General features: G+C 48.4%; 76 protein-coding genes and 2 tRNA genes. 25 read left to right on the top strand and 53 right to left on the bottom strand.

Translation table 11 applies throughout. The annotated features are described in order from the left end of the window. Positions 1–5,237: VCBS domain-containing protein (locus EQP46_RS20490; protein WP_161972879.1), on the top strand; the 5,237-nt coding region annotated here is incomplete at its 5' end. 506 nt (positions 5,238–5,743) lie between these two features. After that, complete coding sequence (locus tag EQP46_RS20485; protein WP_129495397.1) at positions 5,744–8,620, top strand: VCBS domain-containing protein; 2,877 nt, start codon at positions 5,744–5,746, stop codon at positions 8,618–8,620. A 669-nt stretch (positions 8,621–9,289) separates the two neighbouring features. On the opposite strand, the gene EQP46_RS20480 is transcribed toward EQP46_RS20485, so the two are convergent. The 6 genes from EQP46_RS20480 to EQP46_RS20455 all read right to left on the bottom strand — a co-directional run bounded on the left by EQP46_RS20480 (position 9,290) and on the right by EQP46_RS20455 (position 16,547). Next, entirely contained in the window at positions 9,290–10,009 is a 720-nt protein-coding gene (locus EQP46_RS20480; RefSeq protein ID WP_240671782.1) for a DUF3726 domain-containing protein, read from the bottom strand. Further along, positions 10,006–11,739, bottom strand: coding sequence for a hypothetical protein (locus tag EQP46_RS20475; protein WP_129495396.1), 1,734 nt, complete (start codon positions 11,737–11,739; stop codon positions 10,006–10,008). The genes EQP46_RS20480 and EQP46_RS20475 overlap by 4 nt, the downstream gene beginning before the upstream one ends. A gap of 117 nt (positions 11,740–11,856) precedes the next feature. Next, positions 11,857–13,428, bottom strand: a complete 1,572-nt coding sequence (locus EQP46_RS20470; protein ID WP_167482786.1) for a BCCT family transporter — start codon at positions 13,426–13,428, stop codon at positions 11,857–11,859. Between the two features lie 91 nt (positions 13,429–13,519). Continuing rightward, positions 13,520–14,509, bottom strand: coding sequence for a membrane dipeptidase (locus EQP46_RS20465; RefSeq protein ID WP_129495394.1), 990 nt, complete (start codon positions 14,507–14,509; stop codon positions 13,520–13,522). Positions 14,510–14,626: 117 nt separating this feature from the next. Beyond that, the gene (locus tag EQP46_RS20460; protein WP_129495393.1) at positions 14,627–16,075 is read right to left on the bottom strand and encodes an aldehyde dehydrogenase family protein; all 1,449 of its coding nucleotides are present in this window, start codon (positions 16,073–16,075) and stop codon (positions 14,627–14,629) included. A gap of 61 nt (positions 16,076–16,136) precedes the next feature. After that, the gene (locus EQP46_RS20455) at positions 16,137–16,547 is read right to left on the bottom strand and encodes a RidA family protein (protein ID WP_129495392.1); all 411 of its coding nucleotides are present in this window, start codon (positions 16,545–16,547) and stop codon (positions 16,137–16,139) included. A 146-nt stretch (positions 16,548–16,693) separates the two neighbouring features. Here EQP46_RS20455 and EQP46_RS20450 point away from each other — a divergent pair, with 146 nt between their 5' ends. The 3 genes from EQP46_RS20450 (at position 16,694) to EQP46_RS24505 (ending at position 19,455) form a co-directional block, all read left to right on the top strand. Further along, on the top strand, positions 16,694–17,584 hold the full coding sequence (locus tag EQP46_RS20450; RefSeq protein ID WP_129495391.1) for a LysR family transcriptional regulator: 891 nt from the start codon (positions 16,694–16,696) through the stop codon (positions 17,582–17,584). A 271-nt stretch (positions 17,585–17,855) separates the two neighbouring features. Further along, positions 17,856–19,127 carry a methyl-accepting chemotaxis protein gene (locus tag EQP46_RS20445; protein ID WP_240671781.1) on the top strand — a complete coding sequence of 424 codons (1,272 nt, stop codon included), beginning with the start codon at positions 17,856–17,858 and terminating at the stop codon, positions 19,125–19,127. After that, positions 19,102–19,455: a hypothetical protein gene (locus EQP46_RS24505; RefSeq protein WP_240671780.1), complete on the top strand. Its 354-nt coding sequence runs from the start codon at positions 19,102–19,104 to the stop codon at positions 19,453–19,455. The genes EQP46_RS20445 and EQP46_RS24505 overlap by 26 nt, the downstream gene beginning before the upstream one ends. 106 nt (positions 19,456–19,561) lie before the next feature. Here EQP46_RS24505 and EQP46_RS20440 read toward each other — a convergent pair whose 3' ends face one another. Further along, a complete protein-coding gene (locus tag EQP46_RS20440) occupies positions 19,562–20,500 on the bottom strand; it encodes a Dyp-type peroxidase (RefSeq protein ID WP_129495390.1) in 939 nt (312 codons plus the stop codon). 435 nt (positions 20,501–20,935) lie between these two features. Between EQP46_RS20440 and EQP46_RS20435 the strand changes: the two genes are divergently transcribed. Continuing rightward, on the top strand, positions 20,936–21,346 hold the full coding sequence (locus EQP46_RS20435; protein ID WP_129495389.1) for a nuclear transport factor 2 family protein: 411 nt from the start codon (positions 20,936–20,938) through the stop codon (positions 21,344–21,346). 65 nt (positions 21,347–21,411) lie between these two features. Here the strand turns inward: EQP46_RS20435 and EQP46_RS20430 are convergent, their stop codons facing one another. The 4 genes from EQP46_RS20430 to EQP46_RS20415 all read right to left on the bottom strand — a co-directional run bounded on the left by EQP46_RS20430 (position 21,412) and on the right by EQP46_RS20415 (position 24,610). Continuing rightward, positions 21,412–22,299, bottom strand: coding sequence for a LysR family transcriptional regulator (locus EQP46_RS20430; RefSeq protein WP_240671779.1), 888 nt, complete (start codon positions 22,297–22,299; stop codon positions 21,412–21,414). A gap of 244 nt (positions 22,300–22,543) precedes the next feature. Beyond that, positions 22,544–22,631 (bottom strand) — tRNA-Ser (locus EQP46_RS20425). A 142-nt stretch (positions 22,632–22,773) separates the two neighbouring features. After that, positions 22,774–24,021 carry a DEAD/DEAH box helicase gene (locus tag EQP46_RS20420; protein ID WP_129495388.1) on the bottom strand — a complete coding sequence of 416 codons (1,248 nt, stop codon included), beginning with the start codon at positions 24,019–24,021 and terminating at the stop codon, positions 22,774–22,776. 106 nt (positions 24,022–24,127) lie between these two features. Continuing rightward, positions 24,128–24,610, bottom strand: coding sequence for a YehS family protein (locus tag EQP46_RS20415; RefSeq protein ID WP_129495387.1), 483 nt, complete (start codon positions 24,608–24,610; stop codon positions 24,128–24,130). Positions 24,611–24,886: 276 nt separating this feature from the next. Between EQP46_RS20415 and EQP46_RS20410 the strand changes: the two genes are divergently transcribed. Genes EQP46_RS20410 through EQP46_RS20395 form a run of 4 tightly spaced genes read left to right on the top strand, consistent with a single transcriptional unit; the run spans position 24,887 to position 26,310 of the window. Next, complete coding sequence (locus EQP46_RS20410) at positions 24,887–25,288, top strand: tetratricopeptide repeat protein (RefSeq protein ID WP_129495386.1); 402 nt, start codon at positions 24,887–24,889, stop codon at positions 25,286–25,288. Then, positions 25,285–25,485: a hypothetical protein gene (locus EQP46_RS20405; RefSeq protein ID WP_129495385.1), complete on the top strand. Its 201-nt coding sequence runs from the start codon at positions 25,285–25,287 to the stop codon at positions 25,483–25,485. The genes EQP46_RS20410 and EQP46_RS20405 overlap by 4 nt, the downstream gene beginning before the upstream one ends. A gap of 2 nt (positions 25,486–25,487) precedes the next feature. Continuing rightward, the gene (gene sodN / locus EQP46_RS20400; protein WP_129495384.1) at positions 25,488–25,988 is read left to right on the top strand and encodes a superoxide dismutase, Ni; all 501 of its coding nucleotides are present in this window, start codon (positions 25,488–25,490) and stop codon (positions 25,986–25,988) included. Positions 25,989–26,031: 43 nt separating this feature from the next. Next, a complete protein-coding gene (locus EQP46_RS20395; protein ID WP_129495383.1) occupies positions 26,032–26,310 on the top strand; it encodes a S24/S26 family peptidase in 279 nt (92 codons plus the stop codon). 73 nt (positions 26,311–26,383) lie between these two features. Here EQP46_RS20395 and EQP46_RS20390 read toward each other — a convergent pair whose 3' ends face one another. The 8 genes from EQP46_RS20390 to gcvA form a co-directional block, all read right to left on the bottom strand. Next, positions 26,384–27,445: a toxic anion resistance protein gene (locus EQP46_RS20390; protein ID WP_129495382.1), complete on the bottom strand. Its 1,062-nt coding sequence runs from the start codon at positions 27,443–27,445 to the stop codon at positions 26,384–26,386. Between the two features lie 15 nt (positions 27,446–27,460). Further along, positions 27,461–28,165: a phospholipase D-like domain-containing protein gene (locus EQP46_RS20385; protein WP_129495381.1), complete on the bottom strand. Its 705-nt coding sequence runs from the start codon at positions 28,163–28,165 to the stop codon at positions 27,461–27,463. Continuing rightward, a complete protein-coding gene (locus EQP46_RS20380; protein ID WP_129495380.1) occupies positions 28,166–33,031 on the bottom strand; it encodes a DNA repair ATPase in 4,866 nt (1,621 codons plus the stop codon). 59 nt (positions 33,032–33,090) lie between these two features. Beyond that, positions 33,091–35,175 carry a peptidase gene (locus tag EQP46_RS20375; RefSeq protein WP_129495379.1) on the bottom strand — a complete coding sequence of 695 codons (2,085 nt, stop codon included), beginning with the start codon at positions 35,173–35,175 and terminating at the stop codon, positions 33,091–33,093. 24 nt (positions 35,176–35,199) lie between these two features. Continuing rightward, positions 35,200–35,814 (bottom strand): DUF1449 family protein, encoded by a 615-nt coding sequence (locus tag EQP46_RS20370; RefSeq protein ID WP_129495378.1) that lies wholly within the window; start codon positions 35,812–35,814, stop codon positions 35,200–35,202. A 369-nt stretch (positions 35,815–36,183) separates the two neighbouring features. After that, a tRNA-Ser gene (locus tag EQP46_RS20365) sits at positions 36,184–36,271 on the bottom strand. Between the two features lie 180 nt (positions 36,272–36,451). Then, positions 36,452–38,953: a CoA transferase gene (locus EQP46_RS20360; protein WP_129495377.1), complete on the bottom strand. Its 2,502-nt coding sequence runs from the start codon at positions 38,951–38,953 to the stop codon at positions 36,452–36,454. Positions 38,954–39,111: 158 nt separating this feature from the next. Continuing rightward, positions 39,112–40,116, bottom strand: a complete 1,005-nt coding sequence (gcvA, locus tag EQP46_RS20355; protein WP_240671777.1) for a transcriptional regulator GcvA — start codon at positions 40,114–40,116, stop codon at positions 39,112–39,114. Between the two features lie 199 nt (positions 40,117–40,315). Between gcvA and EQP46_RS20350 the strand changes: the two genes are divergently transcribed. The 5 genes from EQP46_RS20350 to dbpA all read left to right on the top strand — a co-directional run bounded on the left by EQP46_RS20350 (position 40,316) and on the right by dbpA (position 47,038). Further along, entirely contained in the window at positions 40,316–41,887 is a 1,572-nt protein-coding gene (locus EQP46_RS20350; RefSeq protein ID WP_129495376.1) for a BCCT family transporter, read from the top strand. After that, on the top strand, positions 41,884–43,044 hold the full coding sequence (locus EQP46_RS20345; RefSeq protein ID WP_129495375.1) for an iron-containing alcohol dehydrogenase: 1,161 nt from the start codon (positions 41,884–41,886) through the stop codon (positions 43,042–43,044). The genes EQP46_RS20350 and EQP46_RS20345 overlap by 4 nt, the downstream gene beginning before the upstream one ends. A gap of 18 nt (positions 43,045–43,062) precedes the next feature. Further along, the gene (locus EQP46_RS20340) at positions 43,063–44,556 is read left to right on the top strand and encodes a CoA-acylating methylmalonate-semialdehyde dehydrogenase (protein ID WP_129495374.1); all 1,494 of its coding nucleotides are present in this window, start codon (positions 43,063–43,065) and stop codon (positions 44,554–44,556) included. A gap of 170 nt (positions 44,557–44,726) precedes the next feature. Continuing rightward, positions 44,727–45,302, top strand: a complete 576-nt coding sequence (locus EQP46_RS20335; protein WP_167482785.1) for a UPF0149 family protein — start codon at positions 44,727–44,729, stop codon at positions 45,300–45,302. A gap of 323 nt (positions 45,303–45,625) precedes the next feature. Next, entirely contained in the window at positions 45,626–47,038 is a 1,413-nt protein-coding gene (dbpA, locus tag EQP46_RS20330) for an ATP-dependent RNA helicase DbpA (RefSeq protein ID WP_129495372.1), read from the top strand. Between the two features lie 137 nt (positions 47,039–47,175). Here dbpA and EQP46_RS20325 read toward each other — a convergent pair whose 3' ends face one another. Next, positions 47,176–47,673: a GlcG/HbpS family heme-binding protein gene (locus EQP46_RS20325; RefSeq protein WP_129495371.1), complete on the bottom strand. Its 498-nt coding sequence runs from the start codon at positions 47,671–47,673 to the stop codon at positions 47,176–47,178. A 154-nt stretch (positions 47,674–47,827) separates the two neighbouring features. Between EQP46_RS20325 and EQP46_RS20320 the strand changes: the two genes are divergently transcribed. Both EQP46_RS20320 and EQP46_RS20315 read left to right on the top strand, forming a co-directional pair. Then, on the top strand, positions 47,828–48,508 hold the full coding sequence (locus EQP46_RS20320) for a response regulator (protein ID WP_129495370.1): 681 nt from the start codon (positions 47,828–47,830) through the stop codon (positions 48,506–48,508). Next, entirely contained in the window at positions 48,486–49,946 is a 1,461-nt protein-coding gene (locus EQP46_RS20315) for a sensor histidine kinase (RefSeq protein ID WP_129495369.1), read from the top strand. Before EQP46_RS20320 ends, EQP46_RS20315 begins: the two co-directional genes overlap by 23 nt. Before the next feature lie 55 nt (positions 49,947–50,001). Here the strand turns inward: EQP46_RS20315 and EQP46_RS20310 are convergent, their stop codons facing one another. From EQP46_RS20310 to EQP46_RS20215, 20 genes are all read right to left on the bottom strand, one after another. Further along, positions 50,002–50,862 carry a bile acid:sodium symporter family protein gene (locus tag EQP46_RS20310; RefSeq protein WP_129495368.1) on the bottom strand — a complete coding sequence of 287 codons (861 nt, stop codon included), beginning with the start codon at positions 50,860–50,862 and terminating at the stop codon, positions 50,002–50,004. A gap of 156 nt (positions 50,863–51,018) precedes the next feature. Next, positions 51,019–52,080 (bottom strand): quinolinate synthase NadA, encoded by a 1,062-nt coding sequence (gene nadA / locus EQP46_RS20305; protein ID WP_129495400.1) that lies wholly within the window; start codon positions 52,078–52,080, stop codon positions 51,019–51,021. 149 nt (positions 52,081–52,229) lie between these two features. Next, positions 52,230–52,970 carry a tol-pal system protein YbgF gene (gene ybgF, locus EQP46_RS20300; RefSeq protein ID WP_129495399.1) on the bottom strand — a complete coding sequence of 247 codons (741 nt, stop codon included), beginning with the start codon at positions 52,968–52,970 and terminating at the stop codon, positions 52,230–52,232. 18 nt (positions 52,971–52,988) lie between these two features. Further along, the gene (gene pal / locus EQP46_RS20295; RefSeq protein WP_129495367.1) at positions 52,989–53,510 is read right to left on the bottom strand and encodes a peptidoglycan-associated lipoprotein Pal; all 522 of its coding nucleotides are present in this window, start codon (positions 53,508–53,510) and stop codon (positions 52,989–52,991) included. A 32-nt stretch (positions 53,511–53,542) separates the two neighbouring features. After that, on the bottom strand, positions 53,543–54,898 hold the full coding sequence (gene tolB / locus EQP46_RS20290) for a Tol-Pal system beta propeller repeat protein TolB (protein ID WP_129495366.1): 1,356 nt from the start codon (positions 54,896–54,898) through the stop codon (positions 53,543–53,545). A 12-nt stretch (positions 54,899–54,910) separates the two neighbouring features. Further along, positions 54,911–56,005, bottom strand: coding sequence for a cell envelope integrity protein TolA (tolA, locus tag EQP46_RS20285; RefSeq protein WP_129495365.1), 1,095 nt, complete (start codon positions 56,003–56,005; stop codon positions 54,911–54,913). Positions 56,006–56,018: 13 nt separating this feature from the next. Next, entirely contained in the window at positions 56,019–56,465 is a 447-nt protein-coding gene (tolR, locus tag EQP46_RS20280) for a protein TolR (RefSeq protein ID WP_026024418.1), read from the bottom strand. Positions 56,466–56,468: 3 nt separating this feature from the next. Then, the gene (gene tolQ, locus EQP46_RS20275) at positions 56,469–57,155 is read right to left on the bottom strand and encodes a protein TolQ (protein ID WP_129495364.1); all 687 of its coding nucleotides are present in this window, start codon (positions 57,153–57,155) and stop codon (positions 56,469–56,471) included. Continuing rightward, positions 57,145–57,558 carry a tol-pal system-associated acyl-CoA thioesterase gene (gene ybgC, locus EQP46_RS20270; RefSeq protein WP_129495363.1) on the bottom strand — a complete coding sequence of 138 codons (414 nt, stop codon included), beginning with the start codon at positions 57,556–57,558 and terminating at the stop codon, positions 57,145–57,147. Before ybgC ends, tolQ begins: the two co-directional genes overlap by 11 nt. Positions 57,559–57,725: 167 nt before the next feature. After that, positions 57,726–58,010 (bottom strand): cyd operon protein YbgE, encoded by a 285-nt coding sequence (gene ybgE / locus EQP46_RS20265; RefSeq protein ID WP_129495398.1) that lies wholly within the window; start codon positions 58,008–58,010, stop codon positions 57,726–57,728. Between the two features lie 10 nt (positions 58,011–58,020). Continuing rightward, on the bottom strand, positions 58,021–58,131 hold the full coding sequence (cydX, locus tag EQP46_RS20260; protein ID WP_078752244.1) for a cytochrome bd-I oxidase subunit CydX: 111 nt from the start codon (positions 58,129–58,131) through the stop codon (positions 58,021–58,023). A gap of 15 nt (positions 58,132–58,146) precedes the next feature. After that, positions 58,147–59,283 carry a cytochrome d ubiquinol oxidase subunit II gene (cydB, locus tag EQP46_RS20255; RefSeq protein WP_129495362.1) on the bottom strand — a complete coding sequence of 379 codons (1,137 nt, stop codon included), beginning with the start codon at positions 59,281–59,283 and terminating at the stop codon, positions 58,147–58,149. Positions 59,284–59,297: 14 nt separating this feature from the next. Further along, a complete protein-coding gene (gene cydA, locus EQP46_RS20250) occupies positions 59,298–60,884 on the bottom strand; it encodes a cytochrome ubiquinol oxidase subunit I (RefSeq protein WP_129495361.1) in 1,587 nt (528 codons plus the stop codon). A 554-nt stretch (positions 60,885–61,438) separates the two neighbouring features. Continuing rightward, positions 61,439–62,446 carry a Holliday junction branch migration DNA helicase RuvB gene (gene ruvB / locus EQP46_RS20245; protein ID WP_129495360.1) on the bottom strand — a complete coding sequence of 336 codons (1,008 nt, stop codon included), beginning with the start codon at positions 62,444–62,446 and terminating at the stop codon, positions 61,439–61,441. A gap of 13 nt (positions 62,447–62,459) precedes the next feature. Then, positions 62,460–63,089 (bottom strand): Holliday junction branch migration protein RuvA, encoded by a 630-nt coding sequence (ruvA, locus tag EQP46_RS20240; protein ID WP_028025167.1) that lies wholly within the window; start codon positions 63,087–63,089, stop codon positions 62,460–62,462. Positions 63,090–63,191: 102 nt separating this feature from the next. Continuing rightward, entirely contained in the window at positions 63,192–63,311 is a 120-nt protein-coding gene (locus tag EQP46_RS20235) for a hypothetical protein (RefSeq protein WP_017008259.1), read from the bottom strand. Further along, positions 63,304–64,302, bottom strand: a complete 999-nt coding sequence (gene cydB / locus EQP46_RS20230) for a cytochrome d ubiquinol oxidase subunit II (protein WP_129495359.1) — start codon at positions 64,300–64,302, stop codon at positions 63,304–63,306. The genes EQP46_RS20235 and cydB (EQP46_RS20230) overlap by 8 nt, the downstream gene beginning before the upstream one ends. Further along, a complete protein-coding gene (locus EQP46_RS20225; RefSeq protein ID WP_129495358.1) occupies positions 64,302–65,741 on the bottom strand; it encodes a cytochrome ubiquinol oxidase subunit I in 1,440 nt (479 codons plus the stop codon). Before EQP46_RS20225 ends, cydB (EQP46_RS20230) begins: the two co-directional genes overlap by 1 nt. A gap of 213 nt (positions 65,742–65,954) precedes the next feature. After that, positions 65,955–67,187: a NupC/NupG family nucleoside CNT transporter gene (locus EQP46_RS20220; RefSeq protein WP_129495357.1), complete on the bottom strand. Its 1,233-nt coding sequence runs from the start codon at positions 67,185–67,187 to the stop codon at positions 65,955–65,957. A gap of 194 nt (positions 67,188–67,381) precedes the next feature. Then, positions 67,382–68,029, bottom strand: a complete 648-nt coding sequence (locus tag EQP46_RS20215) for a Crp/Fnr family transcriptional regulator (RefSeq protein WP_129495356.1) — start codon at positions 68,027–68,029, stop codon at positions 67,382–67,384. Between the two features lie 167 nt (positions 68,030–68,196). Here EQP46_RS20215 and deoD point away from each other — a divergent pair, with 167 nt between their 5' ends. Further along, positions 68,197–68,907 carry a purine-nucleoside phosphorylase gene (gene deoD, locus EQP46_RS20210; RefSeq protein ID WP_102319117.1) on the top strand — a complete coding sequence of 237 codons (711 nt, stop codon included), beginning with the start codon at positions 68,197–68,199 and terminating at the stop codon, positions 68,905–68,907. Between the two features lie 83 nt (positions 68,908–68,990). On the opposite strand, the gene EQP46_RS20205 is transcribed toward deoD, so the two are convergent. From EQP46_RS20205 to aspS, 6 genes are all read right to left on the bottom strand, one after another. Beyond that, on the bottom strand, positions 68,991–69,149 hold the full coding sequence (locus tag EQP46_RS20205; protein WP_129495355.1) for a DUF3012 domain-containing protein: 159 nt from the start codon (positions 69,147–69,149) through the stop codon (positions 68,991–68,993). Between the two features lie 216 nt (positions 69,150–69,365). Further along, entirely contained in the window at positions 69,366–71,153 is a 1,788-nt protein-coding gene (locus EQP46_RS20200; RefSeq protein ID WP_129495354.1) for an ABC transporter transmembrane domain-containing protein, read from the bottom strand. A 255-nt stretch (positions 71,154–71,408) separates the two neighbouring features. Continuing rightward, a complete protein-coding gene (locus EQP46_RS20195) occupies positions 71,409–71,834 on the bottom strand; it encodes a hypothetical protein (RefSeq protein WP_129495353.1) in 426 nt (141 codons plus the stop codon). Positions 71,835–72,148: 314 nt separating this feature from the next. Continuing rightward, positions 72,149–72,670 (bottom strand): crossover junction endodeoxyribonuclease RuvC, encoded by a 522-nt coding sequence (gene ruvC, locus EQP46_RS20190; RefSeq protein WP_017008265.1) that lies wholly within the window; start codon positions 72,668–72,670, stop codon positions 72,149–72,151. 6 nt (positions 72,671–72,676) lie between these two features. Continuing rightward, on the bottom strand, positions 72,677–73,423 hold the full coding sequence (locus tag EQP46_RS20185) for a YebC/PmpR family DNA-binding transcriptional regulator (RefSeq protein WP_129495352.1): 747 nt from the start codon (positions 73,421–73,423) through the stop codon (positions 72,677–72,679). A gap of 166 nt (positions 73,424–73,589) precedes the next feature. Continuing rightward, entirely contained in the window at positions 73,590–75,377 is a 1,788-nt protein-coding gene (gene aspS, locus EQP46_RS20180; protein WP_129495351.1) for an aspartate--tRNA ligase, read from the bottom strand. A gap of 283 nt (positions 75,378–75,660) precedes the next feature. On the opposite strand from aspS, the gene EQP46_RS20175 reads away from it, so the two are divergent. Beyond that, on the top strand, positions 75,661–76,551 hold the full coding sequence (locus EQP46_RS20175; RefSeq protein WP_129495350.1) for a DUF72 domain-containing protein: 891 nt from the start codon (positions 75,661–75,663) through the stop codon (positions 76,549–76,551). A gap of 174 nt (positions 76,552–76,725) precedes the next feature. Here the strand turns inward: EQP46_RS20175 and EQP46_RS20170 are convergent, their stop codons facing one another. The 4 genes from EQP46_RS20170 to EQP46_RS20155 all read right to left on the bottom strand — a co-directional run bounded on the left by EQP46_RS20170 (position 76,726) and on the right by EQP46_RS20155 (position 82,073). Beyond that, positions 76,726–77,889 (bottom strand): hypothetical protein, encoded by a 1,164-nt coding sequence (locus EQP46_RS20170; protein ID WP_129495349.1) that lies wholly within the window; start codon positions 77,887–77,889, stop codon positions 76,726–76,728. 8 nt (positions 77,890–77,897) lie between these two features. Next, complete coding sequence (locus tag EQP46_RS20165; protein ID WP_420841391.1) at positions 77,898–78,644, bottom strand: outer membrane lipoprotein-sorting protein; 747 nt, start codon at positions 78,642–78,644, stop codon at positions 77,898–77,900. Positions 78,645–78,711: 67 nt separating this feature from the next. Then, a complete protein-coding gene (locus EQP46_RS20160) occupies positions 78,712–81,033 on the bottom strand; it encodes an efflux RND transporter permease subunit (RefSeq protein WP_129495347.1) in 2,322 nt (773 codons plus the stop codon). A 269-nt stretch (positions 81,034–81,302) separates the two neighbouring features. After that, a complete protein-coding gene (locus tag EQP46_RS20155) occupies positions 81,303–82,073 on the bottom strand; it encodes a TetR/AcrR family transcriptional regulator (RefSeq protein ID WP_129495346.1) in 771 nt (256 codons plus the stop codon). A gap of 266 nt (positions 82,074–82,339) precedes the next feature. Here EQP46_RS20155 and cmoA point away from each other — a divergent pair, with 266 nt between their 5' ends. From cmoA to EQP46_RS20130, 5 genes are all read left to right on the top strand, one after another. Next, complete coding sequence (gene cmoA / locus EQP46_RS20150; protein ID WP_129495345.1) at positions 82,340–83,068, top strand: carboxy-S-adenosyl-L-methionine synthase CmoA; 729 nt, start codon at positions 82,340–82,342, stop codon at positions 83,066–83,068. Between the two features lie 65 nt (positions 83,069–83,133). Continuing rightward, positions 83,134–84,105 carry a tRNA 5-methoxyuridine(34)/uridine 5-oxyacetic acid(34) synthase CmoB gene (gene cmoB / locus EQP46_RS20145; RefSeq protein WP_129495344.1) on the top strand — a complete coding sequence of 324 codons (972 nt, stop codon included), beginning with the start codon at positions 83,134–83,136 and terminating at the stop codon, positions 84,103–84,105. A 91-nt stretch (positions 84,106–84,196) separates the two neighbouring features. Continuing rightward, positions 84,197–84,958 carry an ATP-dependent zinc protease family protein gene (locus tag EQP46_RS20140; RefSeq protein WP_129495343.1) on the top strand — a complete coding sequence of 254 codons (762 nt, stop codon included), beginning with the start codon at positions 84,197–84,199 and terminating at the stop codon, positions 84,956–84,958. A 38-nt stretch (positions 84,959–84,996) separates the two neighbouring features. Continuing rightward, the gene (locus EQP46_RS20135; RefSeq protein ID WP_129495342.1) at positions 84,997–86,502 is read left to right on the top strand and encodes an inactive transglutaminase family protein; all 1,506 of its coding nucleotides are present in this window, start codon (positions 84,997–84,999) and stop codon (positions 86,500–86,502) included. A 4-nt stretch (positions 86,503–86,506) separates the two neighbouring features. Further along, positions 86,507–87,493: an alpha-L-glutamate ligase-like protein gene (locus EQP46_RS20130; RefSeq protein ID WP_129495341.1), complete on the top strand. Its 987-nt coding sequence runs from the start codon at positions 86,507–86,509 to the stop codon at positions 87,491–87,493. A gap of 99 nt (positions 87,494–87,592) precedes the next feature. On the opposite strand, the gene EQP46_RS20125 is transcribed toward EQP46_RS20130, so the two are convergent. The 3 genes from EQP46_RS20125 to EQP46_RS20115 all read right to left on the bottom strand — a co-directional run bounded on the left by EQP46_RS20125 (position 87,593) and on the right by EQP46_RS20115 (position 90,410). Beyond that, complete coding sequence (locus EQP46_RS20125; RefSeq protein WP_129495340.1) at positions 87,593–88,525, bottom strand: DHH family phosphoesterase; 933 nt, start codon at positions 88,523–88,525, stop codon at positions 87,593–87,595. 224 nt (positions 88,526–88,749) lie between these two features. Further along, a complete protein-coding gene (gene ctlX / locus EQP46_RS20120; protein ID WP_129495339.1) occupies positions 88,750–89,718 on the bottom strand; it encodes a citrulline utilization hydrolase CtlX in 969 nt (322 codons plus the stop codon). Positions 89,719–89,915: 197 nt separating this feature from the next. Further along, positions 89,916–90,410 (bottom strand): Lrp/AsnC family transcriptional regulator, encoded by a 495-nt coding sequence (locus EQP46_RS20115; RefSeq protein WP_129495338.1) that lies wholly within the window; start codon positions 90,408–90,410, stop codon positions 89,916–89,918. Between the two features lie 211 nt (positions 90,411–90,621). On the opposite strand from EQP46_RS20115, the gene EQP46_RS24340 reads away from it, so the two are divergent. Beyond that, the coding region (locus EQP46_RS24340; RefSeq protein ID WP_205685941.1) for a hypothetical protein at positions 90,622–90,812 on the top strand (191 nt) is incomplete at its 3' end.

Here is a 90,812-nt window from a genome sequence, read left to right as displayed (position 1 = left end):
GTTCGGAAGCGTCTTACACGTTAACCATTTCCGAGGCTCCAACAACGGATTTAACCGTCACTGTCGTTGTAGGCCACAAGACGTCCGAAGACGGCGATGTCACGCCAGTTACTCGCGATGTGGTGATTGCAGCAGGCACCACATCAACCGACTTTACCGTCGCAACCTTGGATGACTCGATCCTTGAAACCAATGACGACGATGTCTTTGAAGTCTCGGTGACAGGTACTTCAGGCGGTGGTTTTGAAGTGCTGCCGGACAATCCCGCAGCAGTCGAAACCACGATCAACGAAGACTCCACTTCGACGGACAAACCGACTCTGACGCTCACGGGTGATTCAGAAGTCGTTGAAGGCGCGGAAGCATCTTACACGCTCACTATTTCAGAAGCGCCAACGACTGACCTCACCGTGACGGTTGTTTTGGGTCATAAGACGTCCGAAGACGGCGATGTCACGCCAGTTACTCGCGATGTGGTGATTGCGGCAGGTACGACATCTACAGATTTCACCGTGGCAACCTTGGATGACTCCATCCTGGAAACCAATGACGAAGATGTCTTTGAAGTATCGGTAACAGGCACCGCAGGCGGCGGCTTTGAAGTCTTGCCGGATAATCCCGCAGCAGTCGAAACAACGATCAACGAAGACTCCACTTCGACCGATAAACCGACCCTGACATTAACAGGTGACTCAGAAGTCATCGAAGGCGCTGAAGCCTCTTACACGCTCACTATTTCAGAAGCTCCAACGACTGATCTCACCATCACTGTCGTTGTCGGCCACAAGACATCCGAAGATGGCGATGTCACCCCAGTGACGCGTGATCTAGTGATTGCAGCAGGCACAACATCGACTGACTTTACTGTCGCGACGCTGGACGATTCTATCCTTGAAACCAGCGACGATGATGTCTTTGAAGTCTCGGTGACAGGTACTTCAGGCGGTGGTTTTGAAGTGCTGCCAGATAATCCTTCAGCGATCGAAACCACCATCAATGATGGCGATGTTGATGCACCAACCCTCACGCTGACTGGCGATAGTACCGTTGAGGAAGGAAGCGCGGCTAGCTATACCGTTTCAGTATCCGAAGCGCCGTCATCCAACATGACCATCTCGATTGTGATTGGGCACATCTCTTCCGAAAACGGTGATGTGACACCTGAAACACGCGATGTCACCATCCTTGCAGGAACAACCTCAACAACGTTCGATGTGTCGACAACGAATGATTTGATTGATGAATCCACTGATGCCGATGTCTTCAGTGTCTCTGTTGACAGCATTTCAGGTGGTGGATTTGAAAAGCAGCCTGAAGCACCTGCTGCGGTTCAAACCACCATTAACGACGGCACTGCCGATGCGCCGAATCTGACCCTGACTGGCGACAGCGCTGTCGATGAAGGGGAAGACGCAAACTACACCCTCACCGTTTCATCCGCGCCAATATCAGACATGAATATCACTGTGGTCATTGGTCATAAAACCTCAGAAACAGGTGACGTCACCGCTATAACCCGAACCGTCACGATTGCAGCGGGCACAACGTCACAAAACTTCACGGTAGCAACCACGGAAGATACGTTGAATGAGTCAGCGGATAACGACGTGTTTACGGTATCGGTATCAAGCGTGTCGGGCGGCGGGTTTGAAACACAACCTGCGTTACCTGCTAGCGTCGACACCACCATCAATGATGACGATGTTTCATCTTTGATTGAGGATGTTGGTTCACAGTCTGTCTCAGGTGTATTGCAGGTTATTGATGGCAGTGGCGATGAACTGACGTTTGCCAATACGACCGTCGTTGGCGACTATGGTTCTCTCACGCTGGTTGATGGTGAGTGGACCTATTCACTCTACCAAAATGCACAAATGCTAAATGATGGCCAAGAAGTGACTGAAAACATCACCTTGACCTCAACCGATGGCACGCCTCAGGTTATTTCTATTTCTGTGACAGGCACACAAGATGCTGCTGTCGTGACGGGGAACTTCACGGGCAGTGTTGATGTGGATGGATTCAGTATCAATCCCGATGAAACAAACAATGTTCATGCGGACAGCGACGTCATCACGAACGGTTCCAACCCAGCTTGGACAACAACTACGACGACCGTAAATGGTGTGCCCTACGTTATTACGACACAATGGGGAGCAGGCACTGTTTCTACACTCATATCACGTGTTAATAATGATGGAACACTCACCGAAACTGACCGCATCACATACAACCCAAGTGCCGGCTCCGTCGTCACATCTTCAGACGGCAATATCACTGCCGATCTTACTGCGCTTGGAATCAATGCATCGTCGTTGGGCAATGGGCTTACTCAATCCAATGCCTCGACCATTGATGGGCAACCGACGCTGTTTGTCACCTCGCAAAATAGCTCATCACTGACTGCATGGAACATTTCTGATTCAGGGACACTCTCCATAAACGGCGGGATTTCCAACATTACTGGACAAGATGGTCAGCGACATATCAGAGAAAACGTCACGTTTGAAGGCGCTGATGGCACAGACTACATCTACGTAACACGACCAGGAACCGACGGCATTTCCAAACTCACTTATGATGTGCAAACCGGTGAGATGACGAATGCCAACGAATTCATCTTCGCAGGTGAATCTGTCTCTTCCATCGATGTCTTCACGAATGACAATTACGACAGCTTCCTCGCTGCTGCGTCTAATGACGCGGTGAGAATTTTCTCGATTGATCAAAGCACAGGGGCATTAACTCTCGTCGATACAGCAACAGTCGCACAGGGTACGAGCAACAGTGTGAATTTCTACCACACCAGTGATGGACGAACCTACGCCATCTACGCCAACAGCTCGAGCGGCCAAGCGTCCATATTTGAGGTAAGTGGTACAGGCGAGCTCACGCTCACCGATACCGTCACTGGCGCTGGGCACTACTTTGCATCTGCGGGTTACATTGATGGAGAGCCTGTCTATGTGATGCCAAATGCAACCCAAGGTGTTGATCTCTATACCATCGGCCAAGATGGAAAATTGGTTTTCCAAACCAATGTGGCAGATATCGAAAATGACTGGACGCCTCCTGTCATCGTTCAAACCGAGGATGGCAGTTACTATCTGGTGGATGGTGATGGCGAAGACAATGGCATTGTCAGCACCACCAAACTGACCTTCGGCGATAGCGAAAGCAGCGACCCGGAAGATTCCAGTATCACGGTGTCGGGTATCATTGGCATTTCAGACATTGACTCGAACGACAACCCAAGCTTCGAGAACACGACGCTTCAGGGCACTTACGGTTCATTAACCTTAATTGACGGCACATGGACTTACACCCTAGATAAGGATAAATCTGCCAATATCCCTGATGATGAAACCACACAGGACATCTTCACGCTTACGGCAACGGATGGCACGGAACAAAGCATTGTTATTGATGTGACAGGCCACCAGCCAGCCATTGATTTGAGTCTGCAAGGCGAAAACACAGGGAGCATCATTGTCGACTTGTCACCACAAGCCGCATCACCAGGCTTTGTTGAAGACAGCTCAACGGGCGATGTTGCGTTCACACTTGATGCCTATACAGCAGATCTTGTCGATGACGCAGATCTAACCGATTCGCTTGAAACGCGCATCCAAATCACGTCATTGCCTAACGATGGCGTGCTGTATTACTTCAACGATAACGGCGCCAAAGTCGCCGTGACATTAGACCAAATCCTTCCAGATGACACCGCTTTCGTGTTTGAACCTGAACGCTCGTCCGTCACATTTTCGGCAAGTGATATCACAAGCTCTACTCAAACAACCGTCGTAAAAGACGGGATAACCGTCTCTGGCGGAACATTCTCAGGCTCTAAACCGGACTCAAGCAGCACGATCACCCCCGCCAATATCGCCTGGGAATTCGAAGCCGGCGAAAGTGGCATTGGTGTTGGTGCTGATAGAGAGCTCACCTCATCGCTCAATGAAGTGATGGTGATCGAGTTTACAGGCAATTCAGATATCACTAGCAGCAACATCGTGGTGAGTAGTGCTTATGGCAACTTCTCAGAGACCCGTCCCGCAAACGGTCAAGCACACGCCATTGTGTATCGCAACGGGCAAGTCGTTGGTGAATATGACTACCCCAACTTGTGGGAAGCATCTGGCGGCGACGGTATAGCCACGATTAACATCAGTAACGCCGATGGATTTGATGAAATACGTTTCTACGTCACAGCAACGGTGAACTCAAACCTAAACGTCACCAGTATCAGTGCTGAAAGCGTCAATACCACAGACACAGAGTTCACCTACAAAGCCATCAACTCGCTAAACAATGAAAGCGATACGGCAACGGTCACCTTAGGTCAAACCATTAATGACCAAGTGTCCGTCGCTACTCCGACAAAGGCAACAGGCTCACTGTCCGTTGTGGGCGCGAATGGTGTGGCCGCTGTTTTTGCCAATACAACCGAAACAGGCCTTTATGGCGAGATAGTGCTTGTCGATGGCATGTGGACGTACACGGTTGATCCTACCCGTCTCGATGCTATTCAGGACAACCAGAGCGTTCAAGATGTCATCACACTCACCGCGACAGATGGCACCACGACAGACGTCACGATCGTGATTGGGGAATCAGAAAGCGCGATCACTAACTTCTACACCTCCGCGGCGGATGACAGCCTGTCGGACATCATCAACATGGCCAACGTCACTTACATTGGCAGTGACAATGACGACGTTGTTCAGGGCGATGAGGGTGAGAATGTCATTCTTGCCCAAGAAGGCGACGACCGTATTTTCGGTGGCGACGGTAACGACACCATTGATTTAGGGTTTGGGGATGACTTTGTCTCAGGCGGAAGTGGAAACGACATTCTGGTAGGTGGCGAAGGCGAAGATGTTTTTGCTTATTTCAACGGCGATGAAGGCACAGGCTCTGCGCCTGCTGTTGACCATATCGGTGATTTTAATACTCAGGAAGACACACTAAACCTAACCGATCTCCTTCAAGGTGAAACGACTGAAACCGTCGATCAATACCTCAACATCGTTGAAGACAGTGAAGGACACGCCATTTTGAACATATCAAAAAATGGTGATGGCGTCATAAATCAACAAGTTGTGTTTGATAACTTAAGCGTTGACGACATGGCATCTGCCTACCAAATCGACACCAGTAACATGACAGCAGATCAAATTAGCACGTCAGTCATCGATGCCATGCTTATGCAATCAAAACTTGTGATTGATTAATTCGCGCAAAACAACAACACGCACCATTATAAATAAACCCGAACAATCTAAACGTTTAGATTGTTTGGGTGTTTAATATAATTACACAGGGACAAATAACGTTATTCATTGCATCACATATCAACCCAGAAACTTGGGCTTACCCAACAGAAAAACAATACCAAACAGCACATTTCCCACTGGGTTTTTAACAAATATCCACTCACCAATTAATTAGGCATAAAATCAATGCCTAGGTCATTTTTTCATTACAGTCACGCATTATCATTGATACATCCTGATCTAAATGTCTAGAACATACGGACTTATTATGGTTCAGGTTGAATATCAACGCGCAGCCATATTTACACTGTTCAAACATAATTAAGCGTCAGTCTCATTTATTGGATGGATAAAATCGTCTAGTGGGAGAATGGACGATATTTTAATGCTAATTTTCTTATAGATTCTGATAAATAAAATTACACATAAAAATAAATTAAAGACGCGGACAACAGGAGTGCATAATGCCGAATTCAGTTCTCGGTCTAGCATCCGGAAATGCATATATCATAAAAGCTGATGGTTCTATTCAAATTGCTTCCGACAATCCAACCCTTTCAGAGGGTGATATCCTCATTCCTTCAAAAACGGAAACGAATAGTAGCGGCAGCGAAATAGACAATACCAATGAGGGAGATCTTGGTGTTGTTGCAGAAGGTAGCGAAGACATCGCTATCGACGACCTACCAGCCGATGTTCAACAGATCATTGAAGCATTGGAGCGTGGAGAAGATCCTCTGAACGAAGAGGAAGCGGCACCAGAGGCGGGTGAAGGCAATATTGGCTCATCCATTACAGGTCCTCCTCTGATTGAAGCAGGCAGTGAACACGTACAAGTTGTTGCCGATTTTGCGCTGGACGATAGCGCGCTGGCCACAGATCAAGGTGCTGGCGATGATGATGAAATCAGTGCTTCATTACGCTTTATCCCCACAACAGATGATGATACCTCGCCATTACCTCCTCCTATCGTCGCACCAGATCAACCCCCTGTTTTTACTGGCACCCTAACCGGTAGTGTCGATTTCATTGGTTTTGATGTAAACCCAAATGAAGGAAGTAGCCTCACAAGCCCTGATGCGGCCATCTCAAACGGCACGCAGACAACACGGACGACCACCACGAGTTCAGTCTCGGATATGCCTTTTGTTATTTCGACCACAACAGGTGGCACTGGCGGTATTGCGACCATTTCTCGTGTGAACAACGATGGCACCCTGACCGAAACCGACCGCATCACCTATGACGCAACCAATAACACGATCATCTCGACGTCTGCTGGCGATCTCACGTCGGCATTTGCTGCTGCAGGAGTCGAAAACCTCGCGCTAAGAAACCTCACGCAGTCTAATGTGTTCAATGTTGATGGAAACGAAACCCTCTTCTTGACGTCCCACAGTGGCTCATCCATTACCGCATGGACTATTTCAGACTCTGGAACACTGTCCTTCAATGGTGGAAAGAGCTTCCTCAACGGGGAAGACCTGAAAAGAAGTATTGGCGAGAACGTTGTCTTTGAAGGCGCAAACGGCACAGAGTATATTCTTGCGACACGCCCAGGTGGGGATGGGGTATCCAAACTCACGTATGATCCTGTTTCAGGCCAGATAACGAACGACAATTACTTTATTGATGCGGGCGATGCGGTATCGGCGATTGATATCATCACCCTCGATAACTACAGCACCTTTGTCGTTACCGCGTCTCATGAAAACATTAAAACCTTCTCAGTGAACCCAAATAATGGTGAGTTAACGCTGGTTGATACGCAAACCCCGGCTCTCGGGAGTACACCCTCGGTGAATTTTTATCACACGCCGGATGGTCGAACTTATGCAATCTATGCCAACAACGCCCGCGAATCAGCAAGCATTTATGAGTTAAGCGACTCAGGTACATTAACGCTTACTGACACCATCACAGGCAATGGACATTACTTCGCTTCAGCTGGATACATAGAAGGCCAGCCTGTCTATGTCACAGCTAACGCGACCGAAGGTGTCGACCTTTACACCATTAGCGATGATGGCAAACTTATCTATCAATCAACGGTCACTGATCTGGAAAACGATTGGACACCACCGGTGATCGTACAAACGGATGATGGCAGCTATTACCTTGTCGATGCAGACAGCGAATCCGCAACAGCAAAAGTCTCCATTGGTGATGAAGATGTACTGACCGTTTCTGGCTCCGTCGCGTTTATCGACCCAGACTCCACCGATGTCCCCGTGTTCAACGACACAAGCATCAAAGGTGAATACGGCACCTTAACCTTGGTCAGTGGTGTTTGGACTTACACGCTCGAGCGCGATAAAGCCCAAAGTTTAGATACGGATGAAGTGGCGCAAGACACCTTTACTGTTACTGCAACCAATGGCGTACAGCAAAACATCGTCATCGACGTGACAGGTAACAAACCCTATGTTGCCAACAGCGTCATCGGGAACAATACCGATTCCCTTGCGCTCGATCTGTCACAAACTACAGCGACGGGCTCCCTGTCGATTGTCAATGCAGACGGTGATATGGCCGCAGTTTTTGCCAACACCACAGAGTCCGGCAGTTATGGGACGCTCACCTTGGTGAATGGTGACTGGACATACACCATTGACCCTTCCCTTCTGCCTGCCATTCCAACCGGCGATACACTTCAAGATTCCGTTTCGTTGCAAGCCACTGATGGCACAAAAACTGAAGTGGTCATTGTTATTGCCAATTCAGAAACCGACATCAACAACTATTACGATGGCCTCGCGAATAGCGGGTTGTCAGACATTATCGACCTCAACAGCATCACATATGTGGGCGGTAACGACGCAGACCTTATCCACGGAAACAGTGGCGACGATGTGCTTCTGGGTTTGCTTGGCGACGACATCATTAACGGTGGTGCGGGTAACGACACCATTGATTTAGGCATGGGTGATGACACTGTCATTGGCGGCGCTGGCAACGACACGCTTTATGGCGGTGCGGGAGAAGACACCTTTGTGTTTGAACTCGACGACGTTGGAACAGCAGCCTCACCCGCTGTCGATACCATTGGTGATTTCAACACGTCAGACGATGCGCTCGATCTATCAAACTTACTGCAAAACGAGCATGAAGAGAGCATTGGCCAGTATTTGAACTTCATCGATAACGGGAGCGGCAACGCCACACTGCAAGTGTCATCTGAAGGGAATGGCGATGTCGATCAGCAAATCATCTTCGAGAATAAAAGTGTTGCTGATTTTGCCAGCGATTATGGCATCACCATCACAGGCGTTGCACCAGAGCAAATCAGTACTGCGGTTATCGATGCCATGATTGCGCAATCGCAGATCATGGTTGATTAAACAACACCACACGAAGTCATCATGCCAGCACAGAGCGTTTCTCAGTGCTGGCTTTTTATTTTCCGTACATATTCACTCGCTTTCTATACAGAAAACAGCCCTTCCCACTTCCTCTTCGTAACACACGCCATTTCGCGGTTTTTACAACTTCGAGCGAAAACAAGATGTTAGCCAAGCAAGTAAACATGCGTGTTTACCTGTAAAAAACACCGTACAAAAAACTTTCACTTTTCGGCCAATACCGGTTGATCAGGTTCACATAAAACTGCATAATCTGCTCGAAATTTCACCAAGAGGAATAATCCGTGTCACAGAAAATCGTCGCTAAAGTCTCTAAGAACGCACCACTTTTTGTACTAATGGGCGCAACCATCGCGTTTACCATGTTTAATGCAATGTACTGGGGCGGCGTGCTGTAAGGCACGAATACCTTAGAGTATGTTAGAAGCCCAATGCGCTTTTAACATCGGGGAAAACTGGCAGTTGACCACCCTCGTTTGACTGCCAGATAGAACAAGAGTACCGCCGTCAATCTCTCGCCTCTTGCAACAAACTGCCTTTCGCCATTGCTTTCGACATCTTCTATTTATCCAATTCTGTAAACGCACAAAAAAGCCCGACTTTCATCGAGCTTGCTGAACACATCGAAACACCTTTCGCTATCTACTTCTACTGACCACCCGCCCCCATCTTTGACTGCTCACTGCTTTCCACTAAATTGCGGGATGCATAATGCTTGAGCGTCTGCCAATGAGCTTCATCAATCTCGATGCCGTCTCTCCATGCTCTTCGGTCTGCTTCAGACAAAGACTTTGCCGTGATACAGGTGGTGAAGGGGGCAAAATCTTCCGCTGTAAACGCGGCTTGTTGAACATCAACATGCAGGCTTTTCTTGGGGAGCTGCGGCAGTTCACTGAAATAGATATCCGGAAAACGTCGCCCGGCATTCCAAACACAATCGACATGAAACGGCGCTTGGCTGTTGCTCCACTGAGCACGAACCGACAACCCCTTACCCGCCAACTTGAGCAATTCTCCGTACGCAAACCAACGGTTATGGCTATTTAGGATTTCGATATGGATTGCTGAGCGACCAATCATTTGATCCATAGACACATCAACCAACGCTGGAAAATGATTAAGCAGACTCGCGCCTTTCAGATCCGCGGAAATGGTGGCCTCATTCGTCAAAAACGCACCGACAGGCACGTCAGGCTCTGCTGCCAGAAAATCCAGCGATGACACAAAATGCGAGACCCCTTTCAGCCCCGACATTTCTAAATCTGCCACCATGTTGGCAATCACATCCGATTCCCCACATTGACGATGCAGACTTTCGTAAGCCTTACTGCACAAAGAGACCAGTTCATTGTGAGAGAGATACATCATGCTGACACACCTCGCTGACATGTCGCCAGTTCCGTCACTTCACATTCAGTGCAAGGCATCAGCGGAAATAGCCAACTTTCCTCAAAGCGTTGGGCCGCGAGATCACTCACCAAAGGCGCACCTTGGAATAACGTCACACGCACCCAACGGTCAGAACGAGGATCGAACTTCGTCGCACCAAACATCGACAACTTACAGCGCAACAAATGCATGGGTAATGCGCTCTGCGACAAGACATTCATTTGAATGTCACCCATCGGTTGCTGTGCCATTGTCCACACGCGTCGTGAAATCACGCGGTAAGAAGGATTGCTCAGTAAGAAGTGCGCCAAAGACTGAGAAGGCTCCGCGAGCTGCAAGGCAGCGTATAACCTCGATACTTGACGCCCGATGTCCAAAGGTAGCTCGCGTTCCTCACCGGGTTCTTGCCCACGAACGCCCATTCTTGGCTCTTCTTTGTCTTGTGAGCGATACCAAAACCAATACTGATTTTCAGGCTCGCTAAAATCGACATCAATCGCCCAACGGTAACGCGTTTCCATTACCGCCAGCATGTCTTTTACCGTCACACCAGGGTCGAGCGATAACGACTCGTCCGTATTCAGCTTATCGATGAAGCGATCGACGCACTCAGGGAAGATTTCCATGATGCAGGTCGCCAGTACTTCTTGGGTTTCCAAGCTCAAATCTCTTGAACTGTCGAGCACATCAGTCCACGTGTCGAACGGCGTAAACGGCTGTCGAATACGCGTCATCAACATCGGGAGTTGCGCGATACATTCCGTATTCAGCGCTTGTTGCTGTTCGTTGATCGTGATGATCTGCTCAAAGTGTGTTTGGGCTTTTTTCAGTAAGCCACACACACGATTTACCGTCTCGTCATTCACTCGCTGTGCGCACGCAGAGGCCAAAGCCATTTCACGCTGGGACAACCAGCGATCCACCACCCGAGGATGACGAATAAGGTAAGGAGCCATACCTAAACCCGTCGCATTCCCGATGCCGAGGTAACGTTTCAATTGAGGGCATATCGTTGATGCTTTTTCACCGCCACGTTGTTGAGCAATAAACTCCACCCAATCCAAGCTGAACTGACGAAGAATATATACCGCGCACATTTGGGCGCTGAAGGTTAGATTGAAATCGTTATTGCTCTGCAGGGTTTCAAAATCTGCAATGCCGAATTTGCCATTGCCATACACAGCAGTGGTACGAAGGATGTAACCCACGCGGGCAATTTCGGCGGTATCAGGCTGCTCCCCTTGTGCCAGTGACGACACCAAATGCTCAAACACGCGCACGCTTTTATTCGCGCGTGCTAACACCAATACACGGGAAGAGTTTCGACCTGCCTCTTGCAAAGGCACATTTTGGCGCAATTGCTCAATGGTGCTCATGTCCACACGGCCACGGATCAGCGCGAATGTGACATCCCATTTTTCTGCGATAACACGATCGTTTCGGTCTTCATCGGCGATCGCATCTGAAAAGACAACCAATTGGTAGATGTCGTGGGAAGCGTCAAGTTCGTAAACTGCCGTACCAAAGCCTTTGTCATTCATTTTCCAAAAGGCTTGAGACACTTTCCAATTTTCACTCGCCATTTTTCTGATCAGCGATCGAACAAAGCTGATGCGGGTTTGGTGCATGGCGCCCAAGCGCTCAGGGGCCATTACAATTGCTGGGTCTCGGAGGGTTTTCTCAGATTCCTTGGCAAAGCTCGCGTTCATTCATGCTCACCTATGATTCTGGGACGTTCCTATTTGTCCTTATCCTTAATTATCCGGAACATCACGGATTCGTGATGTTCCGAAACGGCATATTTCTATCCAATTTGCGCCATAGGGTTATCGATACCCTTGCTCCGTTGCCATCTTCATTGCAATCTGAGGTGCATTCCAAAGCGCCGGAAGCAATATCAGCGACACAGGCACCGCGGTAATAACAATGAAGGATTGGAGTGCCGAGACCCCACCAGCGCCCAAGGAAATCAGAATGATCGCTGTCGCACCCATCATCACACCCCAGAAGGAACGGATAAGCGCATTCGGCTCAGTTTCGCCACTGATCACCACACTAATGGTGTAAGTCATCGAGTCACCCGTGGTCACGATAAAGATGGTAGTCAAAATCAGGAACAAGATAGACACCAACATTGGCAATGGCAGTTGCTGGGTAATCGCCAGTAACGATGCCGGCAAGTTAAAGCCTTCAAAAGCCGCACTGACCGAGCCAGGATTCGCCATTTCAAATGCCAAGCCTGAACCGCCTACAATCGAGAACCAGAAGCAGGTAATGAGCGGTGCAATGATGCTGATGGTGGTTACCAACTGACGAATGGTGCGCCCGCGTGAAATCCTCGCGATGAAGATCGCCATCATAGGGCCATAACCAAGGAACCATCCCCAGAAGAACACGGTCCACCAACTCAACCAGCCCATATCACCGCGGAACGTTGCCATTGGGATAAAGTTGTCGATCATGGTGCCCACGCCTTGCACGTAACCATTGATAATGAAATCAGTTGGGCCAACGAGAAGGATGTAGATCATCAAGCCAACAGCCAGAATGATGTTGTAGCGACTCAAAATCTGAATGCCTCGGTTTACCCCACTCAGTGCTGAGATGGTGTAAATCGCAATGGCACCCAAGATGATGATGAATTGCGTGGTAAAGCCATCAGGCAAATCAAACAACGCATTCAATGCGTAGCTCACTTGCAAGCCCAAGAAGCCAATAGGGCCAATGGTGCCCGCCGCCACTGCCACGATGCAACATGCATCAATGAAAGAACCGAAAAAGCCATTCAACACGCGGTCGCCAAAAACAGGATACAAAAGTGTGCGCGGTTTAAGTGGAAGGCCTTTGTCGTAGTGAAGGTGCATCAACACGATGGTTGTCAGCGTCCCAAGGATTGCCCATGCCAAAAAGCCCCAGTGCATGAACGACTGCGACAACGCGTTGAACGCTTGGCGTTGAATATTGCCTTCAGGCGTGCCGTAGAGCGGAGGAGGATTCACGAAGTGAGCGATCGGCTCTGCTGCCGCCCAAAACACACCACCACCGGCAAGTAGCGTACAAAGAATGATGGCTAGCCATTTGAAGCCGTCTAACTCTGGCTTCTCTAGACCACCCAGTCGCACCTTGGATGTGGTTGGGCTGATCGCCAACCCCATGCCTACCAAGAAGGTAATCAGAAGCAGCAATTGCCAATAGGGGCCGAAGATTTTCACTGACCATGCAAACCCAGTGTTCACTAGACTTGATAGCAACGCATTATCGACCAATGCTAGAACAACGAACGCGGTAAGAAACCCACCGCTCATCCATAGTACAGGGTTATTAAGCCCCAGTTTTTCAATCGTGCTTTGTGCCTTTGGTGCTGGCACGGTTTTCTCTGAATTGAGTAAGTCAGACATCTTCTGTCTCCACATGATGGCGAGTGAATTGGTCAGAGCCAACGCACCCGTTTCGTTGACAGCAGGAGGCAAATCCTTCAGCCGCAGTAAGTTATTCCGCTGGTTTTAAACCAGCATCGAGGAATTCGATCCAGTTTCCGCCAAGAATTTTGGCCGTCTCCGTTTCTGAAAACCCTTTGTCGCGAAGTCCCTTAAAGATGTTCTTCATACCGCTACTGTCGGGGAACCACGGCAGAGCCGCAGGCCAACCCGAGTTGCTGGCCGAGCCTTCTCCAAAATCGAGGCTCTTTGACCAGCGTCCATTTCGCATCCACTCCAACACACTCTGCGGTTGATTAAGGCAAAGGTCGCTGCCAATGGCTAAACGATCGATACCCACCATTTCCGCGGTGTCAGCGATGAGCGAACAGAATGTTTCTAAGGTGCAATCACTGCCATCCGGCAAATGGAAGGGATAGAGGCTAAAGCCAAGCAAGCCGCCTCTTTCCGCCAATGCACGGATCACAGTGTCAGATTTGTTTCGAAGCGCAGCGTGCGCTGAGGAAGGGTTTGCATGGCTAATGCAAATCGGGCGTGACGAGAGATCAATGGTTTCCAGCGTCGAACGCTCAGCGCTGTGTGACATATCAATCACCATGCCTACACGGTTCATCTCTTCGATGACTTGTTTACCGAAACGTGTAATACCGCTGTCGTTTTGCTCGTAGCACCCTGTGGCAAGCAAACTTTGGTTGTTATAGGTCAACTGCATGATGAGCAAACCCAACTTTCTCATCACCTCGACCATGCCGATTTCGTCATCTAGTGGTGAGCAGTTTTGCGCACCAAAGAACACGCCGACTTTTCCTTCTTCTTTGGCTTTCACCACATCGCTCATCGACATGACGGGCATGATGAGGTCAGGGTTTTGTTCAAACAGCAAGTTCCACTCAGCAAACCGTGTTAGCGTTTCACGGGCATTTTCGTGATACACCAAGGTGGCATGAATCGCCGTCACACCACTTTCTTTGAGCTGTTCGAAGTAAGCGCGGTTCCAGTTGCAGTACTGCAAACCATCGATAATAAGGTGGTCTTGATACATGCTAACTCCTTGCAAGTGTTCGCGGTGTGTAAGGTTCAAATGTGTTTAGGGAGAGGTGTGCAGACACACACCTCTAAAACAAAACATGAAATTTCGTTGCTAACGGCCTGGAATAACTCAGTAAGGGCGCTGGTAAGCCGTCTTCACAATGGTGTAGAAATCACGGGCATATTGGCCTTGCTCTCGAGGCCCAAAGCTCGACTCTTTACGACCACCAAACGGAACGTGGTAATCCGTGCCTGCCGTTGGCAAGTTCACCATCACACAGCCGGTTTGCGCTTCGCGCTTGAACAAGGTACTGCTGCGCAAGCTTTGCGTGACGATCCCCGCGGTGAGACCAAAGCGTGTGTCATTCACGGTGGCAATGGCTTCTTCAAGAGAACCCACTTTTTGCACGCAGGCCATAGGGGCGAACAGCTCTTCTTGGTTGATGTCCCAGCTGTTGTTGGTATTCAGGAACAGCGTTGGAGACATGTAGTAGCCATTGTGTTCGCGATCCAATCGCTCACCACCAAACGCCAGGTCAGCACCGTGCTCTTTCGCACGTTCAACCCAGCCCATGTTTGCACTTAGTTGACGCTCATCAACCACGGGCCCCATAAACACGCCATCTTCCAATGCGTGACCCACTTTGAGTTCTGACATACGTTTAATCAGCGCATCGACGTACGCATCATGAATGTCTTCCATCACCACGAGGCGTGACGATGCTGTACACTTTTGGCCCGTGCCTGAAAATGAACCTGCAATCGTTGCATCAACTGCCGATTTCAAGTCCGCGTCGCTCGCGATAACCAAGGCATTCTTGCTGCCCATTTCAAGTTGGCAACGTACAAAGTTTGGGGCGGTTGCCGCTGCAACGGTACGGCCGACATCCACAGAACCCGTGAAGCTCACGGCATCAATATCTTGGCTGTTGATCAGGGTATCGCCCACTTGCGCGCCGGAGCCCAACAACAAGTTAAACGCGCCGGGATGAACACCCGCACGGTGAATGATGTCTGTCAGCGCCACTGCGCTTGCTGGTGTTAGGTTTGCAGGTTTCCAAATCACGCTGTTACCAAACGCCAGTGCGGGAGCAATTTTCCAAGCCGCCGTTGCTGTGGGGAAATTCCAAGGTGAAATGATGGCCACCACACCCACTGCTTCACGTGTGACTTCCACCGTCACATCTGGGCGAACAGAGTCTGCGATATCGCCCATTTGGCGGAGAACTTCCGCCGCGTAGTACTGGAAAAACTGGCCGGATCGGTAGATTTCGCCGCGCCCTTCTGCGAAAGGCTTGCCTTCTTCCATGGATAACAAGCGTCCTAACTCATCACAACGCGCAATCAGTTCATCACCAATGGTTTGCAGCACTTTTTGTTTAAATTCGAGTGGTGTGCGCTCCCAAGAAGGCTGTGCATTTCGCGCAGCGTCAATCGCTTGCTGAACCTGAGACTGACTTGCTTGAGCAAAATCGCCGAGTGAATGCGAAGTATCAGACGGATTAACGTTTGCGACTGTGCTTGCGCCTTGAAGCCATTGACCGTCGATGTAGAGTGCGCTTTCCGTGTTATACGTCATGAGAAATCCTTGATTTTATTATCTAAAGTCGTGTTCAAAACCTGTTCTGCTTACTGCGAGCTTAGTCTGTGTTTGGCACGGCTGCATACACCGCCAGCTCCACCAACATGCCTTCACGCGCTAACCCAGCAACAATCATGGCGGCTCGGTTTGGATAAGGCGCAGAAAAATACTCGGCATAGACGCTGTTTACAGTGGCGAGGTAGCTTCTGTCCGTCACATAAATAAGCACCTGCAATACCGCATCCAGTCCCACGCCTGCACATTCCAGAGTGTGTGCGAGGTTATCTAGCGTTTGACGGGTTTGTGCTTCAATACCACCTTCAATGAGCTGTCCTTGAGCATCAATGGGAATTTGCGCTGTATACAGTGTGCCATTGTGGGTCACAGCCCATTCCAAAGGCGCTTTTGAGGCAAACAGCTGTGTCGGCACAGCTGCCTTAGTGGAGTATGAAGAGGTATTTAAAGACATGGCACTCGCACCCGTTTAACCATTTCGTTTCATTTGATTTACATATTGCGCCTTTCTTCTTGATAAATCTAACGGTTAATTTTTGACAATTGTTCAGTTTTATTTATCAATGTAAGGGAGAGGGATAAATCAGCAGGGCGCGAGAAATGGACATAAAACTTCAGCAACTTAGGCATTTTTCATTGGTTGTAGAGCAAGGCGGGTTTCGCGCTGCAGCTTCCAAAGCAAACCGTTCCCAAGCCGCCTTATCAACGTCTGTAAAAGAACTCGAAAAGATCCTTGGGCAATCGCTGTTTGATTCAGGGCACAAAGCCAAGCTCACGCCCTTTGGCGATCTCTGCTTGCCCAAGATCAATCAGTTCTTAAAACTGTATGATGACTTAAATTCCGATCTTCGCGCTGCGGCGGCTGGGCAGTTGGGGCAAGTAAGGATCGCAAGTGTTCCGTCCGTGGCGGCAAAATTGATACCCCGCATTTTAGCGACATACACGGAAAGTCACCCTGATGTTGAGGTCGTGTTGGTGGATGACACTGCCGCCGGCGTTGAGAATCGGCTATTAGCAGGCGAAGTGGATGTTGCACTAGGGAATTGCCTGCACATTCAAGATGAGCGTATTGAGTTTATCCCCTTACTGGCAGACCCCGTTGGGATTATCTGCTTGAACGATCACCCGCTCACTCAGCACACGCAGCCTATCGATTGGGAGGCACTCGCTCCCTACCCTTTCATTAAGAATGGTACGTGCTCGCTGCTTGAATCCACACCCGCCAATGCCCTGACAAACGCCGCGCTTTACACAGTTGAAAACATTACATCGCTGTTTTCCGTGCTTGAACTGGGCATTGGCATTACAACGCTACCTCGCCTCGCTTTCCCCGATAATGCGAAAAACCTGACATGGCTGCCTCTTGCCTCCCCTTACGTTGAGCGACAGATTGGGATATTCCGTCTAAGAGCGCGTTTTATGTCACCACAAGCGTATGATTTTTACGAAATGTGTATTCGCGAGCTGAAAGGAGCAGCCAAATTTGAATAATCAATGCCTATTTTTTCTTGCAACATATTTAGCCTAACACCACATTCTATGCTCATGGTTTGGGGTCGAACCTCTGATTTCATCGAAATGCAATTAATGGGAGAGTGACTTTCATCGCAGCCTTATGAGTAAATAAAACCTTAAAAATACAAATAATCGCGACAAAAGGCTCATATCTTCCTACAGACTTGCCTAGTGATAGATTTGTAACTCTTCTGACATAAGCCCAAATTAGGTTAGCGGCATAGTATTCCTATGTTAGGCCGTTTTTATGAGCATACGTCAGCGTCTTCTGATTGCATTTTTATTCTTCACATCACTCACCATCGCCATGGGTGGGTTGGCCCTTTGGACCTCATCGCGATCATCCGACGCTTACTTCGAATATGTGAACAAAAAGCTGCCCGAAGTCTGGACCCTGATGGCACTGGAGCGCGACCATCGTGCTTTGGTCACACTCTCTCAAAAAGTCAAAGCACAGTTGTTGTTTTGGAATGAAGTGGAACCTCAATTCGAGGCTTTTAAAACGAATTATGAATACCGTTGGCAAGAGCTTTCTCAATACCCTTCATTAACGCTTTGGCGAGAGGAGAACCAGGCGAATAAGGAGAAGATCGATACTTACATTCAAAAATTCGAGAAAGCGATTGAAAATAAGAGCTATTACGACGCGGGTCGCTTGGTTGACTTTGATATGTATCCAAGCGTTGACCCTATTCTTGTTTCAATAGATGAAAAGCTCTTCGAGCGACAAACAAACGCACATGCCTCCGCCAATGGATTGATTCAATTTCTTGATCAGCAAGCGAACGTCATTTTTGGGGCTATTAGCCTCTCATTGCTGGTTGCATTTTCTTTGATGCTTTGGTTAACGAAAACCGTGATATTAAGGTTAAAACGTATCGCTAGAGCACTCACTGGAATAGACTCACACTCAGACCTTACCGTCAGAATTGAAGACAAATATTGCGATGAGGTTTCTGCCGTCGCGCTGGCAACCAACAACCTGCTCGAAAAATTCAATCAGTTTGTCACCAATATCCAAACCAGAACCGGTGAACTCGACAAGCAATCAGGCACGCTAGACCAACAACATCAGACCGTATCGACCATCAATAAAGACACACAAGATCAGATCACAGAGGTCGCTCACTCTCTCACCGTGATGGATACAGCAACCACGGACATTGCATCAGCCATACAGCAAACCAGGGAATCTATTGGCGACCTCGTTGCCGGCAACAATGAGCTGCAATCGCACATGACGGCGACAGAAAAATCGATCGCATACAGCGTTACCACCGTCAGCAACGTAGAATCGACCATGCAAGGTCTCACCGACACAAGCAAGAAAATCGCGAGTGTGATGGACGTGATTGAAAGCATTGCGGAACAAACAAATTTACTCGCATTAAATGCAGCGATTGAAGCAGCAAGAGCCGGTGAATATGGCCGAGGATTCGCCGTTGTCGCAGACGAAGTGCGCAGTCTTTCTCAGCGTACTTCTGAGTCAACAGGTGACATTCGCGCCTGGATTAATTGAGCTCATAAACAGTGTGGAAGCCGCCAGCCGGCTTCTTGGGGACACTAAACTGGCCAGCGAAAACAACCAAAAAGCAAGCGTTGAACTTCAACATCATCTGAGCGCAATGAGCCAAACCTTTGAGGGGTTGGAGAAACGCAGTGTTGTTGTAGAATCTGCGATCAAATCTCAGCACAGAGAGCTAGCCCAGCTGACGGAGCGACGACAAGTACTAAAGCGCGGTAGCCAAACTCTCACAGAGGCAATCACAAGCACACACAGTGTCAGCAATGGTCTGAGCCAACAATCAACCGAGTTGGCAACCCTTATCGAGCAGTTTAAAACCTAGCTTAAAACGAAGTCCTTTAGATAAGCGTCGACTGGCATCGTGATTACAATGCCAGCCAACTCACCCGCAGTGAATACCTCTTCATCTAACATGGGTAAAACACTTATCAATCGTCAAAATGGTCATCGATAAAAGACTGCGGTGGAATAAAATAATTCGCCCCGGTTTTTGCTTCGACATAATCCAACAATCGGTCGTAGTTACCATCTTCATCGGCGGTGATCATTTGCCTTAACGACGTTTCAATCAAAGACGCGGTCGATGCAAAACCCACGAACATGGTGCCATGTTCAATGGCATTGCCGTAAGGGCGATTTTGACGCAACATTTTGACTTCTTCCCCCTCCATCTCGACCTTACTCTTTTCATTGTGCGCCCAAGCAGGCTTCTCCGCATCACTCAGTTCAATGTCGTCCATCTTTGTACGGCCAATGACTTTTTCTTGGTGTTCCGTTGATTGCTCGTCCCATAAACCCTGACGATCAACATACCGCTGCACGGTGAGGTAACTGCCGCCTTGGTAATCATCACCTGTGCCAATAAGCACGGATTCAACACGCTCGTCATCCACGGGGTTTTCCGTGCCATCCACAAAGTCGATCATGTCGCGGTTATCGAGGTATTTATAGCCTTGAATATCCTCAACCAAATCAGCAATACCTGATAGCGCCTTGGCCGCATGCTTCGCCACTTGGAAGTTCAAATCAATCCGTTCAGATTTCACCATCAAGAAAATATCTCCCGCCGTTGACGGGAAATGACGCTCACCATTTTGCATTTCAGTAAATGCACGCAATTCGGCTGGCGGGTTTACATCGGGAAATAGGCTTGGCCACGCATTCGCAGAAAAACCCATCGTCATGGTTAAACCAGCGGAAGGATCTTTTTGTCGAATGGATTTCTCGATACCAGGCAACTGGCTTAGGGCATCCCCAATGTCATCAAGGTTTAGCCATTGGTCTTTTAACGTAAACGTCAGGTATTCAACGTGTGAGGTTGGATTGGTTAGGACACCCGGTTGCGCGAGAATTGCTAGTTCGTTCATACATACACCTGTCGTAAGACTCCCTGTTAGAGAAACATAGAGGCGGGAAGGAAGCCGTCGTCCTTGAATCATCTATGGTCAGCAAATACGTAGTTACTGTAGAACAGCTTTTGGCTAGGGAATGAGGGAAGCCTGCTCGAATTTGCTTTTCTTTCATCGGTCGCAAAGATGTTACGCCTAATATTCCCAGAAATAAAACAATGAGCGATCGGTCGCAAGACGAGAAATGGTGCAGGATGACGACGTTGTAAACGATTTACTTGTCAACTATTCGTACCAATCTAGTCTCAATTACGCCCCTTATCAGCTTGTCACACTCGATATATCTTCTAACTCACTTTATTAGCAAGCGCTTTCATACGCTTACACTCTGCAAATAAAGCGTATATCTCGCGATACAGTTTCCCCGTTCATGTTTATTAAGGATGTTAAACAATGAATACCGCGGTAACAGAGAAAGAAAATCGGACCGTTGTTGCTGCTTATTTTGACGCGCTGAAAAGCGAAGACATGACAGGGCTGGCATTGCTGTTTGATAGAAACGCGCTCTGGCATCAGCCGGGCCGTAACCCTTTCTCGGGTGACAAAATAGGATTTGGGCGTGTCGCGGCAATGCTTCAGAGAATGAAAAACGTGACCGATAATTCCTATGCCATCAAGCCTGACGGTTCACTCATGGCAAACGGCAACCTCGTTTCTGTTCCCGTTCACACCACGGCCTCCAGCGGCAACCTTTCGATTTCAATGAAAGGCACGCACCTTTTTCGCATAGACGGCGGATACATCATGGAAGTTTGGCTATTTTCCGAAGATCAGAAAGCTGAGGATACTTTCTGGTCTGTTTAGTATTGCTACAACCCTCCCTCTTGTGGCAAGAGCCCGATGCGATAACGCATGGGCTTTTTTTTTGCTCAAATCTTGTCGCGACTTTCCAATAGGTAATCGATAAATAGCCGTAAACGCATCGGAATATGCTGACGACTGGGGTACAGCAAGTAACAGGTTAAGCTATCACCATGCCACTCAGGCAAGACGGGCACGACTTTCCCTTCCCGCAAAAGATGTTGAACGTTTTGATAAATTAAACAGCCTAAACCTCGTCCCGCTACCACCAATTCATTGAGCATGCTTGGCGAATTGACGATGTCGTAGCGACTCGGCTGAAACCTCAAGGTTTCTTCACCCTTCATCAAATTCACCGTGCGGTTGGGCATTAACTGCTCAAGCACAATCCAGCGACAGTGCTCTACATTTTGCTCTGTGATTGGCTCATGCAATGCGTCGAGATAGTCTGGCGATGCATAGATGGCGAGTTGATCATCGAACACGGGTCGCGCGACAAAATCTTGCTCATTGAGTCGAGACACACGAATGGCTAAATCAATCTGATTTTCAATGAGATCAATCTTTTGGTCTGTCATAACCAAATCAAACGTGATGTCAGGATATTGCAGCGTGAAGGCTTCTAGCTTGGGAGCAAGCCAAGATTTCATGATGTCTAACGTTGCGGTTACACGGATTGGGCCTTTGGGCTTATCTCGCGTCAGTACGTCATCAATATCAATCAGCGAGGACAATACCGACTCCGCCAACGGCAGCAAACGCGCGCCATCTTGGGTCAGGGAAACACTGCGGGTAGTGCGTTGGATAAGCCTAACCGACAGGCTCTCTTCCAGCTTTTGAATTTGCGCGCTCACTGCGGGGCGGCTAATCCCGAGTAACTTCCCTGCTCGGCTAAAATTGCCTGTTTTGACCACGGCAGCAAACACCGCCATGGGTTTTAGTCGTGATAACTGCATGTCTATCCTTAGAACATCACACTACTCAGGAGAATTCGATCGTCTTTACCAACTATAGAGGCATTGACGATAACATGCGGGAAATTAACGGATTTCGTGACATTTCGATATGCCAGAAACGAGAAAACCCGAGTATCTCTGCTCGAGTTCCAAATATGGCGGTGAGTGAGAGATTACTCGTCACTGCGTTTTTCATAAGCCAGAAACGAAAAAGCCCCAGCATTTCTGCTGGGGCTTTAGAATGTGGCGGTGAGTGAGAGATTCGAACTCTCGATACGTTGCCGTATACACACTTTCCAGGCGTGCTCCTTCAGCCACTCGGACAACTCACCTAATTTTCATCAAGCCGAATGCGATGCAGTTCGTCTCAACGGGGCGCTACTATAATGATTTCCCTATGCAGGGTCAATGCTTTAAGCCGTAAACTCGGTTTACTCGTTCAGCATTTGAGCACCCCATCAGAGAGTGGCGAAATTAGCGACGCTTTGGCTTACTCTTGAACTGCTTAATGCTGCTTTTCTGGGAAGTACGACGATTAGCTTGTTTATCGCGTGGCGCGCGTTTGCTGTTACCCGTCGACGGTTTGTCAGTGACAGGAAACGCATCCAGCTCTTGCAGAGGCAGCTCACGCTTGGTCATGTTGCGAATGGCTTGTAGGTAATCCGTCTCGCCATGACAAACCAGCGAAATCGCAAGTCCTTGCTCTCCTGCCCTTGCGGTACGACCCACGCGGTGCACGTAAACGGCTGGGCTCAATGGCACATCGAAGTTAACCACCACAGGCAGGTGGTCGATATGTATACCGCGCGCCAGGAGATCGGTCGCGATAAGCACTTGCACCTTTTTCTCTTTAAACGCAGCAAGGGTGAGTTCACGCTCAGTCTGCGCTTTGTCACCGTGTAACGCAGCGGAGGTAACGCCCGCTTTGTTTAGCTTCTTACACAATGCATCAGCATTATCACGCGCACTAATGAAAACCAATACTTGCTGCCAATTATGTTGTTTGATTTGGTCAATCAACACATTGGCTTTACTGCCTTTGTTTACAAGATATAGGCGCTCTTCAATCTGCTTCACAACACTGTTTGTTGCACTGGCAAAAATGGTTGCGGGACTGTTTAACAGCCCTTCCATTGACGCTTCTAATTCTTCTGGCAAGGTTGCGGAAAACAGCAGTGTTTGGCGCGGCACAGGGATCACCGCCAAGATGCTTTCGACATCAGGCCAGAACCCCATATCAACCAAGCGGTCAGCCTCATCAAGCACAACGCTATCAATGATTGATGTATCGACAGCCCCGTCTTTCAACAACGCATTCAATCGACCTGGTGTTGCAATAACAAGCTCAGGCTTCGTTAAAAGACGTTCAATTTGCGGCTCTTTTTCAACGCCACCACAAATCACAACGGTAGAGAGGTTTAATGCAGTCGCAATCGGCGACAATGCTTCGTTGACCTGTGTAGCCAGTTCGCGCGTTGGCACCAATACCAACTTACACGTTGGCGAATCCGATACTTGAGCACTGTCGAGCAACGGTAAGCCGTATGCCAACGTTTTACCACTGCCTGTTTGCGCGATCGCAAGCACATCCTTACGGGCGCTAATTGCAGGAATCGCGAGTGATTGAATTGATGTAGGTGCATTGCATTGCACAGGCAGCGCAGCAACAGCGGCTGGCGATAATGGCAAAGTTGAAAAGGTGTTAGACGTTGAGAGCGACATCGTGCACATCACTATATTAGGAAAATCAGAACGCGGGGGAATGGAAAAGCAAAACGCGAGCAACTTTCACAGCCAAAGAATGGAGGACAGTAGCTCGCGAATGAAATTATGCGTCGGCGTCTTGCGTATCTTCTGGACGAAGTTTACGTTGAATACCCATCAGGAAGTTACGCAGGATCTGATCTTTACACTCACGGTAGTGTTTGTTGTCTGCTTTACGTGAGAACGCACTCAGCTCATGCTTGCTTAAGCGGAAATCCATCAGCTCCAACGTTTCGATCACGTCTTCTGCTTTCATGTTCAACGCGATACGCAACTTCATCAAAATCATGTTGTTGTTCAAACGCTTCTCAGGCTCAGGTTGTGCACCTTCACGTTTGCCACGTTTCGTGTTGATCAAACCATTCAAGAAAATCGCTAATTCGGTATCTGTTGTTTTAACAAAAGCCGCATCATCATCCTTGCGAAGCCAGTTAACCACTTGCTCTTGTGTCACAGCGTGATCAGCAGCAGCGAAAATTTCTACCATAGACTGATCTTTAAAGTCGAAGGTATAACGGATACGGCGGAGAATGTCGTTATTAGTCAAAATAATTCCTAGTGTTAGGTTTGATCTGGCCTTTCAGTACAACCACTGACGGCAAAAATAAAAGCGCGCAACTTTAGCATAATGCCCCCTTCGTACCAATAATTTCTTATTCTCGCGGCGAGGCACTGCGGCTACCTACCCTAATTCTTACACCTAAACGACATAAACATCCGCCCCAGTCGTGCAATAAACGCAAAATCTTAGGAAGAAGGGCTTTACTTTTCATTGATACGATCAATAATGATAATCATTACTATTCGCATAATGGTTATAAAAATGGATTGGAAAGCGTACGCCACACACGGAAATCGGTGTTTTCACAACAAACATTGGGTCGATGCGGAACGTCATTATGGTCTCGCATTGCATGCCGTGGAAAAGGAAAACCCCGTCACACATCAAAATGGTGACATCCTTTTTGCGTGGCTCGCCTGCCACCATAACCTTGCAACCTTATTCCAATTCCAAAACAAGCACTCTGAAGCGCGTTTCTATTTGGATACCCCTCTCGAGATCCTCGAAAAAACCCTTGGCGAAACGCCGCCCGAAAATCCGTTTTTTGTGTCACTGCTGCGTGCCTACCAAACGGGATTAAACGAGTTGTGTTTATTTGAAAAAGCCATCAATTCATCAGTAGCGTCGAACGCTGCTTCGCATACAAAGGAGAACGTGAAATGACTCAACGCCTGGCACTATTTGCATTCCTATTCACAGTAAGCCCAATGCTGATGGCGCATGCCGGTCATGACCATGGACATTGGTCAGCCTCCCTTATTCATCTTCTATGGGCATTGCCTGTAATTGGCGCAGGTGCAATCGCTTTTTGGGGATTACGTCGTCTACGTGATCAAAAACGTCATGAGCAAGGAGAGTGAACATGTTATACACCCTATTAAATAAGCTAGACCAAAGAACAGCGTTCACTCGCGCGTCGGCACATTGTGATATTCCTTGTAAAATATATGACCCTTCTCACGCGCAAATCGCTGTCCTAACCATCATCCGCATGTTGGATTTGATTGAAGAACTACCAACATCAGAATTGTCACAAAACCAACAAGCACGCTTTGTTCGCTTGGTGCAGCAAAAAGAAGAACATGGCAGCAAGGTGAAAGAAGACATCGGCGTCATTTGGGGTGATTATTTCAAGCAACCGCAATTTGATAAGTTCCCTGAAATACACGGCCTCACGCATGACATCATGATGCTGGCTTCAAAAGCAAAACAAGAAATTGACCGAGATGCAGCACTTGCTCTGTTGGACAAGGTGAACCGCTTTGCCGATATCTTCTGGCAAAGCAAAGACGTGCCAACGTACGTCGCAACGTGCCCGTACCCGCCGTCACTTCCTATCATTTACCCTGATTTGAAACCGTAAGCCAATGCTCGGATTCCGACTCTTTCGTGTTGAGGGACATTCCATGTTCCCTCTTTATAAATCGTCAGACTTCGTGCTCACCATTCGCGAGCCGTCGTGGTGGAGAAAGCAAACCGGCACTGCCTATGCGTTCACCCATCCCATTTTTGGTTGTGTCATCAAAACGCTTAAACAAAGCGATGAGCACGGCCGATATTGGTTTCGTGGCGCAAACCCCTCCAGTGTCAGCAGCCGCACCCTCGGCGCGATTGATCCTGCAATGCCCCTTTACCGTGTGTTGTTTAAAATCAGTAAACCCACGAAATCGTTGACGACGTCATGAGCGTCGCTCGCTATTCTCCAGAAACGAAAAAGCCCCGGCAAAAGTACCGGGGCTTTCGATTTTTCACGTCATATCAAGACAACGTCTGTTCTAGCGCTTTTTTAAGCTCCAACTCTGCCTTCTCGATGATCTGTTGAGCATGCTCTCGTTGCGCCCTGCCCTCTTTCACGCGTGAGAGCGTGTTGTTCAGGGTTTCAATGGTCAATTGGTTCACCGTTTCCAACGAATCCAAATCGAGAATACCACGCTGATAGTTCTCAGCGATTTGCTCTTCCAATGCTTTCAGCTTCTCCGCATTGTGAACATATTGCTTGTTGGTGTAGTCTTTCACCGCTCGCGTTACCTTCAACGCTTTCTCTTTTTCATAGTTAGAAATCGCAATCAAGAATTGACGTTTCCAAAGCGGGAAAGTGTTGTGAACGATATCTTGAATATCCTCCATCAACATTTTATTGCCTTCCTGCGAGAGGCGAATTTGAGGCGCAGTTTGAATCGCAGCCAGGCGGGTTAGCTCAAGGTTATGAACACGCTTTTCAAGACGCGCAATGGCTTGAGACGCATCGCGGTATTTTTGCGCATCCAGCGCATCACCACTTTGCTCAGATTGAGCAAGCAAATCTGGCAACACACTCTGCGTGAGCTCGTTCAGTTTATATTTGCCCGCCGCGATGTACTGATCTAAGCCTGCAAGCAACGCAAGATTGTGATCATACAGCGAATCCAGCTGAGTAATATCATGCGCCAGCTTTACTTCTTGCGCTTCTAAGTTGCCAGACAGTTGCTCCAACTGGCCTTTTACAGAATCAAAGCTCGCTGAAAACTTCTTGAAGGAATCAAAAAGTTCACCCACCAGCGGCAGTCGGGACAATAGGCTCTTTTTCCCGAGGTTATCGAACTCAGCGCTGTCCATGGAAGACACCATGGCATGGAGAATGTCCCCCGCTTCGCCACTGTCTCGAACGCGCACTTGCTCCAACACCTCATCAGAGAATGCCGTGATCTTCTCTAACGCATCCTTACCAAAGGTAATGGTGGCTACGGTATCAAATGCATCAAATTGGTCAGCTAACGCCACGACTTGAGGCGTGACTTCAACATCCAGCACCTGACTCTGAGAATTCGTCAATTCAGTCATTGGATCTCCCTGTCTCTATGACGGCTTATGGCAGGGAAATTTCTGCCATAGCGCTTCAAACTGTCTTGAGAACGCAGTGACAAACCTGCGATCGTCGGTAAGCGTGATATCTTCCTGATTATATTTGGAGGCGCTGCGCGTCCAGTTGAAACTGCCGTTAATCAGTCGTTGATCATCAAATATCGCAAACTTATGGTGCATATGGTACTGAGTTGTATCAATTTTGACGGCAACACCCTGTTCAGCGAGGTATTCAATGTCACTCCCTGTATCGTACATTTTGTCGTTATCCGTCACGATCCGCACCTTAATACCGCGCTTGTGTGCGTCGAGAATATGTTTGGTCAAATCATTGTCTGCAATGGTGAACACGCAAATATCGATAGAATGACGTGCCAGTTTCAACTGTTCAATAATACCCGCGGCGCATGTTCTCCCGGGCGAAAACCAGCTGGTTGCGGTTTCTGATGAACTCGCACTCATGATGTTATCAAGCACTTTCACCACCCGCTCTAGCCAACGCACGAGTGCCCCAGCATCGCCTTGGTTGGCGATTTCTTTCTGTACCAATTTGAAACTTAAATTTCGTAAATAGGCGCGGTCTTCATCGCTTAATACCGACTCAGCGAGCTCTGCTTGAAGTGTGCGACGCTCATTATCATCCAATCGGTAATCTTCGATCGAGGCTTCTAACCACGCTGACCATTTTTGTCTATTCATTTAGTTGCCTCCCTGGCTGTTACCACCGAACCGGGCAACATGTTGATTCAGCATCGCAAGTTGCTGTACGACCTGCCCTGCTCGGTCTTCAGAATCACCCATCATTTGCTGGCGCTGATAGCCGTCAGTGATTTCCTGCCAACGCCTTTGCTGTTCTGGCGTCATATCTCCGCGCAATTCAGCAAGTTTCAACAAGTTTTCTTCCGTGCCCGCGGCCAGTGTTTGGGCTTCACCCTGATAGTGATCTTGCAGCATGGTATTGAGTTCTTCATCGGTCATGACTGACGAGATTTTCTCTGCCAATTTGTTCATGTTTCGATAAGACCCTTGGAGTTTAAAAGGCGGCTCAACACGGTACTGATCTGCGGTAGCGGCAGATTTGATATATTGCTGGTTCACCTTAAGCACGGTGTGTTGCGCCATCATCATCTTTTGTAGCGTCGACACAATCTCATTGGATTCGGTCGCCGAATACGAATGACTCATGTCACTCAACGCAATGCTTTCACCTTCCGCCATGCGAACAAAACGGTACAAGTCGTTCAAATCTCGGGTTGCCAGCGGTGCCAGTACAGCGTTTGAGGTCAGTGAGTTCTCAATGAAACTCAGCTCAAAAGCGTGTTTCTGATCAGACAACATGTCACCAAGGTTGTAGATATCTGCACGGTTCGCCAACATATCCGGTATACGGAACGCTTCACCGCTTTCGGTGTAAGGGTTACCTGCCATCACAACCGCGAACTTCTTACCACGCATGTCATACGTTTTGGTTTTGCCTTTCCACGTACCTTCAATGCGACGTGTTCCATCACACAGCGAGATGAATTTTTGCAGGAACTCAGGGTGGGTGTGCTGGATATCATCAAGATACAAGAGCACGTTATTCCCCATTTCAAAGGCGAGGTTAATCTTTTCAATTTCACGCGCCGCGTTTTGATCGGGCGCATCGGCAGGATCGAGCGATGTCGCTTGGTGACCGATAGAAGGACCATTGATCTTCATAAACACCAAGCCAAGCTTATGTGCCACGTATTCAATCAACGTGGTTTTACCGTAACCAGGCGGTGAAATCAGCAGTAACATCCCCATCAAATCGGTGCGTTTTTTGTCGCCCAGCGTCCCCATCTGTTTGGCAAAGTTATCACCAATCAATGGCAGGTAGCTTTCACTGATGAGTTTATTGCGAACGAAAGACGTCAGTGGTCGAGGTTTAAACTCACCCAATCGGAAATCTTCTTTTGCCTTGTTCAACAATGCTGTGCGCTGATTCAGGTAGGCATCAAACTGCGGAACTACCGCGCCTCGGTGATGCTCATTACGTTGAATGAAGTCATCCAATACCAGTGTTAACTGGCCTTTTACTATTCGCTCATGCTCACCGAGCAAGCCTTCAACGTCAGATTGCAAAGAAAAATCTACGCTACCAACGGGCAAGCTAGAGCGGGATTTCAATACAGCAATCGTGGCCGCTTCAACAACGAACGCCTCGCCATATTCTTTACGCGATGTATAAGCGGTTAGCCATTGCTGATGATCGGAAAATGCGGTTTGAATAGTGTCATCGGCTTGCTGCCAACCGAGGCTGCGACGAAATTGCAGGTAGTCTTCACAGAGCGACAAAGCGTCTTGACTGACGTCTATTTTCAGCTCAGCCAACCCCAACAGATTCACCAAATACTCTGCCGATTCATTCGCCTGTTCAGTGCCTAAAATCGCCACCAATTGGGCCTGTAACGCTTGATAGGCTTCAACTGAGTTCAAATGCTCACGTAGCAACTGCGCATTCGTGGCTTGCTGGCGATAATGCTCCACTGTCTGACTATCTTGGGAGAGCAACCAGAGTAATGCAGATGAACGCGCAGCTTGGCTAAACCGTAACAGTCCCGCTTGCTGATAGATGGGCAGCACCTTATCGAGAATACGAATAGCGTCGTTATCGTGAATGCCTTTTACATAACCTTCTTTATAACGAGGTGCTGCAAACTTCTGAACACAATCACTCAAGTTGCCTTCTTTTTGATCGGCATAGAGTTTATCGAGGCTTAACCCATCTACATTTTGCTCTGCACAGTGAAGGATCAAATAAGCGAGGTACTCTGCGCGATAGACATCATCGCTTTCCGATGCCACGTCCAAACGAGACATAGACTGGAGCGTTAGGAAAGTTTCATCTTCAACGGATTGGTAAAAATCCGTTCCCGAAATGTGCGTAGACAATTGCCCATCATGATCAACAAGACTGAGGTCGAGCGGCTGTTGATTGACACTAAAACGATGTTTACCAAGACGAAGAACCTTGCCGCCCTGCTCGAAGATATCCTGATTGTCGCGCAGAGAACGTAACGACTGATCCTGCAGTGACTTGATCTTCGAGTCGACACTGTCAGCCTTCACGCTGTCACCCAACTCTCGAATCGTTGTCGACAATTGATGCAGCTTCAACACCATGGCATCCGTTGCAAAGTAGCTGTTAAGCCCCGCCACATCATCAAAGCGCTCCACGCGTTTTTCGATGCTCGACATGGTGACATTGGCAGCTTGAAGCAAGTTTTGAACACGGCGTTGCTGGGCCGATATCAATTGCTGCTTATGGTTGTCCAAAGTTGATTGAATTTCGTCGCGCTTGGCATAAATTTCGGCGAGGAACTGGTCAAAATCGGCAAAGCGAGACTCAAGTTTGTCTAGTTGCCCCACCAATTTGGCCAGTTGATTGTCACATTCATCAGGGCTTGTCGCTTGTTCCATCGCACTGCTAACGGATTGGCTTAGCAGCTTAAATTGAGCGCTAAATTCAGCCTGCGCTTCTTCACTTTGGAGCCCCTGAGACTTGCCTCGTAGCTTCGCTGAAACAGTGTTTAGCATTGACGACACTTCCGTCGTCAAATCCAAAATCCGTGTGGCTTGTGTTGGATCGTCTGTTTCAATGTCCGTGACTTCTTCCGTCACCAATTGAAGTTCACTTCTTAGCGTTTCAACCTGATCTTGCAGCGTTTGAATCTCGGCGGTTTTATCCACGCTTTCCAGTTGTGTCTCAATGGTCTGGATTTGCTTCTTAAATGGCAGGTAAGCCTTTTCATCTTGCAACAGATTCAACAACTGAAGATTCAGATTTTCGCGTTGCTCTTGAAGCGTTTCCAATAAGGTATCAACACGCGCTTCATCGATGTAATGCTGCTGACGCAGCGCCATCACAGCACCCACCTGCCCTTTCACTTCGGAAAGCAGCGTGAGCAACGTATTGGCTTGTTCTTTGGGTGCGAGCTTAATCTTGCCTATGAGGTCAGAAACAATGCCATGTTGATCTTCGATGCTCTGAGCCGCATGACTTTGAAGCTGCTGAACTTTAGCAAACTCATCAATGATCTTGTCAGCCGTGTCCATCAACTCGCTAATGGCACTTCCCATGCCTAGCGCATATTCATGACCGAGCCACGTATAGTGATCAAGTGTTGACTGACATTGCTTAAGCAGTATTTCGAAAGCAGCTTGTGTTACCTCTTCCGTTTGTGCCAGTTGGCAAATCGATAATACAGACGATAACGCACGTACCAGTTCCGTATTACCAAGGTTAAATAACGGACTACTGCCATCACCTTTGGCATTTTCAAGGGCATAGTGTTCTGGCGTTGAAAAAGGCGTATCCCATATACGCAAGGGATGAATAGTGGATGCTTCTGCATTTTCAGACAGCTGGAAGACAAGGAAGCGACCATCGGGATACAAGCTATACCCATGGCTTTCCATCGGCGCTTCGAATTTTTTCTCAATCAAGTTGTAGGTGAAGGCAATGTAGTAACCATCCACCGCATTGAAGAAGAAATACAGAATGTCTTCACCATTTGGTGAAATGACTTTCTGAAAGAACTTGAGATTATTGGCGGGAAAATCGAACTGCTTGCTTTCACCATTGGCCAGTACAAAGCCGTTTGCATACAACACGCCATGGTCTTCCGGTAAGCTCTTGGCGCTCTCGCGCAGTGCATCAGCGCGCGTGACAGATTGATTCAGTGGGTTGTAGATAAAATAGCGACTGTGTTTTTCGCGATTCGGTTTTACACGCAACGCGATCAAATCACCGATAAACGCATAGTCGATTTGCGCATCAGCAATACTTTGGTGAGCATCTTCCACATCTTCTCGATAGATGCCCTTTCCTTCCGACGTGTTGTCTTCCACCTTGATGGTTAAATCGCCGCCGACGCACTCAACGAACAGCTTATCTCGGATAGAAACATGGGGGTGCTCACCCAGCACATGGTCGTCGCGCGTCGTCGCAATCCACTCAACATCATGCTGTGTCGCGCTCTCGAGCGGCGCATGGCCATAGGAGTCCAAGTACTCAGCAGTATTGGCATTAAGCTGGAAGCGGAATACTTTGCGGTCTTCCGGTCGGCTGCCAATCTGAAACGCAATATAAAGAACACTTTCCTGACGTGAGATTTGAGATAAGCGCGCGTCGCGATAGTAGGTAAACAGTTCCGTGAATTCATGCACAAAACGCGCATCATTCAAAAAGCTATTTTCCAGCGGTAAAGATTCAACGCGAAACGTGCCTTCATTTTCATGAAGTTGATACAGGCCGAACACATCATTTAATGAAGGGGCAGCTTTCATTCCCACTTGAACATGGTAGCCGAACAAAAGCTGTTGGTTTACTTGCGCCATATCAATCGGAATACACTTGGCATCCGTTTGAACATTGGCTTTACCAATCAGCGTAAGTTCTTGACCACCAAAGACATCCTGACGTTGATGATTGAATGACTGTGAAAGGCTTTTTAGCTGATTGCCCTGCTGGGCCAAGCGGGATTTGAGAACCTCGTACGCACCGCCTTCACTCACAGCTTGTTGAGTCGTCTCTGACATAATAATACCTATCAATCCCGCTTCAGAAGAAGCGGGATTCTGTGAGAAGAAATGAAGGGTTATTTATCGTTTGAAGACGGCTCCATGGAGCTTTGAATTTTCTTCAACAACTCCGTTGCGCCACCTTGCGAGTTCAGCAAACTCGCCAGCGCAACATTGCTCAAGTCACTGCTTTTTAGCTCAGTATTTTCCAAGATGGCTTTCAAGTCTTCTGGAAGGCTTCGGTTTCCATCAACGTACTCAGACACCAGTGGGTTGAGCACTTTAGATTGCTCAAACTTAGCATCCACTGCAGATGCATCCATGATGGTGCGACGGATCTGCTCCATCCCTTCACCACCAAAGAGGCGGATATCGGCTTTAGACAGAGCTTCCGCCAATGCTTTCGCGTTCTCGCTGACCACGGTTTTCTGTGCATCGATGCGCGCAATTTCCAAGTCTTTGTCTTGTTGCAGTTGCATCACCCACTTGTCGTGCTCACGCGTGTGCTCATCGTATTGCTGAGCCGCTTCAAAGCGAGCGGTTTGGGCTTCTGCTTCAGCCAAACCTTTCGCACGCAATGCTTGCGCTTCGGCTTCACCTGCACTTTGCATTGCAAAGGCTTCTGCTTCGCCGGTTTCTTTGATCGCTTGCGCGCGTTCGCGCTCAACTTCAACTTCTGCCAACCCTGTTGCGCTGATCATTTCTTTTTCAGCGTGTGCCATGCGTTCTTTTGCTGCAGCTTCACGTTCTTTCGCAACATAGCCAGCTTCGGCACGCTTAGTGGTCACAATTTGGTCCGCTTCTGCTTCTCGCGTCTTCACCGCCAGATCATTTTCCGCATCACGGGTTTTCACTTTCAGTTCCGCTTCGTTTTCAATAAGCAGACGCTCAGCGCGTTCTTTCGCCGCATCTTTCTCAGCACGCGCAGCCACCAGCAATTCAAGCTGCGCGGCTTCTGCAGCAGCTTCTGCTTCAATCATCTTGACGCGTTTTTCACGCCCAACGCGTTCGTTAACACGTAGGTTTTCGGTTTCTTCCTCTTCACGCGCAATCTTACGCTCGATCTCTACGCGTTGAGAGCGTGTTTCAGACACGGATTTAAGTGCTTCTTCTACCGTGGTTTCTTTCTGCATTTCACGTTCAGCCACTTCCGTTGCTGTACGCACTTTTTCGGTTTCAACAGAGCGTGTTAGCTCCTCTTGCTGAATAGCGACTTGGCGTTGATTGGCGATACGGGTCATCTCTACTTCCATTTCCACGCTTTCACGTTTCTTGGACACTTCTTCTTCCGTCTCTAATTTCGCCAGTTCCGTAACGCGTTGGTACTCTTCGCGCTTCTCGGCTGCCAGTGCCTCTTCTTGCGCTTTGATGATGTCGACTTCACGTTGAATTCGCGCAATGCTTTCCTTCTCTTGCTTATCTAGCTGCAGACGGTTCGCTTCCGCTTCAACGTTTTTCTTTTTCATCGTTGTGCGTTCGTCCTGACGGATAGCATTTGTTTCCGTGTTTTTCTGAGCCGTAATTGCTGAGATCTTACGGATACCTTCTACATCAAGAATGTTGTCTGGGCTGTGCGCATCTAGGGCCGTTTGGTCAACTTTGTCGATAACCACATCGTAGATCTTGAAACCGTCCATTTCGCTGCCGATAACTTCAACTACCGCATCGCGGAACGCTCGGCGATTCGTCAGCAATTCTTCGAACTCGAACTGTTTCACCGCCGTTTTCAACGCTTCTGAGAATTTAGGCTGGAAGTGCTCTTTCAGGCGATCAAGGTTTGATGCTTCATGCGCAGTAAACAGTTTTGCCACGCGCACAATGTCTTCTTCTTCGTGGTTAACACCGATATAAAAATCCACTTTCAAGTCCGCACGGATGTTATCGCGGCAGTGAAGGCCTTCGTACTCTTCGCCTTCTTGATCTTTACGTCCGCTACGAATTACCGAGATTTTCTTACGCGTAATATCCATGTATTCGAATCGGTTAACGATCGGCCATACAAATGTGCCGGTTAACGATGCGCGTGTACGGTGAAGTCCGTTCACAATAAGTGCGTCACCTTCACCACGTACTTTTTTATAACGTGAGGTAAGAAAAACCATCACGATGAGGAAAACGCCAATACCAATGCCGATAAAAATGATGCTAGGGGAAATTTCCATTTCCAACTCCTGATTTATAGTCCGTTATGCTTTCGCCACTACGTAGCGATTCGAAGCGTCATCTTTGAAGACAATGACCACTTCTTCTCCGTATTGAATCGTGCTTTCATCTTGAAGCATCACATCAAGCAAGAATTCATTGCCCTGATGTAACACCATGACTTCCCCTCTCTCTTTGTTAACAACATTGCTGTGAACCCGGGCTTTCAGGCCAATGTAGTCGACCTCAGCAAACGCTTTTTTTTGGTCGAACATGGGCGCAAGCGGCTTTAACAGCATTGCTGAGATGGCTAATGAGAGATAAGCGACGACTGGGATTGATACAAGATCAATCAAAAGGTTTGTAACGCCCGAAAACAGGCTGTTATTCACTTGCGCGGAGTAAAACGACATGACGGTTGCGATAAAGCATGAAACGCACAACGCAACCATAAGAGGTATTTTAGATAACACCTGAGGCAAGATGAGACCCGCCCCTGGCACGTTATCAAGGTCAAAAATGTCGAGATCAGCCGTAAAGCCTTCCACGACATTAAAAACCAGATCTACGAGCATAATGAGGAAAAACACTACAAACGGCACAAAAAACACGCCTGTAGGAAATGCCATCAGCATACTCAGAAACTCACCAACTGCCATATAACGTTACTCTAAACAAAGTATTATGTTTTTGATTGTTTTGATGTCTAAGCTTTTTCAAGCAGTTCCAGACTAACTGAGATTGCGCAGTTTTAAACCTACAAAACGGCCTAATATGATTCGGTTCAAAGAAATAGTCCGCCAAATTCTTATACAAGACACAGGCTCGATTTTACAGCCAACGAACAGAATCTGAGACAAACAGAGCATACTCATCGTTGTTAATAGGACGAATTTCGTATTTGAAGTGAAGCATTTGGCGAGAATGAGAATGTCTCAGGGCTTTAGTGGGCATTTAAAACAGGCAGAAGGTTTTTTTCATAAGCCAGAAACGAGAAAACCCAAGCATTTCTGCTTGGGTTTTGAATATGGCGGTGAGTGAGAGATTCGAACTCTCGATACGTTGCCGTATACACACTTTCCAGGCGTGCTCCTTCAGCCACTCGGACAACTCACCGTTTTGTTGTTGAGTGCTTGTCTCAACGAGGCGGTACTATATAGGGCTGGTATATAAAGTCAATTCATTCACGGACGCTGAGTGACTGTTCGATGAAAATACCGTCAATTCCAGCGAAAAATAACAATAATGACGCCCGAAAGCGTCATTATGAGGTCATTGCGTTAACGCATTTGGTCACTAATTAGGAAGATAATATTTGGACCAACCTTCGCTCACCACACCTTTGTCGATCAATCCTTGTACCGTGCTCGGCGCCATGCCTAAGCCTTCCAGAATACGTCGGCTTGATGTGCCAAACCGTTCCGTCGGAGCAAGAGAGAGAATTTGCCCGTTGGTCGGTCTAATCGCATAGTGATCCACCATGGTCGTCACATGGCCACTTGGGTGCTCGTCATACACGGAGAACGCGTACGTGCCAAGATCTAAGCCGACTTTACCATCATGCTTACGCGCATAGTGCTCACGTAACCATTCGATGCTCTTGATATCTGCAATAGCAACGTCCAGTGATTGAAAAGTACCAGCCCAAAATTCGGAAGTATTTGTCGCCATCAAACCCGAAATCAACTCAGTTTGCTGGCTATCATCCATCACAGACAGTCCTGCAAAACCTGGCGCGTTCTCGATCGCATCTAGGTCCTTTTCGGTGGCATCCAAATACACCCAACCATCTTGCGTGTGATAGATATGCGATAGCGCATTGTATCCCAGCGCCTGTCGGCCTGATGGCTCATCAAAGGGCGCACGATCTTTGTAGTCGTAGCTGTATTTGATTTGCGCGAGGTTGGCGGTCGTTGAAAGCGATGTTCTGGCGCGCAATGCTTCTCCGGTGTGCGCACGGTGATATAACGCAACGGCGATACTTAACCCACCCGCAAAGCCACAATTCACATCCAACGTACCAATGTGCGCGTGCTCCTCCGGTGTTTGCTCGCCGCCAAAACGGCTCATGATGCCGCTGTTCGCCTGAATGATATCGTCGTAGCCAATGTAATCCGTTTTCTCGCCGCGCTTAGGCCCGCCAAGGCAATCGAGACGGCAGAAAATCACATCAGGGTTGATTGATTTCAAGCGCTCATCGCTCAGACCCAGAGCGTCCACCTGACGCGCTGGCGCATTGATAACAACCACGTCGCTCTCTTTCACCAACTGCTCAAATATCACTTTTCCTTCGTCAGTCAGCATGTCCATTAACAGGCTGCTTTTGCCGATGTTGGTTTGATAGCTAAACAACACCCCAATCAGCGGATCGTACATCGCCGTCGTTGGATCGAGTTTGGTGACTTCTGCGCCAAACCTGCCAAGGAATGCGGTGGAATGTGGCCCTGCGATGACATTTGTGAGATCCAGAATACGCACGCCCTTGAGCCATAGGTTATCCGACGGCGCAGCCGTTGCTAAAGGTGTTGCAGAATACGCTGGGCGTTCAGAGAAATACTGCGCGGCTTCGCAAACATCGCTGATTTTACGTGGTGCCAATTCACACATTGCATCCGCACACTCTTCAAACCAAACGAGAGGCCCAGGTTGTTTCATTTCGCCGTAGATAGGATCATCCACCGTGACAATCAAACCACTTTGTTCACTGTGCTCGCTGTTCACCCACTCTTGTGTCGTTCTGTGTGGTGCTCCCGGAATGCCATTTTCGCCGAACAACCTGCCCCACTCTTCTGACGTTTTTGTTAAAAAGACGGCTTTCATCTTCTCTGCAATTTTCCCCGCCCAATTTGTAGGCAATGGATAAACCCCAATAGAGGTTTCTCCAGACCACTCCGCAATTGGCACATAAAGGTCATCGACTTCAGGTAATCCCTCTTCCAACAGCTCGTCGAAAACACCCAACAAGGTCAGACAACGCTTGGCGTGGTTACGGTGTGACGGACACACAACATAGAAAAAGCGTCCATCTAGGCATTCATAAGTGCGGAAGAAGGGGTCGAGAAACTCCTGAAGATCGTCATAGCTCACATCCATGTCGAGGCCTTCATCATGACGACGGGCAATCTCGTGTTGGCGCATAGTAAGGTAACGATCGGGCATATCTTCGATCACAATGGAGTTGTAAGAGAGGCCTTCCATCAAGGCTGAAGCGACTGGCACTTCGATGTGATCGCCCCCTCCATGCTTTTCACGAGCAAACAATGCTAATGCAAGCGAACTCGCCGCAAGGGTGGTCGCATAAGCCGAGCCCAATGCCAACGGAGAAAAACTTGGGTTGCAACCCATCAACACGCGATTATACCCCATATCGGTAAACACGCCTGAGGTGGCTGCAATAATGGCTTCTGTCGCCTTCCACTCTTTTCTTAAAGAATCATTCGATGCGAAACCCGGAATAGAGAGCGTGATAAGCCTTGGGTCTGCGGCGCGAAGGTTATCGAAATCGATCCCTAATTGCGCAAGACGTCCTGGACGGAAGTTTTCAATAATGATGTCAGCGGATGCACACAAAGACAGTGCTTGCGCTAAACCTGCTTCGTTTTTCAAATCCAATTCGATGCAAAGCTTATTTCGATTAAGCACGGCATTGGCGGGATCTTTCCAAAACGCACCTTCTGCTGGGTCAATGTGGATCACATTTGCACCCAAATCAGCAAGGATCATAGCAACGGCTGGCCCTGCAATGTATTGGCCGAAGTCCACGACATTCACACCGGAAAGTGGCAATGTATTTCTCATTTATTCCAACTCCTGTCCAAAGAGGTATATCCATGAAATGAGAAAGTCCCTTTATGAAGAAAGGGAGCTTCATTGCGACCGATACTAATTTGGCATTTATTTATTCACCATTAATAAAAATTAGGCCTCAGCGTTAAATAAATTAATGGCTCACATAATTAATTATATAAATCAAGAAATAGCTTGTTTGACTGGTCTTTTTCGACTTCAACCAATAACCAATCAATAAATTCTTGCGCGTGAGGATGCAGTATTTTTGATTTAGAACTCACCAAATAAAAGGCTTCTTGCGTCGTCACTTTGGTATCAAATAAGCGAACAAGTTTACCCTCGTTGAGGTATTTTTCGACCAAGCTACTCCTGCCGAGGGCAATCCCACCGTGATGGACTGCCACTTCAAGTGCGTTTACGAGCGTGTCAAACTGACTCCCGCGATCAAATTCAGCGTAGGGTAAACCCATGCGTGTGAACCAATGTCCCCAACCATCTTCATAGCCAATCACATGAATGAGTTTTTGCTTCAACAGATCGCTCGGAGAGAATTCGGAAGCCAACGTCGCTGCAAATTCAGGGCTGCAAACAGGGTAAAGCACATCCCATGTTAGGCGGCGAGATTCTAAGTGCGCCCATTTTCCATTCCCGTGCGTCACCTCAACATCAAAGTTGCTTGCACTCTCGCGATTATTTACCCATATGTTGCTGGTAATTCTTAAGTTTATATTGGGGTGACTGTCTGAAAACGCTTGAAGCCGTGGCGCTAACCAGTGGATGAAGAACACGAGATTCACACGAACATTGAGCAATTTTGATCGCCCTTGCCCAAACAGTTCCTCCGTGATTTCAGACAGTTTTTCAATCGCCTCGTGCACAACAGGAAGATAAGCCGCACCCGCCTCCGTTAACTCAAGCCCTCGCGGAAGACGCACAAACAGCGTCGTGCCTAATTGGCTCTCCAATCCTTTAATCTGCTGGCTGATCGCCGCTTGTGTTATGTGCAGTTCTTGGGATGCATGGGTGAAGCTCAAGTGCCTCGCCGCGGCTTCGAAAGAACGGAGCCAATTGAGAGGCGGTAATCTCTTTTTCATCGCTATTTTCCTGATGTGTATCTCGTCGAATGTAATAAAAACAATTACGTAAAAAACCTTCAAATTTATAAAAGCCATTACGTATAAATTTTTTTATACCAATGACCAAATTTTTATTAATTGCGAGGGTATCTCTAAATATGAAAGTTTACTTAACGTCAAAAAGCCAAAGTACACATACTAAATCGCGACAAAAACATGACGCATTTAATACATAAATAAAATTTGTGACGAATGACGATATTTATAACCACGTATTCGGACGAGGAGTTATGCAATGGAAACGGATGTAAATCCAAGCAACTCAAAAGGAATTTTTGCAGGGGTTAACCCTATAATGGCAATTGGCTCTTCTGCGCTTGCTGTACTGTTTGTTTTATACACTGTGATAGTTCCTGAACACGCCAACAGTGTTTACTCAGCCGCTAAAGGTTACATAGCAACAAACTTTGCTTGGTACTACGTGGGATTGATGAGCGCGTTTTTGTTCATCGCTGTCTATTTGGTTTTCAGTCGTTACGGCAGTATTCGATTGGGGAAAGATGACGAAAGGCCCGAGTTTGGCTTTTTTTCATGGTTTTCGATGTTGTTCGGCGCAGGAATAGGTATCGGTATTCTTTTTTGGAGTATCGCGGAGCCGATGTACCACCTTCAAAGCAACCCTTTCGTGTCCCCCGACAGTGCCCTGACCATTGAAGCTGCTCAAGTCGCCATGCGCGTTAGCATCTTTCATTGGGGCTTACATGGTTGGGGCTTGTTTGCACTTTGCGGACTCTCTCTTGCTTACTTTTCTTATCGCAAAGGCTTACCTCTTTCCATTCGCTCCGGTCTTTACCCCCTATTAGGCAATCGTATTTATGGCCCCATCGGCCATGCAGCAGATTTGTTAGCCGTATTCGGGACCGTCTTTGGTATTGCGACATCCTTAGGGCTAGGCGCACAGCAAATGAACGCCGGCTTGAATTACCTCTTCGGTGTCGAAGTCAGCACAACCACACAGATGGTCTTGATCGTGTTGATTTCAATCATTGCCACGTTCTCGGTCATCACCGGTGTCAACAAAGGCATCCGTATTCTTAGCGAACTGAACATGCAACTTACCGTTGTGATGCTTGCGTTCTTTATCATCCTTGGCCCTACGGCTTATGTGATTGGTTCGTTTTTTACCAATTTAGGCGACTACATGCTTAATGTTACGTCCCTAGGGCTTTGGGTCGATCCAAACCCCGAGCACACATGGCAAGGCTCGTGGACCATCTTCTATTGGGGATGGTGGATTGCATGGGCACCCTTCTGTGGCATTTTCATCGCACGTATCTCCCGTGGCCGCACCATTCGTGAATTCATCCTTGGCGTGCTGATTGCCCCAACCATGTTGGCAGCATTCTGGATAACCATTTTTGGCAACACAGCCATGTACATCGAACTGTTTGGTCAAGGCGGCGTGGTAGATGCCGTAAATGACGACCTTACGTTAGCCTTGTTCAAAACCATTGAGCTCATGGATGTGGGCACCATTCTCACCACGCTTGGCGCTTCTATCTGCACCATCATGTTGGTGACGTATTTCGTAACCTCTGCAGATTCCGCAACGCTGGTTATTTGCACCCTCATTTCTATGGGTAACCCTCACCCACCCACGCGCTACCGTATTTTCTGGGGCATGTCGATCGGGCTTGTCGCCGCCGTACTGCTGCTTGCAGGCGGATTAGGCGCATTACAAACCGCGTCCATCATCGCCGCATTACCGTATTCCATCGTGATCATCGCCACCATCGTTGGTCTTTACAAAGCATTAAGAGCAGAGCCTCTTCCTGGAAAACCTGAAGTCATAGGAGTAGCAAAATGAGCGCCTCAGTCACCTTACCTCGAATGATGGAAATTGGCGGCGGTGCCGTCGCGCAAGTTCCAGAAATGGTCAAAAACTTGAATACATCTCGTGTGTTGCTGATCACGGATAAAAACATGGTCGAATTCGGTTACGTCGCAAAAATTCAGGGCATCCTGATGGACGCAGGCATCGAATCCAGCGTGTATGCAGACACGATCCCAGAACCTACATCAAGCTCGATTGAAGAAGCAGTATTGGTCACGCGTGAAGGCAACTTCGATTGCATCATTGCATTGGGTGGCGGTAGCGCGATCGACAGTGCGAAAGCGGTCAGCATTCTGGCGCGCTTTGGCGGGAAAATGCGTGATTACAAAGTGCCTCGTATGGTGAATGAAGAAGGCATTCCTATCATCGCCATTCCAACCACCGCAGGAACAGGCTCCGAGGTGACGCGCTTTACCGTGATCACCGATGATGAATCCGATGAAAAAATGCTGTGTGTTGGATTGGGTTTTGCCCCTTATGCCGCGATTGTCGATTATGAACTCACCATGTCTCTGCCTGCCCGCACTACCGCAGACACCGGCATTGACGCGCTCACTCACGCTATCGAGGCATACGTGAGTAAAAAGGCCAGCCCATTTAGCGATTATCACGCCTTAGAAGCCATTCGTCTTATCGCACCAAACCTTCGTAAGGTCTATCACAACGGCAAAGACACAGATGCGCGCGAAAAACTCATGCGAGGCGCGACCTACGCGGGCATCGCATTTTCGAATGCATCGGTTGCTTTGGTGCACGGCATGAGCCGCCCAATTGGTGCTTTCTTCCACGTGCCGCATGGCCTATCCAACGCCATGTTGTTGCCAAGCGTGACGGCATTCTCGATTGAAGCCGCACCAGAACGCTACGCCGATTGCGCCGTTGCCATGGGTATCGCCCAAAAAGAAGACGCGATTGATGTCGCCAACACCCGTCTTGTTGCAGAACTCGCCGCTATCAATGTTGAACTCAACGTCCCCACGCTTGAAGAGTTTGGGGTGCAATTCTCTATGTTCGAAACCGTACTCAACACCATGATCGAACAAGCCTTGCTGTCTGGCTCGCCTGCTAACAACCCGAAAGTGCCGACACCCGATGAAATGAAAAATCTTTACCTAAATCTTTGGTCTTAAGGAAGAGGAACCCCGCAAATGAAAACAATTGGACACTTGATCAACGGCGAACAGCGTGAAGACGGCGAGCAAACGCAATTGGTGTACAACCCAGCAACGGGCGAAGCCACTAAAGAACTTTTCTTAGCCAACGATGCCTTGGTGGATGAAGCCATCGAGGCTGCGAAAACCGCTTTTCAAACATGGCGTAACGAGCCGCCGATCAAGCGCGCGCGTATCATGTTCCGCTACAAGCAATTATTGGAAGAACATAAAGATGAGATTTGCCGACTGATTGGTGAGGAGCACGGCAAGATCGCCCACGATGCAGCAGGTGAACTGCAACGCGGCATCGAAAACGTTGAATACGCATGTTCAGCGGCAGAGCTATTGAAAGGTGAATTTAGCAAGAACGTCGGCCCGTCGATTGATTCTTGGTCTGAGCACCAACCGTTAGGTGTGGTAGCAGGCATTACACCGTTCAACTTCCCCGCGATGGTGCCACTTTGGATGTTCCCGATGGCAATTGTTTGCGGTAACTGCTTTATTCTCAAGCCATCAGAAAAAGACCCTAGCGCTGCCTTGTATATTGCCAACCTTCTTAAAGAAGCCGGTTTGCCTGATGGCGTGATGCAAGTGATCCAAGGCGGCAAGCCCGTGGTTGATCGCCTGCTTGAAAGTGCAGACGTCGAAGCCATCAGCTTCGTTGGCAGCACGCCTATTGCGAAGTACATCTACGAAACCGCGAGCCAGAACGGCAAACGTTGCCAAGCACTGGGCGGCGCAAAAAACCACGCTATCGTGATGCCAGATTGTGACCTTGATAATGCAGTGAACCAGCTTATTGGAGCAGCATATGGTTCAAGTGGCGAACGTTGTATGGCGTTGTCCGTTGCGGTTGCTGTCGGTGATGAAACGGCCGACAAACTCGCCGCCATGCTTAAGCCTAAGCTGGATGAACTTCGTGTGGGTGCGTTTTATGACAATGACAATGATTTTGGTCCACTGATCAGCAGAGAGCATCAGCAAAAAGTGGTTTCCTACATTGATTCCGCAGAGCGAGATGGCGCAACGATTGTGGCTGATGGCAGACACCCCAACGTTGAAGGTTACTCAAGCGGGTACTTTGTTGGGCCAACCTTGATTGATAACGTGTCTCCGACAATGGAAAGCTATCAACAAGAAATCTTCGGGCCAGTGCTACAAATCATTCGCGCGGATTCAATGCAAGACGCAATGGATTTGATCGACAAACATGCCTATGGCAACGGAACTTGCATCTTTACACGTGACGGTGAAGCGGCGCGCTATTTCTCCGATAACATAAAGGTCGGCATGGTCGGTATCAATGTGCCGCTGCCTGTACCCGTTGCTTACCACAGCTTTGGCGGTTGGAAACAGTCTCTGTTTGGTGACTTGCACGCTTATGGGCCTGACGCAGTTAAATTCTATACCCGTAGGAAAACCATTACACAACGCTGGCCATCGGCAAATGTGCGTGAAGGGGCAACCTTCTCCATGCCAGTGCTCTAATTCGTTAAATGACATGGTTCACAATAAAACCCAGCCTCACGCTGGGTTTTGTTGTTTCGACAGTCCATTTCTCACAGGTGAAGCGCTTTGCGTTGAAAAATTGCCAATTTTTTTCAGTACTTGGCGACTCACTGCTAGAATACAGCCAACATCAATACAGAGACGTAGATATGCAAGTTTCGCTCACGCAATTTATGACAGATAACGATTTGGACAATCAGTTGTTATCTGAGATGCAAACAAAAGGCTTTGTAACCGCGATGGCGGCTGCACCTTATATGATTGACCCTAGTGAATGGTTAGCTTTCATGTGGGGTGGCGAAGAGGAATCACCGTTCTCAAGTCACGAACAGCTTGAGCAATACGCAAATATCATCGTCGATATGTGGAATGAGCAACGCGGCGCGCTGCTATCTGCAGAATGGCAATGGCCTGAAGGTTGTGCGCTTAGCGACGCTGACATCGTGACTGCAGACACTCGCCTTTACTGTGAAGGCCTGCTTCAAGGCTGGACACTGGCGCGTGATGATTGGGAAATTCTGATGCCAGAAGATTCCCAAGAAAGCGCCCTGCTTGGCGGCGTGTTGCTGTCGATTAGCCTCTTGTTCGACCCAGAGGCTGCGCTGCCAACCCTAGAAGCACAAGGTGCAGCAGAATTGGCGCAGTTCGAAGAAATCTACAAAGGCATGCCAGTGATGCTTTGTGGCCTGACGCAACGCGCGGCGCAACTTGTAGAAGAAGCGTAATTCGCCAAGCGCTTTTTGAAAGCACGCGTTCAAACGGCTGCCACTGTGCAGCCGTTTCTCTATAATTGCGCCTATGACCTCGTTTGCTTAGGCATAAACATTGCGCTTTTTCTGAGCAAAACAAATCGCGCACTGTTCGAATAATCCTGATATAGTCCCGCCCCTTGCTCTTAACATCCCCATGTTTTCAGCAAACAACGATGTCCGGCGCTGTTTCGCGTGTCTCTTGCTAACCCGTGGTTGTGCACCACAACAGGATTCATCGGATCATCACTTTTTCATGTCATACGCTACCAACGGGTAGTATTGCTCGGGATACCTCCGTGACCAAAGAATCAACTGCTGCAGGCCAACAGGCTGCATTTTCTACATTGCCGCTTAAAGCGGAATTACTTTCTACCTTGAACACGATTGGTTTTGAAACCATGACGCCGATTCAAGCGCAGAGTCTTCCTGCCATTTTGGACGGGAAAGACGTTATTGGTCAGGGAAAAACAGGCTCGGGCAAGACCGCAGCATTCGGTTTGGGCTTACTCAACCGCTTGGACGTGAAGCGTTTCCGTATTCAAGCATTGGTGATGTGTCCTACGCGTGAATTGGCTGACCAAGTTGCGGTAGAAATCCGTACGTTGGCGCGCGGCATTCACAACATCAAAGTGCTCACTCTGTGTGGTGGCGTTCCAATGGGCCCGCAAATTGGCTCACTTGAGCACGGTGCACACATCATCGTAGGTACGCCGGGTCGTATACAAGACCACCTAGAAAAAGGCCGCTTGTCGCTAGAAAACGTCAACACCTTGGTGCTTGATGAAGCTGACCGCATGCTAGAAATGGGCTTCCAACCTGCATTGGATGCAATCATTCAAGACATTCCAGCGGGCCGTCAAACCTTGTTGTTCAGTGCAACGTTCCCATCGCAAATTCAAGCGATCAGCAAGCAGATCATGACGACCCCATTGATGGTGAAAGTTGAATCTACGCATGACAACAGCAGCATTTCACAACACTTCTATCAGTGTGAAGGTAACCGCCAGCGTATGGATGCATTGCTGTTGTTGCTTCTCAATCACCAGCCAGAAAGTGCAGTGGTGTTCTGTAACACCAAACGCGAGACCAAAGATGTTGCTGCATGCCTTGAAAACGAAGGCTTCTCAGTGGTGGCGTTACACGGTGATTTGGAACAACGCGATCGCGACCAAATGCTGCTTAAATTCGCGAACAAGAGTGTCACCGTCATGGTTGCAACCGACGTTGCAGCGCGTGGTCTAGACATCGATTCATTGGATGCCGTGATTAACTACCACGTTGCGTTCGATACCGAAGTACACGTTCACCGCGTTGGCCGTACTGGCCGAGCGGGTAGCCAAGGGGCGGCTTACACCCTTTACGGCAGTGAAGACGGTTACAAAATCGCGTTGCTTGAAGATTACCTAGGCCGCGAAATCAAAGGCGAAGAACTGCCAGATGCTTCTGTCATGCAAGCATTACCACCAGAACCTTTGATGGCAACACTGCACATTGATGGCGGTAAGAAAAGCAAAGTTCGCCCAGGTGACATCCTTGGTGCTCTGACTGGCGGCGATGACGGCATTCAAGGAGCTGACGTTGGTAAAATTAAAGTCACGGATTACCGCTCTTACGTTGCAGTAAAACGCAACGTTGCAAAGAAAGCGCTGAAGAAATTGTCTGCTGGCAAAATCAAAGGCCGCACATATCGTGTGTGGCAATTGCGCTAAACGAACACAATAGGTAGTGCGTTACATCGCACAACCCAAAACGCCCTCATCCAGCAATGGCATGAGGGCGTTTTACGTTTTACGTTTTACGTTTTACGTTCAAATAAGCTCAGAGATTAAACTTGGTTGATCCTTACTTATTTGCTGATTTTTTTAATCGCAGCTTCCGCACACGCTACGTCCAAATGACCACCCGGCGCGCCGCCCACACCAATCGCCCCCACAACAGCATTGTTCACTTTCAACGGCAGCCCACCTGCAAGCAGCAATAAGCTCTCATCCATGTTCTGCAAGGGTTGTAAGATCGGCTTGTCGCTAATGAGTTTCATCAGTTTGGCCGTTGGCTGCTTCATGCTTGCCGCGGTAAAGGCTTTCTGACGCGAGCTTTCAAGTGTGTGTGAACCCGCTTTATCATCACGTACCTGCGCCAATACACGTCCCGCCGGATCGACAACGGTCGCGGTGACTGCGTAGCCATCTCTTTTACACTGTTGAACGGCTTCAACGGCAAGCGCTAGCGCAGAATCTGTAGACAAAGAAGGAACACTCACCGTGTCGATGCTTGCCTGTGCTGAAAACGCAGAAAAGAGCGTGGCGCTAAGAACAAGTGTGCGAATGTTAGTGGTCGATTTCATACGTAGATCTCCATTGGTTCATCATGTTTCTCGCAACACAATGTAACTCCGCCAAATTGCCCCATACTTTCATGAACATTACACCTTAGTAATGAAAGCCAAATTCCATGTTCACTTTGGTAAATTGCGGATAACACAGCAAAGGAGACAGCCATTGAATCTACTGATCGTGGAAGATGACATTCACATTCAGCGCTTCTTAACACAGGGGTTCGAACAAGAAGGTTGCACAGTAACCTTGGCCAGCACGGGAAAAGAAGGGCTGCATTTTGCCACGCATGATCAGTTTGACGTGGTTATCTTGGACATCATGCTGCCAGAAATGGATGGCCTGGAATTACTCAGGCAGTTGAGAGGGCAAGGTTTTAAAACCCCCGTCATCATTCTTAGTGCCAAACACTCAGTAGAAGAAAGAGTGAGTGGGCTTCAATCTGGTGCAGATGACTATCTGGTGAAGCCTTTTGCATTTACCGAATTGCTTGCGCGTTGCCATACCGTGACACGACGGACACAACCCGACAATGCTATTTCAACCCAACTTCAATACGATGACTTACAACTCGATATTATCAAGCGCGAGCTTGTTAGAAATGACCTCGCCATTCCCCTTAACAAACGAGAATATGCCTTAACGGAACTCTTTCTACGAAACCCGGAAAGGGTGCTATCTAAAACCGTCATCTTGGAGCAAGTGTGGGGATATCAGTTCGACCCACAAACAAACGTCGTGGATGTATTGGTTTGCCGTTTAAGATCGAAGGTGGACAAAGACTTCAAGCTTCCTCTTATTCATACTATTCGAGGCGTTGGCTATGTCCTCAGAAAAGAGTGTTAGCAACGCCCTAGCGCAGACACAAAAGGCGCTATTTTTCCGCTTTGTCACTGTCCTGCTAACGTGTCTGTTCATCGTGCAAGTGGTGATAGCAGTATTGCTTCTTTACAGAATGCAGAGCAATGACATCAAAATTCTTTCTTCTATGGGTGCAGAATATCAGCGTATCTTAACGTTTAATGGTTCTGAAAAATTAACCCATGTCGTTGTTGAAAACCCTGAAAGGCTGGAAGAAAACAACATCGCGGTCTTTAAGCAAGACCCTAGCAATCCGGCCGTATTTCACTATGTATCCGGTGCAAAATTGGCGCTGCCCGAATCAGAGGTAGCGGATTTCCCTTCAAAGATTGCTCATGCCGAATCGTCCAAACCTTATGGGTATAACTCGCAGGAGGAAAGCTGGTATCAACAACTGATAACCCAATCATTCTTAACGTTACCGTTAGTCGCTAAACGCCAAGGCTACATTATGGTACAGCCCATTTTTTCTGATTTGAGCGCTGTCATTAGTGAATGGCTGCGCATAGGCTTTGCATTACTCGTGTTAGCCGCCATCAGTCTCGTCTTTGTGTGGCGATTAATCCATTCAACGCTATCTCCGTTGTTTGTCTTAGCGCGACAACTTGATGATGCAAGCAAAAGCCCCCTCGAGAGCATGAGCAATACACTGGATTTTGTACAAAATGCCAACCGCCACGACCTCTCCAGTATCAATCGCAGTGTCAATTTGTTGCTGATGCGGCTGCATAAGATCATAAAAAGCATGGATGACACGGTGAATGCCATCGCTCACGATCTGCGAACCCCCCTTTCTCGACTCAGGTTATCAGCGGAAAAAGGATTGCTTACTAAGAAAGAAGATGAGAACGGCGCTCAGGTGATGAAAGAGGCGTTGGCAGACTGTTTAGAATCCTCTCATCAAGCCGATCAAATGCTCACTACCCTATTAAAAATCAATGATGAAGTGGCTGGTCGCCTTTCTCCTAAGTTGTCTCACATCGATATCAATGCGACGTTACTGAAAGTCGCAGGCTGGTATGAGGAAACGGCAGAAGATCATGATATTCAACTAACGGTAATCAGCCATCCAACGTCATCCTTACTCACCGATGAGGACAAGCTCATTCAGATACTGGTGAACCTTGTAGATAACGCCTTAAAGTTCACGCCAAAAGGCGGCACGGTTCAATTGGCGTACTCGGAGCACAATAACCTTGCAAGCCTGTCAGTGACCGACTCTGGTATTGGCATTCCAAAAGACAAACATGCGTTGATTTTCACCAAGCTCTACCGCGCGGATGAAAGTCGAACGTCTGAAGGATATGGCTTAGGGCTGGCGCATGCAAAAGCGATAACCGAGAGTTTAGCGGGTAAACTCACCGTAGAATCAGAGGTAGGAAAAGGCAGTACGTTTACCATTAACTTGGTAAAAGCGACCTAAAAATAAAACAGGGGTGTATACCAATACACCCCCGCTGATCTCTATCGCGCTCAACTCAATATTCGGCGTGGCTTACCGCTTTCCTTCGACTCATCACAATCAAAATAATCGCTGGGATGTTCATCAAAATGCCATAAAGTAACGGCGTCAGTGCCAGTTGTGGCTGATTAAGCTGAACCACGGCAACGAATATCGCCGTGCCTGCATTTTGTATCCCGACTTCAATGGATAACGTCTTCGATAACGTAGCGTCTCCACCCAACCCCTTCGCCACAGCGACACCGAGCGCCATGCCAAGTACACAGAGAAGGAGCACTGCGATAGAAGCAACAGAAAAGAGTTGGTTGAACACCTTGGTGTTTGCAGCGAGGGTTATCGCCACAGTGAAAAACAGCGCCCACAACGCTGTGCGCCCCGCAAATTGTGCAAAACGTTCAAAGCCCGCGGAAGTACAAAAACGCTTGAAGGTCATTCCCAATAGAACAGGGACTAACGTCACCGCGATAAGCTGCATGATCGCCGTTTTCACAGGAATAATCGCAGACACGTCAGACAACACAAACGGCAACATTAACGGCAGACTAAATGGAATAATGAGGCTACTTATCGCCGTCATCGTGATAGAGAGTGCAGAATCGCCCCCACAAAGGTGGCAAATGGCATTGGACGATGCCCCACCTGGCGCTAACGCCAATATCCAGAGCCCCACCGCGACCACTTCTGGCAGATTGAAAAGCTGAATCAAGCAATAAGCAATGATTGGCAAACCGATAAGCTGCGCAGATAAGCCCGCCGCCACTTTGCCGGGAAACTCGGAAACACGCTTAAAGTCCGCAACGGTGAGGGTTAGCCCCACGCAAAACATCATCCACGCAAGCGCAATTGGCAAGCCAACAGTGAGCATAGTTTGACTCATAGAATATCCTTACTGACATCGAAACGACCCGCCGATCATTATTGTTTTTCTTATGCTCGCGCCACACGAATTGGCGGGTTCAACGTGCGGGACAATTTAGCAGATCAAAAAAGGCGAACAATGCGTTCGCCTTTAAACTAGAGGGAGCATCAAACTTTATGCGTTGCCTTTCACTTGAAGTTGCAATTCCGCAGCAAAATCCAACATGCGATTCAACGGGATCAGTGACTTCTGGCGAATGGCTTCATCAACATGAATTTCATGTTGCTCGCCGCCTTCTTTCAGCGCAAGCTCAATGGCTTTCAAGCCGTTCATTGCCATCCAAGGACAATGCGCACAGCTGCGGCACGTTGCGCCAGCACCTGCGGTTGGCGCTTCGATAAGCTCTTTCTCTGGCACCATCTGCTGCATCTTGAAGAAGATGCCTTTATCGGTCGCAACAACCAGCTGCTTGTTTGGAAGCTCTTTCGCCGCTTTGATGAGCTGACTCGTCGAGCCAACAGCATCAGCAAGCTCTACAACACTGGCTGGAGATTCTGGGTGAACCAAAATTGCCGCATCGGGGTACACAGCTTTCATGTCTCTCAACGCTTTTGCTGAAAACTCATCGTGCACCACGCACTCGCCTTGCCACAGCAGCATCTCTGCACCAGTTTTATTGGCGATGTACGAACCTAGGTGGCGGTCAGGGCCCCAAATAATCGGTTTATCCTGCGCATCCAAATGTTCAACAATTTCCAATGCAATTGATGACGTGACCACCCAATCCGCACGCGCTTTTACCGCCGCTGATGTGTTGGCATACACCACCACAGTATGGTCAGGGTGCGCATCGCAGAAAGCAGAGAATCGGTCTTCAGGGCAGCCCAAGTCCAGCGAACATTCGGCTTCCAGCGTTGGCATGATCACGTTCTTTTCTGGAGTCAGAATTTTTGCGCTCTCACCCATGAATCGAACGCCAGCAATCAGTAGCGTTTTCGCAGGGTGTTTATTTCCGAACTTGGCCATCTCAAGAGAATCACCGACAAAGCCGCCGGTTTCTTCTGCCAGCGCCTGGATCTCAGGGTCGGTGTAATAATGCGCAATCATGACTGCGTCTTTCTCTTTCAAAAGCTGTTTGATGCTTTCGATGTAGTATGATTTTTGCTGCTCAGACAGCACCTCCGGCTTAGGAGGGAAAGGATATACCGTCTCAGCGGTATTAATAATCTGGCTCATCCACTTACTCAGATATGCTTGCAGTTCGGCCATTATACACGCCTTATAGCAGCATTTTCATCTCAGAAAATGCGTTGTGACTTAGAGACGCAATAAAATTGCAAAGAAAAAGCCGACTCAAGGTCGGCTTTATAGGGAAGTGGTTGCGTTTACTTCTTCATTTGCTTTTCAGCTTGGCTTGCCGTGGTTGACCCAGGGTACTCGGTCACCACTTTCTGGAACAAGCTCTTCGCTGTGGCTTTGTCGCCTTCACGATCTGCAATCATGCCAAGCTTGAGCATTGCATCAGCACGCTTGCTTGATTTTGCAAACTGGCTGACCGCATCAAAGTGCTGCTTCGCCAAACTTAGCTCACTTTTAGAGAAGTAAAGCTGACCCAACCAATAGTGCGCATTTGGCTTGTAGATTGATTGAGGGTACTTGGTCAAAAACGCATTGAAAGCATCTGTGGCACCTTGGTAGTTTTTCTCTTTGAGAATCAGGTTCACAGCGGCATCGTACTCTGCGTTTTCAGACTGATTGTTTGAATACGCTTCTGACGAAGCAGGCTTGTCGGTTTTGTTTTCGACAGCAGCTGCTGGTTTTGCGGTGCGAAGGGTATCGATTTCACGGTACAAGTCGCGTTGGCGTTCCAACATCTGATTTAATTCATAGCTGTTTCTTTCAACAGTGCCGCGCAATTCGTCCAACTCGCCTGCCATTTGTTCTAGCTGACGTTGCATGTCGATTTGCATTTGGTTGCGGGCTTCTAGCATTCGCTCCAAGCGCTCTACAGAGCTACTGCTACCACCACTGCCTAACTCAGTCACCGGAGCAGGTGCAGCAGCCGCAGGGGCTGCCACACTCACCAGTAACGCCAGCGATAAAGAACGCAAAGTGTTACTGTTCATCATGATTTACCTTCTAACTTAGTAAACCAGAACCGCACGGCGGTTCTTCGCGTAGGCTTCTTCACCTTGGCCTAGCACCAATGGTTTCTCTTCGCCGTAGCTTACGATAGAAATTTGAGAAGCTGGAACACCTAGCGCTTGCAGGTATTTCGCTACTGCGTTCGCACGGCGCTCGCCAAGTGCGATGTTGTATTCAGGTGTGCCGCGCTCATCGGCGTGACCTTCAACAACCACTTTGATGCTGTCGTTTGCACGTAGGAATTCAGCGTGCGCGTCTAGCATGTCTTCAAACTGTGGCAATACAGAGTAGTCATCAAAGTTGAAGTAAATAGTTTGAGACTGACGCAGTTCGTTTGCACGAATTTCCTGCTCAGTCAGACCACCTTGGCCGCCGTCTACTGGTGTTACGATAGTGGTTTCTTGACCTTTGTTGGTTTCAGAACCCGTGCTATCAGTAGAGCTGTCGCTAGAGCTACAAGCCGCTAGGGTAAACATAGGTAGCGCTACCGCCAAACCCTTAAGTACTTTATTCAATTGCATCTCGTTTTCCTTATTTCAAATAAGCGCAAATATTATTGGAACGGGGACCATGCTGGTGCCCTAACTCGACCGTTTGTTGCTGGTAGCCGTGCTTTAAACCGTCCATCAATAGAAACCAGTGAAAGTACGTTATTACGCCCGTAAACCGAGCTGTAAATGACCATGCTGCCATTCGGTGCGAGGCTTGGTGATTCATCAAGCATCGTTTTGGTTAGAACTTCTACGGCACCCGTTTGCAAATCTTGTTTTGCAATGTTGTAACCTGAGTCCGAGCGGTGAACCATTACAAGGAATCTACCATCCGGTGTCAGCTGACCACCGAGGTTTTGGCTACCCTGCCAAGTCAACCTGTTGGTAGAACCGTCGGCTAAATTTACTCGATAAATCTGTGGTTTACCACCCCGGTCTGACGTAAAGATCAAAGACTGCCCATCTGGATCCCAGAAAGGTTCGGTGTTGTTCGCGCGCCCTTTGGTGATTTGTTCCATCTTGCGCGTTCTCAGATCTAACACATAAACCTGCAAGCTGCCTGTCTTGGAAAGTACCAAAGCTAACTTGTTGCCATCCGGCGAAAATCTTGGCGAACCATTATGACGAGGAAATGACGAAATCATCTCTCGCTTGCCCGTCGTAAAGATGTCCATGATAAAGATCTGCGCTTGGCCATTTTCAAAGCTGACGTAGGCAAGCTGCTTACCATCAGGTGACCATGCAGGTGACATCAAAGGCTGTGTAGAGCGAATAACAAGCTGCTCATTAAAACCATCGTAATCAGAAATTCTCAACTGATAAGGATGATTGGATTTGTCATCAACAACAACGTAAGCAATCTTTGTTAAGAATGCACCCTTCTCACCCGTTAATTGTTCATAAACAAGGTTTGAAATTAAGTGCGCTGATGTTCTTAGCTTGTTGCTGTCAACACTCCACGTTTTATCCAAAGGTACATGGTCTTTAGTCAGTACCAGTTCACCTTTGTCATTTAAACCTTTGCTGCTTCCGCCTGTTAGTTGTCCGCGAACAATATCAATCAGTTGAAACTTAACGCGATACTTCCCGTCTGGCGTTTTATTAATTGTCCCCGTAACCAGCGCATCGACACCCAATGCAGTCCAATCGTTGAAATCCACGTTTTCATCGCTGTAAGGCGTTTGTGGCATTTTGTCGGTTGGGACTGGGCTGAATTTGCCACTGCGTTGAAGATCTGATGCGATAACATCAGACACATTGGTCGGTAATTTGCCTTCGCCTTCCCACTTAAAAGGGACAATGGCGATAGGACGTGCAGAGTTGACCCCTTCGGTGATGACGAGTTTGAGCTCAGCATGTGCAGGCTGGATAGCCGCAAGCATGAGTGCAAACACACCAAAGAAAACACGTTTCAACATGAAGAATCCCTCTTACTCTGGTTTCACAGTCAGTTCAATATTTTGAAGCTCGGCTGCGACTTCTTTATCTTCCGGCATTGGGAAGGATGATACTTTCAATACGGCCGTTTTCGTTGCTCGACATAAAGTGCGATTTCCACCCACTTCATTTACATCGAGTAAAAGCCCTGTGCTCGACAAGCGCATTTTCACCACACACTCTTGGCCAGAGAAACTGCTATCAACCAGCAAGTTTTGCTTGATCATTTGTGTGTAAATTGCGCCGTAGCGAGAAACTTCATCAGAAATAAATCGCCCTCGAGCCGAACCGCGATTTGCCGATTCGGACTCGAGACCGCTAAAAAGCTCGTTGAGGGCAGCCTCCTGCTCTGCTTGCTTCTTACGTGCTGCTTCCGCTTTACGCTCTGCCTCTACACGCGCAGCTTCTGCCTTGCGGGCCGCCTCTTCAGCTTTCTTCTGCTCAGCAAGCTTACGTTGACGCGCTTCTTCTGCCTTGCGAGCTTCTTCTTCCGCACGTTTTTTCTCAGCTAACTGGCGTTCGCGTTCGGCTTCTGCTTTCTTACGTTCCTGTTCAGCACGTACGCGCTCAGCTTCTGCCTTTTTCGCCGCTTCTTCCGCTTTACGCTGTTCAGCGACTTTACGCTGGCGTTCAGCTTCTGCTGCCGCAGATTTCTCTTGGGCGATGCGTGTGGCTTCTTTAGCTTTGCGTTGCTCTTCAGCCTCTTTTTTACGGGCTTCGGAAATACGCTTGCGCTCAATTTCTGCTTCTCGTGCCTCTTTTTCAGCCGCTAGCTTTTCAGCACGCAACTCGCGAAGACGTTTCTCTTCTTGTTCGCGCTGCTTTTCAAGTTGATCAGCTTGTTGTTCCAGGCGACGAAGGCGATCGCTCTCTTGTCGTTTAGCTTCATCACGTTGCTGACGAATTTTTCGCGCTTGTTCGTTCACAACGCTCGGGTCGATAACGACCGCTTCAATACTCTGCCCCGCAGGCTGGTGCGATACTTTTGTGAAATCTGCGCCCCACAACAATCCTCCAAACAACGCGGCATGCAAAAGCACGGATATGATCGTTGCGCCTGAGTAGCTTGTGTTCTCGTTCTTCTTCATTCAGTTACTCATCTTACGAATCAAGCGGTTCAGTCATGAGTCCTACCGAGGACACACCCGCTTGGTTCAACGCATCCAATGTTAGGATGATCTCTGAATAAGGCACTCGACCATCACCGCCAACCAATACCGGCGATTTAGGGTTTAGTTCAAGTTCCGCTTTTACGCGCACCAACATATCTTGCAAAGACAAGCCACGCTCCATATCACCATTGTTGACACTCAAGCCCAGGCCGCCATTTTGGTCGACCTCAACAATGATAAATGCGCCACTGTCTGCGTCACTTGCAAGGTCTGCCGCCGTTTTCGCGGTAGATGTTTGTGGAAGGTCAACATCCACGCCCTGCGTAACAAAGGGGGCTGTTACCATAAAGATGATAAGCAACACCAACATGACATCGATGTATGGCACCACGTTTATCTCGGCAGTCATTTTCCGCCGTTTAGATTGATAAGGCATGGCTTACTCCTTCGGTGCAGCGAATGCCTGACGGTGCAAAATGCTAGAAAACTCTTCCATGAAGTTCACATAGTTATTTTCGAGCTTACCTACCTTGGAGGTTAACTTGTTATAAGCCATTACCGCTGGGATTGCAGCAAATAGGCCCATTGCCGTTGCCACTAGCGCTTCCGCGATGCCTGGCGCAACCATGGCCAATGTCGCCTGTTTCACCGCACCAAGCGCGATAAACGCGTGCATGATGCCCCACACCGTACCAAACAGACCGATGTAAGGACTGATTGAGCCCACGGTGGCTAAGAATGGTAGGTTGGTTTCAAGTGATTCAACTTCTTTCGACAGCGACACGCGCATGGCACGGCCTGTTCCTTCCATCACGGCTTCTGGCACTTTGCCATTACTGCGGTGAAGGCGAGCAAACTCTTTAAAGCCCGAGTAGAAAATTTGTTCACTGCCTGTCAGCTGATCTTTGCGCGCTTGCACTTCTTGAAACAGCTGAGAGAGATCCATTCCAGACCAAAAACGGTCTTCAAAACGTTCTGCTTTTGCCGTTGCCTGAGAAAGGACTTGAGAACGTTTGATGATCATCGCCCAAGACACGATTGACATGCCAAGCAGAACCAACATCACTGCTTTAACGAGCAGACTCGCTTGCAAAAACAGATCAAGAATTGACAGTTCAGCGCTCACTTAAAATCTCCGATTGAATCGATGGGGGAATGGATTTGGGTTTCATTTTCTCAGAATCGACACAGGCTACCTTAACGATGGCCCGACACAATACCTGCCCTTCTGAATTAACTAAATTCTGACAGAAAGTAAGGGTCACACGACGAAGCTCTGACACCGTGGTTTCGACCGTTAACAATTCGTCGAACCTTGCGCCCTTGATAAAGTCGATATCCATATGACGTACCACGAATGCAGTGTGTTCTTTAAATAGCACTTGTTGATTGACACCAATGCTACGTAAAAGTTCTGTCCTTGCGCGTTCGAAGTACTTGATATAGTTCGCATGATATACAAGACCACCAACATCAGTATCTTCGTAGTAAATACGAACCGGCCAGCAGAATGGGTGGGGTTGGCTCATCCGATAATTACCTGAAATCCATAATAAGGTTTAGCGAATTACTATAACTGACTTACTCAAGGTATTGAAAGCACGTTGCAACGTAGTAGGTCACGATTGGCGCAAAATAAAACAGCCTGAGGCCAAAGGCGCTCAGGCTGCTGCAAAGATGAACGGTCATTGCGTCTTTAAATGAATGCAGTCGCGAGGATAGAAATCATCACTGCCCATGCAAACGGGGGGAAAAAGACCAATTGCCAAAACCAAAAGCGCGGTTTGAACGCCATGCCGTGAATGATCCCCGTACATGTCGCCCAAATCAGTGCTGGGGCATTGGCGACACTGAAGCCGCCAATTCTGTCCGCAAACGTCTGCGGATCCCAAATCACCAATCCCGCACATGTCAGGGCAAGCACCAATGACATGATCATCAAAACACGCTTATGAAGACGGTCATGCAGACCGTCCAACATAGTCGTGAACTTATTCTTCACTGTCGTGATCCATGGCTTCAGTGTGTTCTAACCAAAGCGCATTGATAATACCGAACGAGCACGCCAGCAATACACCTAGAATCCAAGCGAAATACCACATGGTTGACTCCTTCTCTTAGTACAGTGAGGTTTTGTTTTCTTCGATGAACTTGTCATCAAGACGGCCAAACATCTTGTAGTAACACCACGCGGTGTAAGACAGGATGATTGGCACCATAACAAACGCAACGCCCGTCATGATGTTCAACGTTAGTTCGCTCGATGTCGCATCCCACATGGTTAAGCTGTGAGCTGGGAACAAGCTAGAAGGCATCACGAATGGGAACATGGCGAAACCTGCTGTCAAAATCACGCCCGCAATCGCAAGGCTGTTGAACAAGAAAGCAAAACCGTCACGCTCGAAACGCGCGCACACAGCAACCAACAATGGCATGAACACAGCAAGTGCCGGAGCAGCCCATAGTAGCGGATAAGCGTCGTAGTTATTGAATAGTGCACCGGTGAGGGTCATCACTTCTTTGTTTAATGGGTTTGACGTTGCATTGGTCATGATTTCGCTGGTGATCACATAGCCTTCAATGCTTTGTGCCCAGAAGCCAGCAAGTGCAAAACATACTGCCGTCAGAATCGCAGAAATCTGCGCCACATTACGTGCGCGGACGTGCAGCGCATCGGTGGTTTTCATCTGAAGGTATGTCGCACCTTGTGTCACGATCATGAACAAACTCACCAAACCACATAGAATCGCAAATGGATTCAGCAGACCAAAGAATGAACCTCGGTACGTTGGGATAAGGAATTCGTTCAGTTCAAAAGGTACGCCCTGAAGCAGGTTACCGAATGCAACACCGAAGATGATTGGCGGCACGAAGCTACCAACGAAAATGCCCCAGTCCCAGGTTTTACGCCAGCGTGGATCTTCAATTTTCGAACGGTAGTCGAAACCAATTGGACGCAGCCATAATGCCGCTAGCGTCAGGATCATCGCCAAGTAGAAACCTGAGAATGATACCGCGTAGACCAACGGCCATGCGGCGAACAACGCACCACCTGCGGTGATTAACCATACTTGGTTACCATCCCAGTGAGGGGCAATCGAGTTAATCATCACGCGGCGCTCGTTATCGGTTTTACCAATAACAGGCACCAGCGCACCGACACCCATGTCAAAGCCATCGGTGATCGCGAAGCCAATCAGCAGAACACCAATCAGTGCCCACCAGATCAGACGTAGAATCTCGTATTCAAACATGTCTCACGCTCTCCTTATGCTTCAACTTGACGCGCAAGATCCGTTTCCGGTGTCTTTAGCTTTTCAAAATGATAACGGCCTGTTTTTAGGCTGCTAGGGCCTAAGCGTGCGAATTTAACCATCAAGTACACTTCGGCAATCAAGAACACTGTGTACAGTAGAACGATTGCAACCAACGAGGTGATGATTTCTGACGCAGGAACATTGGACGCTGCCATGTGTACAGGCAGGATTTCACCCACAGCCCACGGCTGACGGCCATATTCTGCGACGAACCAACCCGCTTCACAGGCAATCCAAGGCAATGGAATACCAAATAGTGCAAGCTTCAGAAGCCATGGTTTTTCATCAATTTTCTGACGACAGGTTTGGTAGAACGCCATACCGAAGATAAACAGCATTGCGAAACCACACGCCACCATGATGCGGAAGCTCCAGAATAGCGGCGCTACTTGTGGAATAGAGTCTTTCGCAGCTTGTTTGATTTGCGCTTCCGTTGCATCAACAACGTTTGGTGTTTGCTCTTTCAGTAGCAGACCAAAACCAAGATCTTTCTTCACGTCATCAAACGCAGCCAGGTTTTCAGGTGTTCTTTCACCTGCACGCAGTTTTTCAAGCAAACCGTAAGCAATCATACCGTTACGGATACGTACTTCGTGCTCGTCAACGATGTCATGAAGACCCGTTACTTGCTTATCAAAAGAACGCGTTGCGATGATACCCATCACATACGGGATCTTGATTGCGTAATCGGTTTCCATGGTTTCTTGATTCGGGAAACCAAACACAGTGAACGCTGCTGGCGCAGGTTCTGTGTGCCATTCCGCTTCAATGGCTGCCAATTTCACTTTCTGAACATCACCCAACTCATAGCCAGATTCATCGCCCAGAACGATTGTAGACAGAATACCTGCCATACCAAATGATGCTGCAATCGCGAAAGAACGGCGTGCAAAAGCAACGTCGCGGCCTTTCAGAAGGTAGTATGCACTGATACCCAAAACGAACATCGCACCCGTGGTGTAACCTGCTGCCACGGTATGGACGAATTTCACCTGAGCGACCGGGTTAAGTACAACTTCAGCAAAGCTCACCATTTCCATTCGCATGCTTTCGAAGTTGAACTCCGCACCCACTGGGTTTTGCATCCAGCCATTCGCGACAAGAATCCAAAGCGCTGAGAAGTTTGAGCCGATAGCAGTTAACCAGGTTACGGTAAGGTGTTGACGTTTTGAGAGGCGATCCCAGCCGAAGAAGAACATACCGACTAGCGTCGACTCAAGGAAGAAGGCCATTAAGGCTTCAATCGCGAGCGGGGCACCAAAGATGTCGCCGACGTAGTGAGAGTAGTATGCCCAGTTAGTACCAAACTGGAACTCCATCGTTAGGCCTGTTGCAACGCCTAGCGCGAAGTTAATACCGAAAAGCTTACCCCAGAACTTTGTCATGTCCTTGTAGATTTGCTTGTCAGTCATGACATAGAGCGACTCCATGATGGCAAGCAGGAATGCCATACCTAAAGTCAGTGGGACAAATAAGAAGTGATACATCGCGGTGAGAGCAAATTGGAACCGCGACAGATCCACAATATCAGTTAACATGTTAACTCCTTCCTCGCCAGACTAGCTGGCGCGCGATACTTTCGCATCGATAAGTAAATGCTTAAACACATGCGGGGCTGACTGGCCGCGCCTAACTAAGCTTCCTTACGGGATCTGTGTAAACAGACCTCCCTTTTTATGTTGCACTTTTGTGCCCAACTAGTTAGGATTTTGTTAAGTAAGTCCTAATATAGCTAGGTCTAATATTAAACATTCTGGGCGACTGCTTCAAAGTATTTGGAGCATGTGTACATTGATTGCTGTCAAATTAATCAATTGTCACTGTCGAAATTTTGCGATTGTTAGACATCAATCAATTTTGGCGTGATTTTTTTGGCAAATGATCACGCTAGGTGATGGTATGCACACCCAAAAACAGGCGAATAGAGACAAGAATAGTTGTTGAATTGAGGTTAATGGGAAATTTACGTGTTACAGGTTGCGAAACACCTGTCGTTGACGAGATAAAAGCAGGAAGAGCAGAAAAGGCTAAACGACAGAGACAGAAAAGCCAGCGATTGCTGGCTTCTGGCTACCCTTTTTAGATGCGCAACCTACTCGGGCAAATCAAACCCGAAGTGCAAATAGGCGCGTTGGCTGGCAATACGCCCTCGCGGAGTACGCTGCAGGTAGCCTTGTTGAATCAGGTACGGCTCTAACACATCCTCTATGGTGTCTTTGGCTTCACCAATCGCGGCTGCAAGGTTATCTAAACCCACAGGACCACCGTCGAATTTTTCAATGATCGACTTCAGTAGCTTTCTATCCATATAGTCAAAGCCACGGTTATCAACGTCCAACATGTCCAACGCTTTCGACGCGATTTCGGCGTTGATGTTGCCATCGGCTTTTACCTCGGCGTAATCACGGACACGGCGCAGAAGGCGGTTTGCAATACGCGGCGTTCCTCGGGCGCGTTTCGCAATCTCATACGCACCTTCTTCATCCACAACCAAGTTCAAACAGTTTGCACTGCGTTGAACAATGCCTTTCAGGTCGGCGACGTTGTAATACTCAAGACGCTGTGTGATACCAAAGCGATCGCGCAAGGGTGACGTTAACGAGCCCGCGCGGGTGGTTGCACCCACCAGCGTAAATGGCGGCAAATCAATCTTGATAGAGCGCGCTGCTGGCCCTTCACCGATCATAATATCCAGTTGGTAGTCTTCCATCGCTGGATACAGCACCTCTTCAACCACAGGGCTAAGGCGGTGAATTTCATCAATAAACAGAACATCATGAGGTTCAAGGTTTGTCAGCAATGCCGCCAAATCCCCTGCTTTTTCGAGCACTGGGCCAGAGGTGGTGCGGATGTTCACGTCCATCTCATTGGCAACAATGTTCGCTAAGGTGGTTTTACCCAAACCTGGCGGGCCAAAAATCAATAAATGGTCGAGGGCTTCTTCACGCTTTCTCGCTGCATGAATGAAGATCTCCATCTGGCTACGCACATGATCCTGACCTTTGTAGTCTTCCAACATCTTAGGTCGGATAGCACGGTCAATGATCTCATCTTCTTTCATTGGCGGTACTGAACCTATTAGGCGATCGGCTTCAATCATCTCATCGGCTCCATTACACCATCGAACGCAGTGCGTCACGGATGATGGCTTCGCTGGTCATGCCATCGTGAGCGACTTGCTTCACGACTTTCTCGGCTTGAGCAGCCTTGTAGCCAAGCGCAATCAACGCACTCATGGCTTCATCTTTCGGGTTTGTTGACGCCGCTACCACAGTGCTTGTGCTGCTGTCACGACGCGCAGCTGCATCCGCATGCGGGGTGAGCAAATCAAAGGCATGCCAGTTCTTCAAACGGTCACGCATTTCAATCACCAAGCGCTCAGCCGTTTTCTTACCGACACCGGGGATTTTCACCAAGGTCGAGACGTCTTCACGCTCAACACTGTCAACGAACTGGGTCGCTGTCATACCAGACAAAATGGCAAGACCCAATTTAGGCCCAACACCGTTTGCTTTGATCACTTCGCGGAACAACGCACGTTCAACCGTTGTATTAAAACCATAGAGCAGTTGCGCATCTTCGCGCACCACGAAATGGGTATAAACAATGGCTTCTTCCCCTGCGTCTGGAAGTTCATAGAAGCAACTCATCGGCATACTGACTTCATAGCCAATGCCGTTTACTTCTAAAAGGATTTCAGGGGGTTGTTTTTCAAGCAGGATTCCGCGTAATCGACCAATCACAGTGTGGACTCGTATTTTTGGTGTTAATTGCCGTTAGAATAATAAACAACTGGATAGATATCCAGTTTTAATCCCCAAGCGCCAACAGAAATGCCAGCGCGATCAAGCCAAATTCACCAGTCGCATTGTCCACTTGATGAAGTAAGCCAGCAGAGAAACACTGGCGACCCCCACCAGCCATAAGCCGATAAACCAAAGCAATGAGGTTGTTTGTTTACTCATGGTATCCCTCGTCTGCTTTCACTTTTCCACGGAACACCCAGTACGAATACGCGGTATATATCATGATAATGGGCAGCAAAAACGCCGCGCCAGCAAACAAGAACTTGAGGCTATTTTGTGGCGCTGCTGCCTCCCATAACGTAAAGGCCCTTGGCACCATGTACGGGAAGATACTGATGGCAAAACCTGCGAATGCCATGAGGTAAATGACCAAGGTCCAACAGTAGGCGCTGAGTGGTTTTTCGCTGTGCAGCGAGCGCCACAACTTAAACGCGGCAAACGCTGAGATGATGGGGATAAGAAAGAACACCGCTGCGTTAGGGAACGTAAACCATCGAGCAGCGATCTCTTGAGAGATAAACGGGAGCCAAATACTGACCAACCCGACCGAACCCAGAAATGCCAAGGTCAGTTTCTTACACCGCGCATAGAGCTTTTGTTCAATAGACCCTGACGTTTTGATCAGCAACCAGCACCCGCCCAGCAAGGTATAACCAAACGTCACGGCGATACCGCAAAACACGGTAAATGGCGTGAGCCAATCAAACCAACCGCCTGCGTATTGCCTTCCCTCGACACTGATCCCCTGCAACAGTGCACCGAGTATCATTCCTTGAGAAAAAGTCGCCACGAGTGAGCCGCCAAAAAACGACCAATCCCACAAATAGCGCCCAGCTTTGGTGCGATAGCGATATTCAAACGCCACGCCGCGGAAAATGAGCCCTATCAACATGGCAATGATGGGCGCATACACGGCAGGCATGATGACGGAGTACGCGAGGGGAAACACGGCAAACAGGCCGCCGCCCCCCAAGACTAACCAGGTTTCGTTGCCATCCCAGATCGGTGCAATGGAATTCATGGCGGCGTCTTTCTCTGCATCGTTCAACGAGGGAAACAAGATGCCCACTCCCAAATCGAACCCATCTAAAATGACGTAGAGAAGAACAGCAATGGCGATAATGCCCGCCCAAAGCAATGCATAGTCCATTATCTCTCCTCCCCTGATTGAGGATCCTCTGGCCCCAGTGGAGCAACGACAGGGTTGCCGTTTTTGTCCTTGCCTAACTGGCCGTGCGACAGCCTTGTCACCACGCGTACATCCATATCTTGTTCATATTTGCTTGGGGATTTGCGCATAAGCTTGAGCAAGTAATAGATACCCGCACCAAATATGGCGAAATATACCACCACGAACACAGCCAAAGATGCGCCAACGGCGCTGGCATCAATCGGGGACACGGATTCGGCCGTTGTGAGCAAGCCATAGACGGTATAGGGTTGACGCCCCACTTCTGTGGTGATCCAGCCTGACAATATCGCAACAAACCCACACGGCGCACTCCACACACAGAGCTTCAAAAACCAAGGCGTTTCGTAGAGGGTTTTCTTGCGTCGTAGCCACACGGAAATTAAACCGATGGCTAACATAAGAAACCCGATCGCCACCATGATACGAAAGCTCCAAAAAACGATGGCCACAGGCGGCCTTTCCTCTTTGGGCACAGCATCAAGCCCTTTTATTTCGCCATCGATCTTGTGTGTCAGGATAAGGCTGCCGAGGTAAGGAATAGCGACTTTGTAGTCGATGGTTTCTGTTTCTTCATTAGGGATGCCAAACAGGATCAGCGGCGCCCCTTTTTGTGTTTCGAAATGCCCTTCCATCGCTGCCACCTTCATGGGTTGATGCTCAAGGGTGTTAAGGCCGTGAAGGTCGCCCGCAACGATTTGGATTGGTGTGACCAAAATCGCCATCCACATCCCCATGGAAAAGCTGATTCGGGCAAGCTGATTGTGCGGCGCTCTCAGTAGATGCCACGCTCCCACCCCCGCGACCACAAACGCCGTCGTCAAATATGCCGCAATGACCATGTGAACCAGACGATATGGGAAAGAGGGGTTGAATATCACCTCGAACCATGAGGTGACGACGAATTGCCCCAATTCGTTGTAAGCAAAACCTGCCGGCGTTTGCATCCAACTGTTTACCGCTAAAATCCAAGTTGCTGAGAGCAAGGTGCCGAAAGCCACAGTGGCGGTTGCGAGAAAGTGCAAATTTTCCCCCACCCGGTTTCGACCAAACAACATGATGCCGAGAAAGCCAGCTTCCAAGAAGAATGCCGTCAGCACTTCATACCCCATTAAGGGGCCGAGTACAGGGCCGGTTTTGTCAGAAAATACGCCCCAGTTGGTGCCAAATTGATAGCTCATGACAATACCGCTGACCACGCCCATACCGAACGTCACCGCGAAAATCTTGGTCCAATATTTTGAGAGTTCGAGGTATTGGTGATCACGTGTTTTTAGGTGCAGCGCTTCAAGCACAGTAATGTAACTGGCAAGCCCAATGGAAAAGGCAGGGAAGATGATGTGAAAGGACACAGTGAACGCGAATTGTATCCGAGCAAGGTCTATCGCGAGTTCTGACATTCTCGCCTCCTAAATCTGTGTCATGGGGTGACACGGTTCTAGGTTGTAACGCGGCTAACCGCAATCACGATCACCTCTTTGCACATTTAGTGTTGGAATTATCATCAAGTAGGTAATAAGCATCGGAAGGCGTATTCTTTTCTCCCTCCCTAAACGCAGAAAAGCGAGCAATGCTCGCTTTTCTTTATTCTCGCGGTTAGAGAACAAGTAGCGTTAGAGATACCCGCCGATGGACACCAACAAACCAGCCACGGTACCGCTCATCAAGTTCGCCAAAATCGCGGCGATAAGCGCTCGACCACCAATCTTGCTCAACTCTTTGCGGCGATCCGGGCACATGGCGCTGAGTCCGCCAATCACCATGGCCAATGAACCGATGTTCGCAAAACCACACAATGCGAAAATAATGATGGCTTGGGTTTTATCAGAAAGCTGGTCAGCCACATCAAGGAAGCTCACATAAGCCACGAATTCGTTAATCACGATCTTCTGACCAATCAACGAAGCCGCTGTGACTGCCTCATCCCATGGCACACCCAATAAAAATGCTAGCGGTGATAACAAGTAACCCACCAACAATTGCACCGTCACACCTTCAAAGCCCACCAGCGCAGCAAGGCTACCGATGATACCGTTAAGCAATGCCGTCAGTGCAACAAAGGAAATCAATAACGCTGTCACACACGCCACTTGTTGAAGGCCAATCATCGACCCTTGCGTGATCGCATCAAGTAATGAATCAGGTTGGTCTTCACTTTTCTCGATGATCTTATCGAGGTTCTTCTTCGGCGTATCCGTTTCTGGGTACATGAGTTTCGCAAACAACAAACCTGCAGGTGCTGTCATAAAACATGCCGTCAGAATGTATTTCACATCAATACCGAGATTGATGTAGCCCACCATGGTGCCGCCTGCGACCGATGCAAGGCCACCAGCCATCACCGCAAACAATTCAGAGCGCGTCATGCTTGGTACAAACGGACGAACCAGCGAAGGTGCTTCGATTGGACCGACAAAGATGTTAGCCGTTGCTGACATAGATTCAGCATGGCTCGTGCCCAGCACTTTTTGTAGCGCACCACCGATAATCGCAATCACTTTCTGCATGATTTTGAGGTAGTACAACACAGAGATCAGCGCAGAGATAAAGATAACAACGCAAAGCACATTGATGACAAAAACAAAGCCCACTTTATAGTTAGCCAAATCACCGAAGGTAAAACTCAGACCGTCGTTCGCGTAATTGATAACACTGCCTACGCCATTTGCGATGCCTTGCAACATGGCCTGTCCAAACGGCACATACATCACAAAGGCACCAAAGGCGACTTGAATGGCTAACGCTCCAGCAACGGTACGAACATTAATTTTCTTGCGATTGTTGGAAAGCAAAATGGCAATACCGATCAGGGATGCCATACCAATGAGACTCATCAAAATGCTCATAAACTGCGTTCTCTCTAAAGTGCGGACAGGAAGCGAAAAAGGCAGAACACAAAAGGTGTGCTGCAGCCAGCGGGTTTGTAACGCTGGCGCAGATTGAAAAGAAGGACACTTGTCCTTTTTGGCTATTGCTTCGCCAGAAACCGCGAAGATAAGTGAGAAACTGAGAGGGTTGTCATTAATTACGTAAACGTTTGCTAATTCACAGCCTCAAGCTCTGCCGTTAGCGCGTCAGGCATTGCCACTCGATAAGAGGTACGCTTTTTGTCGATGACGCCTTCGTCCACCAAGTCTTTCATGACGCGGCGAAACGCCCGAGGTGTCGACCCTAGCTCACCCGCATGCTGGTTGGTTTTAAACTCGAACCAATCCCCTTTCGCTGATTCTGATTTTTTCAGCAAATGACGAATGATATTAAAACGCAGGCTATACAGCAGATTGTTCAACGTATGACCAATGGACTCTTCATACCGCGCCGAGACCAACTGAATAAAGGTCAACGCCAAGTTGGGGTCTGCCGCCAACGCTTCAATCAGTTTTTGGCGACTGATCTGAAAACCATTGCCAGACGATAACGCGGTCACCGAAAAGACGTAACGTCCTTCAGGTCGACACACTTCCATCTCCCCTAAGACGCCAGTAAATCCCTTCTGTGAACTGACGATATAACGCTTCCCTGTCGGGGTGAGATACGACACCGAGAAATCACAGTCATTCACCAAATACAGCGAATGGCTCGTTTCCCCTTGAGTGAGAAAAGTTTCGCCAACATGAAACCTAAAAGGTCGACAACAAGGCAATGCCAAAAGGGTTTGATAAAGCGAAGATTGAGCCTGCAAAGACATAAGGTAAAAGATTCATCATTGACCATGAATGACTCTTTTCCGTGAGTCTCTAAAGCAAAGCTCCATTTTGTGGCATGGATAGGTTTGGATACGGACAAGTGTCCTTTTTATGTGGCGCTCTAGCCCCTAGAGTGAGCGCGGCACAACATTATCTTTTAGGAGTTAAAATGGCAACACCACACATCAATGCCAACCCAGGCGATTTTGCAGAAACCATCCTAATGCCGGGCGATCCGCAACGTGCGAAATACATTGCTGAGAACTTCCTTCAAGATGCTGTTCAAGTAACAGATGTTCGCGGCATGCTAGGTTTCACTGGCTTCTACAAAGGCAAAAAGCTGTCTGTCATGGGCCATGGCATGGGCGCACCATCTGCGTCTATCTATATCCATGAGTTGATCAACCATTACGGCGTGAAGAACCTTATCCGTATTGGTAGTTGTGGTGCGATCCATGACGACGTTCAATTGATGGACTTGGTGATCGCCATGGGTGCATCGACCGATTCTAAAATGAACCGTACCCGCCTGCGCGACCATGACTTCGCAGCGCTGGCTAACTTCGACATGCTGCGCACAGCAGTTGATTTAGCGAAAGAAAAGCAGCTGTCTACCAAAGTCGGTAACGTTTTCTCTTCAGATATGTTCTACCGCCCTGATGAAGATTTCTATCCTCTGCTTGCGAAATACGGCGTATATGGTGTGGAAATGGAAGTGAGCGCCTTGTATAGCTTGGCGGCTGAATTCGGTGTTCGCGCACTGGCGATATGTACGGTGACAGACCACATTATTCGTCACGAAGGGTTAAGTGCGGAAGATCGCGTGACCACGCTAAACGACATGATTGATTTGGCGCTAGACACGGCGGTTTCTCTGTAACCTGATTTCGATTTTTCAGAGAACCAGAAAAGAAAAAAGGTAGGGCGCAAACCCTACCTTTTTAAATGCTGAAAACATTACGCTTAGAACACACAGTGCTTAGCGAAATCTGTTGCTTCGTTAGTTGACCAATCACCCTTTGGCTTTTCTTTTAGTTCTTTGCACCAATCATCACTGCCAACTTCTGGCGAACAACCTGCGACAAAAAATACGACCGCTAACATCGCGAACATTTTCTTCATGTTACTTTCCTTGTGATTTTTCTATACGTTTTGTGGACAGCTTTTCTTCAAGCAACCTTGGAATACTCCAACGCTACCCGCCCTTCGCTACACCATCAGACTCAACACGGTACAACAAAGTCACCAAAACGCACTTGAATGCATATCTCGCTACGAGAACATCCTCGAAAATATACATTTTCCTCACTCGCAATGCGCACAGCGGCAATCACCACGCTATTTTGCCAATCCACCTTCGGAGGCAACAAGTTGCAATGAAGCGAACTCTCGATACAAAGCACTCGTTTCCATTAATTCTTGATGAGAACCACTTGCCACTAATTGGCCATCATCAAGCACCAAAATTCGGTCAGCATTCACGACTGTTGCCAGTCGGTGAGCAATCACTAACGAGGTTTTCCCTTCCATCAAGGTATCCAGCGCTTGTTTTACTTGATGCTCACTCACGGCATCCAATGCGCTGGTTGCTTCATCCAGCAGCAAAATCGGACGATCTGCCAAAATGGCGCGTGCGATAGAAATGCGCTGTTTCTGCCCGCCTGACAAGCGCACACCACGCTCGCCCAACTCTGTATGGTAGCCGTGTGGTAAGGCTTCAATAAATTCATGAGCACGTGCCGCTTTACACGCTTCAATCACTTTTTCTTCACTCGCATCAGGTGCACCATAGCGCACGTTTTCTAAGACGTTGGTGGCGAAAATTACTGACTCTTGAGGCACCAAGGCAAACTGATCGCGGAGCGTTTTCAACGAGATATCTTTTAGCGGCACGCCGTCTAACAAGGTTTGGCCTTGTTGAATATCGAAAAAACGCTGAAGCAAAGTAAACACAGAGCTTTTCCCTGCCCCACTAGGCCCAACCAAGGCCACGCGCTCTCCCGCCTTGATATCAAACGACAATGAAGAAAAAACAGGAAGATTTTCATCGCCCGGGTAGGTAAAGGAAACATCAGAAAACGTCACGTTTCCTTTTGCATGCGCTGGGAAATCAACAGGCAATTCTGGGTCTTGGATATCCGATTGCATGCGGGACAGCTCAATCAAACGTTCTGTTGCACCGGCTGCGCGTTGAATGTCGCCAATCACTTCACTGATGGTGGCAACGCCCCCTGCGACCAGCAAGGCGTAAAACATAAAGGCCGATAGCTGACCCGCCGTTAGCGAGCCATCCAGCACGTTCAATGCCCCCACCCAAGTCACGAGAATGATCGCAACAATACTGAGCAATACCACGGAGGCCATTAGCGAAGCACGGTAACGAATACGCAGTCTCGCTGCGCTCATTACGGCTTCAACACGAGAAGAAAAGTGCACCGAGTCGGCTTCTTCATGACCATAAGATTGAACCGTGCGTATTTCATGCAGGGTTTCATCAACGTGCGAGCCAAGATCCGCCACTTTGTCTTGGCTCACTCTGGCTAACTGGCGCACTTTACGCCCTAATACACCAATGGGCACCAGTACGACAGGCACAGCCAACAGCACCAATCCCGTCAGCGTCAGGCTGGTCACAGCCATCATGATTAAGCCACCCGTCACCGACACAGCCGAGCGCAGTGCCATCGACAAGCTCGAACCCACAACGGTTTGCAACAACGTCGTATCCGCCGTAAAGCGACTGATCACCTCACCCGTCCGTTCTTTGGCGTAAAAGGTCGGCGATAAATGCAGGAGCTGCTCGTAAACCTTAATGCGAATATCTGCACTAACACGTTCGCCCAACCAGCTCATGAGGTAAAAACGGAAGAAGGTCGCAATACCGCTGACAAAGGTAATCGCGAGGATAACCAGCATCATCTGATCAAGGCGCGACGCGTTGCCCGTGAGGAACCCGTCATCGACGATGAGTTTGACGCCTTGGCCTAAAGCCAGCCAACTGAGCGAACCGAGCATGAGGAAAATGATCGCACCAATAACACGCGAACGATAAGGCGCAAGAAAGCTCGCAATCCATGTCAAAACAGAACGCGTACTTTGAGGAGAAGATAAATTGGACGTTGGCACGGCGAGTCCTTTCTACGAGTAATGTGCTTACTATACGCAAACCAATTCAAGTTGCTGAGGTTTATACGCATTACTGTCTACTTCGTATCAAGGTCGATAAGATTATTTTTGGATTGTCTCAAACACTCGCCCCTGATATGTGTCTTCGACTATGACCATATCAGGGGCGAAATTATACTTCTTCGTAAGGTGTGGACGTGAATACCCGAAGGTCTGTTCACTCAACAGCAAAACTTTCGTGGGTGCTGGTTAGCGTTAATCCACTTGCTCTTGATCACCATTGCGTGATTGGTAAAGCAAGAAAGCCGCTGACAACCACACCAAGCACGCCATCACAAACAATATGCCGCCATCATTGCCGACAACTTCGCCCGCTTCATTAAACGCAGGCTGCGCAACACCAATGGGTGTGAAAAGGTGGAAGAAGATAGCGCCTGTCATGGTACCGACCGCCATCAACGCACCTAGCGCATGTAAACGTGTGAACAGCAAAATTGATGCGATAAGCTCAGCAATACCCACCATGTAGGCGCCATACTGACCAAACCAAGTGAGTCCTGACCACTCGCCCAAGGTTCCAAAGATAAATGTGGTTTCTGGTGAACCTGTAAACTTAAAGAACAGTGATTGAACAAACACAAACGCGATGAAGATGCACAACCCCCATTTAACATATTTCATTATTATTCCGCCTTATAACACCCTGAAATTAAGTCCTTTAACGATAGGAAAGAACAGATATTTCGCCACTTCCCCAAGTGAGAAATGTGCTTCCCTTCGTCACGCGTTGTTGAACGCATTAGCGCTTTGCCTTTCTTTGTTTCTTATCTTGTCCCATTACTAGACCTGCGACTCACCTAAAACATTACAGATCAACCGAGATTCATACCTTACGCACCCTAAGGACTGAGATAAGCCTGACACGCCAAGTCATAGCGGGATAGATGTAAAAAAAGCAGCCTAAGCTACTTTTTTAATACAAGAATTGATATTCGTTAGCGATAACGCCCGCGCCTTGCGCTGGTTGCTTTGCCCGCCATAGCCACCAGCGTGTGGTTAGTGTGGGCATGACAAATCGCAACAGCCAAGGCATCGGCGGCATCGGCTTGTGGTGTTGAAGGCAGTTTCAACATGTGGACGACCATGTGCTGAACTTGCTTCTTATCCGCGCCGCCATTACCAACCACGGATTGCTTGATAAGACGCGCCGCATACTCGCTAACGGGCAAGCTAGCGTTGACCGCTGCAACCATGGCAGCGCCACGCGCTTGCCCTAGCTTTAGCGCTGAGTCGGCGTTACGCGCCATGAACACCTGCTCAATCGCAAATGTGTCTGGCTGAAATTGGGTGATCACTTCACTCACACCTGCATAGATTTGACCGAGTCGTCCGGCCAAATCTTCAGAGTCTGTGCGAATACAACCACTGCCAAGGTATTCAAGGTGTCTACCTTGATGGCGGATCACGCCGTAGCCTGTGATCCGCGAGCCCGGGTCAATCCCGAGAATAATTGCCACGAATACTTATTCCAATGTTGCTGCGACTTCGTCAGAAATATCACCGTTGTGGTAAACCTCTTGCACGTCATCCAGATCTTCTAGTGCATCGATAAGACGAAGCAGTTTCGGTGCGGTGGTTTCATCAAGATCCGCTTTTGTGGAAGGCACCAAGGTCACTTCTGCGTTTTGCGCTTCAAAGCCTGCAGCGTCCAGCGCATCTTTCACGGCACCAAATTCAGCGGGTGTGGTGTAGACATCCATCGAACCATCTTCATGCGTCTCGACGTCATCAGCGCCGCCTTCTAGCGCCGCTTCCATCACCTCGTCTTCGTCCAGACCTGGCGCGTAAGAAATCACACCTTTCTTGTCGAACAAGTAGTTGACGCTGCCATCCGTCCCTAGGTTGCCCCCTGCTTTAGAAAACGCGTGGCGCACACCAGACACAGTGCGGTTGCGGTTGTCAGTCATGCATTCAACCATCACCGCAGTACCAGCAGGGCCGTAACCTTCATAAATGACCGTTTCCATGTTCTCATCGCCTTCACCACCCGCACCACGGGTCACAGCACGGTTAACGGTGTCACGTGTCATGTTGTTCGACAATGCTTTATCAATGGCAGCACGAAGACGAGGATTGTTTTCTGGTTCAGCGCCGCCCTCTTTGGCTGCAACCGTGATTTCACGGATAAGTTTGGTGAAGATTTTGCCGCGCTTGGCATCTTGCGCAGCTTTGCGGTGTTTGATGTTGGCGAATTTACTGTGACCTGCCATTTCTCACTCCTTTGTCAGCGGCCGACACGCCGCTGAAGTTGTTACGTCAGTTCTTGGATTTATAGCAAAACAGAACGCAAATGTCTGAGACGACACCCATATCTGTTTGGTTCAGAAACAAATAAGGCCAGATAATCTGGCCTTATTGTTAGAAGAGGTGGTTGACTTACGCGTCGTTTTCTTCGTTCTTCTTCGCTGCTGCGGTAACCGCAATCGCGAGTTCTTCTAGCGCTGCTGGATTAGCAAGGCTTGGCGCATCCGTCAGCAAACATGCCGCTGCGGTGGTTTTCGGGAACGCGATAACATCACGGATGTTCTCAGTACCACAAAGCAGCATAACAAGACGGTCAAGACCGAATGCCAGACCTGCATGTGGTGGCGTGCCGTACTTCAATGCTTCTAGCAAGAAACCGAATTTTTCTGTCTGCTCGTCTGACTCAATACCCAGGATATCAAACACCACGGTTTGCATGTCTGAGTTGTGAATACGCACAGAACCACCGCCCACTTCGTAGCCGTTTAGTACCATGTCGTAAGCGTTAGAGATTGCAGATGCAGGGTTTGCACGTAGCTCTTCTGCCGTCATGCCCAATGGCGACGTGAATGGGTGGTGCATCGCGTGCAGGTTACCTTCTTCGTCTTCTTCGAACATTGGGAAATCGACAACCCAAAGTGGTGCCCACGCAGCTTTATCCGTCAGACCCATGTCTGTACCTAGCTTCAGACGCAGTGCGCCCATCGCTTCTGTTACCACTTTCTTGCTGTCTGCACCGAACAGGATGATGTCGCCAGACTCAGCGCCAGTGCGCTCAAGAATGCCATTCACAACCTCTTCGTTCAGGAACTTAGCCACTGGTGATTGAACGCCTTCCATGCCTGCTGCACGGTCGTTAACCTTCATCCATGCCAAACCTTTCGCGCCGTAAATGCCAACGAACTTGGTGTAGTCATCGATTTGTTTACGAGAAAGCTCAGCACCACCCGGTACACGAATAACCGCAACACGGCCTTTTGGATCGTTCGCTGGGCCAGAGAAAACTTTGAATTCAACGTCTTTCAGGATGTCTGCAACGTCCACCATCTCAAGTGGGTTACGTAGATCGGGTTTGTCTGAACCGAAACGACGCATCGCTTCTTCGAACGACATGATTGGGAATTGACCCAGATCGACGTTCAGCAAGTCTTGCCACATATCGCGAACCATGTTTTCAGTCACTTCGCGCACTTGCTCAGCGGTCATGAAAGAGGTTTCGATATCGATTTGAGTAAATTCAGGCTGACGGTCAGCACGCAAGTCTTCATCACGGAAGCACTTAACGATTTGGTAGTAACGGTCAAAACCAGACATCATCAGAAGCTGTTTGAACAGCTGAGGCGATTGTGGCAACGCGTAGAAGCTGCCTTTATGAACACGGCTTGGTACCAAGTAGTCACGCGCGCCTTCTGGCGTTGCTTTTGTCAGTACCGGTGTTTCGATGTCTAGGAAGCCGTTGTCATCAAGGAAACGACGAACAAAGCTTGATGCTTTTGCACGCAGCTTGATGCGATCACTCATTTCTGGGCGACGTAGGTCAAGGTAGCGATGCTTCAGACGTTGTTCTTCAGAGTTGTTCTGGTTGAAGTCCAATGGCAGTGGCGCTGCGCGGTTGATGATTTCCAAACCTGTCGCAAGCACTTCTACTTCGCCTGTTGCCATGTCTTTGTTTACTTGGCTATCAGGACGTGCACGTACTTCACCGGTGATCTTGATACAGAATTCGTTACGCAGTTGGTTAGCAACCTCGAATACGTCTTTCATATCCGGATCAACCACCACCTGAACCACACCTTCACGGTCACGCATATCAATGAAGATAAGACCGCCTAAATCACGACGGCGGTTTACCCAGCCGCAAAGTTCTACAGTTTGCCCTACAAGGGCTTTGTTCAGGTGACCACAATATTGGGTGCGCATATGAATTTCCCGATCTGTTACTGACTGTCCTATTGCGCTAGTAAGCGCAAAGCTACAAATATGGTTGTGCAGATTGTTCTGCAAACTTCCGCCTGAGTCTTCACTCACGCCAAAGTAGAAATACCTCAAAATGACGCAGCATTATAAAGGAAAAATCGGCCTTGCGGGAAATCGTAGCGAGATGAAAGCCAGAAAAGATCGCAATCGAGCAAAAAACGAACAAGGATTGACCCCGGAACGTCAAGAAGACCAAAATAGGGAAAAAGAAATTCGAAGGGATACGATGCTCACTACACCGCTGCACCAACTTACTACGCCACCACTTCGTCTTGGATTGACGCAATGGTCGCACAATACGTGGCAACGTAAGTTTTACCCGTCAGGCACCAAAAGTGGCGAGCGTTTGGCGCGGTATGCGGAAGTGTTTAACACGGTAGAAGGCAATACCACTTTTTATGCCAGCCCTTCTCACGCGACGGTTGCCAACTGGAAAGCGGCAACGACGGATGCATTTGAATTTACCTTCAAGCTTCCTCAAGCGGTTACGCATCAGTTAATGCTGCGCCATTCTGACGAGATGGTGTCTGATTTCATTTCTCTGATGGCACCACTGCATTCACGCATTGGACTATGGAAAATTCAGTTGCCCGCTGCCTTTGGCCCAGACTCTTTGCCCGATTTACAGAAGTTTTTGAATGGTATGCCCGCGTCTTTCAACATCGGCGTAGAAGTGCGTCATCCTGCCTTTTTCGCCAAAGGTGAAGAAGAGCGGGCGTTGAACAGTATGTTGCTGGAAAGGGGGGCTGATCGCATCATCATGGACAGCCGCCCTGTTTTTGCTGTGCCAGCGGATACCGAAGCATTACTTGATGCGCAGCAGAAGAAGCCTCACGTTCCGGTTCATGCTATTTCCACCGCCAACACACCCATGGTGAGGTTCATTGGCGACCCAACACTTGAACGAAACGATGCATTCTTTGCGAACTGGCAGAAAAAGATCCCGCAATGGATTGAGGAAGGAAAAACGCCGTATCTGATGATTCATACGGCGAATAATGATCAAGCACCTGAACTCGCCGCACACTTCTATGACTTGCTCAGTAAGCAAATCGCCCTGCCGCCATTGGCGCCGCTGTTACCAGAAGATAATTCGAGCCAGATGAGTTTGTTATAGTTTCGAGATACGAGATACGAGATACGAGATACGAGATACGAGATACGAGATACGAGATACGAGATACGAGAAAAGCTAAGCTCGCAAGCCAACCTAGGCAAGTAATGACATAGGTTAACCTAGCGTGTTCTTGCTCTCACTCGAATCTCGTTTCTGCTCTTTCTCGCAACTAAATTAGAAGTACCAACTCACTTCGGCTTCAATAAAGTCATCACGCTTTAACGAATAAATCGGGTCAGTGACACGATCTGAATTGAACATCCAGCCAGTGACTGTCCAGCTCCAATCATTTGAGAAACGACCGCTCGACTCTAGGCGCACAGTCATAGAATCTGTGTCATCTAAATCAAGTGTGCCGCCCAGTAAAAACTCCGTACCGTCATGATCGTTGAGCACCCAACGAAGACCAGCGAACACATCGTTTTGACCAGCCACCGGCGCATCTTCACCGCGGCTGTCGTAGAGGTATTCCACCAAGAAACCCAAATCGGTAATGCCTTCGTTCACACCCACATAGGTGTATTCAAAGCCGCCTGTAAAGGCAGTATTGGATTCCAAGCTGTAACGTCGGATAGCCTCTGCTTTCCAAAGCCAATCACCATAAATGGCTTGAACGTCCAGACCAACTTGGGTCATGAGCGCATAGTATGGGGACAAACTATTGAAGAAGTACGGATCCCTGTTCGTGCCATGAAACGCACTGAAACCAAGGTCCCATTCGTCAATCATCACGCCATAGCGCGCGGCTACATCAGGGTAAAACTCTTCATGACGAGACTCATATTGCGCGTTCGCATCTCCGGCACCGGGCACTGCTAAGCGGCCATCAGAACTGGCAAAGGTACGTTCACGGAAATAAGGCAGTAAATACAAATCAAGCAAACCAGAATCAAGTTCCAGTCCGAGACTCACCATGGGTTGACCCAGCTTCACCTCTCCGTCAACCGCTTCAACCGAATCAGTTTGGTTGATTACATCGACAAGGTGTTGTGACTCTGTCACGCCCCAAAATACGATGCCGACGCCGACGCGTATTTCGTAGTTATCTTCATAGTGCATCAACAAAGCTTCACGCACATCACCATGGGTACGCTCATCATCCATTGAATCCCATCGAAAGAACGGCGAAAACGTAAAGCTTGTATTCCCTTCTTCCGTTTCCCAGTATAGTTCTGGCTCAAAGGCAATCGACGTTTGGCTTTTATCCTGACCTTGCGCACCTGTTTGCGCAAACTGCCGCTGTTGAAAACTCACCTCACCTTCGAACTCAAAGGCATAACTGGGTGATAAGAAAAGAGGCAACGCAAACAGCGTTGCCAATGACAATGTTTTCTTCATCCTGACTCCTAGCGAGCGCGCTTCAAGCTAGATTTAGAGAAGTCGCCTTCATCTAACCCAGTGTTGAATGTCAGCTCGGTGGTGGTCAGCTTGGTTGATTTCCCGGTCTGATGGTTCACCATCATCATGGTGTGTGCACGCCAATATTGATCGAGATATTGTTCGTAATCCGTGAACGTCAGGGTTTTCAGCAATGACTTACGACGGTCATAGAACTCGGTTTTCAACGGGCGGTAGTGCTCTTGATCAATCCAGACTTTCTGGCTGGTGTAACCTGAAAATTTGTCTGTTGGCGTTTGCACAATCACAAAGGTGTTTTGACCATCAATGTCTTCTTCGCCCACCAAGTCAAAGGTGTACTTTTCGAGTTCAAAAGAGCTGAGGTCTTCATATGCAAACTCACTGCCCATGAATGGACCCGACTTATTACGAGAAGCAATACGTTTCACACGCTTCAACGCAGGAAGATATAGCCACTGATCGTCAGCCCCTGTGATATGTGAATAGTTCAGGAAGACAGTGCCACGTACATCGCGAGGTTCATCAAATATGGTCAGGCCTTTATCACCATCGCCTTCCACTTCCAGTGTCTTGATGCGCAATTTACGGTCACTGGTATCGCCATTGGCGTTTTCCAGCAACATGGTCATTTCAGCAACACTGTCACCCCAACCCTGATCGCGAACTTTACGCTCTTTAGCGATCTCCAATCCTTTCACTTCATCAGCAGCCACAGGCACTGCAATTGCCATCATGCTAAATGCAACAACAACGGCCTTTGATAATGTTCTTATCGTTTTCATTCTTCTCTCCTTGAATTCGTTATTGCGTCGCTTTTTCACTAAACGGTTTTGACTCATCAGCATAGGCTTTTTTGTCTGCTATCAGTAACACGGCAGGTAACAAGACAAAGTCCACGATTAGAGCGATGAAAATCACAATGGCACTCAGCAAACCCATGTCACTGTTCAATCGGAAACCCGACGTTGCTAACACGCTGAAACCCGCCACCAACACCACAGTGGTGATCCACAGTGCGCGACCGACAGAATCAAAGGCATAGCGGATCCCATCTTCAACGTTTCGGCCCTGCAAACGCGCATGGCGATATTTGGTCAAGAAATGAACCGTGTCATCAACAACAACCCCCAAGGTCAAGGTGATAACCACCGAAAGCCCTAAATTGATCTCTCCCGACACAATTGCCCACAAACCAAAGCCCAATATCGCTGGCACCAAGTTTGGCACAAGACTGATGACACCAAGACGCCATGAACGTAATGCAAACACTAACAATCCAGAAATCAGTATCAGCGCGATAGGTAACGTCTTCAACATACTGGCGATGTTTGTTTCACCAATGTGCGCGAACATAAGGTTAGGACCCGACGAAGTCATTTCGTAGTCAGGCGCATTGGCTTTAAACCACGCATCCATACGATCTTCCAGCGCAATCAATTTCACGCTGCCAAGGTTATCGGTAGTCAGCACAAGCTTGACGGCAGACTTATCGATGTTCACTTCGTTGTTCAAATCAAGCCCGTAAGGCAACGACATCTCATACAGTAATAAATATTGTGCCGCGAGCTCAGGGTCTTGAGGCAATGCGTAATAGGTCTTGTCATCACCATGCATGTTCATATTCAAACGCTTGAATGTGTCTGAAATTGACGCGACATGATCCGTTTCTGGTTGGGTACGCAACCACTCAGTGAAGCCTTCCACGGCGTTCAAAAACGCTGGGTGTGTGATCCCTTGTGGTTGACCTGATTTGATAGAGATGCTGATCGCCGTTGTACCACTGACGGTATCTTCCATGTAGTCCGCGGCTTGGCGGAAATCATTGCCCGAATCGAAGTATTCAACCGCATTATCATTAGCTTGGTTTTGCACCAACAATACCGAGCTCAACACAATGATGACGGCGCTAACGGGAAGAATTTTCCTGTGATTCGCGATCACGGTATCCGCCACCCAAGACATCGCTTTATTGCTGTTCTTACGCGCTGGTTTCACCTTAAATGGCATCAATTGCAGCAATGCTGGCAAAAGCGTTACAGACAACATAAACGCGATCATGACACCCAATGCTGCCAGGTTACCCATGTCTCTCAACACAGGCGAATCTGATGCATTCATCATCAAGAAACCAATCGACGTGGTCACCGAAGTGATCAACAGGGCGAGGAAGTTCAGCTTAAGCGCATAGTTAATGGCATCGGTTTTGTCTTTGCCTTCGCGCAAGGCATGCACATATGACGTAATCAAGTGCACACAGTCCGCCACAGCTAACGTCATCACCAAGGTCGGCACTGTCACCGTACCATTATTCAGGTAGTGCCCCACCCAGCCAAGCATGCCCATGGTCGCCGCGATCGTCAGCACGATCACCAGCAGTGTCGCGGCGACAAACTTCCAAGAACGCAACATGATGCCAAGGAACACCAGTACAACCAAAAACATCATAGGTACCAGTGACTGGCTGTCGGCTTGGGCGGCGTCAGCAAAGGCTTTATTCATGGCAATAATGCCCGCCAGATGGAAGTCAACATCGGGATAGGTTTCATTGGCTTTCGCCAACACCCCTTTCGCAAAGTTAGCCACTTCCTGCACTTGTGCCGTTTGGTCACCATCGGGTAATTGGAAAGTGATGTTCACGATGGCAGCTTGCGCAGTTTGACCCACAATCGCACCCACCAAACGAGGCTCACTCAGCGCAACATCGCGGATATAGTCGATTCGTGCCTCATCGAGTTCGTAATAATCGGGCGCGAGATCTTCAACGAGAAGATCATCATCTTCTGCAGAGGTATGCTGATAATTTGTGATGGAATCAACGCGACTTGCATATGGCGTTAGCCAAGCTTCATCGGTGAGCTGTTGAATCAACGAGAGGTTGTCTTTTGTAAACACGTCTTTGTTGTGAGGTGCAACCACAATGGCCAACGTATCCGTCTTATTGAATGTTGCTTCTAGCTCTTTGAACGCTTTTAGCTGTGGGTTCCCTTTGTCAAAAAAGATCTGGTAGTCGCCTCGGAAATACAAGTTCTGACTACCCATTGCTGCAACAACTGCAAGCAACACACTGAAGATCAAGAATAACCAAGGTCTTGCCGTTGGCATTCGATATAGCTCTGTTTTCATCACACACTCCGTTTGTGACGATTCGTCAAATTCTCTGCTTTAAAAAGCCAAGTGATATGGCTTAGTACTTCCAGAACATGGACTTCTGTCACTCGGACCCAGTTCAAGCAAAATAAAAATACGCGTTCACATGATTAAAATGTAGTTTGTTGTTGTCCGTTCTCCAATTGACGTTCCGTCAATTTTTGACGAAGCGTCAATATAGTACAAGATTGTAACAAATTAAAGCTCATTTTGACGAATCGTCAACAATGATACATTTATCGCAGCTATGATTGATTTTCGAGGAGGGCGATTTCATTTCCGAAAAGTTCGGTTTCAGCACGTTCCCACGTTTTTTGGTAATCAAAATCGCAAGATAAAGGTGCCCAACGCATACCATCGAGGAGGAAATTAAGGTTTTGAAGCACAATATTGGTGCCGAGTTGGCGAGAGATACAGCTACTTTGCGTCGCATTATTCACCAAGGAGCTGGTACCAAATGCCATTGCCCAGTTTGCGAACACAATACTGTCACTCGTGATACCTGGCGCGAGGACGATGTCACCGGAACTTTGGCCAAGCTCGATGAATTGATCACCCAATGACACAACCAACTCTTCAAGCGTGTTCAATTTTTCGAGACGCTCTGGTGCACTTTTTTCTGTCACTGCCGGTGTACGACTCACCAATGCACACATCGCGAGAATGGGGGAAAGCCGAGAGAAGAGGTGCATGCCAACGTGCATGGCGATGAGCTTTTCACGGCTAGAGCCTTCGAAATCGAGCGCCCGTTTGAACAACGGGATCTTTTTACCTAACGCTTGAATAGCAAGCGCGGCAAACAAGTCTTCTTTACTGTTGAAGTGGTTGTATATCGTCCCTTTCGAATACGGGCTAGCCGCAGCCACTTTATCCATGTTGAGTTGTGCAAACCCTTCACGTTCCACAATGCCACACGCAATATCCAATAGCTCACTTTCACGCTCACGCATGGCCACTTGCTTACGGCTTAACGTTGCATCATCGCCGCTTTTATTCGGTACTGCTTGCTCTAACATTGTGAATATCCTCAAGAGATCCTTACTTTTATAGCATAAATAAGAAAGAGAATCGTAGCCTTCTCTTACTTTCTGATGCCATATGATCAACAAAATTAGGGTTCATATAATTGAATATCCCCGTAATTAGAGACAACAAAAGCAAAATTCACTACAATACGCGCCCTTTTGGTATTTGCTGGATGCAGGTACCACACTTGTATTTTTCACCGCATGTCAGGATCTGAAAAACGTGCCGGTAAGCATAGTTTCAAGGCAGGTTTAAGATGGCCAATCACGACAATATTTTTGCAGCTCCGATAGAGAAACTCGGTGATTTCACGTTTGATGCAAATGTCGCTGAAGTCTTCCCCGACATGATCCAACGCTCGGTGCCGGGTTACAGCAACATCATTTCAGCCATTGGTATGCTTGCAGAACGTTACGCCTCGGAAGGCTCCAATATCTATGACCTTGGTTGCTCTTTAGGTGCGGCAACGCTTTCAATGCGTCGTCATATTAAAGCACCGAATTGCAAAATCATCGCCGTTGATAATTCTCCTGCGATGGTTGAGCGCTGCCAATTGCACGTGAATGCTTACCGCTCAGAGACAGACGTGGTTGTTATCGAGAATGATATTCGTCATGTTGATATCGAAAACGCGTCTGTGGTCGTATTAAACTTTACACTCCAGTTCCTAAACCCTGATGATCGTCAAGCCCTGTTAGAACGCATTTATGCGGGACTGAAGCCAGGCGGCATTTTGATCCTGTCAGAAAAATACAGTTTTGCTGACGAAACAGCGCATGAGCTACTGATTGACCTTCACCACGACTTCAAACGTGCGAACGGCTACAGCGAACTCGAAATCAGCCAAAAACGCAGTGCGCTTGAGAACGTGATGAAGCCTGACACCATTGATTGCCATAAACAACGCCTAAGCAATATTGGCTTCAGCAGCGTTGCCGTTTGGTTCCAATGCTTTAACTTCGGATCGATGTTTGCCATTAAGTAAACGAAGACACACGCGCACTCATATTCAGTACTCGATAAATACATTAACAGACAGACTTATACGCCATGTTCGACTTTTCTGACTTCTATCAACTCATCGCTAAAAATCGCCTTCAAAACTGGCTGAATGTTCTGCCAGCACAACTGGCAGAATGGCAAGACCTTCCACACGGTGACATGCCAAAGTGGATGCGTGTGCTGAAAAAAATCCCAACAGATGCACCGTCTACGATTGACCTGAAAGACAGCGTAACCGTAGGCAGCGATGACGAATTGCCAGAAGGCCAGCGCGCAAAGTTAGAGAACTTGCTACGTTCTTTCCACCCATGGCGAAAAGGCCCATACCGTGTTCACGGGATCGACATTGACACTGAGTGGCGTTCAGATTGGAAATGGGATCGTGTACTTCCGCATATCTCACCACTGAAAGGTCGCTATGTTTTAGACGTGGGTTGCGGCAACGGCTACCACATGTGGCGTATGCTGGGTGAAGGCGCAGAACTTACCGTGGGCATAGACCCATCTGAACTCTTCCTTGTTCAGTTTGAAGCGATTCGTCGTTTAATGGGTAACGACCAACGCGCACATCTATTGCCTTTAGGTATTGAACGCCTGCCAGAGCTAAAAGCGTTCGACACCGTGTTTAGTATGGGCGTGCTCTATCATCGTCGTTCACCGTTGGATCACTTGATTCAATTAAAGAACCAATTGGTGAAAAACGGCGAGTTGGTGCTGGAAACCTTGGTCATCGATGGTGACGAAAATGCGGTATTGGTTCCGTTTGACAGATATGCTCAAATGCGAAATGTGTACTTTTTCCCATCAGCTAAAGCACTGAAAGTCTGGTTAGAAAAGGTGGGATTTGTTGATGTGCGCATTGTTGATGAATGTGTAACAACCACCGACGAGCAGCGTACCACGGGGTGGATGACCCACAACTCTCTGCCAGACTACTTGGATCCTAACGACCCAACCAAGACAATTGAGGGCTACCCAGCACCGAAGCGTGCTATCCTTGTAGCCAAGAATCCTGACTGATCTATGACATAGGGCGCTTCTCGCGCCCTTTTTTTCAGGCTAGACTAACGCCCTAAAATCAACTCCTTAATCACCCAGCACGGAGCTTCTCATGCCAACTCGCATCGGATTGCTGATTCTTTTTTCTGCTGCACTTTCTGGTTGTACGATCACGTCACAACAGCAGCATCAGCAAACCTTGGACGCAATAAATAACGTAGAAACGTCAATTCAAGACGACCTGTCAACGCTTAGTGGTGGACTCACAGAACAGCAAACTCAGATCACCACGCTAGAGTCGCAAGTGAATGAGCTGACAGAAACGCTCAATATCATGCGCAAAAACCAAGCACGAGAAGCGGCAAACCGCCCTGAGCCTGAAATTGTCTACGTAGAAAAGAAAGTGCCTGTGCCGTTGGCAGACAACAAGGCCATCCTGGGTGAGCAAGAGTGGGTATGGATGAATGCGGCAAACGCCAATTTCAAAGCGCGCATCGATACTGGTGCAACCACCTCATCATTGAACGCCACCAACATTCAAGAATTTGAACGCGACGGGAAAACGTGGGTCAGCTTCACCCTCGCGCACACCAAAAATGAAAAAGGCGATATTGAGCCGGAAGAATCACTCGAAGCGCCAGTGAAGCGCTGGGTTAAAATCCGCCAAGCCTCCACAGAACAACTTGAGCGTCGTCCTGTCGTCGAACTTCGCGTTCGCCTTGGTAACTTGCACGAAAAAGCACAGTTCACCCTAGCAGACCGCTCACACATGGAATTTCCCGTCTTGTTGGGTCGCGAATTTTTCAAAGATATAGCGGTTGTTGATGTCAGCAAATCATATATCCACCCGAAATACGTAGCCGACGCTAAATAAGCCACTGAGTCAGTATCAGTGCAATTAATGAGGACAAAATGACTTCACGCGTTCCTTTCTACTTACTCATCACCATGCTGATCATTGTTGGTCTTGGCATGAGTCTATATCGTCATGATGTTTACGGCGTGCCGTGGACAGCAGGACAAGAACATCAAGTGTGGGAAGTGGAAGCCCGCGTCGAGTTTCAGGCAAAAGGCGATCCGGTGAAAATTTCACTCGCCACGCCAGATACACAACAAGGTTTTACCCTGATTAATGAGAATACCAGTTCGCCCGGTTATGGTTTTGCGCTGGTAAACACCGAAAACGGGCGTCGCGCAGAATGGACGAAACGCGAGGCCTACGGTAACCAAATTCTCTATTTCAAAAACCAGATGTTGGTGGATAAGAACGCAAGATTCCCCACTGAGCCACCTATCGGAGACGCTAAGCCCGCCATTCTTGATAGCCCATTGATGACCGCAGCAGAAGCCATGCTGTCTCAGGCGCGTCAACGCTCTGCGGATAACAGCACTCTCACGCGCGAGTTGATTAAGCAATTCAACGACAATGAAAGCCAAAATGCAGGCTTGCTAACAAAAGAAATGAGTAAAGCCGATGCAATCTCGGCGATCCTTTCTTTAGAAGGCATTCATGCGCGTGTCGTCGGTGCGTTGCAACTGGAAGATGGTCGTCGTCGCCAAAGCATTATTCCGATGGTCGAAATTTGGAATAATGACAAATGGGAGCTGTTTAACCTCGATACAGGCGCATTAGACACCACCAAGAACTTGATGATTTGGAATCAAAAAGGCACCCCACTGCTTGAAGTCATGGGCGGCACAAATAGCCAAGTTAGCTTCTCCATCATTGCGCAAGATATCAGCCCGCAACAAGCCACCGATGAAAAGATCCAAGCAGAAAGCCTGCTGAACTTCTCCATTCACAGTCTGCCGATCGAAGAGCAAGCGATGTTCAAAACCATCATGCTCATCCCTATTGGTGCGCTGATTGTGGTCATGCTGCGCGTGCTTATTGGTCTTAAAACGTCGGGCACTTTCATGCCTGTCCTTATTGCCGTCGCATTTGTCCAAACGCAGTTGGTGCCGGGTATTGTCGGCTTCTTGCTGATTGTCGGTACAGGTTTGATCATCCGAAGCTACTTGTCGCGGTTGAATTTGCTGCTCGTTGCTCGAATCTCGGCCGTGATCATCACGGTGATTCTGATTATCTCCGTGTTCACCGTCGTCGCCTTTAAGATTGGCTTGGTGGAAGGCCTCACGATTACCTTCTTCCCAATGATCATTCTTTCCTGGACCATCGAACGTATGTCGATTCTTTGGGAAGAGGAAGGCGCGAAAGAAGTGATTGTTCAAGGTGGTGGTTCTTTGCTTACTGCCGTGCTGGTTTACATGGCAATGACCAATGATTTCGTTCGCCACATTACGTTTAACTTCATCGGTATTCAGTTGGTGATTCTGGCCGTTATTTTGATGCTGGGTAACTACACGGGTTATCGCTTGAGCGAGCTAAAACGCTTCAAGCCGCTGGTGAAGGATTAACGCCATGTTTTCTTTGCTGACGAATAAATTCACGTCCCCTTTTAAGCTGAATCGCGCGGGTATCATGGGCATGAACCGTCGCAACATCAGCTACATCGGACGTTATAACAATCGTAAGTTGTTCCCGTTGGTGGACGACAAGCTCAAGACAAAAACCATCGCACAACATGCGGGGGCGACAGTACCTGAGCTAATCGGCGTTATCAGCGAACAGCACAGCGTGCCATCCATTCATGACATGGTGAAAGACTGGCCGGGTTTTGTTATCAAACCCGCTCAAGGCTCAGGCGGTAAAGGCATTTTGGTGGTCACTTCAAACAAAGAGGGTGTATATAAAAAACCGTCGGGTGCAGAAGTGAGCAAGACCGAAGTGGAACGCCATATCACCAATACACTTGCCGGTCTTTTCTCCTTGGGTGGAAAGAACGACGTCGCGGTGGTCGAGAATCTCATTCAGTTTGACGATGTCTTTGATGGTTTCAGCTACGAAGGCGTGCCTGATATTCGTGTCATCGTGTTTAAAGGTTACCCTGTCATGGCGATGATGCGTCTTTCAACATCCGCTTCTGATGGTAAAGCAAACCTTCACCAAGGCGCGGTAGGTGTCGGCATCGATATCGCGACCGGAAAAGCCCTGAGAGCGGTGCAATTTAACCGCCCTATCGAGCATCATCCAGATACAGGCCGTGCGCTCTCCGAGTTGCATGTTCCTCACTGGGAACAATTGTTAACCCTAGCCGCCAGCGCGTGGGAAATGACAAGCCTAGGATACCTAGGTACAGACATGGTGCTGGACAAAGAAAAAGGTCCAATGGTGTTAGAGCTTAACGCCCGTCCGGGTTTGGCCATTCAAATCGCCAATGATTGTGGCTTGCTGCCGCGCCTGCGTCACATTGAACGCATGGGCGTACTCGCTGCACCGCCGACGCCAGAAGAACGTGTGGCTTACTGCGCGAAGCACTTTGTTGGCACCTACACACCCGCGAATTAACCCTCGCTTTTACAAACGATAAAAACAGAAAAAGTCGGGTATGCCCGACTTTTTTATTGGTCTCTTTTACGTCACTGACTGTTCGGCTGAGAAGGAAATCTAGCCGTCGGTGTTGATCCTCACAATCAGATCATCTTGGATCTGCGCCGCCATTTCATTAGGCACTTGGCAAGTTCCCGCGTTTTCATGCCCACCACCACCGAAATTCAGCATCAACTCGCCAATGTTGGTGTTCGATGATTTATCAAAGATGGATTTACCACACGCAAACACGGTGTTTTGCTTTTTGAAACCCCAAAGCACGTGAATAGAAATATTACACTGGGGAAACAGCGCGTATATCTCGAAGCGATTTCCCGCCCAAATCTTATCTTCATGGCGAAGGTCCAGAATCACCAAGTTGCCACACACGGAACCACAACGACGCAGCTGCTCTTGAAACTTCTCGCGATGACTAAAGTACAGATCAACACGCTCTTTCACGTCTTCCAGCTGCATGATTTCATCAATGTTCTTATCACGACAGTGGTCGATCAAATCCATCATCAATTGATAGTTAGAGATGCGGAAGTCTTGGAATCGACCAAGCCCTGTGCGGGAATCCATAATGAAGTTCAGCAAGCCCCATCCTGCCGGGTATAAAACTTCATCTTTGGTGTATTGCGCCGAATCCCCCTTGTCCACTTCTTCCATCATTTCGTCCCATTCAGACGGGAACGTGCTGTCGCCGCCAAAATGCTTCCATACAACGCGCGCCGCAGAAGGCGCATCCGGGTCGATAATGTGGTTAGGACTGAGTTCTCCGTTTCGGATTAATTCAGACGCATGGTGGTCAATACAAAGGTGAGCGTTCGGGCTGTAAGGAAGGTTAGTGGTTATGTCGTACTCGTTAATGTCGATCACACCGTCTTGCATATCCTTCGGATGAACGAACTTGATGTCGTCAATCAAGTCGATGTGCTTGAGCAGTACCGCACACACTAACCCATCGAAATCACTTCGAGTGATAAGGCGGTATCGTCTTTCCGGCATAGCAACTCTCCCTTATCGAGGTGGAGACATTCCCCTCTTATTGCTAACTAACTTATTCTTATAGACTCTCTTAAGAATAAGACGGATACCCAATTGTGCAACTAATTGCGTTTAACGGCGCTTTAGGAGACGACGCCAAAAATATGTGGCGTTTAGAAAACAAAAAAGCCCCATCGAGAGACGGGGCTATTCAGAGACAACGCGCTTACAATGGAATGGCGCTACTACCGAGGAAGAAAGTTCTCCGCCAGCATACAACGCACGCTCCCGCCACCGATGGTCTCAATCGTCGAAACATCAATGGGAATAAGGTGACCATGACGACGAAGCACATCTTTCTGCTCTTTCGTGAACGCATTGTATGCGGACATCGACATGACGATGAGTTTTTCATTTCTGTCATTACGCAGTTGCAGAATGTTACCGCAGAAGTGGTTCATCTGCTCTTCGGTGATCGAAATAACGTCTTTGGTTTTCTGCAGCGATGAAAGCACACGGCGACGCTCGAATTCTTCAATGATCTCGTCGCAGATCACCGCAAACTCTTCGCCCACCGCCATCATGACATTGGAGTGGTAGACCGCCTGCCCTGACGCCATTTTGGTGTCAAAAAAGACCACCTCTTTAAACCCGGCTTGTTCCGCAAATTGCTGGAGCAACTCACGGTCACAGCGAACAGACAACGCGGCATAAATGGTGGCGTTAATATGATCCATGATCATGACACCGGTGCTTTCTAAAAAGGACTGCGGCGTTTTTATGTCACCAATTTCCTGCACATCTAACACCTTGAAGCCTTGCGCAGCGAGAGAGGCTATTAATTGAGGCGTTCTCACTTCCCGACGACGGTTTTCACATGCCATCGGAAACAAATACACATCCCCCGCCGGAGAGGTCGAAAACCAATTATTAGGAAAGACCGCATCCGGCGTTTCGTCTTTGCTTTGCGGATAATTCATCACCGTCACATTCACGCCATGACGACGAAGCAACTCCACCATACCGTTAAATTCAGACAAGGCTTTTTGACGAACTTCTGCGTCCGTAAGCGCCAGTTTCTTCTGAAACTCGTTGTCAGCACTGGTTTCGGCATTGAATTTAAAATCGACAGGCGGCACCATCACTACCGCATTGGTCGAGTGCACGTATTCTTTTGGAGCAGGGATCATATCTCTAAGCGCTGGTGCGACCATCTTACACCTCAACATTTTATTAACATTGTTATTATGAGGTTTATTTTAGTAACACTCTGGAGAGACATTTACCTAAATTACAGGCGCCTTTTGCATAACCAAAGGTAACTTACCTTTCATTAAAGGATAATTAAGGTAATTTACCTTTATAGCACAGAACCATCCCGTCACTTTCTCTTAACCTAGGCGCTCGATGATTACGAAGGAGATATCAACTCGGGGTTGATCCCTGCACTTCGTTTGTATTCAGCAATCACGATTTCACTGCGGGTTTGAATAACACCAGGTAGTTGAATGATTCGAGAAGACATAAATTGTTGGTAGGCTTTTATGTTTTTTACACGGATTTTAATCATTGCATCAAAGTCTCCGGACAAGGAGTAACACTCTTCAATTTCAGGGATCAGTAGTGCCGATTTAGCGAATTTATCGAAAATCGACAAGTTCGTTTGGTCTAATCGGATATGAATGAATACCACAACTTCAAGCCCAAGCTTCTCTGCTGAGATATCCGCGTGATAACCCGAGATATACCCTTCCCTCTCTAATCGCTTAACGCGCTCCGAACAAGGTGTTGTTGTGAGGTTCACCCGTTTTGCTAATTCAACGACAGGTAATCGCCCATTAGATTGAAGAATGCGGAGGATCTCGATATCTATGCGGTCGAGGTTCGACGTATCAGAAGCGGCCATGTAAGTTCTCTCATCTGTCCTAGATAACCAGTCCAATAACCTAACACAGAGAAATTACCTATAGAAGTGGCCAAATTAAGGGAATAGGTATTGAGAAGGGACATAGCAGAAACGATAAAACAACCTGACTTTGCAGTCCGATATTTCGAGCGTGATGTGGGTGATGGATTTGTACGGGCAAACCCTTTGCAACGACCTGAGGGTTATGACAATGCATGACCAAAACGAAAAAAGCCTGACTTTGCAGTCCGATATTTCGAGCGTGATGCGGGTGATGGATTTGTACGGGCAAACCCTTTGCAACGACCTRAGGGTTATGACAATGCATGACCAAAACGAAAAAAGCCTGACTTTGCAGTCCGATATTTCGAGCGTGATGCGGGTGATGGATTTGTACGGGCA

The organism is Enterovibrio baiacu (assembly GCF_004120195.1).
Taxonomy (GTDB): Bacteria; Pseudomonadota; Gammaproteobacteria; order Enterobacterales; family Vibrionaceae; genus Enterovibrio; species Enterovibrio baiacui.
The sequence above is the reverse complement of the archived record's forward strand: the minus strand, read 5'-3'. Positions and strand labels throughout refer to the sequence as shown.

Coding starts and splice junctions, on each gene's coding strand:
- cydX (WP_078752244.1), bottom strand. CDS start 58,131: ATGTGGTATTTCGCTTGGATTCTAGGTGTATTGCTGGCGTGCTCGTTC.
- EQP46_RS20140 (WP_129495343.1), top strand. CDS start 84,197: ATGCCAACTCGCATCGGATTGCTGATTCTTTTTTCTGCTGCACTTTCT.
- EQP46_RS20465 (WP_129495394.1), bottom strand. CDS start 14,509: ATGTATCAAGACCACCTTATTATCGATGGTTTGCAGTACTGCAACTGG.
- EQP46_RS20155 (WP_129495346.1), bottom strand. CDS start 82,073: ATGTTAGAGCAAGCAGTACCGAATAAAAGCGGCGATGATGCAACGTTA.
- ctlX (WP_129495339.1), bottom strand. CDS start 89,718: ATGGTCGCACCAGCGCTTAGAGATATGATCCCTGCTCCAAAAGAATAC.
- EQP46_RS20405 (WP_129495385.1), top strand. CDS start 25,285: ATGACTCAACGCCTGGCACTATTTGCATTCCTATTCACAGTAAGCCCA.
- EQP46_RS20175 (WP_129495350.1), top strand. CDS start 75,661: ATGCTCACTACACCGCTGCACCAACTTACTACGCCACCACTTCGTCTT.
- ybgE (WP_129495398.1), bottom strand. CDS start 58,010: ATGTTGGACGGTCTGCATGACCGTCTTCATAAGCGTGTTTTGATGATC.
- EQP46_RS20235 (WP_017008259.1), bottom strand. CDS start 63,311: ATGAGTAAACAAACAACCTCATTGCTTTGGTTTATCGGCTTATGGCTG.
- EQP46_RS20225 (WP_129495358.1), bottom strand. CDS start 65,741: ATGTCAGAACTCGCGATAGACCTTGCTCGGATACAATTCGCGTTCACT.
- EQP46_RS20390 (WP_129495382.1), bottom strand. CDS start 27,445: ATGACTGAATTGACGAATTCTCAGAGTCAGGTGCTGGATGTTGAAGTC.
- EQP46_RS20480 (WP_240671782.1), bottom strand. CDS start 10,009: ATGATGTATCTCTCTCACAATGAACTGGTCTCTTTGTGCAGTAAGGCT.
- aspS (WP_129495351.1), bottom strand. CDS start 75,377: ATGCGCACCCAATATTGTGGTCACCTGAACAAAGCCCTTGTAGGGCAA.
- gcvA (WP_240671777.1), bottom strand. CDS start 40,116: ATGGCTTTTATAAATTTGAAGGTTTTTTACGTAATTGTTTTTATTACA.
- cmoB (WP_129495344.1), top strand. CDS start 83,134: ATGTTCGACTTTTCTGACTTCTATCAACTCATCGCTAAAAATCGCCTT.
- EQP46_RS20350 (WP_129495376.1), top strand. CDS start 40,316: ATGGAAACGGATGTAAATCCAAGCAACTCAAAAGGAATTTTTGCAGGG.
- EQP46_RS20170 (WP_129495349.1), bottom strand. CDS start 77,889: ATGAAGAAAACATTGTCATTGGCAACGCTGTTTGCGTTGCCTCTTTTC.
- EQP46_RS20315 (WP_129495369.1), top strand. CDS start 48,486: ATGTCCTCAGAAAAGAGTGTTAGCAACGCCCTAGCGCAGACACAAAAG.
- tolA (WP_129495365.1), bottom strand. CDS start 56,005: ATGAAGAAGAACGAGAACACAAGCTACTCAGGCGCAACGATCATATCC.
- EQP46_RS20370 (WP_129495378.1), bottom strand. CDS start 35,814: ATGGCAGTTGGTGAGTTTCTGAGTATGCTGATGGCATTTCCTACAGGC.
- EQP46_RS20440 (WP_129495390.1), bottom strand. CDS start 20,500: ATGAACGAACTAGCAATTCTCGCGCAACCGGGTGTCCTAACCAATCCA.
- EQP46_RS20130 (WP_129495341.1), top strand. CDS start 86,507: ATGTTTTCTTTGCTGACGAATAAATTCACGTCCCCTTTTAAGCTGAAT.
- EQP46_RS20185 (WP_129495352.1), bottom strand. CDS start 73,423: ATGGCAGGTCACAGTAAATTCGCCAACATCAAACACCGCAAAGCTGCG.
- EQP46_RS20450 (WP_129495391.1), top strand. CDS start 16,694: ATGGACATAAAACTTCAGCAACTTAGGCATTTTTCATTGGTTGTAGAG.
- cmoA (WP_129495345.1), top strand. CDS start 82,340: ATGGCCAATCACGACAATATTTTTGCAGCTCCGATAGAGAAACTCGGT.
- EQP46_RS20445 (WP_240671781.1), top strand. CDS start 17,856: ATGAGCATACGTCAGCGTCTTCTGATTGCATTTTTATTCTTCACATCA.
- EQP46_RS20485 (WP_129495397.1), top strand. CDS start 5,744: ATGCCGAATTCAGTTCTCGGTCTAGCATCCGGAAATGCATATATCATA.
- EQP46_RS20430 (WP_240671779.1), bottom strand. CDS start 22,299: ATGCAGTTATCACGACTAAAACCCATGGCGGTGTTTGCTGCCGTGGTC.
- EQP46_RS20420 (WP_129495388.1), bottom strand. CDS start 24,021: ATGTCGCTCTCAACGTCTAACACCTTTTCAACTTTGCCATTATCGCCA.
- EQP46_RS20360 (WP_129495377.1), bottom strand. CDS start 38,953: ATGAGAAATACATTGCCACTTTCCGGTGTGAATGTCGTGGACTTCGGC.
- nadA (WP_129495400.1), bottom strand. CDS start 52,080: ATGAGCCAGATTATTAATACCGCTGAGACGGTATATCCTTTCCCTCCT.
- EQP46_RS20125 (WP_129495340.1), bottom strand. CDS start 88,525: ATGCCGGAAAGACGATACCGCCTTATCACTCGAAGTGATTTCGATGGG.
- EQP46_RS20325 (WP_129495371.1), bottom strand. CDS start 47,673: ATGAAATCGACCACTAACATTCGCACACTTGTTCTTAGCGCCACGCTC.
- tolB (WP_129495366.1), bottom strand. CDS start 54,898: ATGTTGAAACGTGTTTTCTTTGGTGTGTTTGCACTCATGCTTGCGGCT.
- EQP46_RS20460 (WP_129495393.1), bottom strand. CDS start 16,075: ATGACGTATAACACGGAAAGCGCACTCTACATCGACGGTCAATGGCTT.
- EQP46_RS20205 (WP_129495355.1), bottom strand. CDS start 69,149: ATGAAGAAAATGTTCGCGATGTTAGCGGTCGTATTTTTTGTCGCAGGT.
- cydB (WP_129495359.1), bottom strand. CDS start 64,302: ATGGACTATGCATTGCTTTGGGCGGGCATTATCGCCATTGCTGTTCTT.
- EQP46_RS20375 (WP_129495379.1), bottom strand. CDS start 35,175: ATGGAAATTTCCCCTAGCATCATTTTTATCGGCATTGGTATTGGCGTT.
- EQP46_RS20385 (WP_129495381.1), bottom strand. CDS start 28,165: ATGAATAGACAAAAATGGTCAGCGTGGTTAGAAGCCTCGATCGAAGAT.
- EQP46_RS20380 (WP_129495380.1), bottom strand. CDS start 33,031: ATGTCAGAGACGACTCAACAAGCTGTGAGTGAAGGCGGTGCGTACGAG.
- EQP46_RS20475 (WP_129495396.1), bottom strand. CDS start 11,739: ATGAACGCGAGCTTTGCCAAGGAATCTGAGAAAACCCTCCGAGACCCA.
- EQP46_RS20470 (WP_167482786.1), bottom strand. CDS start 13,428: ATGTCTGACTTACTCAATTCAGAGAAAACCGTGCCAGCACCAAAGGCA.
- EQP46_RS20340 (WP_129495374.1), top strand. CDS start 43,063: ATGAAAACAATTGGACACTTGATCAACGGCGAACAGCGTGAAGACGGC.
- EQP46_RS20395 (WP_129495383.1), top strand. CDS start 26,032: ATGTTCCCTCTTTATAAATCGTCAGACTTCGTGCTCACCATTCGCGAG.
- EQP46_RS20160 (WP_129495347.1), bottom strand. CDS start 81,033: ATGAAAACAGAGCTATATCGAATGCCAACGGCAAGACCTTGGTTATTC.
- EQP46_RS20115 (WP_129495338.1), bottom strand. CDS start 90,410: ATGGCCGCTTCTGATACGTCGAACCTCGACCGCATAGATATCGAGATC.
- ruvB (WP_129495360.1), bottom strand. CDS start 62,446: ATGATTGAAGCCGATCGCCTAATAGGTTCAGTACCGCCAATGAAAGAA.
- EQP46_RS20135 (WP_129495342.1), top strand. CDS start 84,997: ATGACTTCACGCGTTCCTTTCTACTTACTCATCACCATGCTGATCATT.
- EQP46_RS20215 (WP_129495356.1), bottom strand. CDS start 68,029: ATGTCTTTGCAGGCTCAATCTTCGCTTTATCAAACCCTTTTGGCATTG.
- EQP46_RS20345 (WP_129495375.1), top strand. CDS start 41,884: ATGAGCGCCTCAGTCACCTTACCTCGAATGATGGAAATTGGCGGCGGT.
- EQP46_RS20310 (WP_129495368.1), bottom strand. CDS start 50,862: ATGAGTCAAACTATGCTCACTGTTGGCTTGCCAATTGCGCTTGCGTGG.
- EQP46_RS20435 (WP_129495389.1), top strand. CDS start 20,936: ATGAATACCGCGGTAACAGAGAAAGAAAATCGGACCGTTGTTGCTGCT.
- deoD (WP_102319117.1), top strand. CDS start 68,197: ATGGCAACACCACACATCAATGCCAACCCAGGCGATTTTGCAGAAACC.
- tolR (WP_026024418.1), bottom strand. CDS start 56,465: ATGCCTTATCAATCTAAACGGCGGAAAATGACTGCCGAGATAAACGTG.
- sodN (WP_129495384.1), top strand. CDS start 25,488: ATGTTATACACCCTATTAAATAAGCTAGACCAAAGAACAGCGTTCACT.
- cydB (WP_129495362.1), bottom strand. CDS start 59,283: ATGTTTGAATACGAGATTCTACGTCTGATCTGGTGGGCACTGATTGGT.
- EQP46_RS20335 (WP_167482785.1), top strand. CDS start 44,727: ATGCAAGTTTCGCTCACGCAATTTATGACAGATAACGATTTGGACAAT.
- EQP46_RS20410 (WP_129495386.1), top strand. CDS start 24,887: ATGGATTGGAAAGCGTACGCCACACACGGAAATCGGTGTTTTCACAAC.
- EQP46_RS20195 (WP_129495353.1), bottom strand. CDS start 71,834: ATGAAATATGTTAAATGGGGGTTGTGCATCTTCATCGCGTTTGTGTTT.
- ybgF (WP_129495399.1), bottom strand. CDS start 52,970: ATGAACAGTAACACTTTGCGTTCTTTATCGCTGGCGTTACTGGTGAGT.
- EQP46_RS20165 (WP_420841391.1), bottom strand. CDS start 78,644: ATGATGGCAATTGCAGTGCCTGTGGCTGCTGATGAAGTGAAAGGATTG.
- cydA (WP_129495361.1), bottom strand. CDS start 60,884: ATGTTAACTGATATTGTGGATCTGTCGCGGTTCCAATTTGCTCTCACC.
- EQP46_RS20220 (WP_129495357.1), bottom strand. CDS start 67,187: ATGAGCATTTTGATGAGTCTCATTGGTATGGCATCCCTGATCGGTATT.
- pal (WP_129495367.1), bottom strand. CDS start 53,510: ATGCAATTGAATAAAGTACTTAAGGGTTTGGCGGTAGCGCTACCTATG.
- ybgC (WP_129495363.1), bottom strand. CDS start 57,558: ATGAGCCAACCCCACCCATTCTGCTGGCCGGTTCGTATTTACTACGAA.
- EQP46_RS20455 (WP_129495392.1), bottom strand. CDS start 16,547: ATGTCTTTAAATACCTCTTCATACTCCACTAAGGCAGCTGTGCCGACA.